At 49.9% G+C, this 90,828-nt stretch carries 82 protein-coding genes and 8 pseudogenes; 48 read left to right on the top strand and 42 right to left on the bottom strand.

Features of this window, described 5'->3' with window-relative positions; all coding sequences use genetic code 11:
• Positions 1–894: 894 nt before the first annotated feature.
• Positions 895–1,006: pseudogene (locus tag OGY19_RS13595) on the bottom strand (SOS response-associated peptidase); the annotation flags it as partial.
• 285 nt (positions 1,007–1,291) lie between these two features.
• Here OGY19_RS13595 and OGY19_RS13590 point away from each other — a divergent pair.
• Positions 1,292–1,873, top strand: coding sequence for a YrbL family protein (locus OGY19_RS13590; RefSeq protein ID WP_048211528.1), 582 nt, complete (start codon positions 1,292–1,294; stop codon positions 1,871–1,873).
• Positions 1,874–2,003: 130 nt separating this feature from the next.
• Here the strand turns inward: OGY19_RS13590 and OGY19_RS13585 are convergent, their stop codons facing one another.
• Positions 2,004–2,567, bottom strand: coding sequence for a MarR family winged helix-turn-helix transcriptional regulator (locus OGY19_RS13585; RefSeq protein ID WP_115601988.1), 564 nt, complete (start codon positions 2,565–2,567; stop codon positions 2,004–2,006).
• Positions 2,568–2,682: 115 nt separating this feature from the next.
• Between OGY19_RS13585 and OGY19_RS13580 the strand changes: the two genes are divergently transcribed.
• Both OGY19_RS13580 and OGY19_RS13575 read left to right on the top strand, forming a co-directional pair.
• Positions 2,683–2,913: a glutaredoxin domain-containing protein gene (locus tag OGY19_RS13580; protein ID WP_048211530.1), complete on the top strand. Its 231-nt coding sequence runs from the start codon at positions 2,683–2,685 to the stop codon at positions 2,911–2,913.
• Between the two features lie 68 nt (positions 2,914–2,981).
• Positions 2,982–3,251, top strand: a complete 270-nt coding sequence (locus OGY19_RS13575; RefSeq protein ID WP_040231149.1) for a Rho-binding antiterminator — start codon at positions 2,982–2,984, stop codon at positions 3,249–3,251.
• Positions 3,252–3,279: 28 nt separating this feature from the next.
• On the opposite strand, the gene OGY19_RS13570 is transcribed toward OGY19_RS13575, so the two are convergent.
• Complete coding sequence (locus OGY19_RS13570) at positions 3,280–4,050, bottom strand: DeoR/GlpR family DNA-binding transcription regulator (protein ID WP_115601989.1); 771 nt, start codon at positions 4,048–4,050, stop codon at positions 3,280–3,282.
• Positions 4,051–4,168: 118 nt separating this feature from the next.
• Here OGY19_RS13570 and OGY19_RS13565 point away from each other — a divergent pair, with 118 nt between their 5' ends.
• From OGY19_RS13565 to OGY19_RS13550, 4 genes and pseudogenes are all read left to right on the top strand, one after another.
• A complete protein-coding gene (locus tag OGY19_RS13565; protein ID WP_048211533.1) occupies positions 4,169–4,552 on the top strand; it encodes a VOC family protein in 384 nt (127 codons plus the stop codon).
• 375 nt (positions 4,553–4,927) lie between these two features.
• Positions 4,928–5,554, top strand: a complete 627-nt coding sequence (locus OGY19_RS13560; protein ID WP_048211534.1) for a carboxymuconolactone decarboxylase family protein — start codon at positions 4,928–4,930, stop codon at positions 5,552–5,554.
• 36 nt (positions 5,555–5,590) lie between these two features.
• A complete protein-coding gene (locus OGY19_RS13555; protein ID WP_048211535.1) occupies positions 5,591–5,998 on the top strand; it encodes a cupin domain-containing protein in 408 nt (135 codons plus the stop codon).
• 109 nt (positions 5,999–6,107) lie between these two features.
• Positions 6,108–6,391: pseudogene (locus OGY19_RS13550) on the top strand (zinc-binding dehydrogenase); the annotation flags it as partial.
• Between the two features lie 22 nt (positions 6,392–6,413).
• On the opposite strand, the gene OGY19_RS13545 reads toward OGY19_RS13550, so the two are convergent.
• Complete coding sequence (locus OGY19_RS13545; RefSeq protein ID WP_048211537.1) at positions 6,414–7,445, bottom strand: mechanosensitive ion channel family protein; 1,032 nt, start codon at positions 7,443–7,445, stop codon at positions 6,414–6,416.
• Positions 7,446–7,690: 245 nt separating this feature from the next.
• Between OGY19_RS13545 and OGY19_RS13540 the strand changes: the two genes are divergently transcribed.
• Entirely contained in the window at positions 7,691–7,951 is a 261-nt protein-coding gene (locus OGY19_RS13540) for a DUF2534 family protein (RefSeq protein ID WP_048211538.1), read from the top strand.
• 48 nt (positions 7,952–7,999) lie between these two features.
• Here OGY19_RS13540 and uspE read toward each other — a convergent pair whose 3' ends face one another.
• Both uspE and OGY19_RS13530 read right to left on the bottom strand, forming a co-directional pair.
• Positions 8,000–8,950 carry a universal stress protein UspE gene (gene uspE, locus OGY19_RS13535; RefSeq protein ID WP_005126626.1) on the bottom strand — a complete coding sequence of 317 codons (951 nt, stop codon included), beginning with the start codon at positions 8,948–8,950 and terminating at the stop codon, positions 8,000–8,002.
• Between the two features lie 174 nt (positions 8,951–9,124).
• Positions 9,125–10,498: an aminotransferase-like domain-containing protein gene (locus tag OGY19_RS13530; RefSeq protein WP_115601991.1), complete on the bottom strand. Its 1,374-nt coding sequence runs from the start codon at positions 10,496–10,498 to the stop codon at positions 9,125–9,127.
• 102 nt (positions 10,499–10,600) lie between these two features.
• On the opposite strand from OGY19_RS13530, the gene OGY19_RS13525 reads away from it, so the two are divergent.
• Both OGY19_RS13525 and OGY19_RS13520 read left to right on the top strand, forming a co-directional pair.
• Positions 10,601–11,362: an AzlC family ABC transporter permease gene (locus OGY19_RS13525; RefSeq protein ID WP_172742926.1), complete on the top strand. Its 762-nt coding sequence runs from the start codon at positions 10,601–10,603 to the stop codon at positions 11,360–11,362.
• A complete protein-coding gene (locus OGY19_RS13520) occupies positions 11,362–11,661 on the top strand; it encodes an AzlD family protein (RefSeq protein ID WP_061067985.1) in 300 nt (99 codons plus the stop codon). The genes OGY19_RS13525 and OGY19_RS13520 overlap by 1 nt, the downstream gene beginning before the upstream one ends.
• Positions 11,662–11,922: 261 nt before the next feature.
• Here the strand turns inward: OGY19_RS13520 and fnr are convergent, their stop codons facing one another.
• Entirely contained in the window at positions 11,923–12,675 is a 753-nt protein-coding gene (gene fnr, locus OGY19_RS13515; protein ID WP_003020397.1) for a fumarate/nitrate reduction transcriptional regulator Fnr, read from the bottom strand.
• 194 nt (positions 12,676–12,869) lie between these two features.
• Positions 12,870–13,385, bottom strand: a complete 516-nt coding sequence (ogt, locus tag OGY19_RS13510; RefSeq protein ID WP_048211542.1) for a methylated-DNA--[protein]-cysteine S-methyltransferase — start codon at positions 13,383–13,385, stop codon at positions 12,870–12,872.
• A 197-nt stretch (positions 13,386–13,582) separates the two neighbouring features.
• Here ogt and smrA point away from each other — a divergent pair, with 197 nt between their 5' ends.
• The gene (gene smrA, locus OGY19_RS13505; RefSeq protein WP_048211543.1) at positions 13,583–14,146 is read left to right on the top strand and encodes a DNA endonuclease SmrA; all 564 of its coding nucleotides are present in this window, start codon (positions 13,583–13,585) and stop codon (positions 14,144–14,146) included.
• Between the two features lie 12 nt (positions 14,147–14,158).
• Here the strand turns inward: smrA and OGY19_RS13500 are convergent, their stop codons facing one another.
• Positions 14,159–15,391: a GGDEF domain-containing protein gene (locus tag OGY19_RS13500; protein WP_286596628.1), complete on the bottom strand. Its 1,233-nt coding sequence runs from the start codon at positions 15,389–15,391 to the stop codon at positions 14,159–14,161.
• A 67-nt stretch (positions 15,392–15,458) separates the two neighbouring features.
• Positions 15,459–17,573, bottom strand: coding sequence for a putative bifunctional diguanylate cyclase/phosphodiesterase (locus tag OGY19_RS13495; RefSeq protein WP_115601993.1), 2,115 nt, complete (start codon positions 17,571–17,573; stop codon positions 15,459–15,461).
• Positions 17,574–17,984: 411 nt separating this feature from the next.
• Between OGY19_RS13495 and OGY19_RS13490 the strand changes: the two genes are divergently transcribed.
• From OGY19_RS13490 to dbpA, 4 genes are all read left to right on the top strand, one after another.
• A complete protein-coding gene (locus tag OGY19_RS13490) occupies positions 17,985–19,151 on the top strand; it encodes a methyl-accepting chemotaxis protein (protein WP_233609601.1) in 1,167 nt (388 codons plus the stop codon).
• 157 nt (positions 19,152–19,308) lie between these two features.
• Positions 19,309–20,292: a zinc transporter ZntB gene (gene zntB / locus OGY19_RS13485; protein WP_061067982.1), complete on the top strand. Its 984-nt coding sequence runs from the start codon at positions 19,309–19,311 to the stop codon at positions 20,290–20,292.
• Between the two features lie 276 nt (positions 20,293–20,568).
• Complete coding sequence (gene ynaL / locus OGY19_RS24580) at positions 20,569–20,751, top strand: proline-rich small protein YnaL (protein WP_071887346.1); 183 nt, start codon at positions 20,569–20,571, stop codon at positions 20,749–20,751.
• 28 nt (positions 20,752–20,779) lie between these two features.
• Positions 20,780–22,153 carry an ATP-dependent RNA helicase DbpA gene (gene dbpA, locus OGY19_RS13480; protein WP_115601994.1) on the top strand — a complete coding sequence of 458 codons (1,374 nt, stop codon included), beginning with the start codon at positions 20,780–20,782 and terminating at the stop codon, positions 22,151–22,153.
• Between the two features lie 95 nt (positions 22,154–22,248).
• On the opposite strand, the gene ttcA is transcribed toward dbpA, so the two are convergent.
• From ttcA to OGY19_RS13465, 3 genes and pseudogenes are all read right to left on the bottom strand, one after another.
• Positions 22,249–23,184: a tRNA 2-thiocytidine(32) synthetase TtcA gene (ttcA, locus tag OGY19_RS13475; protein ID WP_061067980.1), complete on the bottom strand. Its 936-nt coding sequence runs from the start codon at positions 23,182–23,184 to the stop codon at positions 22,249–22,251.
• 49 nt (positions 23,185–23,233) lie between these two features.
• Positions 23,234–23,773 (bottom strand): annotated as a pseudogene (locus tag OGY19_RS13470) (site-specific integrase); the annotation flags it as partial.
• Between the two features lie 428 nt (positions 23,774–24,201).
• Complete coding sequence (locus OGY19_RS13465) at positions 24,202–24,444, bottom strand: hypothetical protein (protein WP_061067978.1); 243 nt, start codon at positions 24,442–24,444, stop codon at positions 24,202–24,204.
• Positions 24,445–25,058: 614 nt separating this feature from the next.
• Here OGY19_RS13465 and OGY19_RS13460 point away from each other — a divergent pair.
• The 3 genes and pseudogenes from OGY19_RS13460 (at position 25,059) to OGY19_RS13450 (ending at position 28,592) form a co-directional block, all read left to right on the top strand.
• The gene (locus OGY19_RS13460; protein WP_061067977.1) at positions 25,059–26,672 is read left to right on the top strand and encodes a mechanosensitive ion channel family protein; all 1,614 of its coding nucleotides are present in this window, start codon (positions 25,059–25,061) and stop codon (positions 26,670–26,672) included.
• A 326-nt stretch (positions 26,673–26,998) separates the two neighbouring features.
• Positions 26,999–27,477 (top strand): annotated as a pseudogene (locus OGY19_RS13455) (DUF4113 domain-containing protein); the annotation flags it as partial.
• Positions 27,478–27,596: 119 nt separating this feature from the next.
• The gene (locus tag OGY19_RS13450) at positions 27,597–28,592 is read left to right on the top strand and encodes a hypothetical protein (RefSeq protein ID WP_286596627.1); all 996 of its coding nucleotides are present in this window, start codon (positions 27,597–27,599) and stop codon (positions 28,590–28,592) included.
• Positions 28,593–28,624: 32 nt separating this feature from the next.
• Here OGY19_RS13450 and OGY19_RS24575 read toward each other — a convergent pair.
• From OGY19_RS24575 to nifJ, 6 genes and pseudogenes are all read right to left on the bottom strand, one after another.
• Positions 28,625–28,732: pseudogene (locus tag OGY19_RS24575) on the bottom strand (SOS response-associated peptidase); the annotation flags it as partial.
• Positions 28,732–28,884 (bottom strand): annotated as a pseudogene (locus OGY19_RS13445) (SOS response-associated peptidase); the annotation flags it as partial. The pseudogenes OGY19_RS13445 and OGY19_RS24575, both read right to left, overlap by 1 nt.
• Positions 28,885–29,053: 169 nt before the next feature.
• Positions 29,054–29,488 carry a universal stress protein UspF gene (uspF, locus tag OGY19_RS13440; RefSeq protein WP_005126652.1) on the bottom strand — a complete coding sequence of 145 codons (435 nt, stop codon included), beginning with the start codon at positions 29,486–29,488 and terminating at the stop codon, positions 29,054–29,056.
• A gap of 81 nt (positions 29,489–29,569) precedes the next feature.
• The gene (locus tag OGY19_RS13435) at positions 29,570–29,782 is read right to left on the bottom strand and encodes a KTSC domain-containing protein (RefSeq protein ID WP_071887345.1); all 213 of its coding nucleotides are present in this window, start codon (positions 29,780–29,782) and stop codon (positions 29,570–29,572) included.
• Positions 29,783–29,934: 152 nt separating this feature from the next.
• Positions 29,935–31,086, bottom strand: coding sequence for a porin OmpC (gene ompC, locus OGY19_RS13430; protein ID WP_061067975.1), 1,152 nt, complete (start codon positions 31,084–31,086; stop codon positions 29,935–29,937).
• 369 nt (positions 31,087–31,455) lie between these two features.
• On the bottom strand, positions 31,456–34,980 hold the full coding sequence (gene nifJ / locus OGY19_RS13425; RefSeq protein WP_048211552.1) for a pyruvate:ferredoxin (flavodoxin) oxidoreductase: 3,525 nt from the start codon (positions 34,978–34,980) through the stop codon (positions 31,456–31,458).
• Between the two features lie 276 nt (positions 34,981–35,256).
• Here nifJ and OGY19_RS13420 point away from each other — a divergent pair, with 276 nt between their 5' ends.
• Entirely contained in the window at positions 35,257–35,523 is a 267-nt protein-coding gene (locus OGY19_RS13420; protein WP_003020360.1) for a putative hemolysin, read from the top strand.
• A 13-nt stretch (positions 35,524–35,536) separates the two neighbouring features.
• On the opposite strand, the gene hslJ is transcribed toward OGY19_RS13420, so the two are convergent.
• The 4 genes and pseudogenes from hslJ to OGY19_RS13400 all read right to left on the bottom strand — a co-directional run bounded on the left by hslJ (position 35,537) and on the right by OGY19_RS13400 (position 38,833).
• On the bottom strand, positions 35,537–35,956 hold the full coding sequence (gene hslJ, locus OGY19_RS13415; protein WP_286596626.1) for a heat shock protein HslJ: 420 nt from the start codon (positions 35,954–35,956) through the stop codon (positions 35,537–35,539).
• A gap of 112 nt (positions 35,957–36,068) precedes the next feature.
• Complete coding sequence (gene ldhA / locus OGY19_RS13410) at positions 36,069–37,058, bottom strand: D-lactate dehydrogenase (RefSeq protein ID WP_048211554.1); 990 nt, start codon at positions 37,056–37,058, stop codon at positions 36,069–36,071.
• A 156-nt stretch (positions 37,059–37,214) separates the two neighbouring features.
• Positions 37,215–37,516 (bottom strand): annotated as a pseudogene (locus tag OGY19_RS13405) (serine hydrolase family protein); the annotation flags it as partial.
• Between the two features lie 210 nt (positions 37,517–37,726).
• Positions 37,727–38,833: an alpha/beta hydrolase gene (locus OGY19_RS13400; protein WP_286596624.1), complete on the bottom strand. Its 1,107-nt coding sequence runs from the start codon at positions 38,831–38,833 to the stop codon at positions 37,727–37,729.
• Between the two features lie 409 nt (positions 38,834–39,242).
• On the opposite strand from OGY19_RS13400, the gene OGY19_RS13395 reads away from it, so the two are divergent.
• The 8 genes from OGY19_RS13395 to OGY19_RS13360 all read left to right on the top strand — a co-directional run bounded on the left by OGY19_RS13395 (position 39,243) and on the right by OGY19_RS13360 (position 46,017).
• On the top strand, positions 39,243–40,100 hold the full coding sequence (locus tag OGY19_RS13395; RefSeq protein WP_147293151.1) for a hypothetical protein: 858 nt from the start codon (positions 39,243–39,245) through the stop codon (positions 40,098–40,100).
• A 34-nt stretch (positions 40,101–40,134) separates the two neighbouring features.
• The gene (locus OGY19_RS13390; RefSeq protein WP_186336740.1) at positions 40,135–41,514 is read left to right on the top strand and encodes a DUF2272 domain-containing protein; all 1,380 of its coding nucleotides are present in this window, start codon (positions 40,135–40,137) and stop codon (positions 41,512–41,514) included.
• A gap of 3 nt (positions 41,515–41,517) precedes the next feature.
• Positions 41,518–41,970: a hypothetical protein gene (locus tag OGY19_RS13385; RefSeq protein WP_286596620.1), complete on the top strand. Its 453-nt coding sequence runs from the start codon at positions 41,518–41,520 to the stop codon at positions 41,968–41,970.
• 10 nt (positions 41,971–41,980) lie between these two features.
• Positions 41,981–42,316 (top strand): hypothetical protein, encoded by a 336-nt coding sequence (locus OGY19_RS13380; protein WP_048211557.1) that lies wholly within the window; start codon positions 41,981–41,983, stop codon positions 42,314–42,316.
• A gap of 230 nt (positions 42,317–42,546) precedes the next feature.
• Entirely contained in the window at positions 42,547–45,186 is a 2,640-nt protein-coding gene (locus OGY19_RS13375; RefSeq protein WP_115602001.1) for a YdbH family protein, read from the top strand.
• Complete coding sequence (locus OGY19_RS13370) at positions 45,183–45,374, top strand: YnbE family lipoprotein (RefSeq protein WP_115602002.1); 192 nt, start codon at positions 45,183–45,185, stop codon at positions 45,372–45,374. Before OGY19_RS13375 ends, OGY19_RS13370 begins: the two co-directional genes overlap by 4 nt.
• Positions 45,375–45,381: 7 nt before the next feature.
• Positions 45,382–45,705 (top strand): YdbL family probable chaperone protein, encoded by a 324-nt coding sequence (locus tag OGY19_RS13365; protein ID WP_061067968.1) that lies wholly within the window; start codon positions 45,382–45,384, stop codon positions 45,703–45,705.
• A 132-nt stretch (positions 45,706–45,837) separates the two neighbouring features.
• The gene (locus OGY19_RS13360; protein WP_048211566.1) at positions 45,838–46,017 is read left to right on the top strand and encodes a hypothetical protein; all 180 of its coding nucleotides are present in this window, start codon (positions 45,838–45,840) and stop codon (positions 46,015–46,017) included.
• A gap of 34 nt (positions 46,018–46,051) precedes the next feature.
• On the opposite strand, the gene azoR is transcribed toward OGY19_RS13360, so the two are convergent.
• Positions 46,052–46,657 (bottom strand): FMN-dependent NADH-azoreductase, encoded by a 606-nt coding sequence (gene azoR / locus OGY19_RS13355; RefSeq protein ID WP_005126702.1) that lies wholly within the window; start codon positions 46,655–46,657, stop codon positions 46,052–46,054.
• 201 nt (positions 46,658–46,858) lie between these two features.
• Between azoR and hrpA the strand changes: the two genes are divergently transcribed.
• The 3 genes from hrpA (at position 46,859) to aldA (ending at position 53,278) form a co-directional block, all read left to right on the top strand.
• On the top strand, positions 46,859–50,761 hold the full coding sequence (hrpA, locus tag OGY19_RS13350; RefSeq protein ID WP_115602003.1) for an ATP-dependent RNA helicase HrpA: 3,903 nt from the start codon (positions 46,859–46,861) through the stop codon (positions 50,759–50,761).
• A gap of 80 nt (positions 50,762–50,841) precedes the next feature.
• Positions 50,842–51,639 (top strand): YdcF family protein, encoded by a 798-nt coding sequence (locus tag OGY19_RS13345; RefSeq protein ID WP_170927359.1) that lies wholly within the window; start codon positions 50,842–50,844, stop codon positions 51,637–51,639.
• A 199-nt stretch (positions 51,640–51,838) separates the two neighbouring features.
• Complete coding sequence (gene aldA, locus OGY19_RS13340; RefSeq protein WP_115602004.1) at positions 51,839–53,278, top strand: aldehyde dehydrogenase; 1,440 nt, start codon at positions 51,839–51,841, stop codon at positions 53,276–53,278.
• A gap of 41 nt (positions 53,279–53,319) precedes the next feature.
• On the opposite strand, the gene OGY19_RS13335 is transcribed toward aldA, so the two are convergent.
• Entirely contained in the window at positions 53,320–54,246 is a 927-nt protein-coding gene (locus tag OGY19_RS13335; RefSeq protein WP_115602005.1) for an alpha/beta hydrolase, read from the bottom strand.
• Positions 54,247–54,372: 126 nt separating this feature from the next.
• Positions 54,373–55,374, bottom strand: coding sequence for a type I glyceraldehyde-3-phosphate dehydrogenase (gene gap, locus OGY19_RS13330; RefSeq protein WP_086523686.1), 1,002 nt, complete (start codon positions 55,372–55,374; stop codon positions 54,373–54,375).
• 189 nt (positions 55,375–55,563) lie between these two features.
• On the opposite strand from gap, the gene cybB reads away from it, so the two are divergent.
• On the top strand, positions 55,564–56,094 hold the full coding sequence (gene cybB, locus OGY19_RS13325; protein WP_048211572.1) for a cytochrome b561: 531 nt from the start codon (positions 55,564–55,566) through the stop codon (positions 56,092–56,094).
• A gap of 42 nt (positions 56,095–56,136) precedes the next feature.
• Here cybB and OGY19_RS13320 read toward each other — a convergent pair whose 3' ends face one another.
• A complete protein-coding gene (locus OGY19_RS13320; protein ID WP_061067963.1) occupies positions 56,137–57,063 on the bottom strand; it encodes a DMT family transporter in 927 nt (308 codons plus the stop codon).
• Between the two features lie 180 nt (positions 57,064–57,243).
• Between OGY19_RS13320 and OGY19_RS13315 the strand changes: the two genes are divergently transcribed.
• The 5 genes from OGY19_RS13315 (at position 57,244) to OGY19_RS13295 (ending at position 62,277) form a co-directional block, all read left to right on the top strand.
• Complete coding sequence (locus OGY19_RS13315; protein ID WP_061067962.1) at positions 57,244–57,663, top strand: translesion error-prone DNA polymerase V autoproteolytic subunit; 420 nt, start codon at positions 57,244–57,246, stop codon at positions 57,661–57,663.
• Entirely contained in the window at positions 57,663–58,931 is a 1,269-nt protein-coding gene (locus tag OGY19_RS13310; protein WP_115602006.1) for a Y-family DNA polymerase, read from the top strand. The genes OGY19_RS13315 and OGY19_RS13310 overlap by 1 nt, the downstream gene beginning before the upstream one ends.
• A 61-nt stretch (positions 58,932–58,992) precedes the next feature.
• Complete coding sequence (locus tag OGY19_RS13305; protein WP_003833178.1) at positions 58,993–59,268, top strand: metal/formaldehyde-sensitive transcriptional repressor; 276 nt, start codon at positions 58,993–58,995, stop codon at positions 59,266–59,268.
• Positions 59,269–59,300: 32 nt separating this feature from the next.
• Positions 59,301–60,419: an S-(hydroxymethyl)glutathione dehydrogenase/class III alcohol dehydrogenase gene (locus OGY19_RS13300; RefSeq protein WP_115602007.1), complete on the top strand. Its 1,119-nt coding sequence runs from the start codon at positions 59,301–59,303 to the stop codon at positions 60,417–60,419.
• A 169-nt stretch (positions 60,420–60,588) separates the two neighbouring features.
• A complete protein-coding gene (locus tag OGY19_RS13295) occupies positions 60,589–62,277 on the top strand; it encodes a methyl-accepting chemotaxis protein (protein WP_061067959.1) in 1,689 nt (562 codons plus the stop codon).
• Between the two features lie 49 nt (positions 62,278–62,326).
• Here the strand turns inward: OGY19_RS13295 and OGY19_RS13290 are convergent, their stop codons facing one another.
• The 7 genes from OGY19_RS13290 to OGY19_RS13260 form a co-directional block, all read right to left on the bottom strand.
• Positions 62,327–63,403: a fimbrial protein gene (locus tag OGY19_RS13290; RefSeq protein WP_233609320.1), complete on the bottom strand. Its 1,077-nt coding sequence runs from the start codon at positions 63,401–63,403 to the stop codon at positions 62,327–62,329.
• Positions 63,404–63,423: 20 nt separating this feature from the next.
• Complete coding sequence (locus tag OGY19_RS13285; protein WP_048211578.1) at positions 63,424–64,011, bottom strand: fimbrial protein; 588 nt, start codon at positions 64,009–64,011, stop codon at positions 63,424–63,426.
• A gap of 8 nt (positions 64,012–64,019) precedes the next feature.
• Positions 64,020–64,499, bottom strand: a complete 480-nt coding sequence (locus OGY19_RS13280; protein ID WP_225807909.1) for a fimbrial protein — start codon at positions 64,497–64,499, stop codon at positions 64,020–64,022.
• A 66-nt stretch (positions 64,500–64,565) separates the two neighbouring features.
• A complete protein-coding gene (locus OGY19_RS13275) occupies positions 64,566–67,151 on the bottom strand; it encodes an outer membrane usher protein (protein ID WP_115602009.1) in 2,586 nt (861 codons plus the stop codon).
• Positions 67,152–67,174: 23 nt separating this feature from the next.
• Positions 67,175–67,897 carry a fimbria/pilus periplasmic chaperone gene (locus OGY19_RS13270; RefSeq protein WP_048211581.1) on the bottom strand — a complete coding sequence of 241 codons (723 nt, stop codon included), beginning with the start codon at positions 67,895–67,897 and terminating at the stop codon, positions 67,175–67,177.
• 86 nt (positions 67,898–67,983) lie between these two features.
• Entirely contained in the window at positions 67,984–68,541 is a 558-nt protein-coding gene (locus OGY19_RS13265; protein WP_061067955.1) for a fimbrial protein, read from the bottom strand.
• Positions 68,542–68,928: 387 nt separating this feature from the next.
• On the bottom strand, positions 68,929–69,852 hold the full coding sequence (locus OGY19_RS13260; protein ID WP_048211583.1) for a LysR substrate-binding domain-containing protein: 924 nt from the start codon (positions 69,850–69,852) through the stop codon (positions 68,929–68,931).
• Positions 69,853–70,082: 230 nt separating this feature from the next.
• Between OGY19_RS13260 and OGY19_RS13255 the strand changes: the two genes are divergently transcribed.
• The 4 genes from OGY19_RS13255 (at position 70,083) to OGY19_RS13240 (ending at position 74,691) form a co-directional block, all read left to right on the top strand.
• Positions 70,083–70,985, top strand: a complete 903-nt coding sequence (locus OGY19_RS13255) for a manganese-dependent inorganic pyrophosphatase (protein WP_115602010.1) — start codon at positions 70,083–70,085, stop codon at positions 70,983–70,985.
• 123 nt (positions 70,986–71,108) lie between these two features.
• Positions 71,109–72,452: a 2-oxoadipate dioxygenase/decarboxylase HglS gene (hglS, locus tag OGY19_RS13250; protein ID WP_286596612.1), complete on the top strand. Its 1,344-nt coding sequence runs from the start codon at positions 71,109–71,111 to the stop codon at positions 72,450–72,452.
• A 193-nt stretch (positions 72,453–72,645) separates the two neighbouring features.
• Complete coding sequence (locus tag OGY19_RS13245) at positions 72,646–74,301, top strand: glucan biosynthesis protein D (protein ID WP_115602012.1); 1,656 nt, start codon at positions 72,646–72,648, stop codon at positions 74,299–74,301.
• 165 nt (positions 74,302–74,466) lie between these two features.
• Positions 74,467–74,691, top strand: a complete 225-nt coding sequence (locus OGY19_RS13240; RefSeq protein WP_003020276.1) for an HP1242/YdcH family protein — start codon at positions 74,467–74,469, stop codon at positions 74,689–74,691.
• A gap of 66 nt (positions 74,692–74,757) precedes the next feature.
• Here OGY19_RS13240 and alr read toward each other — a convergent pair whose 3' ends face one another.
• Positions 74,758–75,984 carry an alanine racemase gene (gene alr, locus OGY19_RS13235; RefSeq protein ID WP_048211587.1) on the bottom strand — a complete coding sequence of 409 codons (1,227 nt, stop codon included), beginning with the start codon at positions 75,982–75,984 and terminating at the stop codon, positions 74,758–74,760.
• 219 nt (positions 75,985–76,203) lie between these two features.
• Here alr and rimL point away from each other — a divergent pair, with 219 nt between their 5' ends.
• Positions 76,204–76,749 carry a 50S ribosomal protein L7/L12-serine acetyltransferase gene (rimL, locus tag OGY19_RS13230; protein WP_115602013.1) on the top strand — a complete coding sequence of 182 codons (546 nt, stop codon included), beginning with the start codon at positions 76,204–76,206 and terminating at the stop codon, positions 76,747–76,749.
• Here the strand turns inward: rimL and ydcK are convergent.
• Positions 76,741–77,721 (bottom strand): YdcK family protein, encoded by a 981-nt coding sequence (ydcK, locus tag OGY19_RS13225; RefSeq protein ID WP_048211589.1) that lies wholly within the window; start codon positions 77,719–77,721, stop codon positions 76,741–76,743. The two genes, rimL and ydcK, sit on opposite strands and share 9 nt — an antisense overlap.
• A 113-nt stretch (positions 77,722–77,834) precedes the next feature.
• On the opposite strand from ydcK, the gene tehA reads away from it, so the two are divergent.
• The 3 genes from tehA (at position 77,835) to OGY19_RS13210 (ending at position 80,246) form a co-directional block, all read left to right on the top strand.
• Positions 77,835–78,836 carry a dicarboxylate transporter/tellurite-resistance protein TehA gene (gene tehA, locus OGY19_RS13220; protein ID WP_115602014.1) on the top strand — a complete coding sequence of 334 codons (1,002 nt, stop codon included), beginning with the start codon at positions 77,835–77,837 and terminating at the stop codon, positions 78,834–78,836.
• Positions 78,836–79,432, top strand: coding sequence for a tellurite resistance methyltransferase TehB (gene tehB / locus OGY19_RS13215; protein WP_061067948.1), 597 nt, complete (start codon positions 78,836–78,838; stop codon positions 79,430–79,432). The genes tehA and tehB overlap by 1 nt, the downstream gene beginning before the upstream one ends.
• 142 nt (positions 79,433–79,574) lie before the next feature.
• The gene (locus tag OGY19_RS13210; protein ID WP_048211592.1) at positions 79,575–80,246 is read left to right on the top strand and encodes a DUF3313 domain-containing protein; all 672 of its coding nucleotides are present in this window, start codon (positions 79,575–79,577) and stop codon (positions 80,244–80,246) included.
• Between the two features lie 35 nt (positions 80,247–80,281).
• Here OGY19_RS13210 and OGY19_RS13205 read toward each other — a convergent pair whose 3' ends face one another.
• Positions 80,282–81,190, bottom strand: coding sequence for a DMT family transporter (locus OGY19_RS13205; RefSeq protein ID WP_061067947.1), 909 nt, complete (start codon positions 81,188–81,190; stop codon positions 80,282–80,284).
• A 185-nt stretch (positions 81,191–81,375) separates the two neighbouring features.
• Here OGY19_RS13205 and OGY19_RS13200 point away from each other — a divergent pair, with 185 nt between their 5' ends.
• Complete coding sequence (locus OGY19_RS13200) at positions 81,376–82,245, top strand: helix-turn-helix domain-containing protein (protein WP_115602015.1); 870 nt, start codon at positions 81,376–81,378, stop codon at positions 82,243–82,245.
• On the opposite strand, the gene OGY19_RS13195 is transcribed toward OGY19_RS13200, so the two are convergent.
• Positions 82,228–83,394: a benzoate/H(+) symporter BenE family transporter gene (locus tag OGY19_RS13195; protein ID WP_048211595.1), complete on the bottom strand. Its 1,167-nt coding sequence runs from the start codon at positions 83,392–83,394 to the stop codon at positions 82,228–82,230. The genes OGY19_RS13200 and OGY19_RS13195 overlap by 18 nt on opposite strands.
• Before the next feature lie 104 nt (positions 83,395–83,498).
• Between OGY19_RS13195 and OGY19_RS13190 the strand changes: the two genes are divergently transcribed.
• Both OGY19_RS13190 and OGY19_RS13185 read left to right on the top strand, forming a co-directional pair.
• Entirely contained in the window at positions 83,499–84,035 is a 537-nt protein-coding gene (locus tag OGY19_RS13190; RefSeq protein ID WP_061067944.1) for a helix-turn-helix domain-containing protein, read from the top strand.
• A gap of 79 nt (positions 84,036–84,114) precedes the next feature.
• Positions 84,115–86,076 carry a peptidase U32 family protein gene (locus OGY19_RS13185; protein ID WP_115602016.1) on the top strand — a complete coding sequence of 654 codons (1,962 nt, stop codon included), beginning with the start codon at positions 84,115–84,117 and terminating at the stop codon, positions 86,074–86,076.
• Positions 86,077–86,079: 3 nt separating this feature from the next.
• On the opposite strand, the gene OGY19_RS13180 is transcribed toward OGY19_RS13185, so the two are convergent.
• The 4 genes and pseudogenes from OGY19_RS13180 to OGY19_RS13165 all read right to left on the bottom strand — a co-directional run bounded on the left by OGY19_RS13180 (position 86,080) and on the right by OGY19_RS13165 (position 90,094).
• Positions 86,080–86,310 carry a DUF2554 family protein gene (locus tag OGY19_RS13180; protein ID WP_048211598.1) on the bottom strand — a complete coding sequence of 77 codons (231 nt, stop codon included), beginning with the start codon at positions 86,308–86,310 and terminating at the stop codon, positions 86,080–86,082.
• A 190-nt stretch (positions 86,311–86,500) separates the two neighbouring features.
• Positions 86,501–86,626: a DUF2474 domain-containing protein gene (locus tag OGY19_RS13175; RefSeq protein ID WP_071887343.1), complete on the bottom strand. Its 126-nt coding sequence runs from the start codon at positions 86,624–86,626 to the stop codon at positions 86,501–86,503.
• Positions 86,626–87,168, bottom strand: a pseudogene (locus OGY19_RS13170) (cytochrome d ubiquinol oxidase subunit II); the annotation flags it as partial. The gene OGY19_RS13175 and the pseudogene OGY19_RS13170, both read right to left, overlap by 1 nt.
• Before the next feature lie 28 nt (positions 87,169–87,196).
• Positions 87,197–90,094 carry a Tn3-like element Tn5403 family transposase gene (locus tag OGY19_RS13165; protein ID WP_001553819.1) on the bottom strand — a complete coding sequence of 966 codons (2,898 nt, stop codon included), beginning with the start codon at positions 90,092–90,094 and terminating at the stop codon, positions 87,197–87,199.
• Between the two features lie 94 nt (positions 90,095–90,188).
• On the opposite strand from OGY19_RS13165, the gene OGY19_RS13160 reads away from it, so the two are divergent.
• A complete protein-coding gene (locus OGY19_RS13160) occupies positions 90,189–90,794 on the top strand; it encodes a recombinase family protein (RefSeq protein WP_000509966.1) in 606 nt (201 codons plus the stop codon).
• Positions 90,795–90,828 lie beyond the last annotated feature (34 nt).

The raw sequence follows: 90,828 nt of genomic DNA, 5'->3' as shown, positions 1-90,828 counted from the left end.
AGCTGATAGAAACAGAAGCCACTGGAGCACCTCAAAAACACCATCATACACTAAATCAGTAAGTTGGCAGCATCACCGGATTATGAATGTTTTTGATTACTATTTGTTACGCACTTTTCGCTTTGTGTCTTTTTGCAACATTTTATGTCTTGATGACGTACGAAAAACCGGGAAAATTGCACAACTGGGAAATTATAGTATTAATAATTATTTCTACATTCTGGCTTCCTGAGCTGATTATTCTGGTTTTCTCTTTTGCGCTTCTGGGACCAATGCTTTTGGGGATCAGGCATCTGCGCCGGCAGAGTGTTTCCGCCTGAATCATTGGTACCTTAACCTCGTACTGCACGAGGGGTTACGGCCAAATCTGGCCTGTGAACAGTGGGGATCGACCGGAAGATTGTTAGCGATGAATGTGACTCGCTACAGGGTTATTCTCATTATTGACGTCGAAATACCAACTCTGTACAAACGATTCCCGGCATCTGAACGATAAATTTGTGGCGTGCAGGAGTTTCAATTTTAATTGTCCGGGTGTCGTTTTCTGGCGCACAGCGGAGAGAACGCAGGTAGCGGTTATCTACGGTGTTGATGTTGCAACGATGTATAAAAATTACCTACAGGGTGAGCATAAACATCATAGTGAGTCATCTATATTTCTTGAACAGTGTTGAAGTATCGGCAGATACCGCCCCTCTGAATTGTTAATGATTTTGGGTTGATGTGAAAATAATGATTATTGTATTGCTGTGGATTTTTAATCAATTTGTTGGGAGTTAGTATGAAAGATATCCATAGTGATTTTCCCTTGCAGTGTTTAATCTGGTTATCTGACGCAACGTAGTTTGGCTCCCTAATTTTTACATTCTTGCCTGTACGTCTTACGCCCTGTCATATCAATTCTGTAACTGGCACGAAACCATCGTCTGCAATGTCCTCGGCTTCTTTCCCCTCCAACATCCGGCCTCATCCATTCGCGAGCGGCCTCTGGTGGCAGCACCATAGGTCACGGTGAATGAAGCTTAGTTGAATACCTTCCGCTGTTTACCTTCGTTAACAACATCAAAAAAACAAAGCTGGCGTGGATTTCTCCAACAGTATCTCCTGGCGTTCAACCTGCTGCACATCCACCGTTACTTTGCTTCAGTACGTCACTACAAAAGTTATTTATTGGATGAATACGCTATTTGTTTAACAACCATTGAAATAGACAGATACACAATATTTTTTGGCTGAGACAACTCTTCGTTGAGGCAACTCCATTTCACGTAGGGTAAAAATAAAAAATATTATGAAACAAATACTTATATTGAAAGATGAAGACTTGCTGGCACGAGGTAACGATCGCTACGTCTTCCAGCATCCACAGGATAGTAAACTGCTGGTCAAAATCGTGATTCCAGGCATTGCGAAATATAAAAGCAAGCTACGTGAGGTCTTTCGGGACATCAAAGAATGTAAGTTGAGTCACCAAACCGACGCATTTTATATGCAAAAAATTGAAGGACTTGTTGAAACAAATAAAGGAATAGGGCAACTCACGGTTAAGGAATGTGATGAGCATGGTCACATCGCGCAAACGCTTTATCAGCTTGCCCTGAACAAAGAACTTGATGCCAGCAAATTGCAGAAGTTGAATGTTTTTTTAGCGTGGTTTGTCAGTACCGGTGTCATTATTAACTCCCTGCATTGTAAAAACATCGTCTACGCCTGGGATGCCACGCGTCAGGAATATTGTTTCAAAGTCATTGATGGTTTTGGTGACAAAACGTTTTTTCAGCTCAGTAAGTTTTCAGCGGCAATACGCGATAAAAATAAAGTCAAATGTCTCAAGCGGATGCTACGGGATCTGAACCACCTGCAACATACGTAATCCGCAGAAATTGTTGACGATATGGCGTGGGAACGCGGCTACCGTAATATCGCCGTGTCAAATGTCTGTAGCGAGTGGTTATCCTGGAAAGCGGCAACCCGGCCACATGAAGACACTATAACAGAGAAGATCATACGTCCGGGGGCTGATGCTCCCGACAAATTAACATCGAATCATCCTCGCTCAACGGTTCTTTCGTTAAATTACAAAATCCCTGACCATTTACTTTTTGGTGGAACCGACAGCTCTGGCACAGACCAAATCCCGGCACATTACTGGTACGCTGAATGCCCCGCAGAAGTTCGAAGAGTAGCTCCTTGAGTAAACCCGCGCGTTCACCCATCGCAGATTCGCCCGTCATCAAAAATGAGGGGGGAAGCAGGGCATCCAGCAAATTTTTGGCCGACTCGGTGAGCTGCAGATGAACGCTACGCTTATCCCTGGCATCCTGAGTGCGTACCACCAGTCCTTTTGATTCCAACAACTTTAGCGATTGTGACACCGTTCCTTTGGTGAGACCGAGGTAGTCCGTCACGGCGAGAGGCGTATTGGAGTAGCGGTTACAGCGTGCGAGATACATCAACGCACTGAGCTGTACTGGCTGAAGATCCACCAGTAAAGGATGCTGGCGAAACCACATCCGCGTCAGACCAGACAGTCGGTCCAGTACGTCAAAAAGCGACATATCATGCATAACAAAATCCTCCTCGGCATATAGTATCGACTAAAAACTATATTGACAAAGCATAAAACTGGCGTAGCATAAATTATAGTATCGATTCGATACTATAATTTAAAGGAGAGGTATCATGACCAAAGCCCGTTTTTATCATGCTGGTTGCCCGGTTTGCGTTTCCGCAGAAGAAACACTGCTACAGTATCTGTCCCCGGATGTGGAAATCGAGGTTATTCATTTGGGAGAACAACCCGATCACGTTGCAGAGGCGGAGCGAATCGGAGTGAAGTCTGTTCCCGCTCTGGTAATCGACGGTAATGTGCTGCATATCAACTTTGGCGCACCTATCGAAGCGCTGAAATAGCGTCGCATGTTCGGGAAGTCGCGTGAGCTATTTCCCGAACCGGCGTGGACATAGGGAAGGGGGGATTTATGTGTGCGGCAGAAAAGTACCATCCTGTCGATTGCGATCTGCATGACTATCTGGAGATTGCCTGTCTCTATCACTATTTGCTGCGCATTGAACTGACTACCGGGGAACACTTTGATGCCAGGGCCGTGACGACATGCACCACAGCAGACAAAGAGGAATTCTTGCTTGTGGAGTGCCATGAACACCATCATAGAATTCGCCTGGACTATCTGTCAGCCATTACCCCATTGACGGCTGGCGCCACTTTTAGCACCGTGATATTCCGTTGAATTTACACGTAAAAATACTGCGCCACCGTTATACGGTGTAAATGCGGATGTCATGCGCCTGAAAAGCGGTGCCGTACTGTTTGCTGATGTTTTCCTCCACGACAATGACATCAATGTTACTGCTGGCGGTGACAACATAACGTGCGACGGCAGGGATCTTATCCGCCGTCAGTGCGACGATAGTTTCGTTACACTGCTTAATTACCGCTTTTTTAAAATCACAATCGGCGTAATCAAACCCGGTTAATCCGGACTCCGGTGCCATCGCACAACCACCAATAAAACCTTGATCAAATAAAATATCCTGTACCTGGGCAATGGCTGTCGGACCTACGCACCCACCGGACGATCGCTGCACTGGCCCACCTAACATGATGACCTCGAATAGCGGTTTTTTCAGCAGTACTGCGGCAATATCAGGTGAATTTGTCACGACGGTTAATGCAAGCTCAGCGGGAAGGGCTTCAGCCATTGCCAGGTTGGTTGTTCCTGTGTCGATAAAAATACAGCTTCCGGATTTCACTAGCCGGGCACATCTTTGCGCGATGCTGCTCTTTTTCGCGGTATTAATATTCTTGCGTACTGTGATGTCAGCTGACTCTGGTAGTGAAATGACAGCCCCGCCATAGACTTTCTTGCAAACACCTTCTTTACACAACTCTTGTAAATCGCGGCGGATCGTATGTTCTGACACCCCCAAACGGACGGCCAGTTCAGTACAGATCACTCTGCCGTTTTCCTGCAGGATCTGATAGATAAGCGCCTGGCGTTGATCCGGGAATGCAGCGTAATCGAGCATGAGAACTCCATAAAAATAAACATCGAGCAATAACGTGCATAATCCTGCATTATAATGCAGGATGTCAATATCCCTTAACGGGGGCGTACCGTTCAGAGTAAACGATAAGAGGATCGCGATGAAAATTGCACACATGGCTTTATGGACCCGGGATCTTGAACGACAAGCCCGGTTCTGGGTGTCGTTTTTTGATGGTGTGATAAACGAAAAATACTGCAGCAAAACCAATCCCGGGTTTGAATCTTATTTCGTCAACATTGGTGAGGACATTGCGATTGAGTTAATGACCAAACCGGGACTGACCCACCCTGTACCTGACAATAACACTTCAGGATGGGTGCATCTGGCTCTCTCTGTTGGTGGCGCGGGGCATGTTGATGCTCTGGCTATACGCGCAAAAGAACAGGGCATCCTGGTCTCCGGACCACGAACCACCGGTGACGGGTATTACGAGGCCGTCATTCAGGACCCCGACGGTAATTTAATCGAGATTGTAGCGTAATACGTAGATCAGGCCGGATGACAAAATTGCCCGCGCAGGATCTGTAGTTCAGTAATACCTCGGGTTATTTGTTGGGTGGCCAGACCGAGTGTTGCGGCAGCCTCTCTGAACTTCAGCGTTTCGGCTGCCGTAAAAAATATCTTTCATGTGTCGAGTTTATCCAGCATATGAGTCGCTGGCCCGTGAAATTGGATGCACCGCAAGTGGATGTGACGGACAGCGCTGTACTGCCACATTGTGGATAGCGCTATTCATGACTTGTCTTCATAGGTTTGTCCTTATTTAACCCTCTAATCGTCGATACGCTGAGCCTCTATAATTTTTGCGTTTTCAGCATTCGGCGGCAGAGGCTGTCGCCTCCCCGGAGAATCGAACATGTCAAATCATTTGAATGCCAGACAACTGGCAGTTGTCCCCATTGCAGCATTCACTGCCACAGGACAGCCAGATAAGCTGGAGGCAGCGCTTAATGCAGGGTTAGATGCAGGACTAACGCTGAATGAAGTGAAAGAGGTTTTACAGCAGCTTTACGCGTACTGTGGTTTTCCCCGTAGCCTGAATGGCCTGTCGTGCCTGATGTCGGTAGTGAAAGTCCGCAAAGAAAAAGGGATTGTGGATCCAGAAGGGAAATCCACTACGCCGCAACCTGTTGACTGGAACAGCCTGCTGGCGGGGAGCCAAACGCAAACCCAACTGGTTGGACAGCCGGTTAGCGGTCCGCTGTTTGATTTTGCCCCTGCCATTGATACCTGGCTTAAAGCACATCTGTTTGGCGATATTTTTCAGCGCGATGTACTGGACTGGCCGACTCGTGAACTGGCAACCGTCTCTGCGTTAGCCGTACTGGGCGGCGTGAACAGCCAACTGAAAAGTCACTTCGCGATCAGCCTGAATGTTGGGTTCCGCCCTGAGCAACTTATCGCGTTTACTGCGCTACTTAAGCAGCACTGTGGTGCTGAGATTGCGGAAAATGCCCGTGCAGTTCTTGATGAATGTATTTAAGGAATTCCGTTAGCTAATACCCCAGCAGGAGTCATGATGAACGAACAATTTGATGGCAACAGCGTCTTTCCCCGGGGAGAGAAAAATGAAGCCTATGCGAAGTACTTCACCGGGACCAGCTATCTGACCATGCTTTCAATGGAAGGAGTGGTGATTGGTAACGTTGCATTTGAACCTGGCTGCCGTAATTTTTGGCACATTCATCATCAGGGCGGTCAAATTCTGCTGGTGACTGGCGGCAGAGGCTGGTACCAGGCGTGGAATCAACCTGCGCGAGAACTGAAAACGGGTGATGTGGTTCATATTCCGGCGGGAATGAAACACTGGCACGGAGCTGCACGTGATAGCTGGTTTGCCCATATTGCGGTAGAAATCCCGGTAGCAGGCGCATCGAATGAATGGCTGGAGCCGGTCGCTGACGCCGAGTACAACCTGTTGCCCTGAGCTATGCTGGTTGAGGTGCACTTTATCTCTGAGGAGATCGAAATAGCCATGAACGTGAAGGGTTATGCCGCGCTGGCGGTGAAAGAAGATCTGGTCCCGCACAGTTTTGTTCGTCGTGAAGGTGCCGGAAGGAATCGACTTACGTGGTGCTGCACCGTTGTTGTGTGCCGGTATCACCACATGGTCGCCGTTGCGTCACTGGCAGGTTGGGCAGGGGAGTAAAGTCGCTGTTGTTGGGTTGGGTGGCTTGGGACACATGGCGATCAAGATTGCTAAAGCATTGGGGGCTGATGTTACGTTATTCACGCGGTCGCCAGGCAAAGAAGCTGATGCCAGACGCCCGGGGGCAGTGATGTTGTGCTTTCAGCAGACAGCGAACAGATGAAAGACGCGGGTATCCGCGTCTTGATTTTGGTTAGTGGGCAGAAGGTTGTGCCTCGGCGTTATCCATATACAACGTCTGACTGGGGAACGCAAAGTCAGCACCGTTTTCCTGAACTATTGTAATAATTTTCAAGTACACATCTTGTTGTACAGCAAGCCACTCCTGCCACACGGTGGTTTTCGTGAAGCAATACACCATGATATTCAGCGATGAATCGGCAAATTCATTAAAATAGACCAGCAGGGTTTGTTTTTGATCTATTCCGGGATGATTTTGCAACATTTTTCTGACCGACTCGACAACTGCGCCAATTTTATCAGCATCTTCATAACGTAACCCGATCACCGTTTTGATTCGTCGATTACTCATCCGCCCCGGGTTTTCTACACTGATGGAAGAGAAAATTGAGTTCGGCACGTATAACGGACGGTGGTCGAAGGTGTTTATTTTGGTCATTCTCCAGCCGATTTCCGTTACCGTACCTTCGATATTTCGGTCCGGAGAGCGGATCCAGTCACCGATGCTAAACGGCCTGTCGAAGTAGAGCATAATGCCAGAGAAAAAATTGCTCAGGATATCTTTACCTGCCATACCGACAGCGATACCGCCGATGCCGCCGAACGTTAACAGCCCTGACAGGCTCATGCCAAAATGCTCACCGTACAGCAAGATGATGGCGACGACGATTGTAATCTTAATGATGCGTGACATGATCCTCGCACTGGTGATATCTCTGCCCTTACTAATCTGCGTTTTTTCAAACTGGTTGATGACCAGAAAGAGTTTTATCGTCAGGATCAACGCAATCAACGAGGTACAGATAAAGTCGACCACGCTTGGGGAGATAAATTTCAGCTTATAACTATCGATGACGTTATTCGCAATAGTGCCAAACGTACCAATGATAATGGCATAAACAAAAAACTGTGCTGCGTGGAATATGAATCCTTTGCAGTGTTTTTCACTACGATGAAACCACACGCTCATCAGGACTAACGCTGCACAGCTGCTGAGAATTACCGTTAAATTAAACGCATTATTTATAAACAGTTCAGCGATCATGATTCTCCCAGGTCACTCCGTGTTAGCTAAATATCATCTGACATCCTTCATCAGCGGATATTTTACCTAGTTCAGGCTGTCAGATCATTCATCAAAAGGAGAGCGAAATAATACAATCAGCGTTATTTTCAGGCGAATAGTACGCATGTCAAGTTTGAGTGTGGCGTATGTAGCAGACAGTGAGTTGATGTCATGGTATTGTTGCTGCAAAGTAACACGGTATTCATCTGCATAAGGACGATATTATGATCATGGCTAAGCTGAAGACAGCGAAGGGACGGAAGTTTCTGTTATGTCTGCTTGGGGTATTTATTATTGCGGCATCGGTTGTGACGCGCGCGACGATTGGTGGTGTCATTGAACAGTATGACATTCCGCTTTCCGACTGGACAGCTTCGATGTATGCCATTCAATCCGCAATGATTTGCGTCTACAGTATGGTTTTTACTATTTTGCTGGCTATTCCGCTCGGTATCTATTTCCTCGGAGGCGAGGAGAAGCACTAAGAACATGTCATGCCGGATGGCATCGCCATCCGGCATTTTGCTACAGGGTTAATCGTCTTCTTCGTCGTCCAGTTCAACCGGGGTCTGGTACTGATCCGGTTTGATAACCAGCAGGTCGCAACGCAGATGGTCGATAACCTGTTCTGCGGTATTCCCCAAAAACGCAGCTGATATGCCGGTGCGCCCAACGGTGCCGAGTACCACGATACCCGCCTGTAAATGCTCAGCTAAATCCGGGATGACCTCTTCAGGCAATCCTTTTTCAACGTGTGTAACTTTTTCATCAATACTGAATTTCTGGCGTAATGCCTTCATGGCCAGCAGATGTTGTCCACGGATGGCGTCGTTGTACACGCTGGGATCAAATTCAGGTAGCTCAATCGCAATGTTGATAGGCGTTACAGGATAGGCGCCCACCAGGTGTACTTCGGTATGGTTAACCTGTTCTGCGAGCTGCAACGTTTCTTTGACCAGTTTTTCGTTGAGTGCATTGTGATATGCCTCTTCACTGGCGAGGTTCACCGCTACCAGCGCTTTACCACCTTCCGGCCACGGCTGATCTTTGACCATCCATACCGGGCTTGGACATTTACGCAACAAATGCCAGTCAGTTGGTGTGAAAATTACGGCTTCAAGGCGATCGTGTTGGTGTGCCATTTTGAGCACCAGGTCATGCTTAGCGCTGATCACTTCCTGGATGATGGCTTCAAAGGGACGGTTGTGCCAGACCACTTTAATATCAAGCGGGATCCCTGCTTCGATATAGTATTTCGCTTGTTCACGTATCCATGCAGTTCGCTGGCTGATGACCCCCTGACGCATTGCCGTACGCTCGTCCGGCGACAGCAGGGTGGTCATCTCGTAGGAAAAGTCATAGATCGGCAAAAAGGCTTTAATTTTGCCACCAATCCGTTGATGCAAATAAACAGCTCGCCGTAATGCTGGTTGATCGTCCTGGTTTGGATCGATGACTACCAGCATGTTTTGATACATAGCCATACAGGGTCTCCTTACAACTGTCACCGCAGTTTGTATTTAAAAGAGTAACCCAATAATGTGGATTGAAACAGGGGAGAACCTCTTGCCAGATCAATAAACTGGGGAAATCTCCAGCTTTTCCCCACATCCCGCTCAATTTAAACCATTTTCCGTTGTTTCTATTGTGCTTGCGCGCTACACGGAAAAAGTTTGGACGCGTGGACGTTTCAACTGCCCGGCAATCTCTTTAAGAGTTAAGAGTGCCCGGTGAAGTTGTTCGATCTCCGGCCCACCAATGCACAGTCGGATACCTGACTGCTCGGATAACGGGTTGACCTCTGTTGATACGGGTGAGGTAACTTTGATCCCTGCCGCTAAGGCTGCTTCGTAGAACGGCTGTACGCTTTCGCGAGCCAGTGGCAACCAGAGGTGAAAGCTGGGATGCCCGGAGCGATAAAGATGCTCACCTAAAATAGAAAAGGCTAATTCATAGCGGCGAACTGTTTCGTGTTCTATCGCAGAGGTTACGGTTTCCGCAGTACCATCAAGTAACCATTGCTCCATGATCGCGCAACTTATCGGGGAAACCATCATTGCCGTTGCTCTGAGCATCGATTCAGCTCGGGAATATAGCTGTTCAGGCAGCAGAAGTCCGCCGATGCGTAACGTGGGGTTCAGTATTTTAGATAAGCTATTTACATACAAAGTGATATCCGGTGCTAATCGGGCAATTTGTGGGAGTTCAATATTACGGGTGAGTCGATAGACATCATCTTCGATAATAAATAATGCGTTTGCACGGCAAACGCGTATCAGGTCTTTTCGCCGGGCAAGACTCATTATGCGCGTCGAAGGGCTTTGTAGCAGGGGAGTGACATATACCGCACTGCGTTTGTCATCGCTGGCATCCAGCATTTTCTCCAATACTGAAACATCCATCCCTTCGTCATCCATCGGGATGCCAACCAGTCTCAGTTTTAACAGCCGTGAAAGTTGGATCAGTCCGGAATACGTTTGCGCCTCCACATAAAGTGTCCCAAAAGGTTCGCATACCGTTGATAACGCCACTGAAAGCGCATGTTGCGCTCCGCTGGTAATAATGAGTTGGCGATAATCAGCGGGCATTCCCAGCCTGTTGAACCAGCGAGCCATCAGGCGACGGTGTTCGTCATGGCCGGCTGCCGGCGCGTAAGTGTTGAACATGTCCATATCCGGACGGCGAGCGATTGCCGAAAGTGTCGCGCTGAGTGAACGCGAGCTTAGCGCAGCCGGGGGGGTATTTTGCGACAAATCGATGACGGTCTGACCACGCGAATTTGCTAGTGCTACAAACATCCCGCTTCCTTTCACACTTCTGACAAGTCCACGTTTCTCAAGGATCCCATAGGCTTTCGTTACGGTGCCAAGCCCGATACCCAATGTGTCCGCTAAATTACGGTGGGCTGGTAAGCGGGCGCCATGCTGAAGCGATCCTGAGAGGATATCTTCGGCCAGGGCCTCAACTAATTGTTCTGTTGGAGATGTCGCATTGCTGGACAGTCTTGGCTGCCAGGGAGAACGCTCACGCATCGGATCACCATAAGTGTAATGTGACACTATTTATATTTACTAATAGTGTCACACATTCTATTCTGACGCCAGTATCAAAATGGGTCAGAACAGGCATCGGGTATGAGTGTGAAAAGTATGAGTGAAAGTATAGATGGCGCAGGATCTGCAGATGATCCGACAGCTATTGATAGTATTAGAAAAGACGTTGTCCGTGGGTTGAAAGACGGTTTTCCCGTTTTACTTGGCGTGATTCCTTTTGCTCTGGTTTTGGGGGCCCAGGCCAGCCATAAAGGACTCAATGGTTTAGCTGTTCCGCTAATGACGGGATTAAATTTCGCTGGTGGATCTGAATTTGCAGCAATACAAATCTGGACTTCACCTCCCCATATTTTTCTTATTATGGCAGTTACATTCCTGGTTAATAGCAGACATATTCTGATGGGGGCAACTCTTGTTCCGCTGTTGATGCGTTTTTCTAAGCGTAAAGTTTTACCTGCACTTTTTTTTATGACTGATGAAAGTTGGGCGTTAAGTTATAGTGATGCATATAAAAGAAGCATTAATAATGTTCCTCATTTTAGTATGCCTTATTATTTAGCCGCTTCTTTTTCTTTTTATATTATGTGGGTAGGTTGTACCACGTTAGGCGCGTTAATCGGCCCTGTGCTTGGCGATGTTCATCACTACGGTTTTGATATGGCTTTTCCCGCTGTATTCCTTGTGCTTGTCAGGGGCATGTGGAGCGGTTTTCGCAAAGCGATACCGTGGTTTGCCAGCCTGATTGTTGCGGTTGCGGTTTATCATTATGTCCCCGGTGTTTGGTATGTCATGGCAGGTCCGTTGGTGGGATTAGTGGTTGCATGGTTGCAGGGGGATAAATAATGCCAGACCAGCAAACGCTGTTCGCCATCCTCCTGATGGCTCTGACCACCTATGCGACACGTATTGCGTCGTACATGATATTGCGCAACCGGGTGTTATCCCCCAGATCGATGGCCGTTCTTAAATCATCGCCAGGATGCGTCATGCTGGCATTTATCGCACCTTATTTTGCGTCCGGAAACCCTGCCGATCTTATCGCATTAGGTTTAACACTGATCGCCGCATTACGTTTTCCTATGCCTGTCACCGTTGCTATTGGTGTGCTGACCGCTGCTATCCTGCGTCATTATCTCGGCTGAGAATATTGGATTATTTACAGAAGTAAATGTCTGACCATGGAATAGTTTGGTTATTAAATTGAATCACCTCAGAGGCTTTTTATGCTACCAGGCAGGAAAGAGTTTTTAACCGTAGTTATTGTGACAGCATTAATGATGGGAATATTTATATTGAGTACACTTATAGTGTTTATATTTTAATTAAATCAGAGCAGAAGAGCCTTCTGCCAAACCATTAAATTGGGGTAATTTAGCAATTTGACAGAAGGTTAACTGAGAAGGTTACGCAACGTTACGCGTGTGGCCAGCAAGGACGGCCAGCGCATCGCTATTCTCAATAGTGATATATTTACCTTTCACCGCCAGCATACCGCTTTTCTGGAAGCGACCCAGCAGGCGGCTAATGGTTTCAACCGTCAGGCCGAGGTAATTACCGATATCGCCACGGGTCATTGTCAGACGGAATTCGCGCGGAGAGAAGCCTCGCTGGGCAAAACGGCGGGACAGATTGTAGATAAAGGCCGCCAGGCGCTCTTCAGCATTCTTCTTCGACAACAGCAGGATCATGTCCTGGTCGCCTTTGATTTCGCCACTCATCAGACGCATCATCTGTTGACGCAGGTTCGGCATTTTACCGGACAGGTCATCCAGGGTTTCGAAAGGAATTTCGCATACCATTGACGTTTCCAGCGCCTGGGCAAAGCTTGGGTGGTGACCGCTGCCAATCGCGTCAAAACCAACCAGGTCGCCCGCTAAGTGGAAACCGGTGATTTGCTCATCGCCTTGTTCGGTAATGGTATAGCTTTTTATCGTTCCGGAACGGATAGCATAGAGTGACTTAAGCTCGTCACCTGCTTTAAAGAGCGTCTGCCCCTTTTGGATAGGCTTTTTGCGCTCGATAATGTTATCGAGCTGGTCAAGCTCATGCTCGTTAAGTGTGAACGGGATGCAAAGCTGGCTGATGCTGCAATCCTGGCAATGGATAGCACAACCGCCAGACTGAATGCGCCGTATAATTCGCTTTTCCGGGATCATAGGTCTGCTCAAGCCGTAATTGATATTTGTCAATTTTAACATCTTTTTGGTGAGCACGTAAGCCTGAGCTACTCCCAATAGAGAATAATTCAGGCATAAGCGAGTTGAATGTTTGTATCTATCTGATTAACCGCACTTTATTTGGGGATGCATTGTGTGGAAGTGTGATGAATAAGGCATTAATTGCCTGGATTCTAGAGTAGCAGATAGCCTTCATGGCGCAATAACCACTCTTTTCGCTGCACGCCACCCGCATAGCCAGTCATTGTGCCATTCCGTCCAATCACGCGGTGGCACGGGACGACGATGCTGACAGGATTGGAACCATTAGCCGCACCAACGGCTCTGGCGGCACCGGGGCGCCCCAGTTGTTCAGCCAGTTGTCCATAATGCATGACCTGCCCGCAGGGGATAGAACGTAACGCTTTCCAGACCTCGCGTTGGAAAGGGGTTCCCGCTGTTGCGGTTTCAAGCGTATCTATAATGCTGAGATTTCCCGCAAAATACTCTGCCAGCTTATCGCTTAGCCCTCCGGGGTTTTTGGCAGCAATACGCTGATAACCCTCGGAACGATAATGAATATCGAGTAATTGCTCCATACGATCGCGATGTTGATCCCATTCAACCGCACGCAGGCGAAATTGCTCATCACAAATTACCCACAACGGGCCTAGGGGTGTTGCAATGATGTCTTCAAGTAAGTTCAGCATCCGTTTTTCTCATTACAGGCGGGGTTACACATTATCATGTCAGTGATAGTCGTTTCTATACCCCCAAAAACGGATCTTAACTTGTGGAGGTAAAGGAATGTCGAACGGTGCGTTATTGGAAATAACCGTAAACCGTTGTCGGTATAATAGTGCGCGGTTATGATAATGACCGTCGTAAAATCGCTGGAGGATGAAACATGAACCATGATGATGCATCGCTGTTTCTTGACGCCATGGGGGATGTTCAACCACTGAAGGGATGCGCCGATGTTCACTGGCAGCCAACGCGTAATCTTCGCGCTCCTGCACGTATTGATACGCTGCAGCTGGATAACTTTCTCTCGACAGGTTTTCTGGATATCGTCCCGCTGAGCGTTCCGCTGGAGTTTCGTCGTGAAGGGTTACAGCATGGCGTGACTGACAAGCTGCGCACCGGGAAATATCCGCAACAAGCAAGCCTTAATCTTGTGCGACAGCCCGTTGAAACCTGCCGCCAGATGCTATTTAGCTTTATTTTACAGGCGCAGCAGGATGGGTTGCGCAACGTCCTGGTGATTCACGGTAAGGGGCGTGATGATAACTCCCATGCCAACATCGTTCGTAGCTACGTCGCGCGTTGGTTAACGGAGTTTGATGATGTGCAGGCTTTCTGCACCGCACTGCCGCATCATGGCGGCAGCGGGGCATGTTATGTGGCGTTACGTAAAACGGCGCTGGCGAAACAGGAGAACTGGGAACGCCACGCTAAACGTAGTCGCTAGACTGGGTAGTCATCAGGCAGCCAGCACTCTGTTTCTGCCTTCATTTTTGGCTTTGTACAATGCGTCGTCCACGCGTTTAAATAACTCATCAATACTTTCATTGGCTTCGTGTCGCGCCACACCAATACTGACAGTAAAGCGGGGAAGGCCAGGGAGGCTCACCTTGGCTACCGTCGCGCGTATTACTTCAGCGAGATTAAGTGCTCCATCTAAAGACGTGCGTGGCAAAAGCAGTACAAACTCTTCTCCCCCCCAACGAAAAACCAGATCGTCTTTTCTTGCACAGGATTCCAGGGTGCGTGCCAACGCGCAAAGTACATCATCCCCTTTTAAATGCCCGAAAAGATCGTTGATGCTTTTAAACCGGTCGGTGTCGATTAGCAGCAAACTGTAATCCTGCGTTAACGATGTTGTGTGTGTCTGCGCTGGCTCAGTTATCTGATAAAAATGCCGCCGGTTGAGTAATCCGGTTAACGCGTCATGCAAGGCGGCGCGTTCCAGTTCCAGTTCCAGACGTTTTTGCTCGGTAATATCGTGAACAATGCACAGCATCAGCTTATTGCCGTAGATTTCGATAGGACCGGCATAGGTTTGTACGTGACGGGTGCTTCCATCGGCAAGTCTGTGGACAAAATGTAAGGGCTTATGGCCACCAGGAAGATGCGCAATTTTATGCATTATCGGCAATATATGGCGCCCCAGCATATTGATTTCCCAGGTATGCTTCTGACACATCACGTCATGATCATAGCTATAGAAATTCAGGGCACTGAGATTTGCATCCACAATCAATCCGTCGCGTGACGGATCAATAAGCAACATGGGTGCTGAGTTAGTCTGGAAAAAACGGGCATAGAATCCTTGTTTTTTCCGCTGATAGGTGGCAGAGCGGCTGGCTTTCAGGCCTTGCGCTGTCGGTGTTTCAATGCCTTCATAGAGGATAACATCACCTATATCCTGAAGCGTCCTGATGGACAAACGACAGGCCAGCGCGATTTCCTCGCTTTCGCGGTAAACCGTGAGGATCTCCACAATGTCATGATGATTTCGCAAATCACTAAGATACATAGGTAAATCATTTTGTGCGTGCGTGGAGAATGTGCCTTTTCTGAGAGGGGGGAAACACGGGGCCTGCATCAGTTCCCGTGCAACGGTATTGGCGAACACCAGTTCTTCGGTATGTGGCGAAACGATCCAGACCGGAATGGTTAATAAATCCAGTGAATGCAGCTCGTTTATGCTCATCGATAATCCCGTTATCTTCATATGCTGTGTTGCCGGTTTATTGGCGAATTTTTTTAATTATGCAATCTCACAATGTTATTGATTGTCGGTGAGACAAGGGTTGTACCGTTGGTTTTACTTTTGTGGCGTTTTCAGTTTGTATCAAGTCATAGATTTTATGTGCTGGCAGCGGTTTCGCATACAGGAAGCCTTGCAGCACACCGCAGCCCATCTGGGTTAACAGCGTTTCCTGCTCCTGGGTCTCTATACCCTCTGCCACAACGCGCATATTCATAGAGTGCGCTATGTCTATAATAGTAGACACGATTTTTGTATTTTTGCTGTTCTCACTAATATCTTTGACAAATATTCTGTCGATTTTTAATTCTCGTGCCGGAAGTGATTTCAGCATCAATATATTTGAATAACCGGTGCCAAAATCATCAATAGAAACGGTGATCCCCAAATCGGCAAACGCGTTCAGGACTTCTACGCTGCGTTTTAAATTTTTAAGTGCCGTACTTTCAGTCAGTTCCAGCGTGAGATGTGCTGGTGAAAGCTGATATTGTGCCAGGGCGTTGCAGACTATATCGACAATATCAGGTTGTTCAAACTGGGCTGGTGACAGATTAACGGCAAGGGTCCACTCCGTGTGGCCTTGTGACTCCCATTGATATAACTGACTGCATGCCTGCTGGAGAACCCAGGTGCCGACAGGAATAATCAGGCCTGTTTCTTCAAGTGCGGGCAGGAATTCAGCTGGCAGCAGAATGCCGCGTTCAGGATGATGCCAGCGTAACAACGCCTCAAAACCCGTCAGAGAGCGATCCCCAGCGGTGTATTTAGGCTGATACCATAATTCAAATTGATTCCGCTCAAGCGCTTGCGACAGTTCCTGCAAGAACGTTGGCGGCGTATCGGCGATAGCCTCCATCTCTGGGGTATAAATCGCCCAGCCGTTTCTGCCAGCCTGTTTGACATGATACATCGCAGTATCGGCTTTAACTTTTAGCTCATGTAACGTTGAGCCGTGTTCGGGATAAAGACTGCTTCCCGCGCTTAACGAAACGCGAATGGTATGTCCAAACAGTGTAAAAGGTTCTTTGACGGCGCTGGCAATACGGGTCATCAGCACTGAAATTGCTTCCCGGTTGCTGTTTGGCACCAGCAGGATAAATTCATCACCACCCAGCCTCGCCAGCGTCATGGTGTCCTCAAGGCAGTTGTATATGCGTTGTGTGCTGGAGATAAGCAACTGATCGCCAATGTGATGGCCCCAGGTGTCGTTTACGATTTTGAATCGATCAAGGTCGATAAAGACCAGGGCGAAGTGTTGTTGATGCAGTTTGGAATGACGCAGGCAGGTCTGTAAGCAGACGTCTATTTGCGTTCGATTGGCAAGGCCGGTCAGCGCATCGAAGTGGACCTGGTGCTCAAGCTGGCAGTTCAGTTGATGCAGATTATCGGCCAGTCTTGAGGTGCGTAGCTGAGAATCCACCATCGAAATGACCAGCATAATACCCAGAATCACCAGCGTGACGGCGCAGACCCAGATAGAGAGTTCCAGCGTGCTCAGTCCGTCATGCGCAGTGTGACCGAAATGCGTGAAGGTGGCCGCCCCCATCCCGGTGTAATGCATTGAGGCGATCGCCAGCGCCATTACCAGAGCGGCAATAAGTCGGTTTATTAATGCGCGTCGGGTATTTTGCCGCAAATGAAAAGCTAACCACAGGCCGATCCCTGACGCGATAATGGCAATGACCACGGAAAGCAAAATGAGTGAGAACTGCCAGCGGATAGCAACATGTTCAACGATAGCGACCATGCCAACGTAGTGCATGGTCACAACACCGGTGCTTAATAGGCTTGTTGCAACAATAAGCCGCCTGGCCGAAAGCGTTTGACCTGATATCGCAATATTGATGGCAAGCGTCGCGGAAATGAGTGCGATCAAAAAAGAAAATGCCGTGAGTGAAAAGTGATAATTAATTGGCATACTCATTTTCATGGCCAGCATGCCAATAAAATGCATCGACCAGATCCCCATCCCCAGCGTTGCCCCGCCAGATAAACGCCAGAAAGTCGATTCCCGACGACTAGAGATCGCCACTTTCCCTGCGCTATCGAGGGCAATAAACGAAGCAATGAATGCGACAACAAAGGAAATCCCAATCAGTACAGGGTCCCATGACACGTGCAACATCTTACTACCCATCGATAAAAAACCGTGATGATAAATCTAGCAGATTCTGTCCAGTTAACCTGGTAAAACCAGGCGCGTTCTTAGTTTCCTGTCAGCAGTATTAGTCTGAGCCGCTATAACGGTGGAGTACGTGATGTTTGCTTATGAAAACATTCACCGAGTTTATGATTTGGCGTATTTTTGTTCGCATTGTGCACTGGGTGACAATAGTCTGGCAACTGGCGTGAACGCCAGCTTATGCGGGATAAATAACCAAACTAATGTAAACTGGTGGTGCGATAGTGTGCTTTAAGTGAAAAGGCGGCATGCTCTCTTTGAAAGTGGAACTTTCGGTATCGCGGAATGGCAATCTGCATTGCAGGTGCTATAAAAAATAATACTCCGCGTTATTCTTTGGCAGGCAGGATTAAAATGTTAAATAATATAAGCGTCAGGACGTTTATTACTTTATTTCTGGTATGTACCGTAGTGGCCCTCAATATCGTAGAGGTAATATTATCTGCAGGATTTAATGTCATTATTGGCACTGATGTGGTTTGTACTATTTCACTATTATATTTATGGTGGTATATGACAAAATATCTCGTCGTGCCGATTAATACGGTAAAAGAAAGTATTGAAGAGGTGACTGCAGGGAATCTGGCAATGAGTATTCCTGAGTTCGGTAATAATTGTGCTGGCAGACTTATTCCGGGAATTAACAGTCTGGCGAGTAATATTTCCACGTTAGTCAGTGAGATCAGATCCTCTTCGCGGACCGTGATGACGCTTTCTGAACAACTCGCGGAGCGTAGCGCTGAACTGTCAGTAAAAACGGAACAGCAGTCTGGCGCGTTAATGCAAACAGCTGCGAATATGGATGAGATAGCGGTTAGTACGCGCAATAATGCAGACAATACGCACATGGCGAGCGCCCAGGCAAATATTGCGACACAATCTGCTCGCCAGGGGGGCGATTTAATGGTGCAGGTCGCCACCAATATGCGCTCGATCACCGACTGCGCTCAGCAGATGACTGAAATTATCGCGTTAATAGATGGTATTGCATTCCAGACGAATATTCTGGCATTGAATGCGGCGGTTGAGGCGGCGAGGGCTGGTGAACATGGCAAAGGTTTTTCTGTCGTTGCAGGTGAAGTGAGAATATTGGCACATCGTAGCGCAGAAGCGGCAAAAAGTATTAAACGGCTTATCGATGAAACGCATCACAATGTCCAGCAGGGTGCGGCGGTTGTACGTGAAGCCGAAAAAAACATGCAGGATATTGTGGGTGGTGCAGGGCAATTAAATCAGCTGATGGCGGAGATATTAACAACCACACGGGAACAGGAAAACGGGATCACCAGAATTACCCAGGCTCTTGCCGAACTGGAAAACGTGACGCAAAGTAATGTCAGCATGGTCGATGAGTTATCTGATTCGTCCGGTATCCTGAAAAGTCAGGTGAATGATCTTCTGTCACGCACACATAAATTTCGCTTAAGTAAAAATATATCTGTCGAAACAACCACGATCTTGCATCGAGATTCTCCTGTCTCCGGACTACGTCAACGGGTTAAATGCAGTTCTTCATATTAAGATTCAACATCTGCTCGCCACAGCGCCGAACCCGTCGGCGCTTTTTATTTTCTTGAACACTTTTATGAATCATTTCAGCATAATGGGACAATGCGATATTGCTTAACATATACTGAAGACTAGACTAACGAAAAGTTTGAATGTTTATGGAGGCGCTGTGGAAGCCATTAAGGGAACCGAAGTTAATGTGCCGGATGCCGTGTTTGCCTGGCTGCTGGATGGTCGCGGTGGCGTGAAACCGCTGGAAGACAACGATGTTATCGACAGTGCGCATCCGTGCTGGCTGCATCTTAATTACACCCATTCTGATAGCGCGCAATGGCTGGCGACAACGCCTCTGCTTCCTAATAATGTGCGTGATGCACTGGCGGGAGAAAGTACTCGCCCGCGCGTAAGCCGGGTCGGGGAAGGGACGCTGATTACGTTACGCTGTATTAATGGCAGCACCGACGAACGCCCTGACCAGCTTGTCGCCATGCGCTTATATATGGATGAACGCCTGATTGTCTCAACACGTCAGCGTAAAGTGCTGGCACTGGATGATGTGGTAAGTGACTTGCAGGAAGGGACGGGACCGTCTGACTGTGGTAGCTGGCTTGTGGATGTTTGTGATGCCTTAACCGATCATGCCAGTGAGTTTATCGAACAATTGCATGACAAAATTATCGATCTGGAAGACAACCTGCTGGATCAGCAGATCCCGCCTCGCGGTTTTCTGGCATTGCTGCGCAAACAACTGATAGTCATGCGGCGCTATATGGCCCCTCAGCGCGATGTTTATGCGCGCCTGGCCAGTGAACGTTTACCGTGGATGACTGACGATCACCGACGTCGGATGCAGGATATCGCCGACAGATTGGGAAGAGGGTTGGATGAGATCGACGCATGCATCGCCCGGACCGGCATTATGGCGGATGAAATTGCTCAGGTTATGCAGGAATCTCTGGCGCGAAGAACCTATACCATGTCGTTGATGGCAATGGTTTTTCTGCCCAGCACATTTTTAACCGGACTGTTTGGCGTCAATCTCGGGGGGATTCCCGGTGGCGGCTGGCAGTTTGGTTTTTCGCTATTCTGTATTCTGTTAGTTGTCCTGATTGGTGGTGTTACTTTATGGTTGCATCGTAGTAAATGGTTGTAACAACTACGTTTTTCATCGACTTTCGTGAGTGAAAACGGCGAAGTTTTTGAGCGAGGTCAATAAACCATCTACCTATTCGGGGCAATATCTCTCTCGCAGGTGAATGCAACGTCAAGCGATGGGCGTTGCGCTCCATATTGTCTTACTTCCTTTTTTGAATTACTGCATAGCACAATTGATTCGTACGACGCCGACTTAGATTAGTCGGCTTTTTTTTTGCCTGCAGGAAACCAGCGTCTACCCTAAAAGGGTCAGTCTGACTCACTGGAGGGTAATATGACCTGCTTATTCGCCCCGTTGCAGTTGCAACGTCCCCATTCCGATACTGTTCCCACCGATCCGGTTCCGATTCCCGACTCCATACCTCGTCCGCAACCTATGCCGGACCCGTCACCGGATGAAGAGCCGATTAAATTGTCGCATCACGGGCGCAGATCTGCGAGGATACGCGCCTGCTGAATGTGAGTTTTTACCGCGAGATTAAATTGTGACCGCTTTTTCAACCCTGAATGTTTTGCCTGCCGCCCAACTCGAGAATCTTAATGAGCTGGGTTATCTTGAAATGACGCCTGTTCAGGCCGCTGCGTTGCCGGCAATCCTGGCAGGAAAAGATGTTCGTGTGCAGGCAAAAACCGGCAGTGGCAAAACGGCCGCGTTTGGTCTTGGCCTGTTACAACACATTGATGCTGCGCTGTTTCAGACTCAGTCGCTGGTGCTGTGCCCAACCCGCGAACTGGCTGACCAGGTCGCCGGTGAATTGCGTCGTTTGGCGCGTTTTCTGCCAAATACCAAAATTTTGACGCTGTGCGGTGGCCAGCCCTTTGGCGCACAGCGTGATTCTCTGCAACATGCCCCACATATTATTGTTGCCACGCCGGGACGTTTACTCGACCACCTGCAAAAAGGCACCGTCTCCCTTGATGCGTTGAATACGCTGGTGATGGATGAAGCCGACCGGATGCTGGATATGGGATTTAGTGATGCAATTGATGACGTAATCCGCTTTGCGCCAGCGTCACGTCAGACATTGCTGTTTTCCGCAACCTGGCCGGAAGCGATTGCCGCGATCAGTGGTCGCGTGCAGAACAATCCGTTAACGATTGAGATTGATACAGTCGATGCGTTGCCAGCGATTGAACAACAATTCTTTGAAATCTCCTCACACGGCAAAATTCCGCTGTTGCAAAAATTACTTAGCCAGCATCAGCCGGCATCATGTGTGGTTTTCTGTAACACCAAAAAAGATTGTCAGGCTGTTTGTGATGCACTGAACGCAGCCGGGCAAAGCGCATTATCGCTTCATGGCGATCTTGAGCAACGCGATCGGGACCAGACGCTCGTACGTTTTGCCAACGGCAGTGCTCGTGTTCTGGTTGCCACCGATGTGGCGGCGCGTGGCCTGGATATTAAATCGCTCGAGCTGGTGGTTAACTTTGAACTGGCATGGGATCCGGAAGTTCATGTACACCGTATTGGACGTACTGCCCGTGCGGGTAACAGTGGCCTGGCGATTAGCTTTTGTGCACCGGAAGAAGCGCAACGTGCCAATATTTTGTCCGAGATGCTGCAACTGAAGCTGAACTGGCTATCCGCACCGGGTAATGGTTCAATTCTGCCGCTGGAGGCTGAGATGGCGACACTGTGCATCGATGGCGGTAAAAAAGCTAAAATGCGGCCTGGTGATGTATTAGGGGCGTTGACCGGAGATATTGGGCTGGACGGGGCAGATATCGGCAAGATTGCCGTTCATCCGGCGCATGTCTACGTGGCCGTTCGCCAGGCTGTAGCACATAAAGCGTGGAAGCAACTGCAGAACGGTAAGATCAAAGGTAAGAACTGCCGGGTTCGTTTATTAAAATAAATGCCCGTAGGAATGCCTGATGGCGTTCCGCTTATCAGGCCTACTGGTACTGACGTAATACCTTGTCCAGTAGGCCGGATACGGCATCCTCTCTATTACTTCACTTCCACCACGTTCAGACGCAACTCATCTAACTGGTTTTCATCTTCTTCCGGCTGCCAGCCTGCTGGTTGCAGTGGGATCTCTTCACGATCGAATGCCAGATCACCGCCATCTACCACTTCTGAGCCGTGTTTGATGCCTTTAAAATCGAACAGATTAATATCGCTCAGGTGAGAAGGCACCACATTCTGCATCGCACTGAACATCGTTTCAATACGACCTGGATAGCGCTTGTCCCAGTCACGCAGCATATCAGCGATCACCTGACGTTGCAGGTTAGGCTGTGAACCACACAGGTTGCACGGAATAATCGGGAAACCTTTCGCTTCAGAGAAGCGCTCGATATCTTTTTCGCGGCAATAGGCCAGCGGACGGATCACAATATGCTTACCATCATCGCTCATCAGCTTCGGCGGCATGCCTTTCATTTTCCCGCCGTAGAACATATTTAAAAACAGCGTTTGCAGGATGTCGTCGCGATGGTGTCCGAGCGCAATTTTGGTGGCGCCTAATTCGGTTGCCGTGCGGTACAAAATGCCGCGGCGCAGACGAGAACAGAGAGAGCAGGTCGTTTTGCCTTCAGGAATTTTATCTTTGACGATCCCGTAGGTATTTTCTTCGACAATTTTATACTCAACACCCAGTTGTTCCAGATACTCCGGCAGGATGTGCTCCGGGAAGCCCGGTTGTTTTTGATCCAAATTTACGGCGACCAAAGAGAAACTGATTGGGGCGCTTTGCTGCAAATTCCGCAGGATTTCCAGCATGGTGTAGCTATCTTTCCCACCGGAAAGACACACCATAATGCGATCGCCGTCTTCGATCATATTGAAATCGGCAATAGCTTCACCTACGTTACGACGCAGGCGTTTCTGTAATTTGTTCAGGTTGTATTGTTCTTTCTTTGTAACTTGTTGATTATCTTGCATTCTTACCGTTCTCAAAAAACAAAAGGGGCATATAAGGGGCAAACTTCCATCACAGGGCTAGTTTGTTATTCAACATTGCAACCTGATCGCCATTCATTTCTTCAATCCATGTACTGTAGACTTCGTACACCATTTGCACGTTTTCATGCCCCATCTGATTAGCTATAAATGATGGGTTCGCTCCAGCCGATAATAGCCAGCAGGCAAAAGTATGCCGCGTATGGTACGGATTACGGCGACGAATACCAGCACGTTTTACAGCGGCGTTCCATCTCGCACTGATGCTACTCATAGAGTAGTAAGGTTTTTGCTCTTCTTTTCGCATCCGGGGCATAAAAAGTGTACGCGTTGGTTTTCAGTCTTACCGTACTCTCTATGGTGGAACACTATTTTGTCCTGGGTTGTCGTGCAGTCATTTCGCGCTGAACTTTGAGCGCATCCAGTGCTGGCTCCAGTAGTTTATCGTCCTGATCCCGGCATCTGTCTTTGGTGGTCCGAAAGTCCCAATGATGGTCAGGTTGCGGCAGACTTTGACAGTACCCACCGCCATGTCTACATCTTCCCAAGTCAGAGCGGCCAGCTCACCGTGTATGTCTCTTTCATTTTGCTGCACCCTTATAGGGTCGGCCCTTCAGAAGCACCGCAGTAAAACATAATACCCATCACTGAATAAGAATACCTAAGCGATACAATCCCCTTTTAGCACAAGGGGATCTTTATGTCTGATGTTGTCTCAGAACTGAGCTGAAACAAACCGTGATAGTTGGTTCACCAGATTAAGTGGTTGTAATGGCAAATAATGATGCAGATCGGAAAATCAACCCAACTCATACAGGTCGCTATTGAGAAATTCGAAACCCGCGAAAAATAGAAAAGGGCATATGTGTGAAAGTAAGCAGGATTGATAATTCGTAGTATTAATTCTAAATACAATGTATGCGGCTTTTTATAAAAAAAACCGCAATGCGAGGTTTAGTGTGCGACATAACTTGAATCAAAAGACATTAATTTGATTACTTACTTTGCATAACCTTTAAATACGCCTTTATCATCCATCACAGCAAGCTTACCGTTTTTATAAGCGATAAATGTATACAATCCTTGTTGGTAAGTTGTAGTTTCTTTTGTTTCTTCAGCAGTTGCTGCTGGCTTACCATCAACGACAAGGCCGTTCGGTGTCATTTCCAGTTTCATGCCGTTCCAGTGTTTCACGCCTGCTTTTTTTGCTGCCTGTGCTTTCTGGTCAACATTTTTGTGCACGTTCGTCAGAATTTCTCTCTGCTTTTGCAATTAGAGAACTGCATCCGGAAACAGCAATGACTGCACAAACAATAAGAATACCTAAGCATGGTCTTTTAACTTTTACATTAACGCTCACTTCTCATTTCCTTTAATAAATAACATATAATTAATGTTTACTTTCTGCGTAAACATTAATTATATTTGATTGAAACATTAAAGTAACAATGCGGCGTCGAATAATATAATCACTTGGATGTTATTTGTATAACATAAGAACGCCCCTAAAATCTTGTCTTTTTAGATATTTGCTGGAGAAAATAAAATACATAAATAATAATGATCACCATATTAATTTTTAGCGTTACGGCTCCCCAGGAATGGTAGGAGCGTTCTCTGTGTGTATCAGAAAGGACGGAGGTATGCGTTGCTTTGAATTACAATAAGGTTGAATGACTGTACGGGATTGTTGCGTTAAATCCAGCCAAAATGCTGAGTTAACTCCATCGATAATACAAATAAAACCGTTTGTTACAGGCGTAGCATAAGCAAAACGCTAGTCTATGCTCAAGAGAGGGTGAAACCTTATTTTGATTCAGACAATAACAAGATAATTAGCCTTTGGGGTGCTTGTGATGAAAAGGGTCCTGCTCGCTTTCTTAACCTGCTTTACTACCATCATAGCTTTCACATCGATTGCCGCTGAACCCCGGCAGGAACCCTCCGAGCAAGAACGCGCACGCACAGTATATATCTTCCATCAACCGATAGTGATGCTGCAGGCAAAGTTCGGTTTGAGCACTCCGGAGGAGCGGGTGCTACGTATCCGTAACACATTGCGAAACTTCACTGAAACCGATGTGCGTGAGCCGCTAAAAATCGTTTCTGTCACCCGTTATAACCAACCTGGAAGGCTTATCGTGATGAACGGTAAACCAGTGATGTTGCTTAGCGCAGGCGACCTGGATGAAGGGGATGATCTCACACTCGATCAGGCGGCACATCGTGTACTGGGGCGCATGGAGAAGCAGCGAAAAGCGCTGAACGATCAGTTTAACAGTGGCTGGCTGGTACTTTCAGCAGTGAAGACTGCGGTGGGATTCCTGGGACTGGTTCTTTTCTGGTACTGCTCATACCGTTCCTGTCGCTGGGTGAGCCGAGTTTATCGTCGGCGTATTATTGAGAACCGTAGCTTGATCCCCCAACACTGGAGACGGTTTATTGGCGCAATTGAAACACGCTTATATGCCATTCTAATAATTCTGATAGGCATCGTGGCGTTGTATGTCTGGCTCAGTTGGGTGTTCGGTCTGTTTCCCTGGACACGCGTCTGGGGAGAATCATTAGGTGATTGGCCTGTACGCGTGGTGCAAGGGATTGCATTGTCCATCGTCTCGGCCCTGCCGGGGTTAATGATCGTACTGATCATTTTCTTCATCACAGCATTAATCCTGAAACTGTTAAAGGCGATACTCAACCAAGTGGAAGCAGGGCGTTTACAATTGCCGGGTATTCATCCAGAGACAGTAGGAGCCACCCGTAAGTTGATATCTGTGGTGGTATGGCTCTTTGCATTATCAGCAGCTTACCCTTTTTTACCCGGAGCTAATTCCTTGGCATTTAAAGGCATCAGTGTATTCTTTGGACTGATGCTCACACTTGGTTCGGCCGGGGTTATGAACCACGCCATGAGTGGGCTGGTATTGATCTACTCTCGCGCTCTGCGAAAAGGGGACATGATCCGGGTGGCTGATAACGAGGGGCTGGTAAGCGAAATCGGTATGCTGGCGACAAAGATCATCACCCGTGAAAATTATGTGGTCACGGTACCTAATGCGGTAGTGGTAAGCGGGAAAATTACTAATTTGAGCTCACAAAGCGTTAACGGAGGTGTCAACCTGACTGTTGGTGTCACTATTGGTTATGACACTCCCTGGCGCCAGGTCCATGCAATGCTCGAGTTGGCGGGCAAGCGAGCCAAAGGCGTTGATCTTTCACAGCCACCGTTGGTTCGTCAATTGAATCTGATGGACTGGTATATCGCCTACGAGTTGCAAGTATGTCTGTTACCGGGCGTGTCGCTGGCAGATGCCCGTAACGAACTGCACAGCAATATTCAGGATGTCTTCAATGAATTTAATGTGCAGATTATGTCCCCGAACTTTGTGCTGCAACCGGAAAACAGTGTGATGGTGCCCAAAGATAGCTGGTATATGCCACCGGCTATGCCACCGCAGGGTAAAGAATGACTTGCTGCCTTGATATTACTATGTCCCTATCTGGATCTTGATTCGGTTCCACGAGGATGATCTCCTGCAGTTGGAAAATTTAGTCTTCATTCGTCGAAACCCATGCTTGTGTTAATTTACCTGGATTTTGCCAGCTGAAAGAAATCGCTCCTTACTAAAGCATAGATAATTCAACCCGCTAAGGCGTGTTTTCTTTTTTTACTACTGACAGGAAATTAACAATTTGTGCTCTTAAAACGTTGATCATTTTTGTGTACAGTTATGCTGTATAAAAACACAGTAAATGCAATGAAGGCTATTATGAAAGTTGAATTAACCATTGATCGCATGAAATAACTTCCCAGGCTATTTGCAGCTATGCTACGCGTGTAGCGGAGAAGTTGCGTAGTGAACATCAATACTGCCGGATTGTGTCAGCATTCGTCAAAACCTCGCCGTTTGCCCTTAACGAACCTTATTATGGCAACAGCTCTTCAATGAAGCATAAGACAGTCGGGCCATCATCAGCGCGGCTACGCGTTGCCTTGATGCGATTTGGCGCGACGGCCACCAATATCAGAAAGCGGGAATTATTCTTGGTGGCTTCTTCAGTCAGGGTCTGGCTCAGCTCAACCTGTTTGACGACCACGTGCCGCACGCCGGGAGTGAAAAATTGATGGAGGTGTTGGATCACCTCAATACGAAAGATGGCAGGGGGACTTTGTTCTTTGCCGGGCAGGGAATACAGCATAAATGGCAGATAAAGAGGGAGATGCTCTCGCTACGGTATACGCCGAGATATTCTGATTTATTATGCATTAGATAGCGCGTGAGTATTTAAGGTGCTCATGAAATTCATACAAAACTACTATTCCAGTAATTGAAATGTGAACGATTATATAATTAAGTGTTTTTAAATTTGCAATCAATATCGTGGGTGAGTCGATGAAAACAGAAAAAATATTTTCTATAAGCCTGGCTTTCATCCCATTAATTTCATTTGCAGATATGAATAGCTGTGTCGGGTTAGCCAACACCCTAAAAGAATATAATATATCGAGCCAGTCGTCAGCATTTCTAAATAGTGCATTTGACCAATATTGTGACCAGAGTGGCTCCACAAAAGCATCTGGTGGCGGGATTGGGTTGGATATGGTGATAAAAGCCATCCCAATTAAATTTACTGGAAGTTATTCTTCGACAGAAGAAGGCTTTAGAAACTTTTGTAAAAATTACTCGTCAGTAGCAACTGCTGCCGAGAGAAAATTCTCGTACGAAGAGAAAATCGCCACCAAGTCTTTGGAAACAATAGACTCATGCTTGCGGATCGCTGCGACTGGAGCAGTGGTGACGCATGAAATACCAAACGCAAAATCCGTCGTGTTTTATTTGCAAAGCGGTTCAGCAACGAAATTAGAGTTAAAAGGATTGTTCCCTGCTCCTGATGATGGTGTTTTATGTAAATCACAAGTTGATGGACAGCTTAAAAATATAACTGAAGAGACGTACACCAAAGTTGAACCAAGTATTAGCATTTCTTGTTCGAGAATTGCTAAGGCACAGGGGGCAGGGGGTAAAACGTATGAAGAGCAAGTAATAACACTGGCCACCAATCTAGGTAACTACACTGTTTTTTTACCACAAGATGAAAGAATGCCAATAGATATGGCTCAAAACATTTCGAACCGAGTGGACAAGCTTGAGGCGAGTAGCTTTGAACTTTCCGCAAAAACATTATCTTTAGAAAATGATTCGAATAAAGAAAAAGTTGCGTTGAAGTTTGTGGTAGTTACTAATGCAGAGAACTGTCCAGATGGCTGGACAAGCCAGGGAGTGGTAGGTTGGATAATGCACAATCCGGATTATAGTAACAACGTCGGAAAAGGGGGAAGATTCAATGACGACTGGACATGGACGCATCCTCGGTTATGTAAACGTTAACCAGCGAGCCGATCCAATAGACATAACGGTAGTTATAAAAGGTCAATAAGTATGGCACCTTGATTATTCACATTCCCAACGGCACGCGTCATGGCGTGCCATATAAATTTATCAGCCGTCACGGAGCCGTCGGCTGCAATTCACGTCCGCTCAGAAGCAGAACTTTGGTCCCTGGTACTACGTTGAAATGCCCGCTCGGTTACGGACCATATGGAATGTCTCGTTCGACTTCTTCAGCGAGAAGGGCGAGATAATCTTCACGCGTCATTGACTGTGAAAAACGCCCACACACAGAAACTTCCAGCCAGATGCCAGACTGAAAGTATTAAAAAAGTCTGATCTAAAAACTATGGCATGTGTGGTACGGATAAGCGGGAAAAATGTCAGCACATTTAGGTCAGGAGTCGCGGGGTAAAAGAGAGGAAACAAAAAAGCCCGCAACGGTGTGCGGGCCAGACAGCTTAGCGAACCACCAGAACTGAACACTCCGCGTGACGCACCACGGCTGCGGCGTTAGAGCCCAGCAGATAAGTGGTGATGTCCGGTCGGTGTGACGCAATAATGACCATGTCTGCAGGTAATTTCCTGGCTATCTCCAGGATTTTATCTTTTGGTGCACCTTCAGCAACGTGAACATGCACTCTGTCCGTTGGGATATTGAACTTCTTGATAATCTCTTCCAGTTGAGATTTTGCTTCGGCTTTCAGATCGTCCATGGCCGGTAACTCTGCCGAGTAGGCCAGTCCCAGAGAAGCGTAATAGGGCAGTGACGGAATAACGGTCAGAAAATGGACCTGCGCATCGTCAATTTTTGCCTCTGCTTCAACATGGGCAATAACGCGTTGAGTTAATTCTGAGTCTGAAATATCGATGGGTACAAGAATCGTTCTGTTCATAAAACCTCCTGTTTAAGTATCCATCTAAAGCTTACCGCGTAATGGCACTTTATGTACAATGACAAAGATCACATTTTGGCATCACTTTATTTTGATTTCAGGAAATTTCCCTTTTATAACCCCATCATAAAATCGGCCCTTAGAGACCACGCTAAGGAAATCACGAAAAATACGCGCCGGGACATGCTGATACTGCAATGTAGTGAGTTGATGAAAGCGAATTTCCAGTGTGCGAGAGGATTCGTCATAGCCGACGGATGCAATACGGGATGATTTAACGGGGTGATGATTCATTGCAGGTATCCTCTACTACAGGTATTAATGCAAGATATCATCTATCAAAGGTGTATTTTAACGCAACAGATATAATGTTTTGATCTGGATAAAACAGAATTGCGATAACAGAAAGGAAAGCCCGCTGTTGCCAGCGGGCTATCAGAGACAGATTAGAACTGGTAAACCATACCCAGTGCTACAACGTCATCGGTAGAGATACCGTTGTCTTTGTAGAATTGGTCATCTTCATCCAGAAGGTTGATTTTATAATCAACATAGGTGGAGAAGTTTTTGTTAAAGTAGTAAGTTGCACCTACAGAAGCATATTTCACCAGATCTTTGTCTGTGCTGGTTCCTGCTGGGCTTGCTGCAGTACCTGGCATGGTCAGATCCTTACCTTTAGACATCAGGAAAGACACTTCCGGACGCAGACCAAAGTCGAATTGATATTGTGCCGTAACTTCAAAGTTCTGAGTTTTGTTGGCAATAGTATTGTCGTGACCGTCTGAGCCGCCATACGGAGTCATATTGCGGGTTTCGGAGTACATGGTTGCCAGATAGATGTTGTTCGCGTCGTATTTCAGACCGGCAGTCCACGCATCCGCTTTGTCGCCGCCAGCAGTGGATTGATTTACCTGCTCGTTGGTACGATCGGAAGAGGTATATGCTGCACCGAAGCTTACGCCCATACCCAGATCGTAGGTAGAGGAGATACCGAAGCCGTCACCGTTGGAGTTCTTCACATTACGGTCACCACTATTATTGGTGCCTTCCTGCCCGTTTTGACTTTCGTTCGCGCCCTGATACTGCAGCGCAACGTTCAGACCGTCAACCAGACCGAAGAAGTCGGTGTTACGGTAGGTCGCTACGCCGTTAGCACGACCGGTCATGAAGTTATCAGCCTTGGTATAGGAGTCGCCACCGAATTCTGGCAGCATATCGGTCCAGCCTTCTACGTCGTACAGTACACCGTAGTTACGACCGTAGTCGAATGAACCGTAGTCGCCAACTTTAATACCGGCGAAGGCCAGACGAGTCCAGGAATCACCTTTATCGCCGCTTTCAGTACCGTTAGCCTGAACCTGATATTCCCACTGGCCATAACCGGTGATCATATCGTTAACCTGAGTTTCACCTTTGAAGCCCATACGCATATAAGTCTGATCGCCATCGCTGTTGGCGTCGTCGGAGAAGTAATGCAGGCCGTCTACTTTGCCATAGAGATCTAATTTGTTGCCGTCTTTATTATAAACTTCAGCAGCGTGAGCAGCGCCTGCCGCTAACAGTGCAGGAATTACAAGTGCCAATACTTTTCTGTTCATTGAAATAATCCTTTAGTTTTTTTATTAACCTGTGACTACCCGTGTAGGGAGTAAAAGCATGCTAAAGGAGAAGTTCCGTAAAGAGATAAATATGAATTGTTACGCCTTAAGTAAAACCTTAAATAAATAATTCTGCTGAAATGGTGATAATTATCATGAATGTTTTGTTGTTAAAATATATAAAATAAAAATTATACAAGTGAATCTCATTGCGTTATTCTGCGCGGGTTATATGCCTTTATTGTCACGACTTAATTTATTGTCGTTGGTATGTTGGCAGGAATGCTCACTACTCAGCGAATAAATTGACAAGCCCGAACAATTGTTCGGGCTTTTTTTTGACTCCTGGTTAATACCTGACAGAGCGTATTAATCAGTGCTGCTTTTTTCTGCTTTTCCTGCCAATTGCGCCAGGAAATCGTAGCGTTTTTGCAAGTCAGCCGTTGCGTCTTTCCACAGTTGCTCCGCAACCTCGGGTTGTTGAGCATTCAGGCGGCGGAAGCGCTGCTCGTTCATCAATGTCTCAGCCAGCGCGTCTGACGGTGGGCGAGAGTCCAGCGCCAGCGGCAATTTACCTTCGTCTGCACGACGCGGATCAAAGCGGTACAGCGGCCAGAATCCGGTAGCCGTGAGCTGGCGCATCTGATCGTGGCTTAGCGCAAGATCGTAACCGTGCTCCTCACATGGGCTATAGGCGATAATCAGCGACGGACCTGGATAGGCTTCCGCTTCCTGAATCGCTTTCACCGTCTGGTTTAGCTGTGCGCCCAGAGAGATCTGTGCAACATACACGTGCCCGTACATCATCATACTGACGCCAAGATCTTTACGCGCCTTGCGCTTACCGTGCTCGCCAAATTTGGTGACGGCCCCGAGCGGCGTGGCTTTCGATGCTTGTCCACCCGTGTTGGAGTAACATTGAGTATCCAGCACCAGAATATTGACGTTCTCGGTCAGGCTCAGGACGTGATCCAGGCCGCCAAAGCCAATATCGTAAGCCCAGCCGTCGCCGCCAATCAGCCAGATGGATTTTTCGACCAGCGCGTCGGCATCGGTTAACAGCTGCTGTGCGCCTTCGACATCTTTCAGGTGCTGGCGCAGCGCGGCAACTTGCTCACGACGGACTTCTGGTGTTGCCTCCGCGTGCAGGGCGTCATTCAGCTCAGCCGGGATTTTATCGGCAAACTGTTCCAGTAAACGCATGACGCGCACACGATGCTGATCTACCGTCAGACGGAAGCCCAGACCGAACTCGGCGTTATCCTCAAACAGTGAGTTCGCCCATGCAGGGCCACGGCCATTGGCATCGGTGGTATACGGCGTTGAGGGCAGGTTACCGCCATAAATCGATGAACAGCCGGTCGCATTGGCGATCAGCATACGATCGCCGTACAGCTGCGTAAGCAGTTTGATATACGGCGTTTCACCACAGCCAGAGCAGGCGCCGGAATATTCAAACAGCGGCGTTATCAACTGCGAGGTACGAATATCAATACGTTCCAGTTTAGTGCGATCAATCTCCGGCAGATTGAGGAAGAAGTCGTAGTTAACTTTTTCTTCTTCAACATGCTCAAGGCGCGACATCATATTGATGGCCTTGATCTCCGGATTTTGCCTGTCTTTCGCAGGGCACACTTCGACGCACAGATTACAACCGGTGCAATCTTCAGGTGCAACCTGCAGGACATATTTTTGACCGCGCATATCGCGTGATTTCACATCCAACGAATGCAGGCTGGCAGGCGCGTTTTCCATCGCTTCTGGTGAAACCACTTTGGCGCGGATTGCCGAGTGCGGACAGGCGGCAACGCAATGATTACACTGGGTACACAGATCTTCTTTCCAGATTGGGATCTCTTCGGCAATATTGCGTTTTTCCCAGCGCGTGGTACCCATCGGCCAGGTACCGTCCGGCGGTAACGCTGAAACGGGCAGGGCATCGCCGAGTCCGGCGAGCATAGCTGCGGTGACGGTTTTCACGAAATCAGGCGCGGCATCGGAAACTACCGGCGGACGGTTGGCGCTGTGTGGATCAACCGGTTGCAGTGCCACTTCGGCAACGGATTCACGTGCCAGCGCCAGCGCCTGCCAGTTACGTTCCACCAGATCCTGACCTTTATTGCTGTAGCTTTTCGCAATCGCACCCTGTAATTCAATCAGCGCGCTGTCACCAGGTAAGATTTGCGTCAGATGGAAGAATGCCATCTGCATCACGGTGTTAATACGCGCAGCCAGACCGCACTCGCGCGCGATTTTGGCCGCATTAATCACATAGAAACGGGCTTTCTTCTGATTCAGGACCGCCTGAACTTCCTGCGGCAAACGCGCCCAGACTTCATCCACGCTGTACGGGGTATTGAGCAGGAAAATACCGCCAGGCTTCAGACGCTCGGCCATTTGATATTTATCGATAAACTGCAACTGATGGCAGCCGACAAAATCAGCCTGCGATACCAGATACGCGGAACGGATAGGCTTCTCACTGACGCGCAGGTGAGAAACGGTCAGGCCACCTGCCTTTTTCGAGTCATAGACGAAATAACCCTGCGCGTACCACGGCGTGGAGTTACCGATAATCTTGATATTGTTTTTGGTGGCCGACACGCTACCGTCACTGCCCAGACCGTAGAACAGCGCTTCGAGCTTCGCGGTACCGGGCAGGGTGTTTTCTGGCAGAGGTAGCGACAAATTGGTGACGTCGTCATAAATACCGACCGTAAAACGTGATTTGGGCTTAGCGCTGCTCAGTTCATTAAACACCGCCATCACGCAGTCCGGGCCAAACTCTTTAGAAGAAAGCCCGTAACGTCCGCCAATCACGCGCGGTAGGGTTTCCCGCTCACCGCAGTTAAAGGCTTCTGCCAACGCGGTCATTACATCCAGATACAACGGTTCTGCCTGGGCGCCAGGCTCTTTGGTGCGATCCAGAACGGCAACGCTACGCGCCGTTTCTGGTAATACTTGCAGTAAATGTCTGGCGGAGAAGGGGCGGAACAGTCGAACTTTCAGGACGCCAACTTTCTCTCCACGAGCAAGTAACTCGTCGACGACTTCTTCGCAGGTACCAATCGCAGAACCCATCAAGATAATGACGCGTTCTGCCTGCGGATGACCGTAATATTCAAAGGGTTGATACTGGCGGCCCGTCGCCGCGGCGAAGTCGTTCATCGCCTGTTCGACGTTTTCGTAAACAGCGTTGTACCAGGGGTTTGTCGCTTCGCGCGACTGGAAGTAGGTATCCGGGTTCGCAGATGTGCCGCGAATAACCGGATGCTCTGGATTAAGCGCGCGGGCGCGGTGAGCATCGATTTCCGCCTGCGGCATCAGTCCGAGGATCGTGTCATCGGCTAGCGGCACAATTTTATTGATTTCATGCGAAGTACGGAAACCATCAAAGAAATGAATAAACGGCACCCGACTTTTCAGGGTGGCGATTTGTGAAATCAGTGCGAAATCCTGTGCTTCCTGGACGCTGCTGGCACACAGCATCGCACAACCCGTCTGGCGTACCGCCATTACGTCGGAATGGTCACCGAAGATAGACAGCGCATGAGTAGCAATGGTACGCGCGGCAACGTGCAGCACAAATGGGGTCAACTGACCGGCCAGTTTGTACAGCGTTGGGATCATCAGCAGCAAACCCTGCGATGAGGTAAACGACGTCGAGAGCGCGCCGGTCTGCAACGCGCCGTGAACGGTCGCGATCGCACCGCCTTCCGACTGCATTTCTACGACGCGAGGGGTATCCCCCCATACGTTTTTAAGCCCGTTCCCGGCCCAGGCGTCTGCCTGTTCCGCCATCGTCGAACTCGGTGTAATCGGGTAGATGGCGATAACTTCGCTGGTACGAAAGGCGACCGAAGCAACCGCACCATTACCGTCAATTGTTTGCATACTGACACCCTTACATTGCGCAAAAAGAGGGACCCGCGTAACCGCGGCGAATCCTGTAGTTATATCTTTCTATTTTAGCAAAAGCGCTAAAGACAGATTTTCGCTTTTGTGTCCTGGGAATAATCAGAATGAATGGTTTGATCAAAGGAGTAGCCAAAAAATTGCCAGAAAATGTAAACAGCACGCATAAATGCGCATTTTGCCTCTCGACGGCGGTGTTTTCGCTGCCTATTATTTATGGCTGTGTCGTTTGGTTAATATTCAGAGGGGAGTAAGATGCGCGCAGCGTTTTGGGTAGGGTGTGCCGCGTTATTATTATCGGCTTGCAGCAGTGAACCTGTTCAGCAGGCAACCGCCGCACACGTTGCACCGGGCATGAAGGCCGCAATGTCCAGCTCCGGAGAAGCCAACTGTGCCATGATTGGCGGTTCGCTATCCGTTGCACGTCAACTGGATGGTTCTGCTATCGGGATGTGTGCATTACCTAACGGCAAACGCTGTAGTGAGCAGTCGCTTGCCGCCGGAAGCTGTGGGAATTATTGAGCCACTGCTTTTACTACATTAAATCTGCCAGTTTAAACGTCAACGTTTGTTCTGCCGTGGCCAGCGTTAACTGGTCAGCAGTCAGATCAACCTGTGCGCCTTGCTTAAACATCTCGCTGACGATGCCGTCGAGCGCGTTAAGCTGTGGATCGGCGCACATCATGCGCGTCATTGCCATGTCTTTCACTTTTAATTCACCGTCGGACAGCTTGCCCTGACCGTGGAACTGATTACACATTTTTCCCGACACCGTCATATTTTCACCGAAACTTAATTCAGGTGGGTTATTGGCGACGGTTACCGGCTTGCCATTGACGCTCTGTAAAACAAAACGGTGGTGCTGTAACTGTTCGCGATTGACGGAAATTTTTCCATTGCTCACACCGCCAGCCATAAGCATGCTGAGCGCAATCAGCGTGACAATTTTCTTCATTAACTTTCTCTACGTTCGTGGCGGAATTGCATTCATGATGGTAATGATATCGCCAGATTTATCATCGGGGGTTATCTGAAAATGCTCCCCCGGAGGCGGGGGAGCGGAATGATTAGAAGAGGGCGTTCGGGCAGGTTTCGCCTTTGGCGATTTGAGCCAGATTCTGCAAGGTTGTTTCAGAAATGCTGGTCAACGCTTCGGCAGTCAGGAATGCCTGATGCCCGGTGAACAGGACGTTATGACAGGCTGACAAACGACGGAACACATCATCCTGAATCACATCATTGGACTTATCTTCAAAGAACAGGTCGCGTTCATTTTCGTACACGTCCATCCCCAGGGAACCGATCTTCTGGTTTTTCAGCGCGTCGATTGCTGCCTGAGAATCGATCAACGCCCCGCGGCTGGTGTTGATAACCATCACGCCATTTTTCATTTGCTCAAAAGCTTCGTGATTGAGCAGATGATAATTTTCTGGTGTTAACGGGCAGTGCAGGGAAATAACATCAGACTCCGCAAACAGTGTTTTAAGATCGACATATTCAACGCCTAACTCCAGCGCAGCAGCGCTTGGGTAGGGATCAAACGCCAGCAGGCGCATACCAAATCCTTTCAGGATCCGCAGTGCAGCAACACCGATTTTACCTGTACCAATCACCCCAGCCGTTTTGCCATACATGGTAAAGCCGGTCAGCCCCTCAAGAGAGAAGTTGGCGTCACGCGTACGCTGATAAGCACGATGGATACGGCGGTTCAGCGTCATCATCATACCGATTGCATGTTCGGCGACGGCTTCAGGTGAATAGGCAGGAACACGTACAACCTGCAAGCCCAACTCTTTCGCAGCGTCCAGATCGACGTTATTGAACCCGGCGCAGCGCAGCGCGATGTATTTCACACCGTGCTTTTTCAGTTCTTCCAGAACAGGGCGGCTGCCATCGTCGTTGACGAAAATGCACACGGCTTCACAGCCATGGGCGGTTTTCGCTGTTTTTTCCGTCAACAGAAAGTCAAAGAATTCAAGTTCAAAACCAAAAGCCTCGTTAACCTGCTGCAGATACTTCTTGTCGTACTGTTTTGTACTATAGATGGCGAGTTTCATAAGACTTTCTCCAGTGATTTTGACGTCACATTAATTCAGTTCAAATTATTTTACAAAATCTAAAAAGTTATTGGTAGTCATAGATATAATGAATAATTCTAGAGTATCTCTTCTTAATGTGGGCACATTGCTGGATTTAAACCACTTTACTCAGCATAGGGTGATGGTGGCATCGTATAATTCGCCGATGGGCATGCCGTCCGCAAGATGTTTTTCCGTTACCGGCGAGTACTCGACCAGGTCAGGCAGGCCGTACTTAATGCGACGGTTTGAGCTGCTCTTGCCCGGCGTCAACGGGTGATAGCACCAGCGCCGCTGGTGAGATCCAGCTCGGCATAAACGCGTGCGGTGAGCTGTCTTTCTGCTTCTTTGACTTTATTCAACGTTGCCTGATGGGCTAACGTGAGCAGGCAAAATGCCGTGAGCAGAGGGATGAGGGACAGACGAAAGTGGCACAGTCATATTCTTCCTTGGGGGATGTCTTAACATAACTAGATATATAGCAAATACATAAGGTTAAATGTAGTTCGACACATGAGTGTTAGCTTTTACCTGGTCGTTCCTGGTTATGGACATTCGTACTGATAGTAGACTCTTGTCTCCAGGAGTCTACTATCGCCGAACAGGGTATACTTGTGTTATTCAGAATGTTTGAATTCATTATTTATTCAATCATTGATTTTCCAGTATTGCCCAGCTTCAATGTAGCTTAGCCCGATGCGTTGGGATGCTCGCTTGTTATCATTAATAAGATAAAAAATATCTGAAAGCACAGAACGTTCTTCGCTTGGGTAACTATGGCCTATAAAGCTAGTATCAACATTAGTTGCGTCAATCGATTCTATTCCAGGATAATAAATCAAACCAGTAGACGAATCACCCGCTCGCGGATAACGGTGTATCGTCTGGGATGCGGCTAACGCCTTATCTGTTGATGAAGCATATAAAGTAACAGGTTCTCCTTGTGCCACCAGTGCAGGGGCAATGTCTCGTTTGAAAACATCGGCATCTATGTCAGGAGCAGTTAGAATGACCTCTTTTATGCGATTTCGATAATCTGTATTTGTATTCAATACATCAATAATCGCCCGCGATAAAATTCTATTACCCATGCTGTGGGCTATCAGGTAAATATTTTTTGAATCGGATTTCTCAAGAAAGTCGATAAGGAAATTTTTTAGGTTGGTTTGTGTCCACTCAGCATTTTGCTCATCGATGGTATAAGCAGAAGTTCTGGCCTGTGAAGGCCAGCTATAAAAAACAGGGACCATATCGATGTTTAAATCATAGTATATTTGAGCTGTTTTTCTGGCTGCCTCGGCGAATGAGACATTATACCCATGAACGAAAATGAAGGTCTTTTTCTCTGGTATATTGCTTACTGTGGATACAAGGTAATTGAAAAAAACATTTTTAGCTAAAGGCGTTACACCAAGTAAGGCCACGTGTTTTTTGGGATCCTCTTTGAACTCAAGCTTTAAAAATGAAGGTTGTTCAGTTACTCCTATAATGTGGTGTCGAGGAATGCTAACTTCACAGAATCCATAGGAGATTGAGGCTCGATTGATTCCATATGATTGGTTGGGTGGTGCGCCGCTGTTATAATTTCTATCGGTGGCGTACAAAACCTTGACAATGGCATAATCTGGTTTTTGAGCTAATATATTTATTTCATTGCTGCTAGATGCCATACTGGTAACACCTGTGTTGGACATGCCGCAACCACTTAGTATGGCTATAAAAATACTGAAAACTATGTATTTTAATGTTTTCATTTTGCTTGACCTTGCTTTAAACATGGTTGGAGTGTCTTTCCTTTATTGATTTTTTCTGAATATTACCAACTAAAATTAATCGGGGTAATTAAGATTTACGTATTTCCGCAGGGAGTGGCATTAATAAAATGGTTTTAATTTGGACTGACAGGATAGTAATATTTTATTAGTGACTGTTTATTAGATAACGCATGTGGTTAGCCAAAGGGCATCAGACTTCTGATTGATACCGCGCTAGTAATTACTACGAACCTCTTACCGAATACTCACTGTTTCTGACTCATATTTTCAGGAAGCAACCCGCATGGTTTCTGCTATCGGTTGACCAAACGCTCTTCACCGTGAGGGAGACAATATGTTTGGACTTGAAACGCTTGATATATTAATTGGGATAATGACTGTGTATTTCATGTTTGGGATAGCATGTACCGCGATTGTTGAAGCTATTTCTGCGTGGACCCGTATTCGTAGTCAAAATCTTGACGTGGCGCTGCGCGAGTTCCTTTCAGGCGATCTGTCGCAAAATCAGCAATTTATTACTCAGTTTTTTGAACATCCGTTAATTCAGTCCCTAAGTAAAGGAAACCAGGGGCGTCCTTCCTATATTCCCCCAGACATTGTCGCGCAAGTCGTGGAGGCGTTAGTTGTCAGCAAAAGTGCGATGGCAACGCTCTCCGCTGGAGTGAATGCCATGCCGGGAAATGCCAAAAATAATCGGATCAAAGGCATCCTCGAAACAGTGGTGGCGCAGACGGGCAATAACGCAGCCACGTTTCGCAACGCGGTTGCAAAACAGTTTGATGCGGTAATGGATCGCGCCTCGGGTTGGTATAAACGAAAAATGCAGACCATCACGTTGATTGTCGCCACCGTTCTGGTTCTTGGGGGGAATATTGACACCCTCAACCTTGCGACTGTGCTGGCCTCCAATCCTGATGTTCGAGAAAAAATGGTGGCGATCGCGCAGCAGGAAGTCAATGAGGCGAAAAATCAGGCTCAGGACAAGGAGCGCATCGCGACAGCTAAAGGCAAATATAACCACGCGATTGCCGTTATGCAGTCTGCAGGCTTCGAACTGGGCTGGAAAGGATGGCCGCAAGGGGGGGCTGAATGGCTGGCAAAAGTGGTGGGCCTGCTGGTGACTATTTTCGCCGTCTCACTCGGCGGACCTTTCTGGTTCGATATTCTTCAACGGGTTATGCAGGTCCGTTCAACTGGCCCAAAACCAGCAGCACCGGGTAAATCCGACAGTCCGAAAAGTAAGTGAAGTGTAACGGTTAACTATCGACAGAGAGGGCATCATGATACTTACACCCGCACAGAAAAATCTCTGTGAACGAGTTTTGAATGCGTTTGAAACCGGCTCGGCCGAAGGCGATTACTCGGCTATCGCGATATTCCATGATGGTCCTCACGGGATCAGGCAGATCACTTACGGTCGTTCACAAACTACGGAATACAGCAAACTGCAGGATCTGGTGACCCGCTACGTTAATGCAAATGGGCGATTCAGTGCCGATCTTGCTCCATATGTTGCAAAGATAGGCAATATCGCACTGGTTGACAATGAACCGTTTAAGGACTTATTACGACGAGCAGGGCGCGATGATCCGATAATGAAATCGGTACAGGATCGGTTCTTTGATGAGCGCTACTATCTGCCTGCGCTGAAATGGGCACAGGACTTTGGTTTTAAAGATGCGCTCTCATTTCTGGTCATCTATGACTCATTTGTTCATAGCGGCACTATTTTGACGTTCTTGCGCGCCCAGTTTCGTGAGGTGCCTCCAGCCAGTGGCGGTGATGAACACACCTGGATTTCCCAGTATGTTGAAGTGAGAAATTCATGGTTAGCCAACCATAGCAACCCCGAACTTCATCCTACCGTTTATCGTACAAAATGTTTGCGATTTGAAATAGATCGCGGCAACTGGGATCTTTCGCAGGTCCCCATTAACGCTAACGGTATACCCGTCGGGCCCTTACCTGATATATCAATCACTCAGACATCGATACCTCCGGTGGAACAACCCAGCGTTCCGTATTTTGGTGAGGAAGCACCCGTTTCTGGTTTTGCGGATAACGCCGCGTCGATCGCCGCTGACGAGTGGCATTTTTTTGGCGAGCAGCGCTACAACCGCAATGGTGGCCTTCTTCATTCCGGGCACAAAGAGGGTGAGGATGGCTGGTGGCAACGTGTTGGCCTGTATTGGGCAAAAATCGGGCGGGACGATCTGGACGGGCGAGATCATGACTGGCCGTGGTCGGCGGCGTTCATTTCATGGGCCATACGTCAGGCTGGCGCGGGGGAGCGTTTTTCCTACTCTGCTTCGCATGCGACGTACATCAGCAAATCGATCCGCGACAGAAATCAGGGTAATGCTAAAGCGTTGTACTGGGGATACAGGCTGAATGAGCGTAAACCGCAGGTGGGGGATTTGGTTTGTTGGGACAGAGACCCCGACAAAGTCGTTGATTACGATCATCAGCATCTGGGCAACTACAGCAGTCACACCGACTTAGTTGTTTCCGTAGGCACTAATGAGATTGAAATTATTGGCGGTAATGTTGGTAATTCTGTGACACGACGCCCGTTGGCGCTCACCGCCGACGGATTCCTTGCCAGCGATGTACAAGGAGGGGAAACGCTGTTTGCCATCATGGGGTATCGCGGAGAGTGAAAAATGAAACGATCTAATATAGTGCTTAAATACGCTGCCCCGCTAATGTTTTGCACTTTCCTTTTACTGAGTGGGTGTGCCTTATTCGTTTCACACTACGATGCAGGCGCGTACCAGAACTTCACAAATTTAAAGGCGTTCCACCTTAAATTTCTCGAAGATAATACAGCTAAACCCGGGAATACCTTTGATGAAACTAAGGTAAAGGTTACTTGCGATACCGGGGACCTCAAGTTCCGTGAGGCGACGGAATATGCTGCAGGCAAACATGATGACTCACGTGTACGGGCTATTCATTACCTCGATAATGTCTTTGAGAGTGATTGCCGAATGGCGATGAAGGATAAAAAGTTATTTAGCGTCGTCTATGCGGATGAAAAAACCGATGTAGTTAAGTTGAACTACGATCTGGCCATTCGGGGAGAAAGTTCCCGTGTGGGGTCTGTTGTAAAATAGGGGATGAAAAATGTCAGATATTGATGATGCCATGAATGCGATTAAAAATGAGGTTGCTGAATCCATTAAAGAACAACTGAAAGCGCTCTTGCTCTCGGCAGCAAAAGATACGAATGAGGTAATAAACGATACCGGTAAGAAAATTGCGTACTGGCTGCGTCTTCGTGGGCAGGGAAAACTGAGTGACAGTGAACTGGAGGCGTTGCTCTACGCCAGAGATCAACTGCTGCGACAATATAAAAACACGGTGGAAATTGCAGCAAGAGCTCAGGTTGAGAAGATTGCTATTTCGCTGGTTAATATTGTGCTCGACAAATTATTGGGCATTGCCTTTCATCAGAAATGAGGCACGGCATAGGGCTAATAGGGCGAAAAAATGGTCGGTTTTCTGCGGCACTGACGGATGTGGTACAGGGTATCTCACTGAGAGACCACTATTTTTTATTACCCACAACCTATAAATATTACATATATTTCAATGGTATCTATTCTTAAGGTGGGCATGTTTAGCTAAACATGCCACAATACTGGCCTAAACCGGCTTAAATTTTCGCTAAATCAGGATATTAACTACCCATGAAGGGTAAATATAAAGCCGTTCTGGCACTCCTCTTATTATTGATTCTCGTGCCGCTGACGTTGGTCATGACCCTTGGCCTGTGGGTTCCCACGCTGGTGGGCGTCTGGTTGCCTGTCGGCACGCGTATTGCGCTGGATGAGAGCCCACGGCTGACACGGCATGGGCTGCATATCCCGGAACTTCGCTATCTGGTCGATGATTGCCCGCTAGCGCGCATTACTCAGGCAGAGCTCTCTCACCCCAGTCGCTGGTTGCTTAATGTTGGGACAATTGAGCTCGACTCGGCTTGCCTGGCCAAATTGCCGCAGGCAGAACCCTCGCCGGTAGCGCCAAAAACGCTGGCTGAATGGCAATCAATGCTACCCAATACCTGGATTAACATCGACAACGTTATTCTCTCTCCATGGCAGGAGTGGCAGGGGAAACTGTCGCTCTCGCTAACGCCCTCTACCCAGCAGCTGCGCTACCAGGGTGAAAAAGTTAAATTTCAGGGGCGTCTGCACGGACAGAATCTGACGGTAAATGAGCTGGATGTTGCAGCATTTGAAGGGCAGCCGCCGATAAAACTGGTCGGTGAATTTACCATGCCGCTGGTTCCTGATGGACTACCAGTGAGCGGGCATGCGGTTGCTACTCTGAGCTTGCCGCAGGAGCCAACGCTGGTTGACGCCGAACTTGAGTGGCAAGAAAACAGCGGACAACTGATCGTCATGGCACGGGATGCGGTCGATCCGCTTCTCGATCTGCCATGGGAAATAACGCGTCAGCAACTGACTATCAGTGACGGTCGCTGGAACTGGCCTTATCAGGGGTTCCCGTTAAGTGGGCGTCTGGGGGTGAAAGTTGAAAACTGGCAGGCCGGTCTGGAAAATGCCGTGGTGAGTGGGCGTCTGAACATTCTGACGCAAGGCGATGCCGGTAAAGGAAACGCCGTATTAACGTTAGGGCCAGGTAGGCTCGGTGTGGATAGTAGCGATATGCCGTTACAGTTGATCGGTGAGGCGAAACAGGATGACCTGATCTTTTACGCGAAGTTACCCGCCAGACTTACCGGAAGCCTGATCGATCCGCAGCTCGCTTTCGAGCCAGGGGCATTGCTGCGTTCCCGTGGGCGAGTCATCGACTCACTCGATATTGACGAAATTCGCTGGCCATTGGCTGGCGTTAAGGTGACACAGCGCGGTGTGGATGGGCGTCTGCAGGCCATTTTACGAGCGCATGAGAACCAGATGGGTGACTTTGAGTTACACCTTGATGGTCTGGCCAATGATTTTCTTCCTGATGCCGGTCGTTGGCAGTGGCGGTATTGGGGCAAAGGCAGTTTTACACCGATGCATGCGCTTTGGGATGTCGCGGGCAAAGGGGAGTGGCACGACAACACCCTGAGACTTTTCGACCTCTCGACCGGGTTTGACCAACTGCAATACGGCACCATGAAGGTGGAAAACCCGCGTCTGGTGATGGATGCGCCGATTGTGTGGGTCCGTGATGCCGAAAAACCGACGTTTAGCGGTGCGCTTTCGCTCGATGCCGGAAATACGCTCTTTAGCGGGGGCAGCGTCTTACCTCCTTCAACGCTGAAGTTCAGTGTTGAAGGAACTGATCCGACGATTTTCCAGTTCAAAGGTCAACTTCATGCCGGAGCAATTGGTCCTGTACAGTTGAATGGGCGCTGGGATGGGATCCGTCTGCGTGGCCAGGCCTGGTGGCCAAAACAATCACTCACCGTTTTCCAGCCATTGGTACCACCGGACTGGAAAATGAATCTGCGCGAAGGTGAACTTTATGCGCAGGTGGCGTTCTCCGCCGCGCCGGAGCAGGGCTTTGAGGCGGGGGGGCACGGTGTACTGAAAGGGGGTAGTGCCTGGATGCCTGATAACCAAATTAACGGTGTCGATTTTGTGCTGCCGTTTCGTTTTAGCGAAGGCGTATGGCAACTGGGTACGCGGGGGCCGGTGTCATTACGTATTGCAGAAGTTGTGAATCAGGTTGCTGCGACAAACATCACCGCCGATCTGCAGGGCGGGTATCCCTGGAGTGAAGACAATCCGTTGCTGTTAAGCGATGTCAGCGCCGAACTACTGGGTGGCAAAGTGGTTATGCAACAACTGCGGATGCCGCAGCACGATCCGGCATTGTTACGGGTGCAGAATATCTCCTCCAGCGAACTCATCAGTGCGGTAAATCCGAAGCAGTTTGCTATGTCGGGTCCGGTCAGCGGTGCGTTACCGTTATGGCTGAATAACGAAAAGTGGATCATCAAAGACGGCTGGCTGACCAACCCAGGACCAATGACGTTGCGTATTGATAAGGACACGGCGGATGCCGTTGTCAAAGATAATATGGCGGCTGGTGCGGCCATTAACTGGCTGCGTTATATGGAAATAAGTCATTCCTGGACGAAAATAAATCTGGATAACCTCGGTGTTTTAACCATGCAGGCAACGGTGACTGGCAACAGTCGGGTGGATGGCAAAGTGGGAACGGTTAATTTGAATTACACCCACGAGGAAAACGTCTTTACGCTATGGCGCAGTTTGCGTTTTGGCGACAATTTACAGGCATGGCTTGAACAAAATGCAGCGCTGCCAGAAACCCATTGCCCGGAAGGCAAGGAATGTGAGGAACAACAATGAAAACGATAGCTGCCATGCTGGGACTGTTTGCGTCATCTCTGCTGGCGGGGTGTACCCCCAGAATCGAAGTGGCTGCGCCTAAAGAGCCCATCACTATCAATATGAACGTCAAAATCGAGCACGAGATCCATATCAAAGTGGATAAAGACGTCGAGAGTTTACTGAAATCGCGCAGCGATCTGTTCTGAGGTCACGATGAAAAAACAGCTTGTAGCGATCCTGGTGGCGTTAAGTTTTTTGAGCGGCAACGTATGGGCATTGACGCTGAATGAAGCCAGAACGCAGGGACGGGTAGGTGAAACGCTTAACGGCTATCTTGTAGCGCTGAAAACGGATGCTGAAACGCAGGCGCTGGTGAATGAGATTAATAAAGCGCGCAGCGCCAGCTATCAGCAACTGGCTGAGAGTAACAACATTCCGCCAGATGAAGTGGCGAAAATGGCCGGACAAAAGCTGGTCGCCCGCGCTAAACCCGGCGAGTATGTACAGGGCATAAATGGGAAATGGTTAAGGAAATAATAATTCATTTCTGAGCAGGAGCTGACAAGTATTGCATTCACATGAATTATTCATCGATATCGCAATAGTTGCCACACTGCATGATATCGATGTTGATATAGTTCCCCTCCGGTAGCGTCCTGGGGTGAAATCATGTGGCTTTTCAAGTGGTATGTCTGGAATCGTTGGGTATTCAAGCTGTTAAGCCGGGATGTCGCGGAGCCGGAACAATTTTTACAGCATTGCTGGGAAGAAAATCTGGCGAAGTGCAGGGATTACGCAACCATCTGGCGTGATATTAATCGCATTCACGGGAAGCAGGCAAAGAAGTAAAAACCCTCCCACCGGATGGTGAGAGGGTCAATCATCAGGCAGCGACGACGCTGTCGATTGCCGCTTTTGCATCGGATTGTGCTTTAGATGCCACTTCCGGACCGTAAGCAATGCCTTCCGCGAAGACGACGTTCACGTCGGTGATACCGATAAAGCCCAGGAACACATTCAGATACGGGGTGATCAGGTCGGTCGGCGTATCTTTATGGATACCACCACGGCTGGTCAGCACGATCGCACGTTTTCCAGTTACCAGACCTTCCGGGCCTTTCTCGGTGTAACGGAAGGTCACGCCAGCACGGGCAATCAGGTCGAAGTAGTTTTTCAGTTGCGTTGGGATGTTGAAGTTATACATCGGCGCGGCGATAACAATCACATCATGCGCTTTCAGCTCAGCGATCAGTTCATCGGACAGCGCGAGCGCTTCTTGCTGGCGTGGCGTCAGCGGCGTATCGCTCGGGCGCATCGCACCCACCAGCTCGCCATCCAGCACCGGAACAGGATTTGCAGCCAGGTCACGGACGGTGATTTCATCAGCGGAGTGCTTTTCACGCCACTGTTCAACAAAATAATCAGACAACTGACCAGACTGAGAGTACCCTGCCAGAATACTGGATTTAAGAACTAATACCTTGCTCATGGGTGTTTCCTTTTATGTGTTTGAAGGGGATGTGCCCCGTTGCTTGTTGACACTTTATTCACAATCCTGCCGCAGTGATAGCGCAATATATCGAATCCTATGTTCGAAATTATTGAACAACACATGAAAAGCGCCGATGTGGTACTCTATACCTATCATCTACAAGAGATTTAACCCGGCAGAGCACTGCCCTCTAACGCTATGACAGAACAACAAAAATTAACCTTCAACATGCTGCAGCAACAGCTGGACTCACTGATGCTGCGCGACAGACAGCGTTTTGCCCGCCGCCTGCACGGCGTGAAGAAGGTTAAAAATCCTGATGCACAACAGGCCATTTACCAGGAGATGGCGAAAGAGATCGCGCAGGCAGCAGGTAAAGTCGTGCTGCGCGAAGCGGCGCGTCCGGAGATTACCTATCCGGAAAACCTGCCAGTCAGCCAGAAAAAGCAGGATATTCTGGACGCCATTCGCGACCATCAGGTGGTGATTGTGGCCGGTGAGACCGGTTCGGGGAAAACCACCCAGTTACCGAAAATCTGTATGGAGCTGGGGCGTGGGGTGAAAGGGCTGATTGGCCATACTCAACCGCGCCGTCTGGCGGCGCGCACCGTGGCGAACCGTATTGCGGAAGAGTTGCAAACCGAGCCGGGCGGCTGTATCGGTTATAAAGTGCGTTTCAGCGATCATGTCAGTGACAACACCATGGTTAAGCTGATGACTGACGGTATCCTGCTGGCGGAAATCCAACAGGATCGGCTGCTGATGCAGTACGACACCATCATCATCGATGAAGCGCATGAACGCAGTCTGAATATCGATTTTCTGCTCGGTTATTTGAAAGAACTCCTGCCGCGTCGTCCGGATCTCAAAATTATTATCACTTCGGCGACCATCGACCCGGAGCGTTTTTCAAAGCATTTCAATAACGCGCCGATTATCGAAGTCTCCGGTCGAACGTACCCGGTGGAAGTGCGTTATCGCCCGATTGTTGAAGATGCAGATGACACCGAGCGTGACCAACTGCAGGCAATTTTTGATGCTGTAGATGAGTTAGGCCGTGAAAGTCAGGGCGATATTCTGATCTTCATGAGCGGCGAGCGCGAAATCCGCGATACTGCGGATGCGCTGAATAAGCTGGATTTGCGCCATACCGAAGTGCTACCGCTCTATGCGCGTCTTTCTAACAGCGAGCAGAACCGCGTATTCCAGTCGCACAGCGGCCGCCGTATCGTGCTGGCTACCAACGTGGCGGAAACCTCGCTAACCGTGCCGGGGATCAAATATGTAATTGACCCGGGCACTGCGCGTATCAGCCGTTACAGCTACCGTACTAAAGTCCAGCGTTTGCCGATTGAACCGGTGTCGCAGGCTTCTGCGAACCAGCGTAAAGGCCGCTGCGGTCGTGTTTCGGAAGGGATCTGTATTCGCCTGTATTCCGAAGACGATTTCCTGTCGCGCCCGGAGTTTACCGACCCGGAGATCCTGCGTACCAACCTGGCATCCGTTATTTTGCAGATGACTGCGCTGGGACTGGGGGATATCGCGGCATTCCCGTTCGTTGAAGCACCGGATAAACGCAATATTCAGGACGGGGTACGCCTGCTCGAAGAGCTGGGGGCGATAACCACCGACGAACAGGCAACCGCTTACAAGTTAACGCCGTTGGGCCGTCAACTGTCGCAACTGCCGGTGGATCCGCGTCTGGCGCGCATGGTGCTGGAAGCGCAAAAACATGGCTGCGTACGTGAAGCGATGATCATTACCTCGGCGCTGTCCATTCAGGACCCGCGCGAGCGTCCAATGGACAAGCAACAGGCTTCTGACGAGAAACACCGCCGCTTCCACGACAAAGAGTCTGATTTCCTCGCGTTTGTGAACCTGTGGAACTATCTTGGCGAGCAGCAAAAAGCGCTGTCGTCAAACCAGTTCCGTCGCCAGTGCAAACTTGATTTTCTAAACTACCTGCGCGTGCGAGAGTGGCAGGATATCTACACGCAACTGCGCCAGGTAGTGAAAGAGTTGGGTATTCCGGTTAACAGCGAACCTGCTGAGTATCGGGAAATTCACGTTGCGCTGTTGACCGGGTTACTGTCGCATATCGGGATGAAAGATGCCGATAAACAGGAATTTACCGGCGCGCGTAACGCCCGCTTCTCGATCTTCCCCGGTTCTGGGTTGTTTAAAAAACCACCGAAATGGACGATGGTTGCTGAGCTGGTGGAAACCAGCCGCCTGTGGGGACGTATTGCCGCACGTATCGATCCCGAGTGGGTGGAGCCGGTTGCCCAGCATCTGATCAAACGTTCATACAGTGAACCGCACTGGGAACGCGCGCAGGGTGCTGTAATGGCGACAGAAAAGGTCACCGTTTACGGCTTACCGATTGTGGCCGCCCGTAAGGTGAACTACAGCCAGATCGATCCAGTCCTGTCGCGTGAACTGTTCATCCGCCATGCGTTGGTGGAAGGCGACTGGCAAACTCGCCATGCGTTTTTCCGTGACAACCTCAAGCTGCGTGCGGAAGTGGAAGAGTTGGAGCACAAATCACGCCGTCGCGACATTCTGGTCGATGATGAGACGCTGTTTGAGTTTTACGACCAGCGCATCAGCCATGATGTGGTTTCCGCCCGCCACTTTGACAGCTGGTGGAAGAAGGTTAGCCGCGAGACACCGGATCTGCTCAACTTTGAAAAGAGCATGCTCATCAAAGAGGGCGCGGAGAAAATCAGCAAGCTGGATTACCCGAACTTCTGGCATCAGGGCAATCTCAAACTGCGCCTGAGCTATCAGTTTGAACCCGGCGCTGATGCGGATGGCGTGACCGTGCATATTCCGCTGCCGCTGCTTAACCAGATCGAAGAGAGCGGTTTTGAATGGCAAATTCCGGGGCTGCGCCGTGAGCTGGTGATCGCCCTGATTAAATCACTGCCAAAACCGGTACGACGCAACTTTGTGCCGGCACCGAACTATGCGGAAGCGTTTTTAGGCCGAGTGACGCCGCTGGAACTGCCGCTGCTGGACTCGCTGGAGCGTGAACTGCGCCGCATGACCGGCGTCACCGTTGACCGTGACGACTGGCACTGGGATCAGGTGCCCGATCACCTAAAAATCACCTTCCGGGTCGTGGATGATAAGAACAGGAAGCTGCAGGAAGGGCGTTCGCTGCAGGATTTGAAAGATGCGCTGAAGGGCAAAGTTCAGGAAACGCTGTCTGCGGTGGCGGATGACGGTATTGAACAGAGCGGATTGCACATCTGGAGCTTCGGTCAACTACCGGAAAGTTACGAGCAAAAACGCGGCAACTATAAAGTCAAAGCGTGGCCTGCGCTGGTGGATGAGCGTGACAGCGTTGCCATCAAACTGTTTGATAATCCGCTGGAGCAACAGCAGGCGATGTGGTGCGGTTTACGCCGCCTGTTGTTGCTGAATATTCCATCACCTATCAAATATTTACACGAGAAACTGCCTAATAAAGCGAAGCTGGGGCTGTATTTTAACCCGTATGGCAAAGTGCTGGATTTGATTGACGACTGTATCTCCTGCGGTGTGGATAGACTTATCGACGCTAACGGCGGCCCGGTGTGGACGGAAGAGGGCTTTGCGGCGTTGCACGAAAAAGTGCGGGCTGAGCTGAATGACACAGTGGTCGATATTGCGAAGCAGGTCGAACAGATCCTGACAGCGGTATTTAATATCAACAAACGTCTGAAAGGGCGTGTGGATATGACCATGGCGCTGGGGCTTTCGGATATCAAAGCGCAAATGAGCGGGCTGGTGTACCGTGGATTTGTCACCGGCAATGGATTCAAACGCCTGGGCGATACGTTGCGTTATTTGCAGGCCATTGAAAAACGGCTGGAGAAACTGGCGATTGATCCACATCGCGATCGGGCGCAGATGCTGAAAGTAGATAGTGTGCAGCAGGCCTGGCAGCAGTGGTTCAATAAACTGCCGCCCGCGCGGCGTGAAGATGATGATGTCAAAGAGATCCGCTGGATGATAGAAGAGCTGCGAGTCAGCTATTTTGCCCAGCAGCTTGGCACACCATATCCGATCTCCGATAAACGTATTCTGCAGGCGATGGAGCAGATTACGGGGTGACGCGATGCTGGACCGTAGGCCGGATAAGGCATAGCCGCCATCCGGCATCTGTACCCGGTAAAGAATAAACACCAGGAGTTATGAGTATGAGTCAGTTCCCGATACTTTCCGCAGCCACCCTTGCGGCGATAAATACCGTAGGGCGATGGTTGGCGCAGAATGATTTTATGGAGAACATCACCGTTCAGTCAGACTGCGTGATTCTGGCGGGCAACGCGGTTATTCCGACCATCGACGCCGCCTGTCGGATCGCGAAAGAACAACAGGTTCCCTTATTGATTAGCGGTGGCATCGGTCATTCTACGCGCTTTCTGTATGACGCGATTGCAGAGCATCCTCGCTATAACATCATCCGCACCAGCGGACGAGCAGAAGCTGCGATCCTGGCTGATATTGCGCACCAGTTCTGGCAAATTCCGGGTGAGACGATTTGGGTGGAAGACCAGTCAACAAACTGCGGTGAGAATGCACGCTTTAGCTGTGCCTTACTGAACCAGGCGACAGAAAATATTCACACGGTCATTGTGGTGCAGGACCCTACAATGCAACGCCGCACGATGGCGACGTTTCAGCGTGTAACCCGTGATTTTCTGCAGGCGCCGCGCTGGTTGAGTTTTCCCGGTTTTATCCCTGAGTTGACTCTACAGAACGGTGGTGTGGATTTCGCGCCAACTGCGGAGGGGCTGTGGTCTGTGGATCGCTATCTTTCACTGATTACCGGCGAATTGCCGAGACTGCGCGATGATGCAACCGGCTATGGCCCTCGTGGTCGTGATTTTATCGCCCATGTTGATATTCCGCAGAATGTTGAGGATGCATGGTTGCATCTGCAAAACGATACGGCGCTGACTGACCTGCTGGCGAGCCGATCGCTGTAATCTTTGCTGCCCGTTTGTCGGCGTTTTGCCGCAAACGGGCATAAATCCTGCCTGTTTTTTCCCTCCGCCATGACATTACCAGATGCTTTTATGAAGCGGCTCACAGAACGACAATTCCAGCAGTAATGCGTCATGCATGATTGGTATTAATTAACAATAGTTTTACTTGTTAAAAACAAATCAATCACAGGAGAAGCGCATGTCAGTACCCGTACAACATCCTATGTATATTGATGGGCAGTTTGTGACCTGGCACGACGATGCCTGGATTGATGTCATCAATCCAGCGACCGAAGAGCTGATCTCGCGTATTCCCGATGGACGCGCTGAAGATGCGCGTAAAGCGATCGATGCCGCACAGCGTGCTCAGCCGCAATGGGAAGCCCTGCCTGCTATTGAACGGGCGAACTGGTTACGCAAAATTTCTGCGGGCATCCGTCAGCGAGCCGCTGAAATCAGTGCGTTGATTGTGGCGGAAGGTGGAAAAATACAGCAACTGGCCGAGGTCGAAGTCTCATTTACCGCCGACTATATCGATTACATGGCTGAGTGGGCGCGTCGCTATGAAGGCGAGATCCTGCAAAGCGATCGCCCGGGTGAGAATATCCTGCTGTTTAAGCGTGCACTGGGCGTGACGACGGGCATTCTGCCGTGGAACTTCCCGTTTTTCCTGATTGCCCGCAAACTGGCTCCCGCCTTGCTGACGGGGAATACCATTGTCATTAAGCCGAGTGAATTCACACCGAATAACGCCATCGCCTTTGCCAAAATTGTTGATGACATTGGTTTACCGCGCGGAGTCTTTAATCTGGTGCTGGGACGCGGTGAAACGGTCGGTCAGGAGCTGGCTGGAAACCCGAAGGTGGCGATGGTGAGCATGACCGGTAGCGTCGGTGCAGGTGAGAAAATTATGGCCGCAGCGGCCAAAAACATCACCAAAGTTTGTCTGGAGTTGGGTGGCAAAGCGCCGGCAATCGTCATGGACGATGCTGACCTTGAGCTGGCAGTGAAGGCTATTGTTGACTCGCGGGTGATCAATACCGGTCAGGTGTGCAACTGTGCTGAGCGCGTATACGTTCAGAAAGGTATCTATGACCAGTTTGTGAATCGTCTGGGAGAGGCAATGAAAGCCGTCCAGTTTGGCAATCCGGCCGAGCGTAATGACATCGCGATGGGGCCGCTCATTAATGCGGCTGCGCTGGCACGTGTGGAACAGAAAGTGGCGCGCGCAGTGCAGGAAGGGGCCAGAGTGGTTCTGGGCGGTAAAGCCGTTGCCGGCAAAGGTTATTACTATCCACCGACCTTACTGTTAGACGTACGTCAGGAGATGGCGATTATGCACGAGGAGACGTTTGGTCCGGTGCTGCCGGTGGTGGCGTTTGATACGCTGGAACAGGCGTTGACAATGGCCAATGACAGCGACTACGGTCTGACCTCATCGATCTATACGCAGAATCTGAATACGGCGATGAAAGCGATTAAGGGGCTGAAGTTTGGCGAAACCTATATTAATCGAGAAAACTTCGAGGCGATGCAGGGCTTCCACGCTGGCTGGCGTAAGTCCGGGATTGGCGGGGCTGATGGTAAACATGGTCTGAACGAATACCTGCAAACGCAAGTGGTGTATCTGCAGTCCTAAGTTTTTCGCCGGGTGAGTCTGTACGCCACCCGGCGCCATCCTCACACTTTAGTGGCTACCCAGTTCATCATCATTTCCGGCCAGATGGCCAGCGGTAACCCTTGCGCATCGCGAATACCAAATCCGTGCTTACCGCGTTCAAACAGATGCATTTCGACCGGAACGCCCTGCTCACGTAGCGCATTAAAGAAGACCAGGCTGTTTTCTACCTTCACCGCCGGATCGTCAATGGCGTGTAGCAGGAATGTCGGCGGCGTTGTGTTCTCAACCCGTTCTTCAAGTGAATAGCGGTGCAGGTCCTTTTCTTCGGGGGTCGTGCCAACTAATTCAAGGCGAGAGCCTGGGTGAGCGATATTCTCACGCAGGCTAATCACCGGATAGACCAGCGCCATGAACGCGGGGTGGGCGGGTTGTTCGTCTACGCTATCGAGGGGCGTATAAACCGATTCAGCAAAACGTGTTCCCAGGCTGGCTGCCACATGACCGCCGGAGGAAAAGCCCAGTATACCGATACGATAAGGATCGATTCCCCATTCATGTGCGTTAGCCCGAATGTAGCGCATAGCGCGTTGGGCATCGGCCAACGGTGCGTTTGACGCTTCCTCGTGACCATCCCCCGGCAAGCGATAGGTCATGACAAACAGAGTATAACCGCGGGCATTAAAAAAGGGCGCCAGCGCACTGCCTTCTTTGTCCAGCACTACGCGTCGATAAGAGCCGCCGGGGGTGACAAGTATTCCCACACCATTCGGTTTTGCGGGGGCGTAGACGGTGATTTCTGGGGCACGAATACCGGTTACCGCACGATCGTAATGAGAGGTTCCTGTATGTCTGGGTTCGGGGGTAAATACCGCATCGCTGTTTTTTGCTCCGGGGGCTTCACCCATTGGCCAGACTGAGACGGTGGTGGCGTGGGCAACGGCTTGCGCGATCATAGTTTCTAACGTTTCTCGACTCAGTGCTTCCATTACTGTGCTCCCTTTGTGGCAAAGGTTAGCTATAGCACACTTAATGGGTTGAAAACGGGGAGAGACTCACAACGTATTGAATTATCGGGAAATGAAACGAGGCGGAGGCGATCCTCCGCCATAACACTAAAGCGTGATAAATTTATCCAACGTACGGATAAGTTGGGTGACAAAACCGTACTCGTTATCGTACCAGGCCACGGTTTTTACCAGTTGCAGATCGCCCACTTCGGTGATCTCGGTTTGTGTTGCATCAAATACTGAACCGAAATGTGAGCCAATGACATCTGACGAGACAATTTCTTCGTCGGTATAGCCGAATGATGCATTGTTCAGCGTTGCCTTTTTCAGCGCGTCGTTAACCTCTTCCGCAGTGACTTTTTTACCCAGAATCGACACCAGTTCCGTAACGGATCCGGTTTTTACCGGAACACGCTGGGCGTGACCTTTTAATTTCCCGCTCAGGGCCGGGATCACCAGACCAATCGCCTTCGCCGCACCGGTGGTATGAGGAATGATATTTTCTGCTGCCGCGCGTGAGGCGCGCAGATCTTTCCCGCGAGGGCCATCAACCAGTGATTGCGTTCCGGTGTAAGCATGGATAGTGGTCATGGTGCCAAGCTGAATACCGAAGCTGTCATGCAGCGCTTTTGCCATCGGCGCCAGGCAGTTGGTGGTGCACGACGCGACAGAGATAATCCGATCGCTGGCATCCATCGTGTCGTCGTTGACGTTAAAGACAATGGTTTTCATATCCCCAGCCGGGGCGGATATCAGCACTTTTTTGGCCCCGGCATCCAGGTGCGCGTTGGCTTTTTCTGTTGAGGTATAAAAACCGGTGCATTCGATGATGATCTCTGCGCCAGTCGTTTTCCACGGAATATTTTTGGCCTCTTTTTCGGCGTAAACGGCAATTTTTTTACCATCGACAATCAGTGCGTCCTCGGTAAAGTCGACGCTCCAGGGAAACGGGCCGTAGTTTGAATCGTGTTTTAACAGATAAGCGAGGATTTTCGGTGAGGTGAGGTCATTGATAGCGACGACCTCCACGCTGCTTTTGACCTCCAGTAGCCGACGCAATACCAGACGACCGATACGACCAAAACCGTTAATGCCAATTTTATTCATGGTTTTCTCCTGTCAGGATGAGACGGTACGACATATTTTCCCTACCAGGCATAGTCCAGTCAGGCATCCGCGGCAATAGCTGTTTTTGCGGTTAAACGTAACTGACTGAAAATGGGTGAACAAAACTTAATGAATTTTTAACAAAAGCCCGTTATGTTGACGCATTATTGTTTTGATTCGAGAAGTGTTATGGGGAAGAAGTATTCTGGCCTGCAAATTGGCATTCACTGGCTGGTCTTTTTGTTGGTCATTGTGGCCTACAGTGCCATGGAGTTTCGCGGATTTTTCCCGCGCAGCTATCGTCCCGGGTTCAACATGGTGCATGTTTCCTGTGGTATCACGATTTTAGCGTTGATGGTGGCGCGTCTGCTGGTCAGACTTAAGTATCCGGCACCACCGATTGAACCAAAACCGAAGCCGATGATGATTGGCATGGCGCATCTGGGGCATCTGGTTATCTATTTGCTGTTTATTGCGCTGCCGATTATTGGCCTGGTGATGATGTATAACCGGGGAAATCCGTGGGTTGCATTCGGCATTGTTATGCCACATGCGGCAGAAGCCAATTTTGAACTGGCCGATATGCTGAAATCATGGCACGAAACGCTGGCAAACCTGGGTTATTTTGTCATTGGCCTGCATGCCGCCGCGGCTCTGCTACATCACTATTTCTGGAAGGATAATACGTTGTTGCGCATGATGCCGCGAAAACGTTCCTGATAAAACGCCCCGCGTAATGCGGGGTGTTTTATTTCTCTGTGATTATTTTTCGCATGAGATCTCTTTTTCAACGCGTTGCACCTGCGTGGCGCGTTTCTTCAGGCTGATGATGGCCAGTGCCAGAACAATCAGCACAATCCCGCTACCTTCGACAACGCCAGGTTCTTCGCCGAGCAACCACCAGGAAAATAGTACCCCGCAAACCGGCACCGCCAGTGTGCTTAAACTGGCGATACTGGCAGGCAGGTTACGCAACACAAACAGCCATAAGCTCCAGGCCAGCGCGGTTGCCAGTACGGCGCTATATCCTAATGCCCAGAATACGACAGGCTGCCAGTCAGGTGTTCGCTGTGGGACCAGCCAGGCTACCAGACTCATCACCAGCGCGGCATACAGCATCTGCCACGAGGTGAGTGCTAACAGGTCTATACTGGGATGACGAACATACATACGTTTGGCGACAACCGCACTGGCTCCCCAACTGATGCCCGAGAGGATTGCCAGCAGCGCACTCTTCATTGACGAAAAGTCCAGTTGCCACGGCTGTAATACCAGTATCAGGCCAAACGCCGCCACTGCAATAGCGACGTACTGCAAACGACGCATGCGTTCACCGAGAAAAAGGGCGGCCATAATGACCACCCAGAAGGGCATGGTATAACTCAGAATAGCGACTTTTCCCGCACCGCCGCTGACCAGCGCCCACTGTGATAATCCCACCATGCCGCACGTTTGTAACAAGGCTATCGCCAACGTATAACCGAACGGGGTCGGGCGCATTCCGCGTCCGCGTAGCATCAGGACAATAAATAATAACAATGCCCCAAAAGAACAACGTAGTGCGGTGAAATCGAATGAACCAATGTAGTGCGTGACCTGTTTCATGGCAATCCAGCTATAGCTCCAGATGAGCGTTAGCGCGATCAGGCCGCCAATGGCCAGCGGATTGCTTTTCCCTGCGGTAGTCATAGTGTGTCCGTTTTGATGATGTTATGGCGCTACTATACCCGGTTTCATGTCGCGATACGTTTGTACAGACACTAGTCGTTATAATTCAGGTGAATAGCAATAGCGCCACAAAAAGCCGCTTGAACAACTGCTCAGATAAAACTACTGTATATAAATACAGTTAATATTGGATGAGTCATTATGTTGTTTCTCAAGCCAGCGGATCTCCGCGAAATCAATACAACCCCCTTGTTTAGTGACCTTGTTCAGTGCGGGTTTCCCAGCCCGGCTGCGGATTATGTCGAGCGGGGCATCGACTTGAATGAATTGCTAATTCAGCATCCCAGTGCCACGTACTTCGTGAAAGCCGCGGGGGATTCAATGATTGAAGGGGGGATCGATAATGGCGATTTGCTGGTTGTTGACAGTTCGCTGACGGCGGTACATGGCGACATTATTATCGCTGCCGTTGATGGTGAGTTCACGGTTAAGCGGCTGCAGCTTCGTCCAACGGTACAGCTCGTTCCAATGAACAGCGCTTATGCACCGATCGTTATCGGTCGTGAAGAATCACTGAATGTATTCGGTGTCGTTACCTATGCCGTGAAGGCTCTGCGCTGATGTTTGCACTCTGCGATGTAAATTCGTTTTACGCCAGCTGTGAGGCCGTTTTCCGGCCTGATCTCTGTGATAAACCGGTGGTGGTTCTCTCAAATAACGATGGCTGTGTTATTGCCTGCAGCGCGGAGGCCAAAAAATTGGGTATCCAAATGGGGGCTCCGTACTTCAAACAAAAAGATCTGTTTCGACGTTACGGCGTGACGTGCTTTAGTTCAAATTACGAGCTGTATGCGGATATGAGTAGCAGAGTCATGTCCATCCTGGAGGAACTCTCTCCGCGCGTGGAAAGATATAGTATTGATGAAGCGTTCTGTGATTTGACGGGGGTGAGGAACTGCAGAGATCTTACTGATTTTGGTCGCGAGATGAGGGACACTATTTTGCAGAAAACTCATCTTAAAGTGGGTGTCGGTATTGCCCAGACCAAAACACTGGCTAAGCTGGCAAACTATGCGGCTAAAAAGTGGCAGGATCAGACCGGCAGTGTGGTCGATTTATCGAATAGCGAGCGCCAACGCAAGCTGATGGCCGCAGTTCCGGTTGATGAAGTCTGGGGTGTTGGACGCCGTATCAGTAAAAAACTGGACGCTATGGGCATTAAAACGGTCTGCGACCTGGCTGAAACCGATATTCGCTTTATCCGCAAACATTTCAGCGTTGTGCTGGAAAGAACCGTACGGGAATTGCGCGGCGAATCGTGCCTGGCACTGGAGGAGTTTGCGCCGGTTAAGCAGGAAATCATCTGCTCAAGGTCGTTTGGTGAGCGGCTCACGGATTATAATGCCATGCGAGAGGCGATTTGTACCTATGCTTCACGTGCGGCGGAGAAGTTGCGCGGAGAGCACCAGTTCTGCCGCTTCATTTCTGCGTTTATTAAAACCAGTCCATTTGCCCATAACGAACCTTACTATGGTAACAACGCGTCGGTAAAACTACTGACACCAACCCAGGACAGTCGGGATATTATTGGTGCGGCGACGCGCTGCCTTGACGCCATCTGGCGAGAGGGGCGGCATTATCAAAAAGCAGGCGTGATGTTAGGGGATTTTTTCAGTTCCGGTATGGCGCAGCTAAATCTTTTTGATGAAAACGTCCCGCGGCATAATAGCGACAAACTTATGACGGTTCTGGATACCCTTAATGCTAAAAATGGTAAAGGGACGCTCTGGTTTGCCGGACAAGGGATACAGCAACCGTGGGCAATGAAACGAGACATGCTTTCGCCTCGCTATACGACGAGATACAGTGATTTATTGCGCGTGGGGTAGTGGATTTTACAAAGATGTAAAATTACTGATACTATAGGGGGGTATGGTATCTGGAGGGCGTATGCCGCATTCACCTGAAGATAAGAAACGCATTCTCACCCGTGTACGCCGTATTCGCGGCCAGGTTGATGCGCTTGAGCGCGCGCTGGAGTCCGGCGAGCCGTGTCTGGCGATCCTGCAACAAATTGCCGCTGTGCGCGGCGCATCCAATGGCCTGATGGGCGAAATGGTTGAGATCCACCTGAAAGATGAACTGGTCAGCGGGGAGACTACCCCAGACCAGCGTGCTGTGCGCATGGCTGAAATCGGCCATCTTCTGCGCGCTTATCTAAAATAACACCATCACCTCGCAATAATGGGAAGAGACAAATGAAATCACGCGCAGCAGTTGCATTCGGCCCCGGTCAGCCGTTAAAAATTGTCGAGATCGACGTCGCACCGCCAAAGAAAGGTGAAGTGCTGGTTAAAATTACCCACACAGGCGTGTGCCATACTGACGCTTTTACGCTCTCTGGCGACGATCCGGAAGGAGTGTTTCCGGCGATACTCGGCCATGAAGGCGGGGGCATCGTGGTTGAAGTGGGTGAGGGCGTCACCAGCCTGAAACCGGGCGATCATGTGATCCCGCTGTACACCGCAGAGTGCGGCGAGTGCAAGTTCTGTAAATCGGGTAAAACTAACTTGTGTCAGGCCGTGCGTGCGACACAGGGCAAAGGTCTGATGCCGGATGGCACAACGCGCTTCTCGTATAACGGCGAGCCGATTTATCACTATATGGGCACCAGTACCTTCAGTGAATACACCGTTTGCGCAGAGATCTCGCTGGCGAAGGTTAACCCGCAGGCTCCGCTGGATAAAGTGTGTCTGCTGGGCTGTGGCGTAACCACCGGGATCGGAGCGGTCCATAACACCGCGAAAGTGAAAGAAGGCGATACCGTGGCCGTATTTGGTCTGGGCGGTATTGGCCTGGCGGTGATTCAGGGCGCGGTACAGGCGAAAGCCGGGCGTATTCTGGCCGTTGATACTAATCCGGAAAAATTCAAGCTGGCGGGTGAAATGGGCGCGACCGATTTCATCAACCCGAACGATTACGATAAGCCGGTGCAGGACGTGATTGTTGAGCTCACCGACGGTGGCGTGGACTTTAGCTTTGAGTGTATCGGCAACGTTAACGTGATGCGTGCGGCGCTGGAGTGTTGCCATAAAGGGTGGGGTGAAAGCATCATCATTGGCGTGGCGGGTGCTGGTCAGGAGATCAAAACACGTCCGTTCCAGTTAGTAACCGGGCGCGTGTGGCGCGGTTCCGCGTTTGGCGGTGTAAAAGGGCGCACCCAGTTGCCGGGTATGGTCGAAGAAGCAATGAGCGGAAAAATTCAGTTAGATCCGTTTATTACGCATCGCCTGCCGCTGGAGCAGATCAACGACGCGTTTGATTTAATGCATCAGGGTAAATCCATCCGTACCGTTATCCATTTTGGTGATAACTGATTCATTGGCCAGCGGATTTCACCGCTGGCACTTTCCTGAATTTCTTTGAATGATGTTGTGAAAGTGTGACGAATCCGGCGCTTTTCACGGTAAGTAAACTTCCCGGATTGCCGATGACTATCTAACGGGCGTGTTTTCACGCATAAACCCTACAAGAGAGTCGACGGTCATGGACAACACTACATCGATGCAAGCCCAGCATAAACTGGGCTTTCTGCATCAAATCCGGCTGGTTCCGCTGTTTTCCTCCATTCTCGGTGGCATCCTTCTGCTGTTCGCCTTAAGTTCCGGGCTGGCAGGTTATTTTCTTATGCAGGCCGATCGCGATCAGCGCGATGTAACCGATGAGATTCAGGTTCGGATGGGGTTATCTAACAGCTCTAACCACTTACGCACCGCGCGTATCAACATGATCCATGCTGGTGCGGCGAGCCGTATTGCTGAAATGGATGACATGAAGGCCAATATTGCCGAGGCAGAAAAACGTATTAAGCAATCGCAGGACGGTTTTAATACCTATATGGCGCGTGCGGTGAAAACCACTGACGGAGAGGCGTTAGACGCTGAACTGAGCGCCAATTTCAAAGCCTATATCGACGGCTTACAGCCTATGCTGAAGTACGCTAAAAACGGTATGTTCGAGGCGATCATCAACCATGAAAATGAACAGGCCAGACCGCTGGACTCTGCTTACAACAAGGTGTTGTTAAAGGCGATCGATATTCGTACCGCCAGGGCGAATCAGTTAAGCGAACAGGCGCACCAACGTACACAGCTTGGCATGGCCTTTATGCTGGGTGCATTCGTTCTTGCGCTGGCGCTGACCGTGATGACGTTCATTGTTTTGCGCCGTACCGTTATTCATCCTTTGTTACGTGCGGCCCAGCGCATTGAGCAAATTTCAGCGGGCGATCTGACGATGCCGGAGGAACCAACCGGGCGCAGCGAAATTGGTCGCCTGAGCCGTCATCTGCAAACAATGCAACGATCGCTTGGGAAAACGGTGGGCACGGTACGTCAGGGGGCGGAAGAAATCTACCGTGGTACCAGTGAGATTTCTGCGGGCAATACCGATCTTTCTTCACGAACTGAACAACAGGCCGCGGCGATTGAACAAACGGCGGCCAGCATGGAAGAACTGACGGCTACGGTGAAGCAAAACGCCGACAACGCACATCATGCGAGCACGCTGGCGGAAGATGCTTCCGGCAAGGCCAGTCGGGGCGGTCAGATGGTCTCTGGCGTGGTTAAAACCATGGGGAATATCTCAACAAGTTCGAAGAAAATCTCCGAAATTACCGCCGTTATAAACAGCATTGCCTTCCAGACCAATATCCTGGCGCTGAACGCAGCGGTCGAAGCGGCGCGGGCAGGCGAGCAGGGGAGAGGGTTTGCCGTCGTAGCCAGTGAGGTACGTACGTTAGCAAGCCGCAGCGCCCAGGCGGCAAAAGAGATAGAAGGATTGATCAGCGAATCAGTCCGACTGATTGACCAGGGATCCGGAGAAGTGGTCGCGGCAGGCAATACGATGACGGATATTGTCGATGCGGTAAAACGTGTCACCGACATTATGCTGGAAATTGCGGCGGCCTCTGATGAACAAAGCCGGGGTATCGTCCAGGTAAGCCAGGCGATTTCAGAGATGGATAAGGTCACGCAGCAAAACGCCTCACTGGTTGAAGAAGCATCGGCCGCTGCGGCCTCTCTTGAAGAGCAGGCCGCACGCTTAACGGAAGCCGTCGGCACATTCCGTTTAACCGGGACAAGCGCAATTAAACGCGTTACACCTGCCGTTAATCCATCGGTTTCACTGCCAAAATCAAACACGGTAAATACGGATAACTGGGAAACATTCTGACAGGTCAGTCATCCGGTAATACGATTCTTTGTATTACCGGATTTCTTATTTATTTGTACGTCGCGCTGAGGGTGCCTACGGCGGTGAAGGCTCCGGGGGTGTAGTCATCACAGGTACTGTTGTTGCTGGCGGAGGTACAGGTGAGTAATCCGGCCATGGTGATATCTTTCGCCGTTACGATGGAACCAAAGTCGATGGACACTGAAGAATTTGTGTCATTCGCCGACAGATATTGCCGGGACGATCCCTCGTAAGAAACCGCCACTCCCCGTCCGCCCGCTGCTGAGGTGCCAGTCGTGGTATTGGCGAGAATAGACAACCCGCTATTATCATAAGCCGCTTTGGTCGACGTCAGTTTAAGGGTAACCCCTGAAGCATTAACGCAGTTGCTATTTTTCAAGGTGAAGGTTTTTCGTGGTTTGTCATTACCCACATCGCCAAAGTCGATGGTGGTGGGGGAAACGGATAGGTTACAGGTTGGCGCGGCGAATTTTACGGTGAATGAAGAAGCGTTTACTGTGGCGACAATCTGTTGACTGGTTATATTTTCATCTCCTGCTTTAAACCTACCTACCTCACCATTTATGACCGGATGCGCTTCACCATTACCTATTGAGGAAACCACCCCACGTTGCCAAACCTCGACGTATAATCCAACAGGAAAACTTCCATCTGCAGCATTATCGATCTCACGTGTCCAACTCGTATTAGACGGAATATAAGCTGTATAATTAGCATTAATAGAATTAGCTATGTAAATGTTATAATATATTCCGGGTATGCTCGTTGGAAAAAAAACTCTATTGTAGCTATATTTTGTACTGCCGCTGGTACTGGTATAACTATCGGATTGCGTACCGCTTGTTACTGTGGTCATTCCATAAAAATCAGAACCATCATTACCTGTATTACAGACTAAGTTACCATACTTTCCTGCACTTAATGTCCCCAATAACACGGGTGTTGTACTGGATGGGTTATAACTATTAACAACTAACGTTCCCGCGCTTACCGTGCTGGTATTAATTGTTTCAAAATAACACTCCTTGGCCTGCACCTGATATGAATAAATTCCGCTCAGCAGTAATGCCACAAAAGAAATTGATCGTGAAATCATCGTGCTCATATTAACCTGCCATTTATCCATTATTTGTAGCTCACGCTGATTTGCACCTGACTTAATACTCCACCTGGAGTGACCGGTTTTGATGAATCTATTTTCTGGAAGCGGGCGCGAAGGATAGGAAGGACCTTATTGTCATCGGTACCAATATAGTTACTATCGATAATAACTTCGGAAGTATTGTCTTTATTTAAAACATTTTTTCCGTCAAAAAAAGCGACAACGCCAACATTACCTGCTGCGGTTGTTGATTTAACTCGCCCTGTTGGCCCTGTATATTCATTAGGGAAGATCTGGTTACCGGTTAGCTGCGCCTTTTGCGGTTTGATGCTCATTACCAGAGATTTGGCAACGGACCCTGAGTCGCAGCTCAGAGTAAGCATTTGCCCTGCTAAGGTTACGTTTCCCTGCGCAGTGGCAGATAAATCCGCCCATGCGCCACCCGCAGAGAATTCGCTTGCGTCCAGGTCACCTAAATCCATATCAGAAGCGGCAATATAACAGCTACCGGTAACCAGCTCCGCCTTAACCGTTAATACATTTGTATTGGTACTGATTGCGGCCCATAGCGGTGTGGATATCAGCAATAAGACTGTTGGGATAAATTTCATGGTGGCTCCTACTGATAGGTGGTAGTGAACGTCAACGAACCGTTGAAAGTGCCACTTGTCGCAGAGGTTGCATAAGACGTCGGACGCAGAGATAAGACCAGATTCAGGGCTTTATTGGTGCGCTCAGTCGAGGTCCAGTCAAGCGGAGTACTACTATTGAGAACCAACAGAGAGTTTGGGGAGCCAGAACGATACAAAACCGCTGCTGCCCCGTTATCCCCACCCTTGAGTTCGGTTGGATAACCGCTGTAGACAGATGAGGCCTTAATTCCCGTTTTCATCCAGGTCACTGTCTGGTTTGTACTGGAGCCGATCGTGCAGTTGCTGTACTGCAACGAAAAATCTTTCAGCGTGTTAGCGCCCTGAGCCTCAAGTTCTGCGCGGGTTAATACACCAAAATCGATGGTTTGGTTCACCGCTTTGCTTGAACCAACAACAATATTGACGGTGCAGGTCATAGCAAGCAAATTGGCCTTAAAGTTAACCACGACATCCGCCGCAAAGAGATGCGGGCTGCATAATAGAAAAGAAACAAGCATTACCTGGCGCATAAGCTACTTTCCGGCTCCTGGCATCTGGCAAACTAACGTCTCCAGATGAATTGATTTTCCGATCATCGCGGGCGCGTCAGGGATCTGGTAGGTCACATCGCAGTAGCTTGCCGCGTCGCTCCCCCAAATAACCTTCAGGCTGCCACGTTGTTCGATCCCGCGTAAAAAGGCGCGGCCCGCCTGACCCATTGCGCCAACGGATTTTCCCTGCTCATTGAGAATGTTCGCGCCCAATGGAATGAAACTGTTATCACTACGTCTGAGCGTGACAAACACCGATTGACCTTGCTGGGTGGCGAAGGTGACTTTCACCACGGCACCATCGCGCGGAACCACGGCGGCGGAGGTATTTTTCACTTCGACGTCCGCCTTGATGGTGCTGAGATCCAGTCCGACGGTATTCTCGGCATAAGGTGAAAGACTGGTGGCAACTGCGTATCCGGCACTGTCAATCTCACCATACCCATTGGCGGTGGTCGCGCCATCTGCACCTTGCGCTTCAATAAGGGCTATGGCGCTTTGTGCGTTGACATTACCCGGTAAGAGCGTCAATCCACCGCTGTGTAGCAGCACACCGCCGTTATTGTTTAGGGAATACTGCTGGTTATGATTTTTATCGACTGTAGCGGAAACGCTGGTCGATCCATGCGCGCCGTTATAAGTGGAATATCCGCTGACGGAATAGGTGTCTTCTCCCTGGCTGGCCTGGTTAGCGGTGGTGCTGAGGCTGTAGTTCCATTTATTGTTGCTACTGTTGCCGCTGGCCGTACTGGTGAAACCGTTGTTGCCGCTAAAGTCGCTATTGGCGCTGAGGTTCAGACTGGAGAATGCTGGTTGATCGTTTTGAGCGTTGCTACCAAAAGGAATACTCAACCCAACGTACAGGCTGTCATCTTCATCGCCCCATTCGTTATAACTGCGCTGCAGCGAGATATTCCACGAGATGGAGCGGAAAGTATTGCTGTAGCCCAGCGAATACTGAGACGTTTTGTCTGAGCTACCCCAGTAACTCGTCCAGGTGCCGCTGAGATAAAATGAACCGTAATCTTCGCCGTTAAGGTTGATCGGTTGATTGACGTTAGCCTGAAGCTCATTCTTGGAATGGCTGTAGCTGTTGCGATACGCATCGTTACGGTTAGTATCGTGATCGTCGCTATAACTATCGATGCTATTTTGCAAAGAGATGACGTCATTAAGCGAGAGGTAATCTTTGGTGCTGTATCGATAGGCGCTAAAGCTGAAATTGGTCTGTGTTGCGTCCAGCACATTACTGTAGCTTATACGGTAACTCTGCCCCTGCAGAGCGCCAATATCTTCAAGTGAAGCGCGAGAGTGGATAACATCGACTGCGATAGCACCAAGACGCGTATTCATCGCCAGACCCAGCATCCCCGCCAGATAGTCTTCTTCCATTGATTGTATGCCGCCATACAGCGTGAAAATATCGCTCAGTCCATAATTACCGTTAGTGGTGAGCACCCAGGGAGAATCGCTGTTGCCATCGTTGTCTAATGTCCCAACGGCAAAATCCCAGTCAACTTCACCTTTGGTCATTAACTGAGCAACAGAGGCGTACGGTACGGTGAATAACCGTTTTGACCCATCAGCTTCTTCCACGGTAACGTCAAGGTCAGCGCCGTTGATTGCCACATAATAATCTTTCAGGGCAAAAGGACCTGGGGGAACGGTGGTTTCATAGATGATGCGAGACTGCTGTCGTACGGTAATTTTGGCATTACTGTTAGCCACGCCGTTGATGACGGGAACGTAGCGACCGTCATGTGGATCCATACGTTTGTCGTTATACAGATGTACGCCTTTAATGCCGATACTATCCAGTACTTCGCTGCGAGAGGTGACCTGACCTAGTTCCATTTGTGCCCGGATAGGGGGTAAATCGCGTGCCAAATAGAGGTCGTAGTTGTCCCAGGTCGCGCTATCGTCTTTTGCCCAGTTCAGCGCGCCGCTGGAACGTAACCGCCATGCTCCCAAATTGAGACCATAGCCGAGCCCCAGATAACCACTGTCAGAAGCGCTACCGTCGTTTTCACTGTGATAGCCGCTGAAGCTCCAGTTCAGTATTGCAGCAGGAATACCGGCATCCCAACGTGCGGGGTTGACATAACCCGCAGGGTGGCTGACGAGAAACAGCTGCGGAATTGTGAGCATCAGGATCTGTGAATTAGGATCGTAACTCACGCTGGATGAGGGGTAATAATCCGCCAGTATATAGCATTGCGATTCACCTTCGTCCGCATCTGCCGTGGGGAGTTTGTTTACATCAACGTTTGCTTCATCGAGCACCTCACGAGTCAGGCAGGGAGACGCGTTCGGGGTGTGGTTGTCAATAAACTGGATCTTTGCAGTTTGCTGTTGCTCACCGTTAATCCAAACGGAGACGGTATAAATACCGGGTTTCACCGGGTTGCCGCGCGCATATTGTGACACGTCGATTGTCGATTTTTTACCTGCATTGCTGAAGATAAAGTCATCGTTGAATTCAATGTAATTATCGTCAGCAAATCCTGTCTGACAAATAGCCAGTAATACCCATACTGAGGTCGCTAACCGGTGTTTTGACATCGACATAGAGCAATCCTTGCACGTGTTCTTTATTTATCCGTTACGTCAACGTTAGCCCCGTAATCATTGACGGCTGTCCATGAAACGGATTCTAGCCGAGGAGTGGTGAGCGTTTTCACTTCATAGCTGGCGCTGGAAAAAGGGGCGACCATGTCGGGCTCAATTTTGTATTTTTTCCCTCCGGAAGTGATGTTAGCGCCAACAAGCGAAACAAAATAAGGAGAGTCATTTTTCGCCGTCGCCCAAACTTGTTTACCTTGGTTAGCAAGGCTCCATTTCAGATGTTGGATTGCGTCATCCGCCGAACCTGGAAGGGATGCCGGGCGATAAAATACTTTGATGCGGGTTTTCAGCGCGATCTGCAGTTGATTCGATTTGGCGGCATCTTTATTTTTGCCGGGGATTTCAAGTGCATTAAACCAATACACGCTTTCACGATCGGTAGGTAACGGTTGACCGTCCCAGTTTAAGCGTACGGTCAATCCCTGTTTAGGATCGACCCGACTTACCGGGGGGGAGGCGATAAAAGGAACGTTTAAGGTTTGCGGATCAACATCTTCATGACCATCGTCTAACCAGGACTGGACTAATAAAGGTTGTTGCCCCTGATTCACCATTTTAATGAGCGCCTCTTTCGCGTCGGAAGGGTAAATGACACGGGTAGCGTTAATCACTATGCTGGCGACTGACGAATAGCTAAAAGAGATAGTGGTAGAAAGTATAATTATTCTGAATGTATTTTGTAGATTCATATCATTTATATCTTGGTTAAATAGCTGCAACCTTGAATTAAAAGTTGCAGCAGAGTTATTAACTATTCTTGATCTTACACAGCTTGTTAGGGGTAGGTTGTTACAAAGGTGGTATTCGCTTTCACTACACCAACGGTCGGCGTGCCAGAACCTGAATAGATATAACCGACGGTGTAATTAAATTCTGCACCGTTGGTGGTATCGTAAGTGGCTTCAGATTGCGGTGTGGCTGATGTAAAATCGATAATAGTACTGGTTGCGGTATCTTCTACCTGGAAACCCGCATCTTTATCTCCTGTTGCAGCGTTTAACAATGCTTTGCTGGTGCTGTTGTAATTACCGGTTGTTGAAAATTGGCCTTTTACTTTACCGCCTGCTGGTTCAGTGGCGCAGTTCTTAACGGTGATCTGAAATTTGGTTTTCATCGCAGGACTGCTGACAGCCGCTTGCATCGCAGAAACGGTGATGTCTGGCAGTTTGACTTCTTTGGAAGCAGAAATACCATCAATACTGACATCACAGGTTGATGATGTAATGTTTCCTGCAAAGTCAATGTTTGCAGAGTCAGAACCAGCCGCCTGGGCCTGAAAAGCAGCCCCTGCGATCAGAAGCGCTGCTGCACTTATACAATTAACAAATTTCATGTTATTTTCCTTAATAACAAATTAAATAGCGAAGACATTATATATCCCGAGATTCTGACTGGATAGCAGGTGAAGTTGTAGTTGGTTTTTTTTAAGAGTTAGATTAGGGGCAATAGCTAATTATTTAATGTAATATAGTATTAACTTAATTAGATTGATTTTTTATTCCTCATTGAATTCTAAAAGAAAATTTATAGATGTAAGTTTGTGTAGAGAATTTCATCCGCCATTATTCGATAGAGATATCATCAATAATAAGCATTGCTTAATTTACTTGTAAGGAAAAATACGCTTTTAGCTGTGTTTTATGACGGTTTTACCGTCCATATATTGAACATTTACATGGGGTGGGCCTGCCGGTAATAATAGACCCAATCATCAATACGATTAAACAGGTACGGTTTTGCGTATTGCGGCGATAAGGATCTGGGCGGCCTGAGAGAGTTGCACATCGACACGAGTAAGAATACCGATGGGTTCACCCGCACCGTGGGTGGGAATTGGCAATGACACCAGCGTTGCCTGGCGCAGATCTTCTCTAACCGCGCCTGAAGGGACAAACCACACATAGTCGTAATCAACCGTCAGTTGACGGGAGAGCGATGCTGACAGCGTTTCAATACAACCCGGCGGCATTTTACAGCCCTGACTTTGCAACAATGCCTCAGCATGCTGGCGAGGGGCGGTTCCTTTCGGCGAAACCACCACTGGCCACTCAATCACCCGGCTAAGTGTGATGGTTTCCTGTAACAATGGATGGTTAGGACGCACGACCAGTTTGAGTGATTCCAGAAATAACAGTTCGTAGTTCAGACCGACCATCAATTCCGGATCGGCCATACGGCCAATACCGAGGTCGATCTCCCCGGATTTTAAACCGGCCAGTATCATGGGATTACTCATGGTGGCAACTTGCAGAGTAGTCTCCATTTGCTGCTTATGGAACGGACCGATTACCGCCGGAAGAATACCCAACGCAGCTGTTGGCAAGGCACCAATACGCACGACATCATTCTGAGATTCTTCACGATGATTTAATGCCTGCCCGGCAGTGTTGAGTGCATCAAGCACTCTTACCGCATGGGTAAGAAACTGCTCGCCGGGCAACGTTAATTGTGCACCAAGGCGACCGCGTTCAAAGAGTCGGGTTCCGGTCAGTTGCTCCAGTTCGTTCAGTGTTTTGGAGAGGGCTGGTTGACTCAGGTTAAGGGTTTCGGCCGCACGTCCCAACGTTCCCTGTTGGGCAACGGCGACAAAAGTATGAAGATGGCGCAAGCGAATGCGCTGATTGAACAGAACATTTTTTTCCATAAGCGATGTTAAAAACAGAGCCGTATTGGTGACAAGTGAAGTTGTTTGTTTTTGATAACTTGATAGCAAAATATTATTAACATTTAACGCGTTTTACTTACAACTGATTTATTTTGCTTATGTTTTGTACAGCATGACCGCGTAGTGGGATCATGGAAGGGAATGTAGCCAGTCGTTATACTCGGACAATTGTTCGCTTTTTCATCATCCATCATCACAAGGCACTGACCATGATCCATGTAATAGGGCACCTTAACCCCGATAGCGATGCCATTTGCACCGCGGCAATGACAGCTCGCTGGCTTACGTTACGCGGCCGGCAGGCGACGGCATGGCGTCTGGGAGAACCGAACCGCGAAACGCAATTTATCTTTGCGCATGCAGGACTGGACATGCCCGAACGACTCACGTTTCCGCTGACCGATCAGGATGTTTGGGTGGTAGATTTCACCGAACCGACACAGGGGCCGGAATCGCTGTCTGAGAGCAATGTCGTTGGTATCATCGACCATCATCGACTCGGCGGATTAGTGACTCGTCTTCCTCCAGAGGTCTGGGTCAAACCTGTTGGCAGCAGTGCGACGTTGTTGTGGCAACTGATGGCGGATGACGAGCGCAGTCAGCTGTCGTCTGCGGAGGCTTTTTTGCTACTGGGGGCTATTTTAAGTGACACTGTCATACTTCGCTCGCCGACTACTACACCGGATGACAGCCAGGCGGTGGGGGCTCTGGCCCAAAAAACGGGTGTGGATCTGGACGCTTTTAGCCGTGATCTGTTGTCGGCCAAAACCAGCGTCGAAGACATGAGTGCCCGTGAGCTGCTGCATAAAGACATTAAAACGTTCACCATTCATGGGCATAAAGTCTGCGTGGCGCAACTCGAGCTGTATGCATTGCGCCAGGTTGACGGTATGCTGGACGATCTCCGCGAGGAGATGACCCGTTATGCTGAGGAAAATCAGGCTGCGCTGGTGGTACTGATGCTGACGGACATCAATCTTGGCGATACCAGCCTGTGGTTCGCTGGATCTGAGTTGTCAGAGTTACCGCAACCCTGCAAGGTCGAAGGCATGCTCAGTCGTAAAAAACAGATGTTGCCATGGCTGGAACGTCAGTTAAAACCGCGTCAGTAAGCTTCAGTTCACTGCCTTTGTGGGTGGGGGGAATTTATGCGGGATCACAGTTTGTAAATTCTTCCCACCGGACTCAGCGGCGTTTTCTACACTCCAGGTAATATTCACTGGAGGCATGACATTATGGCGAACACCATCACGGCTGATGAGATTCGGGAACAATTTTCGCAGGCAATGTCAGCAATGTACCAGCAGGAAGTCCCGCAGTATGGCACGTTGCTGGAACTTGTCGCTGATGTGAATCTGGCGGTACTGGAAAATAATCCGACGCTGCATGAAAAACTGGCCAATGCGGATGAACTGGCACGGCTCAATGTTGAACGCCATGGGGCAATTCGGGTCGGTACTGCGCAGGAGTTGTCTACACTGCGGCGGATGTTTGCCATTATGGGGATGTATCCGGTTAGCTATTACGATCTCTCCCAGGCCGGCGTCCCCGTCCATTCCACGGCGTTTCGTCCCATCGACGATGCTTCGCTTTCGCGCAACCCGTTCCGGGTATTTACCTCGTTATTACGCCTCGAATTAATCGAGAACGCGGTGTTGCGCCAGCAGGCAGCGGAGATCCTCGCAAAGCGTGATATTTTCACGCGTCGTTGTCACGAACTGCTGGATGAGTTTGATGCACAGGGTAGTTTCACACCCGCACAAGCTCAGGAATTTGTGCATGAGGCACTGGAAACGTTCCGTTGGCATCAACACGCCACCGTAGATGAACAAACGTATCATGCCTTGCATAACGAGCATCGACTGATTGCCGATGTGGTGTGCTTCCCTGGTTGTCATATCAACCATCTGACGCCGCGTACATTGGATATCGATCGGGTGCAGTCGATGATGCCGGAGTGCGGTATTGCACCGAAAATTCTCATTGAAGGCCCACCACGGCGCGAGGTGCCTATCTTGCTGCGCCAGACCAGCTTTAAGGCGCTGGAAGAACCAGTGTTGTTTGCCGGCGAAATGCGTGGAACTCACACAGCTCGTTTTGGCGAAATCGAGCAACGTGGTGTGGCGCTGACGCCAAAGGGCCGGGCGTTGTACGACGAACTGTTGAGTAAAGCGGGGACGGGGAAAGATAACCTGACGCACCAGTTGCATCTTCAGGACGTGTTTAAGGCGTTCCCGGACAGCGAGTTTCTGTTGCGCCAGCAAGGGCTTGCCTGGTTCCGTTATCGCCTGACGCCGTCGGGCGAGGCGCATCGGCAGGCTATCCGTCCGGATGACGACCCGCAGCTGCTCATTGAGCGAGGGTGGCTGGTTGCGCAACCCATCACCTACGAGGATTTTTTGCCCGTGAGCGCCGCAGGGATTTTCCAGTCTAATCTGGGTAATGAAACGCAGGCGCGCAGCCACGGTAATTCCAGCCGCGATGCCTTTGAACAGGCGCTGGGCTGCGCAGTATATGATGAGTTTGCGTTGTATCAGGAGGCGCAAGAACGTAGTAAACGGCGGTGTGGTTTACTTTAACTGAATTTACACGGGATTCGGCCTGTTCTCATCGACATAAAATATTTTCGATTTTGTACAGATAATCGTCGACCAACAATTGGATTATTAATGAATTTTGTCTAGAGTGAGCGGTCAGAAATGTGCACTCTCTTGCCGCAGATTTTGACCGGCGCGGGACCATTTACACGACCAGAAGGACTCACTTTCAGGCATGAATCGCAGACGATTTATTAAAGGTTCAATGGCAGTGGCCGCCGTGTGCGGAACCAGTGGTATTGCATCACTCTTTTCCCGCGCCGCCTATGCGGCAGAGTCTGACATTGCAGACGGAAAAACCGTACGTTTTGATTTTTCCGTTCTGCAATCGATGGCCCATGATTTAGCACAGAAACCCTGGGGCGGCGCGCCGCGCGCATTGCCGGATACGTTGGCTAAACTGACGCCGCAGGCTTACAACAGTATTCAGTACGACGCAGAACAGTCACTGTGGAACAACGTTGAAAATCGTCAACTTGACGCGCAGTTCTTCCATGTGGGAATGGGCTTCCGTCGCCGCGTACGCATGTACTCGGTTGATGACAGTACGCATATGGCGCGTGAGATCCACTTCCGCCCGGAGCTTTTCAAGTACAACGATGCCGGTGTGGATACCAAACAGCTGGAAGGGCAAACCGATCTCGGTTTCGCCGGTTTCCGCGTGTTCAAAGCGCCTGAACTGGCTCGTCGCGATGTCGTGTCTTTCCTCGGTGCCAGCTATTTTCGCGCCGTAGATGACACCTATCAGTACGGTTTGTCGGCGCGTGGTCTGGCGGTTGATACGTATACCGACAGCAAAGAAGAGTTCCCGGACTTTACCGCATTCTGGTTCGAAACGGTTAAACCGGGCGCCACTTCATTTACTGTTTATGCACTGCTCGATAGCCCAAGCGTGACCGGCGCGTTTAAGTTTGTGATCCACTGTGAGAAAACGCAGGTGATCATGGATGTACAGAATCATGTCTATGCACGTAAAGACATCAAGCAACTCGGTATTGCGCCGATGACCAGCATGTTCAGCTGTGGTAACAATGAACGCCGGATGTGTGACACCATTCACCCGCAAATTCATGACTCCGACCGTCTGGCGATGTGGCGAGGCAATGGCGAGTGGATCTGCCGTCCGCTGAATAACCCGCAAAAACTGCAGTTTAATGCCTATACCGATAACAACCCGCGCGGATTTGGCTTGCTGCAGTTGGATCGTGACTTCTCCCACTATCAGGACATTATGGGTTGGTACAACAAGCGCCCCAGCCTGTGGGTCGAGCCACGTAACCAGTGGGGCAAGGGAACCATTGGCTTAATGGAGATCCCGACGACCGGGGAAACACTGGATAACGTCGTCTGCTTCTGGCAGCCGGAGAAGAAGATCAAAGCCGGCGATGAACTGGAATTCAAATATCGCCTGTACTGGAGCGCTCAGCCGCCGGTGCGCTCTCCGCTGGCTCGCGTGATGGCGACCCGTACAGGTATGGGCGGCTTCCCGGAAGGATGGGCGCCGGGCGAGCACTACCCGGAAAAATGGGCACGACGTTTTGCCGTTGATTTCATTGGTGGAGATTTAAAAGCCGCCGCGCCGAAAGGTATTGAACCGGTAATTACGCTTTCGAGTGGTGAAGCGAAACAGATTGAGATCCTCTACGTTGAACCTATCGACGGCTACCGCATTCAGTTTGACTGGTATCCGACTTCTGACTCAACCGATCCGGTAGATATGCGTATGTTCCTGCGTTGTCAGGGCGACGCCATCAGTGAAACCTGGCTGTATCAGTACTTCCCGCCAGCGCCGGATAAACGTCAGTACGTTGACGACCGCGAAATGCGTTGATCCTCACCGTTATGGCTCTCCTGACGGGGAGCCATGTTCGTCATTTTCTTAAAAAATTCTGTACACTATTTACTCGATCCTGCTCGCATTTTTCCCTGACTCAAACCGATAAGCTGAAGGTGTGTATTTCTTATACACATTCTTTACCACTAACAGGGAGAAAGTATGTTTCCAGAATACAGAGACCTTATTTCCCGACTGAAATCCGAGAATCCTCGTTTTCTGTCCTTATTCGAAAAACACAACAGCCTTGATCATGAGATTTCCAGACTGGAAGGTTCGGATGGTCGGGGATACAGTTTGGACATTGTTCGTCTTAAGAAACAGAAACTTCACCTGAAGGAAGATTTGCTCAAGATTTTGCAAAGAGAGAGTGTCAGTGAGAGCTAAATAGTACTGTGCTCACTGTGTAAAAGGGCTTCCAGCGAGAAAAGGAAGCCCTTCCTGTTTTAGGCGTTAATCGACCATCACGCGTTTGTTTGTCGCCCCCCAGAGGATCGACATTTCAGTGAACAGCGCGCCGCTAATTTCTTCGACTTCTTCTGCGCTCACCTGCGCATTTCCCTGTTTACCGAATAACACCACTTCATCGCCGGAGGCAACCTGCGGTAGATCGGTCACATCAACAATCACGGTATTCATGGATGTTTTACCCAGTACAGGAACCCGCTGGCCGTGGATCAATACGTGCCCCACGTTACTGAACACGCGACGATAACCATCAGCATAACCCGTCGGAATATTGGCAAGAACGGAATTACGTTTAAGGGTATAGGTTCTGTCATAGCCGACGGTATTTCCTTTGGGGTAATGGTTTACCGACGCGATTGCGGATTTAAACGTCATGACGCGTTTGTATTCGGTGCTGGCAATGGTATCGCCATAAAAAATACCGCCAACACGCACCATGTCGAGCCAGGATTCAGGAACGGTCAGGGTGGCGAACGTATTCGCGACATGCAGGGTGACATCTTCGCGCTTAAGCCCGGTAATTTTGAGTACCTGGGCCGATTGCGTATTGAAACGGGCCAGATCGCGTTTAACCACCGCCGCATCTTCTTCCGGGAAATGTGACATGATGCCAACAATTTTCAGACCGGGTAACGTGGAAATGGCGCGGGCCTCTTCCAGACCTGCCGCGGTGCTGACTTCCAGACCGTTTCGTGACATACCGCCAGAGTTCAGGGCCAGATGAATACGAATCGTTTTCCCTTTCTCCTGGGCAATTGCACTCAGACGTTTAGCCATATCCAGATTGCCAATCAGCTCTTCGGTATCAAAATCCGCCGCCTGGCGCATCTCTTTTTCCGTCGCGTTGCGAACGCGCATCAGCTGCGATGTATAGCCTGACTGACGAACAATGCTAATCTCCTCGTTGCTGGCGATGCCAATACACTGCACACCGTTTTGCATCATCACCGGCGTAACCAGTGAGAGATCGTGGCCATACGCATCGCCTTTAAGAATGGCGCACATCCGGGTTTTGTCTCCCAGCAGCTGCTGAACCTTATGAATGTTATATTCCAGCGCGCTACGGGAAATTTCCAGCGTGGTATTATCTACAACCGGTTGTTTGTTAACGGCAAAGGGGACAGGACCCGCTTGCGTGGTGGGGACGGGTTGGTGACAGGCGGTAATCAGTAAAAGCGGAATAAGTGCTAAACGACCCAAAGGTGCTGCCATGCTTGCTCCTTAGCAATAGAATGAAAGTGTTGTTGTCATCATTACGGCCTATCCAGGCATGGGATAACCGGACATCCAGAGTAACGGCTTCCGCGCCAGAGATTGTTTCTAAGTGATTGCTGTTACAGCATAAAAATATGACATCCACGGCGCTAAGCAGATTAATATCGGCTACTGCCAGCCAGAAATTCCCCGTTTACAATCGCCAAGGAGATAAACATGTCAGAAATTATTACCGTCAGTGACACGCTGGAACTGCGGGCAGTAGAAGAACAACACGTCACGCCTTTGCATCGACTGGTGCTCAAAAATAAAGTATGGCTCCAGCGGTCGCTGAACTGGCCGCAGCTTGTCGAATCTGAGGACGATACGCGTAAGAATGTGCAGGGGAATATGATGTTGCACCAGCGTGGCTACGCCAAAATGTTCCTTATCTTCAAACAAGGTGAAGTGGTTGGCGTTATTTCATTTAACCAAATAGAACCGCTGAATAAAGCGGCTTACATTGGCTACTGGTTGGATGAAGTTCATCAGGGACAGGGTATTATGTCCCGGTCGCTACAGGCACTGATTCATCATTATGCTCAGCGTGGCGAGATCCGTCGGTTCATTATTAAATGCCGCGTCGATAACCTGGAAAGTAACCAGGTGGCGCTGCGCAACGGTTTTCAGCTGGAAGGGTGTTTAAAGCAGGCAGAGTTTCTCAATGATGGTTATCATGATGTGAATCTCTATGCCCGTATCATTGATAGCGTTTCAGAATAAACCGGCGAGGGGGGTGCGCGTAATACGCTGTTCGCCGTTGATCACTTTTGGCCCGCGCAGATGGATTGCATCACCATCAAAGGCTTCAACGTGGGCCTGACCGGTTATCTCAATATGATGCTCGATCAGCACTTCACCCAGAATACAGGCGTGGCCTTCAATCAGGATGTGTCCATCCAGCAAGAGTGGCCCGCCGCGTAATTTTGCATGCCCCCCGACCAGCACATGGTGTTTCAGGATACAGTTACCTTCAACCACCGCATGCTCAGCCACCTGGGAGCTATAGCGCAGGGTCGGTATCGCATCTTCATCGGTACCAGCGATGATGCGGGCGTTGCCGTATACCTTCGCACAATCGCAGATCCAAACGTTATTTTCCTCATTACCCTCGATGCGGGCACAATCAAAAACCTCGGCGCGATGTTCAATAAAAGCGTAGTCAATGGTTGCATCGCCATAGATCTGCACCTGATGCACAATGCGTGAATGGTTTACGGTTGCGCGATCATATATTTGTAGGGGCTGGTCACTTTCACGGGTTAACCCTTTGGCGGCGATGACTTCGGAGCCTCCCAGAACACGTGCATCGCCCGACAAAAAACATTCGCCACGTACAACAGAATTTTGAATGGTGACGTTGTCACGTATTTGCGCGCCATGGCTAATTTCAGCCCGATCTATCCATACGGCACCGCCAATCTGTGCGCCATCTCTGACCACGCTGGCCTGCGTAATGCGGGCATTTCCAGAAATGGTTGCCCCCGCAAATGCCATCGCGTTCTCATCGTAAATCCAGCAATCACCGCACTGCGCCAGTACGGCTTCATTATCAATCCAGCCACCAGGCGTGCCGGCCGGAACATCATTAAAATCGATCAGTGCAATTATCTGGCGTAGTAATACGCTTCTTTTGTTGCCATTATCCTGATAACTGAAGGAGCGAGGTTCGTCGCTCAGACGGTATTTGGTCATAGCTCATTTCCGTGTTGCGTACCTTAGTTAAACGTAGCAAAGTTTTCCGTACTGGCTAAATCGCCATAATTTCCATAAAATGCATTTCAAATATACTTTAAAAAATAAACAAAATGAGTAATAACAAGCATAGTGATCGGGTCCTTAATCTTCCGGCCGGTTATTTTGGCATGGTGCTGGGCATCATCGGGATGGGATTTGCGTGGCGATATGCCAGTCAGGCGTGGCCTGTGAGCCACTGGATAGGCGATGGGTTAGTCATCCTGGCCATGGTCTTTTGGGGGCTGCTGACGCTGGCCTTTTTTAGTCGTTTACTGCGTTTTCCGCATAGCGTTTTGGCGGAGATTCGTCATCCAGTGATGAGTAGCTTTGTCAGTCTGTTTCCGGCCACAACCATGCTGGTCGCGATTGGTTTTGTCCCGTGGTATCGACCGCTGGCGCTTGGCTTGTTCAGCATTGGGGTCGTTATCCAACTGGCGTACGCGGCCTGGCAAACGGCAGGATTATGGCGCGGAGATCACCCAGAAGAAGCCACCACACCGGGGCTGTATTTGCCGACTGTCGCCAATAACTTTATTAGCGCAATGGCATGTGGTGCGCTGGGTTTCAACGACGCAGGACTGGTGTTTTTGGGCGCAGGGGTATTTTCCTGGCTCAGCCTCGAGCCGGTGATCCTGCAGCGTTTACGCAGTTGCGGCGAGCTGCCAACGGCATTACGTACCTCGCTTGGCATTCAGCTGGCGCCTGCGCTGGTCGCCTGCAGCGCCTGGCTTAGCGTCAACGGCGGCGAGGGCGATACGTTGGCCAAAATGCTGTTTGGCTATGGTCTGCTGCAGCTGCTGTTTATGCTACGCCTCATGCCGTGGTATCTGTCTCAGCCGTTTAATGCGTCTTTCTGGAGCTTTTCGTTCGGCGTGTCGGCCCTGGCGACAACGGGGCTGCATCTGGGACACGGCAGCGAATCAGGATTTTTTCATATGCTGTCGATCCCTCTGTTTATTTTTACCAATGTTATCATTGCATTATTACTGGTACGTACGTTTGCATTGTTGATGCAGGGGAAACTGCTCATCCGCACGGAGCGTGCTGCATTACTGAAATCTGAGGATAAATAATGACCCTTTGCGACGAAAACTACTTTACTGAGAAATACGATCTAACCCGTACGCATTCCGATGTCGTTGAAGCGGCGAAAATTGTTAAGCCAGGCAAAACGTTAGACCTGGGCTGCGGTAACGGTCGAAACAGCCTGTACCTTGCGGCAAACGGCTATGATGTGACAGCATGGGATAAAAATCCCATGAGCATCGCTAACCTTGAGCGTATCAAAGCAGCCGAAGGGTTGACTAATCTGCAGGCAAGCGTCGCGGACCTTAATGCGTTGAGTTTTGATGGTGAATACGACTTTATCCTGTCTACCGTAGTGCTGATGTTCCTCGAAGCGAAAACCATTCCGGGGCTTATCGAAAATATGCAACGTTGCACGAAACAGGGTGGATATAACTTAATCGTTGCGGCGATGGATACCGATGATTTCCCGTGCACAGTTGGCTTCCCGTTCGCGTTTAAAGCGGGGGAATTACGCAACTATTACCGCGGATGGGAGCTGCTGAAATATAACGAAGACGTGGGGGAACTGCATCGTACAGACGAAAACGGCAATCGCATTAAACTGCGTTTTGCGACTATGCTGGCCCGCAAAATCGGCTGATGGCCCACGCTCTGCGTTCAGCATTTTTTGTGCTGAGCGCAAAAATAAAATTGTGCGGCGCTTACCATTTTTCGCACATCCAAAATGATTTCCTTTTGCTATTATTTCAGATGCATATCTGCAAATACTAAGGGATCGTTCCATGCGTGCTCAAACTTTATTTAAAGTTGCAGTGCTTACGGGTTTACTGGCGTTATCAGGCTGTGCGTCAAAAATCACGCAGCCAGATAAATATTCAGGTTTTTTAAAAGATTACTCTGGCCTGAAGGAAACGAAATCGGCAACAGGACAGCCTGTGCTGCGTTGGGTTGATCCCAACTTCAATGAGTCCAAATATGACAGTATTGTGTATAACCCGATAACCTATTATCCGATTCCTAAACCAACAACTCAGGTTGGGCAACAGGTGTTGGATAAACTGTTGAGCTATACCAATACGCAAATGAAAACCGCCATTAGTAAACGTAAACCCCTGGTGACGACCCCCGGCCCGCGCAGCCTGATTTTCCGTGGCGCGATTACCGGTGTCGCAACCAGCAAGGAAGGGCTGCAGTTCTATGAAGTCGTTCCGGTTGCGTTACTCGTAGCGGGGACACAAATGGCGACAGGTCACCGCACCATGGATACTCACCTCTATTTTGAAGGTGAATTGATCGATGCGGCAACCAATAAGCCGGTGATTAAAGTGGTACGTCAGGGTGAAGGCAAGGACCTGAACAACGAAAGTACGCCGATGGCGTTCGAAACGTTGAAGAAAGTTGTTGATGACATGGCGACAGACGCCTCCATGTTTGATGTCAACAAAAAACAGTAATGCTGAGCGCACCATCTTTTGATGGTGCGCTTTTTTTATGCCGTCCGACGACGGTACAGCAGTTTCCCCACTAACGCCTCCGGGCGTGCAAACATCACCAGATTACCCAGCAAAATCAGCACTAATCCGGCAATTGCGTTAACCTGCCAGACGTATCCTTCATACAATGTTGACAGCGTCAGCGCGACCAACGGGAAAAGTAACGTACTGTAGGCGGCCTTACTCGGACCGATGCGTCCTACCAGTGTGAAATAGGCGCCGAAAGCAATCACCGAGCCAAAAATAGCCAGATATAACAGCGCGCTAAGATAGCTGAACGTCCACTGTGGCGTGAAGTTGTCCTCGCGCACCAGTGCAATGATGGCAATTAGCAAGGTACCGTACAGCATGGCCCAGCTGTTGGTGGTCATCACCTCAAGCCCTTTTTTCTGATGGCGCAGGCTGATCATATTGCCCAGGGAAAAACCAAACGTTCCCAGAGCGCTTAAACCAATACCCAACAGCAGCGTATGATTCAGGCCGCTATTGACCAAATCCTGCCAGAACAGGGTGATGATACCCGTCAACCCCAGCGCCGCGGCGAAATAAAAGCGTATCGGTGGTTTTTGACCAAAAAATACAAAACTATTCACCGCATTGAACAGCACGGCCATCGAGAAAATTACCGACTCCAGACCGGTATTAATCCACGCTGCGGCCGTGTAAAAACACCAGAAATTGAAGCAAAAAACACACCCGCCCTGTAACAGACAAAACAGGTGGTCGCGTCCGGAGAGCTTACGCAATTTGCCGCTGAACAGCAGGAGAAGGATCATCACCGAACTGGCGACCGCAAAGCGCCAAAAGATAGAGACCGGGGCAGCTACCGGACCTTGCTGCAGGTAAATGGCAATCCATGTCGTTCCCCATATCACGACCACCAGGCAGTACAACAATGCGTTCATACATCTCTCTCATTTTTGTATTTAAGCGCACACAGTGTCATGGCTGGCCGGGGCTGGCTTTCATCTGATTGCGGCAGACTTGCAAAATCTTGCGCTTTTTTTCTCGCGAAAGTGAAAAGGAGGCTGTTAACAACATGTAGCTGATATAGACTGAAAGCCTGCTAACTTATTTTGAATGTGATGGTATGTCTCAGCCCTATGGCGCCTTTGAAAACTTACGCAAACATAATGCCGTGCTGCATGAGTCGGTTGCGTTACATTCGGGGATCCAACTGGCGGCGTGGTCGAACAAGCGCGACACCATCACTCAGTATTGCGATCACCACACGCTCAGTTTATATATCGCGGATGGCTACGAAAGCTATCACAAGACGGCAGGGGGCTGGAAAAACGGCGGCGGCCCGGATCGCTTCTGCCTGATGCCGAAAGAGAGCGAATCCAGTTGGGATATTCGTGACGATCTTTCCTTTGTACATCTTTATTGTACCGACGCGCATCTGCGGGAAGTGGGTGAGAAAGTTTGGGACAAAAGCCCTTACAGCTTCACGCTGGACGAACATACGTTCGGCAGCGATCCGGGGATCACGGCGGTTTATCGCCAGTTTTTACTGGGTAATGACTGGCAGCAACCGGCTAATCATCTAACGCTCAGCGCGGCATCTTCGCTGTTGCTGACGCATCTGATTCAACATTACAGCAACGTTCAATGGCGGCCGCCGGTGGTAACCGGTGGGCTTGCGCCAGCCACATTGCGCAATGTGCTGGCCTATATTGACGCGCATCTGGCCTACCCAATGACCCTCAGCGATTTGGCAGGCGAAGCGGCACTGAGCGATTTCCACTTTGCCAGAATGTTTCGCCAGTCGATGAATATGGCTCCGCATCAGTATGTTATGCAGCGTCGTATGGCGCTGGCGCAGCAACTGGTCCGTTATTCTTCACGTAGCTTGTCGGATATCGCGATGGCTTGTGGATTCAGTTCAGCAAGCCATTTTAGCAATCGGTTTAAGCAGATGACGGGCAAGACGCCAACGCAATTACGTGCGTCGCGATAATCTCAGCGTGGCATAACATATCCCTCCGGCGATTAATCCCCAGAAAGCAGAGCCAATCCCCATTAAGGTCAAACCACTGGCAGTAACCAGAAAGGTGACGATTGCAGCATCTCGCTCCGCTTCATGAAGCAATGCCTGATACAGACTACCGCTAATCGTACCGAGTAAAGCAAGGCCAGCCAGCATCTGGATCCAGCTTACGGGCAGGGCCGCCATCAGTCCTGTGACCGAACCACCAAATACACCAGCCAGAAGATAGAAAACGCCTGCCGATGCGGCGGCGAGCCAACGTCGTTTGGCATCAGGATGTGCTTCGGGACTTTGGCAAATTGCCGCGGTTATGGCGGCAATACAAATAGAGTAAACGCCAAAAGGCGAAAACAGCAGCGCTAACAGACCAGTGAAGACAATCAGCGGTGAAACGGGCAAGGAATAACCTGACGCTTTCATGGTGGCAATGCCAGGAGCATTTTGTGACGCCATGGTAACCAGGAAGAACGGCAATGCGATGCTTATACTGTGTGCAAGAGAAAAGTGGGGGGTGATGAATTCAGGCATCACCGGAGATAAATTAATGTTGTAAGTGACAATGTCACCTTTTAGCAGTGCGATGGCGGTACCCACCAGCATGGCAGCAATGACGGCGTACCTGGGCGCGACAACTTTTAACACCAGCCACGCCAGCAGCATGCTGCCGCACAGCAGAAGCTCATTATTAAGACTATTAAATGCCTGCAAACCAAAACGCAGCAGGATCCCAGCCAGCATTGCCGACGCCAGTGAGTGTGGGATTATCTGCATCAGACGTGCAAACAACCCCGTCACACCACACAGGACTATCAGCGCGTTAGCAACAATAAAAACGCCGATAGCATCCTGAATGGTCACGCCTTGCAGACCCGTAACCAGCAGTGCAGCACCGGGCGTAGACCAGGCGGTCAGGATGGGAGCACGATACCACACTGACAATGCCAGCGTACTCACGCCCATCGCGATTCCCAGTGCGGTCATCCAGCCCGCAATCTGCCCGGTCGTTGCGCCTGCGGCAACCGCCGCTTGCCAGATGATGGCTGCTGAACTGGCATAGCCGACCAGCACGGCAACAAAACCCGATAAAACGGTGGGCAAAGGGATTAATAATGTGCGCATAGCGACTCCGCGTGCGTTATAACGGTCATTCACTGTAGCACTGTGCGTTATAGCGTACAAGTGATAAGCTGATGGACAGAAACAGGAGATAGAGGAAGGCGACAATGGACAATTTAACCCACTATCTGGCTACCACGCTCCGGACATTACGTCACCAGCGGGAATGGAGTCTGTCGCGTCTGGCAGAAGAAACGGGTGTCTCTAAAGCCATGTTGGGGCAGATAGAACGCAATGAATCCAGCCCAACAGTGGCGACGCTATGGAAAATTGCCACCGGACTGAACGTGCCGTTTTCGACGTTTATTTCACCACCAGAGTCAGAAGGCACAGCGACTTTTGATCCCCAACAGCAGGCAATGGTAGTGACACCGCTGTTTCCATGGGACCCACAACTCTGTTTTGACCATTTTTCAATATTGCTGGCACCGGGGGCGTTGAGTGAATCTACACCGCATGAAACCGGTGTGATTGAGCACGTAGTGGTGATTAGTGGCCTGCTGGATATGTGCATTGACGGACAGTGGCGAACCATCAAATCGGGTGAGGGTGTCCGTTTTGCGGGTGATACTGCACATAGTTACCGTAACAGCAGCGAACAGACGGTTCACTTTCATTCCCTGATCCATTACCCACGCGGTTAATCGGGAAAACTATTCCGAAATGTCGCGCTTCTGACTACAATAGCCGCCATTTTTACCGCTTGTGGATGGTAACAACTGTATGCGCCAGCAACCTCATCACCTTGAATTGTTAAGCCCGGCCCGGGATACCGCCATTGCGCGTGAAGCCATTTTGCACGGTGCTGACGCCGTTTACATTGGCGGACCGGGTTTTGGCGCGCGTCATAACGCCAGTAACAGCCTGAAAGACATCGCCGAACTGGTGCCATTCGCTCATCGATATGGGGCGAAAATCTTTGTGACGTTGAACACGATTTTGCATGATGATGAGCTGGAACCTGCTCAGCGGTTAATTACCGATTTGTATCAGACTGGCGTTGATGCGCTGATTGTGCAGGATATGGGGATTCTGGAACTGGATATCCCACCGATTGAACTGCATGCCAGCACCCAGTGTGATATTCGCAGCGTCGAGAAGGCGAAGTTTCTTTCTGATGTCGGATTCACGCAGATTGTATTGGCGCGCGAACTGAGTCTTGAGCAGATTCACGCGATTCATCAGGTGACGGACGCGATGATCGAGTTTTTCATCCACGGTGCGTTATGCGTTGCTTATTCAGGCCAGTGCTATATCTCTCATGCGCAAACCGGGCGCAGCGCTAACCGCGGCGACTGTTCACAAGCCTGCCGACTACCGTATACCCTGAAAGACGATCAGGGCCGGGTGGTGTCGTATGAAAAACACCTGCTGTCGATGAAAGATAACGATCAGACCGCCAACCTCGGTGCGTTGATTGATGCCGGAGTACGTTCCTTCAAAATTGAAGGGCGCTACAAAGACATGAGCTATGTGAAAAACATCACTGCACATTACCGGCAGATGCTGGATGCCATCATCGAAGAACGCGGCGATCTGGCTCGTTCATCTGCAGGTCGCACTGAGCATTTCTTCACGCCATCTACGGAGAAAACCTTCCACCGCGGTAGCACTGACTATTTTGTAAATGCCCGTAAAGGCGACATTGGTGCATTCGACTCACCTAAATTCATTGGCTTGCCAGTGGGTGAAGTCCTGAAGGTGGCGAAGGATTATCTTGATGTCGACGTGACGGAACCGCTGGCAAACGGGGATGGCCTGAACGTGTTAATCAAGCGTGAAGTCGTGGGATTTCGCGCTAATACCGTTGAAAAAACCGGGCACAATCGTTATCGGGTGTGGCCGAATGAAATGCCTGCCGATCTGCACAAAGTTCGTGCTAACCATCCGCTGAATCGCAACCTTGATCATAACTGGCAACAGGCGCTGACCAAAACCTCCAGCGAACGCCGTGTCGCGGTTGATATTGAATTGGGCGGCTGGCAGGAAGAGTTGATCCTGACACTGACCAGTGAAGACGGCGTGAGTATCACCCATACGCTGGATGGTCAGTTTGAGGAAGCGAACAATGCGGAAAAAGCGTTGAGTAACCTACAGGACGGACTGGCAAAACTTGGGCAGACGATGTACTACGCCCGCAATATTCAGGTGAATCTGCCGGGCGCGCTGTTTGTACCGAATGGTCAACTGAATCAGTTTCGCCGTGAAGCCATCGACATGCTGGATGCCGCGCGTCTGGAAAACTACCGGCGTGGCAGTCGTAAACCTGTTGCCCAGCCGGCACCGGTCTATCCACAGACGCATCTGAGTTTTCTGGCTAACGTCTATAACCATAAAGCGCGTGAGTTTTACCACCGTTATGGCGTCCAGTTGATTGATGCAGCCTATGAAGCGCATGAAGAAAAGGGCGATGTTCCAGTGATGATTACCAAGCACTGCCTGCGTTTTGCATTCAATCTGTGTCCGAAACAGGCGAAAGGGAATATCAAGAGCTGGAAAGCCACGCCGATGCAATTGGTAAATGGCGATGAAGTGCTGACGCTGAAATTTGATTGCCGACCGTGCGAAATGCACGTGATCGGCAAGATGAAACATCACATCCTGAAGATGCCATTGCCGGGCAGCGTAGTGGCTTCCGTCAGCCCCGAAGACCTGATGAAGACGCTGCCGAAGCGTAAAGGCTGACGGTTAACTCATATGGATATCGGGTTTGCGTGATTTCTGCCAGTGGTGGTGCTCGCGAAGATCGGCGGCGGATTCTTCCGCCGTTACTCGCAGCTCATCGCTGTCGGCCGTGTGTCGTAATAGGTGATCGGCATCCTGCACCTGAAGATATTCATGTCCCTGATTAGTAGCGAAAAGCTGACCCGAAAAAAGCGCGCTGGCCAGCAATAACACCGTTAACCCTTTCTTAAACATCATGCACCCTCTGGTACGTTAGCTGCGGAATTGGCGATAATTTCGTCAGGTGACTATTCAATATTTTAATCGGGTTAATGGCAATCTCTGTTTTGCCAATTCGATGTTTTTTACATTTTTGTTTAGTCAACGTTAGGATTTGTTAAAACCGGGAAGCGCAGCGCGACCCGGTTGTTACCGGGGGGGAAAATCAGGACTTAAATCCCGCCGCCGTCATCAGTAAGCGAAAGAATGAACCGACGGCCGCCAGGGCCAGCACGCTGCCGCCCCAGAGAATGATCAGCCACATCAGACGTTTCCAGATTGATTGTTCCATCAATGATACCCCTCACCATGTTGAACTTTGCCGCGGAAAACGTAGTAACTCCAGAAGGTGTACACCAGGATTATCGGGATAATCAGCAGTGCGCCCACCAACATAAAGCCCTGACTTTGCGCCGGAGCCGCCGCCTGCCAAAGGGTAATAGACGGTGGAATGATGTGTGGCCAGATACTGATCCCCAACCCGCTGAAACCGAGAAAAATTAAACCCAGCGTCAATATAAATGGCGGGGCATGGCTATGCTGCTGGCCCAGAGAACGCCACAGCCACAGGCTCATTAGCGCAACCAGCAGCGGCACCGGCATCAGGAACCACAGATTTGGCAGGCTAAACCAACGATCGGCAATGGCACTGTGCGCCAGCGGCGTCCACAGGCTGATAATGGCAATGACAGCCAACATCGCCAGCAGCAGTTTTTTTGCCACACTGCGCATTTTATCCTGTAGCGGGTTTTCGCTTTTCATCACCAGCCATGTTGCCCCCAGCAGGGCGTAGGCCACCACCAGTCCCAGCCCGCAAAACAACGTGAAAGGGGTCGGTTCCGGCTGAGGGCGAAATGACACCCTAAGCTTTCGGTTCCTTGGGCCAAAGATATTCGCCAGTCAGTAGAATGTGCGCCCAGCCCAATGGGGATATGTGGGGAAGAAATTCAGGGGGAACATCCAACCCTTCGTTCCGCCGCTCCGTGACGGCATGACCAAGATGGACGGTATTCCAGTAAATGATCACCGCAGTCAATAAATTGAGCCCAGCGATTCGGTAGTGCTGCCCCTCTGTCGTGCGATCGCGAATTTCCCCCTGCCTCCCGATACGGAGCGCATTTTTGAGCGCATGGTGGGCCTCTCCCTTGTTAAGACCGATCTGAGCACGCCGCTGCATGTCCGTATCCAGGATCCACTCAATAATGAAAAGGGTCCGTTCAATACGACCAACTTCACGAAGCGCAACTGCAAGGTTGTTTTGTCGTGGGTAAGAAGCGAGCTTGCGCAGGAGTTGGCTGGGCCTGATTTTGCCAGCGGTCATCGTCGCGGCACAACGGAAAATATCAGGCCAGTTCGCAACGATAAGATCCTCCCGGGCTTTTCCACCTACCAACTTGCGTAACTCCCTGGGGGTCGTATCGGGATTAAATACGTACAACCGCTTCGATGGCAGATCCCTGATTCGCAGAACGAGATTGTAGCCGAGCAGGCTACTGGCTCCGAACAAATGGTCGGTGAATCCTGCTGTATCGGCATACTGTTCGCGAACATGGCGACCGACCTCGTTCATCAGTAGTCCATCGAGAATATACGGTGCCTCGCTCACGGTCGCCGGGATCGACTGACAAGCGAATGGCGCGAACTGGTCGCTTACGTGAGTATACGCTTTGAGGCCGGGAACAGAACCATATTTGGCATTGACCATGTTCATGGCTTCGCCATGCCGCGCTGTCGGGAAAAACTGACCATCGCTCGATGCTGACGTGCCCATCCCCCAGACGCGTGACATCGGCAGTTTACCCTGCGCGGCCACCACAATTGCCAATGCCTGGTTCATGGCTTCGCTTTCAACATGCCAGCGGGCAAGGCGTGAGAGCTGCCAGTAATCATGCGTGTTTGTAGCTTCCGCCATCTTACGCAGGCCCAGATTGAGCCCTTCAGCGAGCAGGACGTTGAGCAGACCGATCCGGTCGCGACATGGAGCCCCGGTTCTCAGATGGGTAAACGCATCTGTGAAACCAAGGGCTGCATCAACTTCAAGCAGCATGTCGGTAATCCGAACGGACGGCATTCGGCGATACAGATCCAGTATGAGTGCCTCGGCACCATCCGGCACGTCTGCTGTCAACCTGTCGATCCGCAACGTTCCATCTTCTATGCTACCGTGCGGAATAGTGCCGTTACGGGCAGCCCGGGCCAGCCGCTTAAGAGCGATCGTGAGTCGCGCCTTTCTGTCTGCCAGCCAATCCTGTGGGTTGGAAGGCACGGCCAGTTTTGCATTTTCCTGCGCCGCGATCATCGGCACCAGTACCTGCTTGAGGTCACCATAGCGGCGCGAATGAGCGAGCCAGACATCTCCGGAACGAAAAGCATCCCGGAGGTGAAAGAGTACCGCCACTTCCCAAAGACGGGTATCTCCTTTTTCCTGAGCTCGTAAATGACGGTTCCATTTGGAGCTGGGCCGCAGGAAACGCCTTTCTGGCGATGCAACACCTTTCATCTCTCCGATCGACAAAGCTGCTGCTACCAATGGTCCGGCGACCGGCGCGGCTTCGAGCTTCAGACAGCGCAACATGCGGGGCGCATAACGACGAAAGCGATGGTATCCCTGCCCGACATATGCAAGAGGCTCATCGGCTAGCGTGTTGCTGAGTTGAGTCCCTGTCGCTACCAGTTGAGCGAGCCGGTCCCATGCAACCGAACTGGCGACAGCCATCTCCAGCGGGGTTCCGTCACTGCGGGCCTCAAGCAACGAAGCTCCCAGCGCGGTGAAGGTACGGATCGTATCCGTGAGTGTGGCTTTAGAGCCGGAAATTGTTTCGTCATGCTGGCGCTTCGCTTCCCGCCAGGTTTTTCCTACGATCCTGTCATGGGTTTCGACTATGGCATCAGCAATCGCCGCTTCCCACTCCACAACACAGACGGCAAGGATCGCCCAGCGGCGGTCCGAAGTGATGTCACGCAAACCGTCGGTGAAGTAGCGTTCACCCTGCCGACGCAGCCGGGCAATGCGATGGGCAGGTATGCTGGCCAAAGCACTATGATTGATATTCAGGGTACGCAGAAATTCGAGCCTGTCGAGCAAACGGTTAGCAGCAGCCGAGTTGTTACCAACCTCGAAGTTGCGAAGCCAGATGAAACGACTGATATTGCCGGCGAGCATTTCACTCAGAAGTTTGTCCAGGTGATCGCGAACATCCGCTGTTAAATTTTCCGCAATCCGCGTTTCAATCCGCCGCTCAGCGGCGACCAGAGCATCCGCGCACAAGCGCTCGATTGTCGATACTGCGGGCAGAATGGTGGAAGTTTCCCGACACCGCACAATAAAACGATGAGCAAGATCCTCGTTTGATCTGGCATCTTCGGCCTGGCCGAAAGTCCACTCCCGCAGATCACGGGCACCACGGCCCGTGAAGGTCTTGTAGCCGTAAATTTCGCGCAGCGTGTCCATGTGCTGCTGACGGGTTTGGCGCCGTGTGGCATAAGTGAGAAGCGCATCAGCCGGAACTCCAAGCTGAGCACCGACGAAGGAAAGGACTTCACGCGGGATCATCTCACCAGGAGCCAGTGCACGGCCCGGATATCGTAAGGCACAAAGTTGCAGGGCAAAGCCAATCCTGTTTTCCGGTCTGCGGCGCTGCCTAATGTTTTCCAGGTCATCATCGCCCAGCGTGTAGAACTTCAGTAGCGACAGTTCGTCCGTGGGCAGATCGAACAGCGCTGCTCGCTGCCGTTCGGTGAAAATATGGCGTCGTGACATACAAATTCGTCCCTTTTGAAGTATAGTCTGTTTTGGACAACAGCCAGCCCATATAAATCAGGGCGTTCCGATACAAAAATCCAGGAGGGTTCAATTGGGACATCGTGCCGCCATTTACTGCCGGGTTTCAACAGCGGATCAGTCTTGTGAACGCCAGGAATTTGATCTGCGAGCCTTCGCCGGCCGTGCCGGCTACGACGTGGTGGGAATATTTAAGGAAACAGGTTCAGGAACTAAACTCGACCGGGCCGAGCGAAAGAAAGTCCTGGCGCTTGCCCAGTCCAGACAAATTGATGCAATCCTGGTCACTGAGCTTTCCCGGTGGGGGCGCTCGACGCTCGATCTGCTCAATACGCTACGTGAACTGGAGAACTGGAAGGTTTCCGTGATAGCCATGAATGGAATGGCGTTCGATCTTTCGTCGCCGTATGGACGAATGCTGGCGACGTTTCTTTCCGGCATTGCGGAGTTTGAGCGGGATCTCATCAGCGAGCGGGTCAAGTCAGGCCTTGCTGTTGCGAAGGCACGTGGTAAGAGGCTTGGTCGTCAGGCCGGAGTGCGACCAAAATCAGACCGACTTTTGCCTAAGGTGGTTGCGATGAGGGCCGAGGGACGCAGCTATCGCTGGATCGCACGCGAGCTCGGTATCAGCAAGAATACCGTCGCTGACATCGTGCAACGACACAGAGCTAACGCTTAGGGTGTCATTTCGCCCTCAGCCGGAACCGACCCCT

Origin of the sequence: Citrobacter sp. Cy070, from assembly GCF_030332245.1 — a bacterium.
Taxonomy (GTDB): Bacteria; Pseudomonadota; Gammaproteobacteria; order Enterobacterales; family Enterobacteriaceae; genus Citrobacter; species Citrobacter youngae.
This window is presented reverse-complemented; position numbering and strand designations above follow the sequence as displayed.

Coding starts and splice junctions, on each gene's coding strand:
- OGY19_RS13590 (WP_048211528.1), top strand. CDS start 1,292: ATGAAACAAATACTTATATTGAAAGATGAAGACTTGCTGGCACGAGGT.
- OGY19_RS13585 (WP_115601988.1), bottom strand. CDS start 2,567: ATGCATGATATGTCGCTTTTTGACGTACTGGACCGACTGTCTGGTCTG.
- OGY19_RS13580 (WP_048211530.1), top strand. CDS start 2,683: ATGACCAAAGCCCGTTTTTATCATGCTGGTTGCCCGGTTTGCGTTTCC.
- OGY19_RS13575 (WP_040231149.1), top strand. CDS start 2,982: ATGTGTGCGGCAGAAAAGTACCATCCTGTCGATTGCGATCTGCATGAC.
- OGY19_RS13570 (WP_115601989.1), bottom strand. CDS start 4,050: ATGCTCGATTACGCTGCATTCCCGGATCAACGCCAGGCGCTTATCTAT.
- OGY19_RS13565 (WP_048211533.1), top strand. CDS start 4,169: ATGAAAATTGCACACATGGCTTTATGGACCCGGGATCTTGAACGACAA.
- OGY19_RS13560 (WP_048211534.1), top strand. CDS start 4,928: ATGTCAAATCATTTGAATGCCAGACAACTGGCAGTTGTCCCCATTGCA.
- OGY19_RS13555 (WP_048211535.1), top strand. CDS start 5,591: ATGAACGAACAATTTGATGGCAACAGCGTCTTTCCCCGGGGAGAGAAA.
- OGY19_RS13545 (WP_048211537.1), bottom strand. CDS start 7,445: ATGATCGCTGAACTGTTTATAAATAATGCGTTTAATTTAACGGTAATT.
- OGY19_RS13540 (WP_048211538.1), top strand. CDS start 7,691: ATGATCATGGCTAAGCTGAAGACAGCGAAGGGACGGAAGTTTCTGTTA.
- uspE (WP_005126626.1), bottom strand. CDS start 8,950: ATGGCTATGTATCAAAACATGCTGGTAGTCATCGATCCAAACCAGGAC.
- OGY19_RS13530 (WP_115601991.1), bottom strand. CDS start 10,498: ATGCGTGAGCGTTCTCCCTGGCAGCCAAGACTGTCCAGCAATGCGACA.
- OGY19_RS13525 (WP_172742926.1), top strand. CDS start 10,601: ATGAGTGTGAAAAGTATGAGTGAAAGTATAGATGGCGCAGGATCTGCA.
- OGY19_RS13520 (WP_061067985.1), top strand. CDS start 11,362: ATGCCAGACCAGCAAACGCTGTTCGCCATCCTCCTGATGGCTCTGACC.
- fnr (WP_003020397.1), bottom strand. CDS start 12,675: ATGATCCCGGAAAAGCGAATTATACGGCGCATTCAGTCTGGCGGTTGT.
- ogt (WP_048211542.1), bottom strand. CDS start 13,385: ATGCTGAACTTACTTGAAGACATCATTGCAACACCCCTAGGCCCGTTG.
- smrA (WP_048211543.1), top strand. CDS start 13,583: ATGAACCATGATGATGCATCGCTGTTTCTTGACGCCATGGGGGATGTT.
- OGY19_RS13500 (WP_286596628.1), bottom strand. CDS start 15,391: ATGAGCATAAACGAGCTGCATTCACTGGATTTATTAACCATTCCGGTC.
- OGY19_RS13495 (WP_115601993.1), bottom strand. CDS start 17,573: ATGTTGCACGTGTCATGGGACCCTGTACTGATTGGGATTTCCTTTGTT.
- OGY19_RS13490 (WP_233609601.1), top strand. CDS start 17,985: ATGTTAAATAATATAAGCGTCAGGACGTTTATTACTTTATTTCTGGTA.
- ynaL (WP_071887346.1), top strand. CDS start 20,569: ATGACCTGCTTATTCGCCCCGTTGCAGTTGCAACGTCCCCATTCCGAT.
- ttcA (WP_061067980.1), bottom strand. CDS start 23,184: ATGCAAGATAATCAACAAGTTACAAAGAAAGAACAATACAACCTGAAC.
- OGY19_RS13460 (WP_061067977.1), top strand. CDS start 25,059: ATGAAAAGGGTCCTGCTCGCTTTCTTAACCTGCTTTACTACCATCATA.
- OGY19_RS13450 (WP_286596627.1), top strand. CDS start 27,597: ATGAAAACAGAAAAAATATTTTCTATAAGCCTGGCTTTCATCCCATTA.
- uspF (WP_005126652.1), bottom strand. CDS start 29,488: ATGAACAGAACGATTCTTGTACCCATCGATATTTCAGACTCAGAATTA.
- OGY19_RS13435 (WP_071887345.1), bottom strand. CDS start 29,782: ATGAATCATCACCCCGTTAAATCATCCCGTATTGCATCCGTCGGCTAT.
- ompC (WP_061067975.1), bottom strand. CDS start 31,086: ATGAACAGAAAAGTATTGGCACTTGTAATTCCTGCACTGTTAGCGGCA.
- nifJ (WP_048211552.1), bottom strand. CDS start 34,980: ATGCAAACAATTGACGGTAATGGTGCGGTTGCTTCGGTCGCCTTTCGT.
- OGY19_RS13420 (WP_003020360.1), top strand. CDS start 35,257: ATGCGCGCAGCGTTTTGGGTAGGGTGTGCCGCGTTATTATTATCGGCT.
- hslJ (WP_286596626.1), bottom strand. CDS start 35,956: ATGAAGAAAATTGTCACGCTGATTGCGCTCAGCATGCTTATGGCTGGC.
- ldhA (WP_048211554.1), bottom strand. CDS start 37,058: ATGAAACTCGCCATCTATAGTACAAAACAGTACGACAAGAAGTATCTG.
- OGY19_RS13400 (WP_286596624.1), bottom strand. CDS start 38,833: ATGAAAACATTAAAATACATAGTTTTCAGTATTTTTATAGCCATACTA.
- OGY19_RS13395 (WP_147293151.1), top strand. CDS start 39,243: ATGTTTGGGATAGCATGTACCGCGATTGTTGAAGCTATTTCTGCGTGG.
- OGY19_RS13390 (WP_186336740.1), top strand. CDS start 40,135: ATGATACTTACACCCGCACAGAAAAATCTCTGTGAACGAGTTTTGAAT.
- OGY19_RS13385 (WP_286596620.1), top strand. CDS start 41,518: ATGAAACGATCTAATATAGTGCTTAAATACGCTGCCCCGCTAATGTTT.
- OGY19_RS13380 (WP_048211557.1), top strand. CDS start 41,981: ATGTCAGATATTGATGATGCCATGAATGCGATTAAAAATGAGGTTGCT.
- OGY19_RS13375 (WP_115602001.1), top strand. CDS start 42,547: ATGAAGGGTAAATATAAAGCCGTTCTGGCACTCCTCTTATTATTGATT.
- OGY19_RS13370 (WP_115602002.1), top strand. CDS start 45,183: ATGAAAACGATAGCTGCCATGCTGGGACTGTTTGCGTCATCTCTGCTG.
- OGY19_RS13365 (WP_061067968.1), top strand. CDS start 45,382: ATGAAAAAACAGCTTGTAGCGATCCTGGTGGCGTTAAGTTTTTTGAGC.
- OGY19_RS13360 (WP_048211566.1), top strand. CDS start 45,838: ATGTGGCTTTTCAAGTGGTATGTCTGGAATCGTTGGGTATTCAAGCTG.
- azoR (WP_005126702.1), bottom strand. CDS start 46,657: ATGAGCAAGGTATTAGTTCTTAAATCCAGTATTCTGGCAGGGTACTCT.
- hrpA (WP_115602003.1), top strand. CDS start 46,859: ATGACAGAACAACAAAAATTAACCTTCAACATGCTGCAGCAACAGCTG.
- OGY19_RS13345 (WP_170927359.1), top strand. CDS start 50,842: ATGAGTATGAGTCAGTTCCCGATACTTTCCGCAGCCACCCTTGCGGCG.
- aldA (WP_115602004.1), top strand. CDS start 51,839: ATGTCAGTACCCGTACAACATCCTATGTATATTGATGGGCAGTTTGTG.
- OGY19_RS13335 (WP_115602005.1), bottom strand. CDS start 54,246: ATGGAAGCACTGAGTCGAGAAACGTTAGAAACTATGATCGCGCAAGCC.
- gap (WP_086523686.1), bottom strand. CDS start 55,374: ATGAATAAAATTGGCATTAACGGTTTTGGTCGTATCGGTCGTCTGGTA.
- cybB (WP_048211572.1), top strand. CDS start 55,564: ATGGGGAAGAAGTATTCTGGCCTGCAAATTGGCATTCACTGGCTGGTC.
- OGY19_RS13320 (WP_061067963.1), bottom strand. CDS start 57,063: ATGACTACCGCAGGGAAAAGCAATCCGCTGGCCATTGGCGGCCTGATC.
- OGY19_RS13315 (WP_061067962.1), top strand. CDS start 57,244: ATGTTGTTTCTCAAGCCAGCGGATCTCCGCGAAATCAATACAACCCCC.
- OGY19_RS13310 (WP_115602006.1), top strand. CDS start 57,663: ATGTTTGCACTCTGCGATGTAAATTCGTTTTACGCCAGCTGTGAGGCC.
- OGY19_RS13305 (WP_003833178.1), top strand. CDS start 58,993: ATGCCGCATTCACCTGAAGATAAGAAACGCATTCTCACCCGTGTACGC.
- OGY19_RS13300 (WP_115602007.1), top strand. CDS start 59,301: ATGAAATCACGCGCAGCAGTTGCATTCGGCCCCGGTCAGCCGTTAAAA.
- OGY19_RS13295 (WP_061067959.1), top strand. CDS start 60,589: ATGGACAACACTACATCGATGCAAGCCCAGCATAAACTGGGCTTTCTG.
- OGY19_RS13290 (WP_233609320.1), bottom strand. CDS start 63,403: ATGAGCACGATGATTTCACGATCAATTTCTTTTGTGGCATTACTGCTG.
- OGY19_RS13285 (WP_048211578.1), bottom strand. CDS start 64,011: ATGAAATTTATCCCAACAGTCTTATTGCTGATATCCACACCGCTATGG.
- OGY19_RS13275 (WP_115602009.1), bottom strand. CDS start 67,151: ATGTCGATGTCAAAACACCGGTTAGCGACCTCAGTATGGGTATTACTG.
- OGY19_RS13270 (WP_048211581.1), bottom strand. CDS start 67,897: ATGAATCTACAAAATACATTCAGAATAATTATACTTTCTACCACTATC.
- OGY19_RS13265 (WP_061067955.1), bottom strand. CDS start 68,541: ATGAAATTTGTTAATTGTATAAGTGCAGCAGCGCTTCTGATCGCAGGG.
- OGY19_RS13260 (WP_048211583.1), bottom strand. CDS start 69,852: ATGGAAAAAAATGTTCTGTTCAATCAGCGCATTCGCTTGCGCCATCTT.
- OGY19_RS13255 (WP_115602010.1), top strand. CDS start 70,083: ATGATCCATGTAATAGGGCACCTTAACCCCGATAGCGATGCCATTTGC.
- hglS (WP_286596612.1), top strand. CDS start 71,109: ATGGCGAACACCATCACGGCTGATGAGATTCGGGAACAATTTTCGCAG.
- OGY19_RS13245 (WP_115602012.1), top strand. CDS start 72,646: ATGAATCGCAGACGATTTATTAAAGGTTCAATGGCAGTGGCCGCCGTG.
- OGY19_RS13240 (WP_003020276.1), top strand. CDS start 74,467: ATGTTTCCAGAATACAGAGACCTTATTTCCCGACTGAAATCCGAGAAT.
- alr (WP_048211587.1), bottom strand. CDS start 75,984: ATGGCAGCACCTTTGGGTCGTTTAGCACTTATTCCGCTTTTACTGATT.
- rimL (WP_115602013.1), top strand. CDS start 76,204: ATGTCAGAAATTATTACCGTCAGTGACACGCTGGAACTGCGGGCAGTA.
- ydcK (WP_048211589.1), bottom strand. CDS start 77,721: ATGACCAAATACCGTCTGAGCGACGAACCTCGCTCCTTCAGTTATCAG.
- tehA (WP_115602014.1), top strand. CDS start 77,835: ATGAGTAATAACAAGCATAGTGATCGGGTCCTTAATCTTCCGGCCGGT.
- tehB (WP_061067948.1), top strand. CDS start 78,836: ATGACCCTTTGCGACGAAAACTACTTTACTGAGAAATACGATCTAACC.
- OGY19_RS13210 (WP_048211592.1), top strand. CDS start 79,575: ATGCGTGCTCAAACTTTATTTAAAGTTGCAGTGCTTACGGGTTTACTG.
- OGY19_RS13205 (WP_061067947.1), bottom strand. CDS start 81,190: ATGAACGCATTGTTGTACTGCCTGGTGGTCGTGATATGGGGAACGACA.
- OGY19_RS13200 (WP_115602015.1), top strand. CDS start 81,376: ATGTCTCAGCCCTATGGCGCCTTTGAAAACTTACGCAAACATAATGCC.
- OGY19_RS13195 (WP_048211595.1), bottom strand. CDS start 83,394: ATGCGCACATTATTAATCCCTTTGCCCACCGTTTTATCGGGTTTTGTT.
- OGY19_RS13190 (WP_061067944.1), top strand. CDS start 83,499: ATGGACAATTTAACCCACTATCTGGCTACCACGCTCCGGACATTACGT.
- OGY19_RS13185 (WP_115602016.1), top strand. CDS start 84,115: ATGCGCCAGCAACCTCATCACCTTGAATTGTTAAGCCCGGCCCGGGAT.
- OGY19_RS13180 (WP_048211598.1), bottom strand. CDS start 86,310: ATGTTTAAGAAAGGGTTAACGGTGTTATTGCTGGCCAGCGCGCTTTTT.
- OGY19_RS13175 (WP_071887343.1), bottom strand. CDS start 86,626: ATGGAACAATCAATCTGGAAACGTCTGATGTGGCTGATCATTCTCTGG.
- OGY19_RS13165 (WP_001553819.1), bottom strand. CDS start 90,094: ATGTCACGACGCCATATTTTCACCGAACGGCAGCGAGCAGCGCTGTTC.